The organism is Azoarcus sp. CIB (assembly GCF_001190925.1).
Classification (GTDB): Bacteria; Pseudomonadota; Gammaproteobacteria; order Burkholderiales; family Rhodocyclaceae; genus Aromatoleum.
In genome coordinates, this window is sequence record NZ_CP011072.1 from 1246224 (window position 1) to 1361566 (window position 115343).

The window sequence follows — 115343 nt, forward strand, 5'->3', positions numbered from 1 at the left end:
GAGCATGATCCTTGTCGGACTGACGGCAACCCTCGCGACCCCGGCTGCAATGGCTGCGGACGCCGACGCTGCCAAGGCCACCGCCAAGCGCAACGACTGTTTCAAATGCCATGCGGTCGACAAGACCAAGAAGGGCCCGTCCTACAAGAAGATCGCTGCGAAGTACAAGGACAAGGCGGATGCCGAGCAGAAGATGGTCGAGCAGATCACCAAGGAACATAAGGTGAAGCTTGAGGACGGCACCGAAGAAACGCACAAGGTGATCGACACCACCGACAAGGCCGAGATCAAGAATCTCATCGACTGGATCCGCGCCCAGTAACGCGGCAAGAGATCCGGCGCGCATCGCCGTGGTGCGCGCCACTCATCAGCAAATCAGGGGGTTTATATGAAATCGCTAGGAAAAGCGTTGCGCGTGTGCGCATTCGCGGTCCTCGCCGGGAGCTTGTTCCCGGCGCTGACTGCGACCGCTGCCGAGAAGGAAGCACCCAAGGATATCGTCCTCACGGGCGATGCAAAATGTACGACCTGTCACGACGAGAACGACTCGCCCGAAGCGCTGCGCATCGGCAAGACGAAACACGGCACCGTCGCCGACAAGCGCACGCCGGGCTGTACGAACTGCCACGGCGAGAGCGAGAAGCACGTCAAGGAAGCCGGTCGCGGCAGCGGCCCGACGCCGCCGGTGGATGTCGGTTTCACCAAGAAGAACTTTTCTTCTGCTGAAGCCCAGAACGCCTCCTGTCTGAACTGCCACCAGGGCAGTACCCGCATCTTCTGGCAGAACAGCACGCACGCCCGTCGTGATGTGACCTGTGCTTCCTGTCACTCGATCCACGATGGACACGACAAGGTCCGCGAAGCCAAGACGCAGCCCGAAGTGTGCTCGAACTGCCACAAGGAACAGCGTGCGCAATTTGCACGCCCGTCGCACCACCCGGTGCCGGAAGGCCAGATGAGCTGCTCGTCCTGCCACAACGTGCATGGCGACAACCCCTCGCAGCTCGCCAAGCCCAGCGTGAATGAGACCTGCTACTCCTGCCACATGGAAAAGCGCGGCCCCTTCGTGCATAACCACCAGCCCGTCGCGGAAGACTGTGCCATCTGCCACAACCCGCACGGCACCAACGTAGCCAACCTCCTGAAGGCGCGCGCACCCTACCTGTGCCAGGAATGCCACAGTCACAACAGCCACCCGAGCCAGCTCGCTGGTCTGCCGACTGACCGCACGACGAATACCAGTCTTCTGGGTACCGTCGGACGTGGCTGCCTGAATTGCCATACCAACATCCATGGCGGCAACAGCACTGTGAACAATGCGACCGCCGGGCGCTTCCGTCGCTGATCGGGCCGAGGGAGATTGACATGAAAAACTTCAATACAACGTTCAGGCTGACCGCAGTAGCGGCGGCCATGCTTGCGGCATACGGCTCGGCCTTTGCCGAGGACGACGAGATCAAGCAACTCACGGAGCCCGACAGCTCCATCTCGGTAGGTGCCGGTTACTGGTCGAACGATCGTCCGCAGCAGGGCATCTTCGATGGCATGCGGGATGATCACGGCTATGCGCTGATCGATGCCGACGTCGTCAAACGCGACGACGCCACGGGCACCTGGTTCAAGTTCAAGGGCGACAGTCTCGGACTCGAGAGCCGCAAGATCTCGATCGAAGTGCAGCAGCAGGGCAACATGGGCGGATTCGTGAACTATTCACGCATTCCGCGCGAGAGCCCGCTGGAGATCCGCTCCGGGATCCGCGGAGTGGGATCCGAGCGCATGACCATCAGCGGTGCCGGCGCCAATGCGCTGCCGTTCCATGATGTCGACCTGGCCACCTACCGTGATCTCATCCATGTAGGCTTCACCAAGAACCTGCTCAAGGACGTCGATCTCAAGCTCAGCTTCAAGAACGAGGAAAAGAACGGCAGCCGGCATTGGGGGCTGGGCAGTGCGCCTCTGTTCCTGGCCGAGCCGATCGACAGCACCACGCAGCAACTCGACGTGACGCTCGAATATACCGGCGAGAAGTTGCAACTTGCGGGCGGTTATGCGGGGAGCTGGTACAACAACAAGAATGACCTCGTGATGGCAACGGTCAGAGGCGTAACGACGAACACCACGAGTGCGCCGAACCCGGCGCCGCTGTCGCAGCCGCTCGACAACGCGGCACACCAGTTCTTCCTGAATGCGGGGTATGCGTTTACGCCCTCGACGCGCGGCACCCTCAAGGTTTCGCGCAGCGTGGCAACCCAGGACGAAACCATCCCGAGTATCGGACTGACGGGCGTCAATGCACCATTTGCCGGTGCGCCGCACAAGCTGGACGGCGAGATCGTCACCACGCTGGCGGAACTCGGGTTGAGTTCGCGGCCGACCAGCAAGCTGTCGCTGAATGCGAACCTGCGTTATTACGACGTCGATGACAATACCCCGCTGTTCGGCTTCGTCGGCAACAACACGACGCGTGCAGTGACGGTTCATAACACGCCGCACTCGTACGAAACCAAGTCGGGGAAGGTCGAGGCGTCGTACCTGCTGCCGGAACGTTTCAAGTTGATCGGTGGGGTCGACTTCAAGGACCAGGATCGCTCCGCTCCGAAGTTCGTGGACGAGCGTTACGTGCCGTTCGCGGAAAGCATCGAGGAAACGACGTATCGCCTGCAGTTGCGTCGTTCGATGTCGGAAACGGTTAACGGCTCGGTCGCGTTCCTGCACAGTGTCCGCGACGGATCCGTACGGGTGACCCCGCACGATCCGCACATCTTCGATGCGATCAATCCCCTGCACATCGCCGACCGCACGCGCAACAAGTGGCGGATGTCGCTGGATTGGGCGCCTGTCGACGCCTTCAGCATGCAATTCAACGTCGAAGATTCGCACGACGACTATTCCCGCGAAGAAGGCCGTCCCTGGGGTCTGAAGGACGGTCGTGCGACCCTGGTTTCGGTCGATGCGCGTTATGCCTTCTCGGACAAGTGGGAATTGACGGGTTGGGCATCGCACGATGTGACGCGTGCCAAGCAGCTTGCGGGTCGGTGGGACCGTGTCACCGAAATCTTCGAAATGTCGAAGGATGCGAAGCTCGAGGATCGCGGCAATTCGGTAGGCATGGGTCTGCGTGGCGCGCTGACTTCGAAGCTGAAGATCGGTGCCGACGTGCAATGGACGCGGACGGAAAGTTCATATGACGAGGATACGCAGCTCAGCGGCCTCGGTGGCCTGCAGGCGGTATATCCGACCGACGGGGCTCCGTTCCGTGCGACCGGTGCGCGTCTGCCCGACATCGAGAACACGCTGACTCGCATTTCGATGTTTGCCCGTTACGCCATCCGGAAGAACGCCGACGTCCAGCTCGACCTGATCCACGAGCGTTGGAAGACCGACGACTGGACCTGGAGCTTTGCCGACGGGTCGAACTTCACCTACGGCACGACCACGGACGGTACGACCGTCTCGGTCAAGCCGAAGCAGGTGGCCAACTTCATCGGGGCACGCTACATCTACAAGTTCCAGTAAGCGGTACTTGTAAGGTGGCGAAGGACGGGGCGGCGTGAGCTGCCCCGTTTTCATTTGCGATCAGTGTTCGAGAATGGGTGCGACGGTGATCGCGCGCAATTTCCGCAGCTGGGAGTGCAAGCCTCTGTGCTGCGCGGGGAAATGGTTGCCCTGAGGCTTGATGCTGCGGACTACTGTCCTGCGACCCAATGCCCCGACTTGCCGCCGAGCTTTTCCATCAACTGGATGCCGTCCATGCGCATGCCGCGATCCACGGCTTTGCACATGTCGTAAATGGTGAGCAGCGCCACGTTTACGGCGGTAAGCGCTTCCATCTCCACGCCGGTACGGCCGACCGTCTCCGCGGTGACGTTGCAGTCGATGCGGCTTTTCGCTTCGTCGAGTTCGAACTCGACGGCGACGCGGGTCAGCGGGATCGGGTGGCACAGGGGAATCAGGTCGCTGGTGCGCTTCGATCCCTGGATCGCCGCAATGCGCGCGATGCCGAGTACGTCGCCCTTTTTCGCGCTGCCGGACTTGACCATCGCGAAGGTCTCCGGCTTCATGCTGATCGAGCCGCGGGCGACGGCGACGCGGCGGGTTTCGCTCTTGCCGCCGACGTCTACCATGTGGGCCTGGCCCTGGGCGTCGAAGTGGGTGAGGGCGGAAGCTTTCGGCTCGGTCATGGCTGGTATGCGCAGTGTCGTACAGTACGATACATTCCGCGCTGAACGGTTGGTGGTGGGCCGGTATCATAGCACCCGATGATCAGACGAATTCTTATCCTGCTGTTGTGCGTCGCCCTCGTGCCGCCGGTGAATGCGGCCGGTCTGCCGGATCTCGGCGACGTGGGGGCCTCGGAACTCTCGCCGCTCGCGGAACGCAAGATCGGCGAGTCGATCATGCGCGAAATCCGCTGGCGAGAAGCGAGCTATCTCGACGACCCCGAGGTCGAGGATTACATCAACCGGATGGGACGGCGGCTCGTTGCGGCGAGCTCCGCGCCGCAGCTGGAGTTCGAGTTCTTCGTCGTGCGCGACGGCACGCTGAACGCCTTCGCGATGCCCGGCGGCTTCATCGGCGTGCACACGGGGCTGATCGTCACGGCGGAGTCGGAGTCGGAACTGGCCTCGGTGCTCGGGCACGAGGTCGCTCACGTGACGCAGCGGCACATCGCGCAGATGTTCGGCAAGCAGAGCCAGACCAGCATGGTCATGCTCGCCTCGATGCTCGTCGCGGTGCTTGCGGCACGCGGCGACTCGCAGATCAGCCAGGCGGCGATTGCGGCGGGGCAGGCCGGGGCGCTGCAGGCTCAGCTCGGTTATACGCGCGATTTCGAACGCGAGGCGGACCGCCTGGGCTTGCAGTCGCTCGAAGGGGCTGGCTTCGACGTGCGCGGCATGCCCAGCTTTTTCGAGCGGCTGCAGCGTTCGAGCCGCTTCTACGAGAACAATGCGCCGAGCTATCTGCGCACGCACCCGCTGACCCAGGAGCGGATTTCCGACATGGGGAACCGCGTGGCGCAGTTACGTTACAAGCAGGTTCCCGATTCGCCCGACTTCGGTTTCGTGCGCGCGAAGCTGCGCGTCGGAGCGATGCCGCCGATCGATGCCGTGCGCGAATTCGAAGCGCAGGTCGCCAAGAACGGTAGCGATATCGCGCAGCGCTACGGGTACGCGCGCGCGCTGCTCGCGGCCGGCCGTCTCGACGATGCCGGCAAACAGGTGGAGACCTTGCGGCGCGAGGCTCCGCAGTCGTCCTTCGTGGACATGCTGGCGGCGGAGTTGCGGCTGGCGCAGCGCGACGCCGCCGGTGCGGTGCAGATCCTCGAAGCGGTGCAGAAGCGTTTTCCCGAGAGCCAGGCGGCGCGGTATGCGCTGATGGATGCGATGATCCACGCAGGGCGTGCGCGCGATGCCGGCGCAATGGCGCGGACAGCGGTGCAGAACCGCAAGGAAGATCCGCGCCTGTGGGCCTTCCTGGCCCGCTCGGAGGCCGAGCAGGGGCACCGCGCGGCCCAGCACCGCGCACAGGCCGAGGTGTATGTGCTGCGCGGTGCGGTTCCGGCCGCGATCGAGCAGCTGGAGCTGGCACGCCGGGCAGGGGACGGCAATTTCTACGAGCTGTCGGCGGTCGATGCGCGCCTGCGCGAACTCAAGGAACAGGAACGCGAACGCCGCCGCGAGGAGCGCAAGAGCGGCCGTTCGGAATGATAGCCGCGGCAGATCCGCTGCCCGCCGCGGGCGCGGTTATGGCCGTGGGGTAGAATTGCGGTCACTGTCAGTGAGGGTTACGCGTAATGGAGTTTCAAAAGGAAGTCGATGCGCGCGGGCTGACCTGCCCGTTGCCGATTCTGCGGGCCAAGAAGGCGCTCGCCGAGATGAGCGCCGGCCAGGTGTTGCGGGTGCTGGCGACCGATCCCGGTTCGGTGAAGGACTTCCAGGCCTTCGCCCGGCAGACCGGGAACGATCTGCTGCAGCAGGGTGAAACGGCGGACAAGGCGTTCGAGTTCTACCTGAAGCGCAAGTAGGGATCGGACTGCGCCCCCTGCATTGCAGGGGGCAGACGCAAAAAAAAGGGGCCGCCCGGTGATCGGGCGGCCCCCTTTGCTTTCGGCGCGACGTCGGTCAGCCGCGATTGAGTTTTTCGAGCTGCGGCCGCAGTTTTTCGAGCGTTGCGACAAAGGCGTCGAGGCGGTCGCGTTCCTGCTGCACGACGGCGGCGGGGGCGCGTTCGACGAAGCTGGCGTTGCCGAGCTTGCCGTGGGCCTTGCCGATTTCGCCTTCGAGACGGGCGATCTCCTTTGCGACGCGCTCGCGCTCGGCGGCGATGTCGATCTCGACGCGCAGCATCAGCTTGAAGGCGCCGGACACCGATACCGGGGCGAGTTCGTCGGCGCCGATATCCTCGACGATCTCGACGCCGGACAGGCGCGCGAGGCCGGCGAGGTAGGGGGCGTAGACCTCGAGCGCGGCGGCGTCGCCCGCGGCGACCAGCGGCATGCGTTGGGCGGGCGAGATGCCCATCTCGCTACGCAGGTTGCGGCAGGTGCCGACGATGGCCTTCAGTTCCGTGATCTTCGCCTCGGCGGCCTCGTCGATGCGGCCGAGGTCGGCTTCCGGGTAGCGCGCCAGCATGACGCTGTCGGCGTCCTTGCGGCCGGCGAGCGGGGCGACGGTCTGCCACAGTTCCTCGGTGATGAAGGGGATCAGCGGGTGGGCGAGGCGCAGCACGGTTTCCAGCACGCGCAGCAGGGTGCGGCGGGTGGCACGTTGTTGGGCTTCGCTGCCAGTCTGGATCTGCACCTTGGCGAGTTCCAGGTACCAGTCGCAGTACTCGTCCCAGACGAACTCGTACACCGCCTTGGCGACGAGGTCGAAGCGGTAGTCCTTGAAATGCTGCGCGATGTCGGCTTCGGTGCGCTGCAGGCGCGACACGATCCAGCGGTCGGCAAAGGAGAAGTCGAGCTTCTCGGCGTTGCAGGCGGCGCTACCGGCGACAGCATCAATGCCGCAGTCGTGGCCTTCGCAGTTCATCAGCACGAAGCGGGTGGCGTTCCACAGCTTGTTGCAGAAGTTGCGGTAGCCCTCGCAGCGCGACAGGTCGAACTTGATGTCGCGGCCCGGCGTGGCGAGCGACGCGAAGGTGAAGCGCAGCGCGTCGGTGCCGAAGGCGGCGATGCCTTCGGGGAATTCCTTGCGCGTCTTCTTCTCGATGCTCTGCGCCTGCTTCGGGTTCATCAGGCCGAAGGTGCGCTTCTTGACGAGCTCCTCGACGGAGATGCCGTCGATGAGGTCGATCGGGTCGAGTACGTTGCCCTTCGACTTCGACATCTTCTGGCCTTCGGCGTCGCGGATCAGGCCGTGCACGTAGACGTCGCGGAACGGGATCTTGCCCGTGATGTGCTTGGTCATCATGACCATGCGGGCGACCCAGAAGAAGATGATGTCGAAGCCGGTGACGAGGACCGAAGACGGCAGGTAGAGGTCGAGCGCGTCGTTCGACTTGGCCGGCCATTCGGGCGTCCAGTCGAGCGTCGAGAAGGGCCATAGCGCGGACGAGTACCAGGTGTCGAGTACGTCCTCGTCGCGGCGCAGCCTGCCGGTGTAGCCGTCTTTCGCGGCGAGCGCCTTCGCTTCGTCTTCACTGAGGGCGACCCACACGCGCGTGTCGCCCTCGACGTCGGCGTACCAGGCGGGGATCTGGTGGCCCCACCACAGCTGGCGGGAGATGCACCAGTCCTGGATGTTGTTGAGCCACTGGTTGTAGGTGTTGACCCAGTTCTCGGGGTAGAAGCGGATCTCGCCCGAGGCGACGCATTCGAGCGCCTTCCCGGTGATGCTCTTGCCGTCCGCGCCGGGCTTGCTCATGGCGACGAACCACTGGTCGGTGAGCATGGGCTCGATGACAGCGCTGGTGCGGTCGCCGCGCGGCACCATGAGCTTGTGCGGCTTGACCGCGGCGAGGAGGCCGAGGGCTTCGAGGTCCTGCACGATCTGCTCGCGCGCGACGAAGCGGTCGAGGCCGCGGTACTTCTCGGGGGCGTCGTCGCTGACGTGGGCGTCGAGGCGCAGGATGCTGATCATCGGCAGTTTGTGGCGCAGGCCGACGGCGTAGTCGTTGAAGTCGTGTGCGGGCGTGACCTTCACGCAGCCGGTGCCGAATTCGCGGTCGACGTAGTCGTCGGCGATGATCGGGATCTCGCGGTCGCACAGCGGCAGCGTGACGGTTTTACCGATGAGCTGCGCGTAGCGCTCGTCCTCGGGGTGCACCATCACGGCGACGTCGCCGAGCATGGTTTCGGGGCGGGTGGTCGCGACGGTGAGGCCGGGCAGGCCTTCGATCGGGCCGTCAGAGAAGGGGTAGGTGATGTGCCACAGGAAACCGTCTTCCTCTTCGGACACCACTTCGAGGTCGGACACCGCGGTGCCGAGCTTGGGGTCCCAGTTGACGAGGCGCTTGCCGCGGTAGATCAGCCCTTCGTTGTAGAGGCGGACGAAGGTTTCGGTGACGATCTTCGACAGGCCGGCGTCCATCGTGAAGCGCTCGCGCTTCCAGTCCGGCGACGTGCCCATGCGGCGCATCTGACGCGTGATCGTGCCGCCGGAGTATTCCTTCCATTCCCAGACCTTCTCGAGGAACTTCTCGCGGCCGAGGTCGTGGCGCGAGATGCCCTTGGCGTCGAGCTGGCGTTCGACGACGATCTGCGTCGCGATGCCGGCGTGGTCGGTGCCCGGCTGCCACAGCGTGTTGAAGCCGCGCATGCGGTGGTAGCGGGTGAGCGCATCCATGATGGTCTGGTTGAAGCCGTGACCCATGTGCAGCGTGCCGGTGACGTTCGGCGGCGGCAGCAGGATGCAGAAGGCGTCGGGGTTGGACTTGTCCAGTCCGGCGTCGAAGTGACCGCGCGACTCCCATTCCGGATACCAGCGGGCTTCGATGTCCGCGGGCTCAAAACTCTTGGCCAGTTCCATGGTGTGCTCAGGGGCTTGAAGGCAAAGGGCGGATTATAGCGGATCGAGGCCGCCTGCCTTGCCGCCGCAGCATTTGCCGGCCGGTGCGGCCCCTCAGGACTGGTCCGGCGGGAGGACGTCGGTGTTCTTTTCGAGATGGCGCGAGATGTGGGCGGACAGCTCCGGCAGCAGGCTTGCGCGCAGATGGGCGAGGGCTTGTGCGCGGATGTTGGCGCCGAGCCGGTCGAGTTCGCGCGCGACGATCTGCGGCAGTTCGGCGTGGAACCAGGCTTCGACGGCGCGCGAGACTTCCGTGTCGAGGCTGATGAGCTGTTCGGCGAGTTCGCTGGCGGAGCGTTTCGCCTGCGGCGGCCGGGGCGAGGCCAGTTCGGCGGGCAGGTCTTCCGGCGCGACGACTTCGGTCAGGACGGGAAGGTCCTCATCGTCCAGCGAGACCACCTCTTCCGGGGCCGGGGGCTGCGGCTCCGGGCCCCGGTGCCGCTTGAGCAGGGCGTCGGCCTTGCCGAGGAGAAGGTCGGCGGCCTTGAGGTCGTCGTCGGGGTCGAGACGTGGCGGCAGCGGCCAGGTTGTCATAGGGCCTCCCTGCGGATCGCGTCGAAGGCCTGCAGGGGCAGGTCCTTCTGTTTGTAGTGCATCCAGCGCGCCCGTGCAGGGAGCTTCTGCGCTTCGCCCTGGCCGATGATCTCGATCACCATGCGGAAGCGCTCGAGGCCGGGCGGGACGTCGTCGGCGAGGTTGAAGAGGATCTCGGCGTGCGGCCACTCGTTCGGCGCTTCCGCGTGGCCGATGACGACCGGTGTTTCGGCTGCGAGGGGAGAGCCCGCCATCACGTGCGGCACGAAGGCCTGCTGCTCGAAGTTCCACAGCATCTGGTCGAGCTGGCGGGCGGCCGTCGCATCCTGCGTGCGCAAGGCGACCTTGCGGCCGCTGCCGTAGGCCCGCGCGGCGAGCTCGCAGGCGAGCGCGAGCGGGTTCTCGGCGTTATGGTAGAACTGCACGCGTGGAGGCATGGCGGCCGTTTCCCGGCTCAGGCCCCGGCAGCCTGGCTGCGCGCGATCAGAAATTCGGCGAGCAGCGGAACGGGGCGGCCGGTCGCGCCCTTGGCGTCGCCCGACAGCCAGGCCGTGCCGGCGATGTCGAGGTGCGCCCATTTGTACGCCTTGGCGAAGCGCGCGAGGAAGCACGCCGCGGTGATCGTGCCGCCGTAGCGCCCGCCGATGTTGGCCATGTCGGCGAAATTGCTCTTGAGCAGTTCCTGGTATTCGTCCCACAGGGGGAGCTGCCACACGCGGTCGCCGGAAACGGTGCCGCAGTCGGTGAGCTCGCGCGCAAGTTCGTCGTCGTTGGCGAGCAGGCCGCTGGGGATCTTGCCCAGCGCGACGACGCAGGCGCCGGTGAGGGTGGCGATGTCCACGACGCACGCGGGCTTGAAGCGCTCGGCGTAGGTCAGCGCGTCGCACAGGATCAGGCGGCCTTCGGCGTCGGTGTTGAGGATCTCGATGGTCTGGCCGCTCATCGAGGTGACGACGTCGCCGGGCTTGGTCGCCCCGCCGCCGGGCATGTTCTCGGTGGTCGGGACGATGCCGACGACGTTGATCGGCAGCGCCATGCGCGCCAGCGCCTTGAAGGTGCCGAGCACGCTGGCGGCGCCGCACATGTCGAACTTCATCTCGTCCATCTCGGCGCCGGGCTTGAGCGAGATGCCGCCGGTGTCGAAGGTGATGCCCTTGCCGACGAGCACGACGGGCTTGTCCTTGGCCTTGCCACCCTTGTAGTGCAGGACGATGAACTTGGGCGGCTGGTGCGAGCCGCGCGCGACCGACAAGAGGGAGCCCATGCCGAGCTTTTCCATGTCCTCGCGTTCGAGCACTTCGACCTTGAGCTTGAACTGCTTGCCGAGTTCGACGGCGGTCTCGGCGAGGTGGGTCGGCGTGCAGTAGTTGCCCGGCAGGTTGCCGAGGTCCTTTGCCAGCGCCATGCCTTCGGCGATCGCCTGGCCGCGTTTGACGGCGGCCTCCATCGCGGCGGAGATCTTGTTGCGCGTGGCCAGCACGACCTTGCGTGCGCCGCGCGGCTTGTCGTCCTTTTTCTTCGACTTGGTGGCGTCGTAGCGGTAGGTGCCGTCGGCCAGTGCGCGTGCGAGCTGCTGCAGCGCCCATTCGGCGTCGCGTCCGGGAAGCTCGATGTCTGCGAGGCAGACGGCGGCGTCGTGGGTGGGCGAGGCAGCGAGGGCCTTGGCGACGGCACCGACGGCGTCGCGCCAGGCGCGGTCGGCGAGTTCTTCCTGCTTGCCGAGGCTGACGACGAGCACGCGCTCGGCGGCGCAGCCCGGAAGCTCGTGCAGCGCGAGCAGAGAGCCCGCCTTTTCGTCGAGATCGCCGCGCGCGATCAGGGCGGCGAGTTTGCCTTTGGCCGCCTTGTCGAGGGCGGCTGCGGCGTCGGTGAGCGTGCCGCCGGCAAATGCTCCGACGACCAGGCAGCCGGCCTTGAGCTTTTCCGGGGCCCCGGTCTTTATGGTAAATTCCATGCCCTGTTCCTTTATAAGACGCGACGTTTCGATTGCCGCCGATTATGGCCCGTTCGCGGCAAACGCGTCAAAAACCCCGCACTCCAACGAGATCCAGGCTTTCGCGCGATGATATTCAGCCGCGCCCTCCGGCGTGAATTCTCCCAGTCGGCTGCCGGTGTGTTCGTCGCCCTGTTTGCGATCGTCATCACCGTCGTGCTGGTGCGTCTGCTCGGGCAGGCGGCCGGCGGCCGCGTACCCCCCGATGCAGTGCTTGCGCTGATCGGCTTCGGCGCATTGACCGAGCTGCCCATCGTGCTGTCGCTGACCGTGTTCATTTCGGTGCTGATGCCGCTGTCGCGCTCGTACCGCGATTCGGAGATGGTCGTGTGGTTCGCCTCGGGCGTGCCGCTGACGGGCTTCATCCGGCCGGTGCTGCGCTTTGCGCTGCCGGTGGTGGTTGCGATCGCGGCGGCGACCCTGTTCCTGTCGCCGTGGGCACACCAGAAGAACGCGGAGTTCCAGGCGCGGCTCGACTCGCGCGACGATGCGTCGCGCGTCGCGCCGGGGGTGTTCCGCGAGTCGGCCGCTTCGCAACGCGTCTTCTTCGTCGAGATGGGCGCGGGGGAGAGCGGCAAGGTGCGCAACGTGTTCGTGAGCTCCGAACAGAACGGCCGCCTGAGCGTCATCGTGTCGGCCGAGGGGTCGCTGCACACGGATGCGAACGGCGACCGCTTCGTCGTGCTCGAAAAGGGCCGGCGCTACGAGGGCCAGCCGGGTACGCCCGAGTATCGCGTGATGGAATTCGAGCGTTACTCGGTGTTGATCGAGGAGCGCAAGGTGGCCGGCCAGTCGTCGCGCACGCGCGTGATCCCGACCGCGGAGCTGCTGGCGTCGCCCACGGACCGCAATCTCGGCGAGCTGCTCGGCCGCATCGGCGTGCCCGTCGCCGCGCTGTTGCTGGCGCTGATGGCGATACCGCTGTCCTTCGTGAATCCGCGCGCCGGGCGGGCGAACAACCTGCTCTTCGCGATCCTGACCTATCTCGTGTATAGCAACGCGATCAGCATCTTCCAGTCGTGGGTCGGGCAGGGGCGGCTGCGCTTCGAGCTCGCCGTGTGGCTGCCGCACCTGGCGGTGCTCGCGGTGCTCGCGCTGATGTTCTACCGGCGTCTCGCGGTGTCGCCGTTCTGGAGGGCGCGCGCATGATGACGGTTCTGGGCCGCTATCTCGCCCGCGAGATCGTCGGGGCGACCTTCACGGTGCTCCTCGCCTTCCTCGGGCTGTTCGCGTTCTTCGACTTCCTCAACGAACTCGATTCGGTCGGCAAGGGGGGGTACGAGCTGCAGCACGCCTTGCTGTATGTGGCGATGATCCTGCCGGGGCGGGTGTATGAGCTTCTGCCGATCGCGGTACTGATCGGAACGCTGTATTCGCTCACGACGCTCGCGCGTCATTCCGAGATCACCGTGATGCGCGCGTCGGGGATGTCGACGGCGAAGATGCTGCGTGTGCTGGCGGGCATCGGCACGATCTTCGTCGTCGCGACCTTCATCTTCGGCGAGTATGTTGCTCCGCCGGCCGAGCGGGCCGCACAGCAGTGGCGCCTGACGGCGACCAATTCAACGGTTTCGAGCCAGCTCAGGTCGGGCCTGTGGGTGAAGGACGGGCCGCGCTTCGTTAACGTGCGGACGCTGCAGCCGGACCGCAGCATGGAGAAGGTACGGATCTTCGAGTTCGACGAGCACCATGCGTTGCGGTCGGTGACCGAGGCTGCAACGGGCCGCTACCTGGCCGACGAGAACGGCTGGCGCCTGAACGGCATCCACCAGACGCGCTTCCTCGGCGATCGCACCGAGATCGTGGATCTGGCGGAAATGGACTGGAAATCGGAGCTGACACCGGAAGTGCTGAGCGTGCTGATGGTGCTGCCGGAGCGGATGTCGGTGGCGACGCTGGTGGCCTATGTGAACCACCTGCGCGAGAACCAGCAGAACTCCGACCGCTACGAGATCGCGCTGTGGAAGAAGCTGATCTATCCGTTTGCGGCGCTGGTGATGATGGCGCTTGCGCTGCCGTTCGCGATGAGCCACGAACGCATGGGCGGGGTGAGCGTGAAAGTCTTCCTCGGCGTGATGCTGGGGGTGGGTTTCCACCTGTTGAACGGCCTGTTCTCGAACCTGGGCGTGATCAACAGTTGGCCGCCGGTCCTCGCGGCGGCGACGCCGAGCCTGATGTTCGTCGTGGCGGCCGCCGGGCTGCTGTTCTGGGTCGAGCGGCGCTGAGTCCTGTCGCGGGTGCTCGTCTTGGCACCCGTCCTGGGGGCCGTTTCCTGACGCCCTTACCAGCCGTTCTCGACGGCGATCTGCGCGGGGACCTTCCCCGCTCAGCCGGCAGACATGTTCCCGAGTGCGTGATGCGACGCGAGACGCACGACATATCCGATCTTGAAGAACGCCGCGGACACCGGTAGCACCAGGTGGCCGGTGATCTGCACGCCCATGCCGAAGCGTTCGGCGAAGGGATAGGCGATGAGAGCCGCGGCGATCATGCCGAGGCCGGAAAGAACCATGGTTGCGCGTCCGAGGGTGAGGGTCTGTCGGGCGTTGAGGCGGGCGGGGCGCATCATTTTCCTCCGTGGAACAAGAAGTTGGGTACGGCGGGCGGATTGGAGCGGGTGTCGTTTAAGGGGAATATAAAATGAATGTTTAAAAAGAGTCAACGTAGATGCATCTTTTAGCTGCGTTCCGTATAATGGAATCGATACCGTGGCCCGACGGCCGCTTCAGGAAGCGCCATGCATCTGACCCAGCACACCGATTACGCCTTGCGCGTGTTGATCTACCTCGCCGTAAATGAGGATCGTCTCGTGACGATCGCGGAGGTGTCGGAGCGTTTCGGCATCTCGCGCAGCCATCTGATGAAGATCGCGAACCACCTCGTGCGCGACGGGTTCGTCGAAGGGCTGCGGGGCAAGGGCGGCGGATTGCGGCTCGCGCGTGCGCCGGAGGCCGTCAACGTTGGAGCGGTGGTGCGCAGCATGGAGCGCGGGATGGCGCTGGTCGAATGTTTCGGCACCGGCAGCCAGTGTCTGTTGACCCCCGACTGCAGGCTGAAGGGCGTGCTCGGCCGCGCGTTGGAGGCCTTCCTGCAGACGCTGGACAAGGTGTCGCTGGCCGAGCTGGTCGATGAGCCACAGCGCGAGGTGCTGCACATCCTGCGGCGCAGCGCATGAGGGCTGTGGAGCGCCGCAAGATGTCTGCCCCGGCCTCCGCAGCGAAATTGTCGGGGGGCGTCAGCCGGCCGGAGTGAAGGCTGGTGGCTGGCCGACCGGTACAAGTCTGCGCAACTGCCAGGCGCACAGGAGGGCCAGTGCGGCGCACAGGATCAGGGCGGCCGTCACGCCGGGCCACGCGGCAAATTCCCACGCCAGGCCGGAGAGTGTGCCGATGAGACTCGCGCCGAGGTAATAGCTGCACAGGTAGAGCGCAGTCGCGAGGGCGCGCCGTTCGCCGGATCGGCGTCCGACCCACCCGCTCGCCGTGGTGTGGGCGCCGAAATACCCGAAGGTGAAGACGGCGACGCCGGCGACGATGGCCGCGAGGTGGTCGATGAGGGCGGTCGCGAGGCCCACGCCGCAGGCGAGGATCATGATCCACAGCAGGGCGCGGCGTCCGACGCGGTCGACCAGACGCCCGGTCCACGCCGACGACAGCGTACCGACCATGTATAGCAGGAATACCGCGCCGATGGCGGTCTGGCCCAGCGAGAAGGGCGCAGCGTGGAGACGGAAGCCGAGGTAGTTGTAGAGGCTGGTGAAGGCGCCCATCATCAGGAAGGCGACCGCGAAGAGGCGGCGCAGCCCGCTGTCGGCAAGCAGGGCGGCGATGTCTCCGAGCACCCGTGCGGGCAGGACGGACCGTGCCCGGAAGTGGTGCGATGGCGGCAGGCAGCGCCAGAAGACGAGGGTCGCGACGAGCCCGAGCACGCCGAGCGCCGCCGCGGCGATGCGCCACGAGCTCCAGTCCGTGAGGCCGGCGACGAGGAAGCGCCCGCTCATTCCGCCCAGGGCGTTGCCGGCGATGTAGAGGCCCATCGCGCGGCCCTGCGCGTTCGGTGCGATTTCCTCGCCGAGCCAGGCCATCGCGGACGCCGGCAGGCCGGCGAGGACCGCTCCCATCAGCATCCGCAGGACGAGCAGCTGAGTGAAGTCCGCTGCGACGGCGGTTGCAAACGCGATCACGGTCGCGAGTGCGAGCGAAGCCTTCATCAGACGTTGGCGGCCATAGCGGTCGGACAGCACGCTCGCGGGCAGGAGCATCAGCGCCAGCGCGGCGGTGCCCAGCGAGACGGACAGGCTCGCGGTGGTCGGCGCGACGCCGAAGTCGGCGGCGAGGCGGGGGAGGATGGGTTGCGTCGCATACAGCAGTGCGAAGGTCGCGAAGCCGCCAAAAAACATCGCGAGGTTGGCACGGCGGAAGGCCGGGGTGCCGGCTTCGATCGGGGGGGCGGCGGAGGCGGGGTCTTGCATGGTCGTCCGGTGTGGATTGCGGAGGCGATGGTGTTGCGCTGCGTCAGCGAATCCTAGGTTGCGACCAATGCATACGTCCAATATATTTAAATGGCTCTGGTTATCTGTGGAATATATGAATGGAACTGCGCCACCTTCGCTACTTCGTCGCGGTCGCCGAGGAGCTCAACTTCACGCGGGCAGCCGCGCGCCTGCACATTGGCCAGCCGCCCCTGTCGATGCAGATCCGCGATCTCGAGCAGGAGATCGGCACGTCGCTGTTCGAGCGCAACAAACGGCGTGTCGCGCTGACCGAGGCCGGGCGGCGCTTCCTCGAGCATGCGCGCGAGATCCTCGCACGCGCGCAGGTCGCGACCGAGGACGCCCGCCGTGCCGGCAAAGGTGAGCTGGGGGAATTGAGGGTCGGTTTTACGTCCTCGCTGCCCTACACAACGACACTTTCGGACGTGTTGCACACCTATCGGCAGGACTTTCCGCAGGTCGGCCTGTCCTTGCGCGAGATGTTCACGGGGGCGCAATTCGAGGCCCTGCAGCGCGGCGAGATCGACGTCGGCTTCGTGCGCTACCGCGGCCTGGACGTGCCCGCGGGGATCGTCACGCACGAGATCGGGCGCGACGCCCTGCGGCTGGTCGTCAATGCCGCGCACCCGTTGGCGGGCCGTGCGGAAGTCTCGCTCGCGGAATTCCGCGACGAGGGTTTCATCGCCTATCCGCCCGATATCGGCACGGGGGTGCCGGCGATCGTCGATGACCTGTGCCGCAAGGCGGGTTTCGAGGCGCGCATCGTGCAGCGCGCGCGCGAGGCAACGACGCAGATCGGGTTGGTCGCATCCGGGCTCGGCGTTGCCGTGCTGCCGGCGCCGCTGGAGTGCGTGCGCCTGCCGCGCGTGCGCTACCTGGCGATCGGCGACGAAGGGGCTTACCTGTCGCTTGCGGTCGCGCGTGCGGACCGGCCGCCTGCGCCGGTGCTCGATACCTTCCTCGGCGTGATCGGGCGCATTGCGGTGCGGCCGGTCTGAAAGGCCCGCCGCGGCGAGTAGTGGCCGCGCCTACTCCTTCAGGCCGCTCGCCCAGTCTGCGAACAGGCGGGCGAGGGCGGGCAGCCCCTCGCGGATCGCGACCGGGCCCGGCGCGAGGATGATCGCGGACTTGATCTCGTGGATCTGCCCGTTGCGTGCGGCGGGCACGTCCTGCCATCCCGCCCGCGCGGCGACCTTTTCGGGCCGGAAGCGCTTGCCGCACCACGAGCCGATGACGATGTCCGGTTGCCGGCGCGCGGCTTCGAGCGGGTCGGCGAGGCAGCGGTCCTTTGCCGACGGGCGGCTGGCGAGTTCGGCGAAGACGTCTTCGCCGCCCGCGATCCCGATTAGCTCGGACACCCAGCGGATGCCCGAAATCGCCGGTTCGTCCCATTCCTCGAAATAGACGCGCGGACGCCGCGGAAGCCGCGCGGCGGCGGCACGCGTGGCGTCGATCAGCTGTTCCAGTTCGCCGACCAGCGCCTGCGCGCGGGGCTCGGCGCCGACGAGGCGGCCGACCGTTTCGATCATCGCGAGGATGTCTTCGACGCTGCGCTGGTTGAAGACATGCACGGCGACGCCGGCCTTGACGAGATCGCGGGCGATGTCGGCCTGAAGGTCGCAGAAGCACAGCACGAGGTCCGGTTCGACGGCGAGGATGCGGTCGAGGTCGCCGGTGCTGAAGGCGAAGACCTTCGGCTTGTCCTTGCGGGCCTGCGGCGGGATGACCGTGTAGCCGGAAATGCCGACGATGCGGTCCTGTTCGCCGAGGGCGTAGAGGACTTCCACGGTTTCGGTGCTGAGGCAGACGATGCGTCGGGGCAGTCGGGACATGGCGGTTCGATGTGGTGTGAGGACGGCCATTTTGCCGTCAAAGTCGCCGGAAGCCGAAGGCGGATGCGCGCCCGGGTTTGCCGGGGGGAGGGAATCCTGCTAAAAGGCGCGGTCCGGTGGCGGACGGCGGACCTCGGTCGGACGATGTCCGGTTTGGTGCCGCCTCCGCCTTCCCGGTCATTCTTCCCGATCCCTGCCATCGCCGAGCGCTACCGTACCCGTGCCGCATCTTGCTCCTGCCATCGTCCATGCGGACGACGCCATCGTCGTCGCCGACAAACCCTCCGGTCTCCTGTCGCAGCCTGCGCGCGGCGAGGAGCGGCAGGATTGTCTCGAGCTGCGCGTGCAGGCGCAGTACCCTGACGCGCTCCTCGTGCATCGGCTCGACATGGCCACATCGGGACTGATCCTGCTCGCGCGCGGGCCCGAGATGCTGCGGCGGATGAATCATGCGTTCGCGCAGCGCACGGTCGGCAAGCGCTACGTTGCGGTCGTGCACGGCCTCGTCGCGGGCGACAGCGGGGAAATCGATCTGCCGCTGGCGGCCGATCCGGACAACAACCCGCGCCAGAGGGTGGACCGCGAGCGCGGGCGGCGGGCGCTGACGCGGTTTTGCGTCGTCGAACGCCGTGGCGAAGGCGAGGGAGCGGTGTCGCGCGTCGAACTGGAGCCGGTGACGGGGCGCACCCATCAGCTGCGCGTGCACCTGATGTCGCTGGGGCATCCGATTCTTGGCGACGTGCTGTATGCGCCGCCACAGAGCGCGCAGCATCACGCGCGCCTGCACCTGCATGCCGCGGCGATCGCCTTCATTCATCCGGAGCGGCGCATCGCGATGACCTTCGAGAGCGTCGTGCCGTTCTGACCCGCCGCGCCGTGACGGCATTGACGCACGCGGCCGCGTTTCGTTACGATATTTCAACAAATTTGGAAATGTGGAAGCAATGGACGAAAAAGCGGCCGTGGCCGTATTCGAGTGCCTCTCCTCGGGCGTGCGGCTCGGCGTCTTCCGGCTGCTCGTGAAGGCGGAGCCGGCGGGCATCGTTGCCGGGGACATCGCCACCGCGCTCGACATCGCGCCGAGCAGCCTGTCTTTCCACTTGCGCACGATGACGCAGGCGGGACTCTTGCGCGTGGAGCAGGAGGGGCGATTCCTGCGCTATCGGGCGAATCTCGCGCTGATGACCGAGGTCGTCGGCTTCCTCACCGAAAACTGCTGCAGCGGGGTGCCCGGCGGCTGCCGGGATGGGGACATCCTGTCCGGAGGGATTCCCGGCTGCGGCTCTTCCAACCCTGCGCGGGAATCGAAAGCATGAATGTGTTGTTCCTGTGTACCGGCAACTCGTGCCGGTCCATCCTTGCCGAGGCGACCTTCAACGCCCTGGCGCCTGCGGGTATGCGGGCGATGAGCGCCGGCAGCCAGCCTGCGGGCTATGTGCACCCGCGCTCGCTGGCGCTGCTGGCGCGCGAGGGCTTCCCGACCGAGGGGCTGTGCAGCAAGTCGTGGAGCGATCTGCCGCGGGTGCCCGACCTGATCGTCACGGTGTGCGGCAGCGCCGCCGGCGAGACCTGTCCGGTGGTGCTCGGCAAGGTGCCGCGCACCCATTGGGGCGTCGACGATCCGGCGAAGGCGACCGGTACCGATGCGGAGATCGACGCGGCGTTCGCGCTTGCCTACCGCGTGTTGCGGGCGCGTATCGAGGCATTCCTCGCCTTGCCCGGCGATCTCGCCCGGCGCGACCCCGCTGCGTTCCAGGCGGCGGTCGACCGCATCGGCAAGCTGTCGGCCTGAATTCTCCTTCTTCCTCTTCCAATTCCTCTACCGAGACCACCATCATGAAATCGATCCAGATCTTCGATCCTGCCCTGTGCTGCAGTTCCGGCGTGTGCGGTGTCGATGTCGACCAGCAGCTTGTCACCTTCGCCGCCGACGTCGAGTGGGCGAAGCAGCAGGGCGTCGCGCTCGAACGCTTCAACCTCGCGCAGCAGCCGCTGGCGTTTGCGCAGAACGCGGTGGTGAAGGGCTTCCTCGAGCGTTCGGGCGCCGAGTCGCTGCCGCTGATCCTGATCGACGGGGAGTTCGCGCTGGCGGGGCGTTATCCGACGCGCGACGAGCTCGCCCGCTGGGCCGGCGTGAAGGCCGAGCCGGCCGGGAAGTCTGCCGGCGGGTGCTGCAGCGGCGGCCGCTGCTGCTGAGCGGGACGGCGATGCGCTTCCTCGACCAGCCGCCGCGCTACCTGTTCTTCACCGGCAAGGGCGGGGTCGGCAAGACCTCGCTCGCCTGCGCCACTGCAATCCATCTTGCCGGACTTGGCCGCAAGGTGCTGTTGGTGAGCACCGATCCGGCCTCGAACGTCGGCCAGGTCTTCGGGCAGGAGATCGGCAACGTGCTGACGCCGATCGCCGCCGTGCCCCATCTCACCGCGCTGGAAATCGATCCGCAGGCCGCCGCGCAGGCCTACCGCGACCGCATCGTCGGCCCGGTGCGCGGCGTGCTGCCGGACGACGTCGTGCGCGGCATCGAGGAGCAGCTTTCGGGCGCGTGCACGACCGAGATTGCCGCCTTCGACGAATTCACCGGGCTACTGACCGATTCGCAGCTCACGACCGGTTTCGAGCATGTGGTGTTCGACACCGCGCCGACCGGCCACACGATCCGCCTGCTGCAGCTGCCTGCCGCGTGGTCGGGATTTCTCGCGAACAACACCGAAGGGGCGTCCTGCCTCGGTCCGCTGGCCGGGTTGCAGAAGCAGCGCGAGCAATATTCGTCCGCCGTCGCGGCGCTTGCGGACGCCGCGCGCACGCGGCTGGTGCTGGTCGCACGCGCCCAGGCCTCGACGCTGCGCGAAGTGGCGCGCACGCATGCCGAGCTGGCCGCCATCGGACTCAGCCGCCAGTTCCTGGTCATCAATGGCGTCCTGTCCGACGACGAGGCCGCGCGCGCGGACGGACTGGCCGCGGCGGTGCTGCGTCGCGAGCGGGATGCGCTCGCCGCGCTGCCCGAGCCGCTGCGCGGGCTGCCGACCGACTACGTGCCGTTGATGCCCTTCAACCTCGTCGGGCTGGCGGCATTGCGTAGCCTGCTGGGCGTGACCGGTGCGCAGGCCTGCGACTCGCCGGGTGACGAGCGGTCACCGGCGGCGCACGGGTTGCCGAATCTCGCGGGCCTCGTCGACGGCATCGCCGCGGAAGGCCATGGGCTGGTGATGCTGATGGGGAAGGGCGGGGTCGGAAAGACCACGCTCGCCGCCGCGATCGCGGTCGAACTCGCGCACCGCGGCTTTCCGGTACATCTGACAACCTCCGACCCCGCCGCGCACCTCGCGGAGACGCTCGAGGGTTCGTTGGGGAACCTCATCGTCAGCCGTATCGACCCGCAGGTCGAGACGGAGCGCTATCGCCGGCATGTGCTGGAGACGAGCGGCAAGGATCTGGATGCGCACGGACGCGCGATGCTCGAGGAGGACCTGCGTTCGCCCTGCACCGAGGAGATCGCCGTCTTCCAGGCCTTCTCGCGCGTGATCCGCGAAGCGGGGAACAGGTTCGTCGTGATGGATACGGCCCCCACCGGGCACACGCTGCTGCTGCTCGATGCCACCGGCGCGTATCACAAGGAGATCGCGCGCCACATGGACAAGAGCGGCATCACGCACTTCACGACGCCCATGATGCAGCTGCAGGATCCGCAGCAGACCAAGGTGCTGATCGTGACGCTCGCCGAGACCACGCCGGTGCTGGAGGCCGCGAACCTGCAGGCCGACCTGCGTCGCGCGGGCATCGAGCCGTGGGCGTGGATCATCAACAACAGCCTTGCCGCTGCGCGAACCGACGCACCCGTGCTGCGCCGGCGCGCCGCGCAGGAGTGGCCGCAGATCGAGGCCGTGCGGGAGCACCACGCCAGGCGCGTCGCGCTGGTGCCGGTGCAGGCGGACGAGCCGGTGGGCGTACCGCGCCTGCTGGTGCTGGCCGAAGGGGGCGCCGGCAAACAAACAAAAATGGAAGGAAACGATGTCCGTACAGTGTGAAGTCACGGGAAAGCGCGCCGCGCCGGCGCCGATGAGCGTCTTCGAGCGCTATCTCACCGTCTGGGTGTTCCTGTGCATCGTCGCCGGCATCGCGTTCGGCCAGATGGCGCCGGCGCTGTTCCAGGCCATCGGGCGGATGGAGGTCGCGCAGGTGAACCTGCCGGTCGGGGTGCTGATCTGGGTGATGATCATCCCGATGCTGATGAAGGTCGATTTCGGCGCCCTGCACGAGATCCGCGGCCACATGCGCGGCATCGGCGTGACGCTGGTGGTGAACTGGCTGGTGAAGCCGTTCTCGATGGCGCTGCTGGGGTGGTTTTTCATCCGTCACCTGTTCGCGCCCTGGCTGCCCGCCGAGCAGATCGACAGCTACGTCGCGGGCCTGATCCTGCTCGCCGCTGCGCCATGCACGGCGATGGTGTTCGTGTGGAGCCGGCTCACCAACGGCGACCCGATCTTCACGCTGTCCCAGGTCGCGCTCAACGACGCGATCATGGTGGTCGCATTCGCCCCCATCGTTGCCGTGCTGCTGGGTATGTCGGCGATCATCGTGCCGTGGGACACGCTGTTCACGTCGGTCGTGCTGTACATCGTGATTCCCGTCGCGCTCGCGCAGGTCGCGCGTAAGGCGCTGCTGGCGCGCGGGCAGGCGGCCTTCGACGCGGCGATGGAGCGCATCGGCCCGTGGTCGATCAGTGCGCTGCTGGTGACGCTGGTGCTGCTCTTCGCCTTCCAGGGCGAGGCGATCCTCGCGCAGCCGCTGGTGATCGCGTTGCTGGCGGTGCCGATCCTGATCCAGGTGTTCTTCAATTCCTCGCTCGCCTACCTGCTCAACCGCGCGGTGGGGGAGAAACACAGCGTTGCCTGCCCCTCCGCGCTGATCGGCGCGTCGAACTTCTTCGAACTCGCGGTGGCCGCAGCGATCAGCCTGTTCGGCTTCGAGTCCGGTGCGGCGCTGGCGACGGTCGTGGGCGTGCTGATCGAGGTGCCGGTGATGCTGCTGGTCGTGCGCGTCGTCAATGCCAGCAAGGGGTGGTACGAGGCGGGCGCAGCGGCCCCGGCGGCGGCAGGCCGTCGCGGCGGCGCCTGACCCGGACGAGGGCGCATGCGCTGTTCGCCTGCAAATTGGCCGAGGCGGACTCCGGGTTGATCGCAGGATAGGTATGGCGGCAGGTCGGTTGGAACGGCCAATGAGACGACGAACCGTGACTGGCAGGGTCCGGCTATCAAGCGACGTAGCGACTGAGAAATTTCGCCCACCGCGATCGGCGGGTAACCGATCTTGGACCGGTCGGCTGTCTGTCGTCGAACTCGGACAAGTCCTCGGCCTCAACGGTCATTGGGCTGCTGCTCGGCCAACGGCCGCAATGAATCCGCGATCGGTCATCTGCCGCAGAGCAGGAAACCGTCGCTAATGACAGCTTTCAAGTTCACCATATAGCCGAACCCGCCCTAAAGCGGACATGACGCGCAGCGAACGCTCCGCAAGCGGTCCCGGTGTCGGTTTTACCATTGGAACTCGGTGAGCAATGAATCCCGAGAGATAAAGGACGCAGATGCTGCTAGTCCCGCGTACATGCGTGCGCCAATCCGACGTCAAAGGTGAGACGATTGTAGAGCCAATGCCGCTGAGCGACACGCGAGACTTGACGGCATACGTGTTGCTCGGCGATCCCGGCTTGGGCAAGAGCGAGGCGTTCCGGCAGGAAGCCGATGCTGGCGGGGGCCATCGCATCAGCTCGGGCGATTTTTTGGCGCTGGATCATCCTGAACTGAAGGACTCGCCGCTACCCGTGTTCATCGACGGCCTTGACGAAACGCGGGCGGGCACAGTGGACGGCAGGGTTCCGCTGGACAACATCCGCAAGAAGCTGCAGCTGCTGGGATGCCGCAGCTTCCGCCTCTCGTGCCGCGCTGCCGACTGGCTGGGGAACCCGGACGCGACCAAGCTGCAGTCCCTACTACCCGCGAGCAAACAGGTCCAAGTTTTCACCTTGCAGCCACTGACGTCGGCCGACGTCGCCGCCATCCTTCCGACTAACCACGGAATCACCGATCCGCAGGCCTTCATCAACTCGGCCGAACAACATGGACTGACCGATCTTCTGTTCAACCCGCAGACCCTGGGCATGCTCGCTAAGGCGGTCGGTCCGGACAACCGCTGGCCGGAGACTCGACCGGCTGTTTACGAAATGGCCTGCGAGCGGCTGGTGCAGGAGCACAACGAGGAGCACGTCGCCGCCACTCGCAAAACCGCGCCGGATCAAGGCGCGCTTCAACGGGCTGCCGCCTACCTCTGTGCCATCCAACTGATCGCAGACCTCGCCGGCTTCACGCACCTGCCGAACCATCCGGACCGGGTGCTCAGACTGAACGCCGTGCCCAATCCCGAAGGACTGCCGCTGGACGAAGCATTGGCCAGCCGCCTGTTCAAGTCGATAGGGCGCGATGTGTTCACCGCTGTGCACCGGACCGTGGCCGAATTCCTTGCCGCCCGCTGCCTGGCCGATCGCCTCGACGGGAAGCTCACGCTACGGCGTGTGCTCGCGCTGATCTGCGGCTCAGACGGCGGGGTTGTCAGCAGCATGCGCGGCCTGGCCGGTTGGCTGGCATCAATGTCCCCCGCGGCGCGGATCCCTCTCGCCCGGCTCGATTCGCTTGGCGTCCTCCTGTACGGGGACGCGGAGGGTTTCTCGATCGCGGAAAAGTCGGCGTTGATGGAGCGGCTCGGCGGCGACATCGCGGTTTCAGCGTCGTTCCGCTGGTACGAATGGGGCGGCCGGCCGTTTGCGGCGTTGGTGACGCCGGAGATGGGTTCGGTGGTCAGCCAGAGGATGGCCGCCGCCGACCGCTCGGAGAACGGTCAACTCCTCGTGCTTGCCCTGCTCGAAGGACTGCTCGACGCGCCACCGGACACCGGACTGACGCCTCTCCTGCTGTCCATGGTCCGGGATGCGTCCCGGTGGCCAGCCGTGCGCGGGCGGGCCTTGAAAATCTATCGACGTTGGGTTGGCGTGAACGATCCTTCCCTGCGCACCTTGCTGGACGATATCGGCACCGGCGCGGTGACGGACAGCGACGACGAATTGCTTGGAGCACTGCTCAAGGCGATGTACCCGCGAGCGCTTCCGTCCGCTGATCTCCCAGCATTCCTTCATCCGCCGAAACGGGAAAACCTCATCGGCAATTACACGATGTTCTGGCGGCGCGACCTGGATCGGATCGACGCCGCGGAGGCTCCAGGCTTGCTGGACGCGTTCGCCGCGCGTACAGACCTACGCAAAGGAGCCCGCCTGCGTGAGTACGCCAAGGCCGTCGGCAGCGTGCTGGCCCGCGTGCTGAAGGAAAGCGGTGACAAAACTCCCGACGATCGATTGCTGAACTGGCTTGACGCCACTTGCGGCAAGCACGCGGAGAGCTTGCTGGAAAACGATGACAAGCTGATGGTCCAGCAATGGTTGGAAGCACGCCCGAAGCGCTACTTCTCGCTTCTAGACCTCGCATTGACGCGGTACGCAAACAAGCAGAACCGAATTTGGCCAGCCGAGGCCCGGCTGCACGGGACCAAGGCGCCGGCGAACGAGGCCGCGTGGTGGCTTGCCAAGACCCAAGCGACCGACGATGAGGCGTGGGCAAAGGAGTACTTCGTCCAGGCTCTCCATGCCATCACCAACGAGTCCGGAACCGAACTCGAGGAATTGCTGGTCGCCTGCGAAAACCTCGCGGCGTCGCGCGGGTGGCAAGACTCGCTCGCCGGCAGGCTTACTTGCAGCTTCGACGATTGGCAGTGGAAATTGGACGAAGCCGCACGCCGGCAGGAACATGAGCGCGAGGCCGCCGAACGGCGCGATTCTTATCGCGCACGGCTGGCCGATTTCTCACTGCCGCTGGCGCCGCTTGCCGTCCTGAGTCCCGTGGCCGAGGTGTACGCACACAGACACTACGACGTCGATGGCGAAACGCCGCAGGAAAGGCTGGCCAGCCTCTTCGCGGGCGACGAGGAATTGGTCCAGGCCGCGCTCGCGGCGCTGCGTAACACGATCGGTCGGGCGGACTTGCCGTCCGTGGAAGAAACTCTGGCCGCCATCGCCGAGGACAAGGTGATGGTGCTGAACGCGCCGGCGTTGATCAGCCTGGAGATGGCCTATCGTCAAGATCACGCGTTCCTCGACTCGCTCTCCGACGAGCGCCTCGTGGCCGCATTGGTTGCCCATTTGGTTCACTCGGTCGAAGGCCACGACACATGGGTGGCTGCGGCGGTCGCATCCCGACCGCAATGCATGGCCGACGCCTTGAGCGCCTACCTCACAGCCGCGATGCAATGGAAGACCCGCACCCCGCATGCCACGCACCTGTTCCGCGACCAAGCCTATGCTGAAGTCACGAGGAGGTGCTTGCTGCCGCTCCTCGCGCAGATCCCCTTGCGAGCGCGCCCCAACCTCCGCAGCGCACTCACGGATATGCTTCACGCCGCGCTGACGCTACCCGCGCGCGACGAGCTGCTTCCCCTCATTAAGGCCCGGGTCGACGCGCCGAAAGTTGACGGGCCGCAGCGCGCGTACTGGCTGGGCGCAGGCTTGCTCTTGGACCCGGATCACTACCTTCTGCAGGCCAGCTGCTACTTGCAGCGCCGAGCGCCGGCCGTTCAGCACCTCGCCCGTTTCCTGCACTATCGCCGTGAGGTCGGCGGCGACGGGATTCCGCGCCCGTCGAACGTGCTGGGTTTTCTGATCGAGCATTTCGCCGTCGGCTGCTCGCCTGCGCAGTTCGACGGCTCGGGCTGGGTGAGCCCCGAAATGAATCGGGCCGATCTCGTCAAGCGCTTCCTCAACGAATTGGCGGGCAGGCCGGATGCAGAGAGCGCCGAGCTGCTCAAGCGCCTCGCGAGACTTCCGGCGCTCGCCGAATGGGCATCAAAGCTGCGGGAGGCCCGAGCTGCCCAGCAGGTCGTGCGGCGCGATGCAACTTACGAGCGGCCCATGTGGCCGCAGGTTTGCACGGCCTTGCAGCAGGGGGCGCCCTCCAGCCCAGCAGAGATCGCCGCCGTCGTGAACGACACGATCGAAGACCTGAAGGAACAGGTTCGCCGTAGCGACCTTAACCTGAACCATCAATACTGGAACGCCGATTCGCACAAGAAGGCAACAACGCCTCGCCATGAAGAGCTTTGCCGCGACACGTTCGCTGACCAGTTGCGCGTCCGGCTGGAGCGATTCGAGATTGCCTGCTTGCCCGAGGCCTACCATGCCGACGGCAAGCGCTCCGACGTGTGGTGCACCACCGGCACCCTGGGTGGCGTGCCGATCGAGGTCAAACTCGATCGGCATCGCGAACTGTGGTCCGCCACACGTGGACAGCTGATAGCGCGCTATTCGACCGATCCCCGGGCTAAAGGGCGCGGAATTTACGTCGTTCTCTGGTTTGGCGACCCGAAGCAGGTTCCCCTGTCGCCCTCGGGCGTGCGAACCCAGACGCCCGACGAACTCCAGGCAATGTTGGAGGCGGGCTTGTCGGAGGAAGAGAAGCGCTCCATCACGATCCACGTGCTCGATTGTTCGGTGCGAGGGAAGTAAGCCGCGGGCCTGTTGCTGGCGGTGGCGGCGAGAGCCTTCGTCGCAGCCAGACTAGGGGCCCGGGTCGAGGGCAAGAAAGCGTTCGGGCTAGGGCTGCTTCTCGCCGGGAGCACCGGGGCGACCTGCATCTCCCAAGCGGTCGTAGCCGAAAGGCCAACGCGCCTTGACTGACTGCTTATCGGCCGACTGTCGAACTCCCGCTTGGGCACATTGCTATCTCGCATCTCGATTCCCCATACAGCTGAAGTTTCCAACTTCTTGCTGTACGTGAAATCGAGGCAGGGTCAGTTTGTTCACGCTCAGCGATACAGATGCCTGTCCATCGGCTTTTTTCCCAGTTAGGACGGGATTCGCGTGGAGGCACGAAACGGCAACTGCGATGTCTCGCTTGCCGCAACGTCGCGATCGAAGTCCGCGCGCGTGTAATCGCGCGGGTAATAGGAGAAGCTCTTCAGGTCGAAATATGCATCTGCATCCATGTAGCGCCGAGACAATTCTAAACTTGCGGCCTCAGCCGACTTTGCGTCGAAATCATGGCTGAGGTGAATCATCGATATCCCGCTGTCGTTCGCGCTACTTGGGTCGACCGGCACGGCACCGCTCCTCGACCATTCACGCAAAAGAATGTCCGCAATTTTCGGCGGGCCATAGGCCACGACCGGGCCAACTGAAACTCCGGCGATCGAACCCTTGTGCTCATCGAGAAACGAACGCGTTTCGTCGAAAGTCCTGGTCGTTTCCCCGGCATAAAGCAAGACATTTACCTTGGCGGCGATGTCGTGATCGCCGCATGCCCTAAGCAAAGTGGACGCTCGCTCTAGGTAGCGATCCGGATCGCGCGATTTGCGCATGTTTAGGATTTGCGTCGGCGACGCCGTTTCGAGCCCGAGATCGAGCACCTTCATGCCTGCCTTGGCGAGACAGGCGATCGTTTCAGGCGTGAGCGCATCGACGCGGCTTTCCGTCCGCCACGGGACATCGAGGCCGACGGCCCGCACCGCATTCGCTAGGCCGGTGCCCCAATTCTCATTGGGGGCGAACATCGATGATTGGAAATAGGGCCGGATCTCGCTGCCGCCATACTGGCTAGCAACCGTCGCAAGCGCGCTGGCAATCTGCTCCGGCGCCCGCAGCTTCCCAAGCCGGATATCCCGCTCCTCGCAGAAGGCGCAGCCCATGCCGCACCCGCGCGATGCCTCAATGCTTGGTTGATAGCGCTCAAAACCCGATACCAGAGGGTGGTTCAGGACGGAGTCTGGTGTCGGCGCAGGCAGGCGGCGCAAGTCCGGCGCGCTCGTGAGCAGGCTTTCTATAACCGGTTCTGCCAACCCTGGGACGAGCAGGTTCGCCTCGGGCAGTTTCGCGTGCAACCAGCCAGGATCCGGCCCAACCACCCAACGACCACCAACAATGATCCTGGCGTCCGGATCAACGCCGCGCACTAGCCGGCAAAAGGTCTGCGCCCACGGGAGGGCGTAGAAGCTTGGGATCGATAGCATCACCGGCAATCGAGACGGAAACACGCCTTTGTCGAGCAGCATGCTCAGCACGTCGGCGGGTTCGTCGTGCTCGCCATGCACCAGCAGGGTCTCGATTCCCATGGCATCTAGGATCGTTGCCAGCGACAATGCGCCGTAGTTGAGATAGAGCTGCCGACGCGCAAGCATATGATCGCGCCTCTTGGGCGACAACATACCGGCGGATACGAATGCAACTGTATTCGAGCGCTTCATTGAAATATCATTGTTTGTTTGAGTTGGACCGGAAAGGGTACACGTGCCATTTGTAAGTATCGAGGGCATCGATGGTAGCGGGAAGACCGTGCAGGTTAGGCTGCTTGTTGAACGCCTTAGAAGTACCGGCCTGACGGTGCTACAGACAAAGGAACCGGATGGGGGGCAATTGGGTGCGGAGGTGCGGGCGATCCTGACGCGCCCCGACCGCCGACTCGCCCCGGCAGAGCAGCTCCTGCTGGTAAGCGCTGCTCGATTTGATCATGTGCGCAGCGTTATTCGGCCGGCATTGACGAACGGCCATTGGGTCGTCTCCGATCGCTTCATCGATTCGACTTACGCGTTTCAGGTCGCGGTGTCCGACGTCGATCTCCACCAGATGTTCCGGGCGACCCGCGACATCGTCGTGGGGCCCACACTCCCGGACCTGACGATCATCCTCGACCTTCCGCTTGAGGTGGCTCGTGGCCGGAGGGGACTGCGCCGCGACGGCGTTCTCGACCCGGCGGAAGCGACTCGGGACTTTGCCGCCATCCGCGAAGGTCTGCTCGCGGTGGCATGCGAGGACCCCCGACGCTGCCATGTCGTCGACGCGAACCAGACGCCGGGCGCGGTGGCACACGATATCTGGTGCATCATCGAACGCTTGCTATGACGCGCCGCTGCGAGTCGGCGAACGGACATCGCCAATCACCACCGATATGAAACCCGGAGCCTCTTCATGAACCCGCAGACCCGCAGTCTGCTCATCCAGCGCGTGATCGACGCGCTCGCGATTATGGCGCCGGGTTCGATCTTCGAACGGTTCGGGGTCGTGCTTGTCGAGCGGCTGTGCGATGTGAGACTTGTGCAGCGAGGGTCGTCGGTCGGCGGCAGTCCGGTCGGCGGCGCGCTAGATGCGGTGTCGGAAGATGGTCGTGTCGTCGTCGAGGCTTCAATCGTGAAGGGATATTTCTCCGGTGCGATGGCCAAGCCGTGGGGCGATCTCGATCACACCCTGACCTTGGCGCCACGCGCCCAAGACATCTATCTACTGAGTTCCCAACGCGCGGAAACCGGCGTAATCGAAGCGATGGTCAACACGGCCTTGGAGCAGGATCGGATGGCCGGGCGACGCCTCCACCTGATGGACAGTCGCGCTATCGCCGAGGCCATCGTTGACGCGCTGATACTTCGTGACGACGCAATCGACGACCTGGCCCGGCATCTGCCCGTCCTGGCCGAGATCCGCGATGACCACCCCGTGTCATTGAACGCGCCGCCGCTGAGCGCGCTCTATGTTAAGAATGAGGCGGTTGACGCCGAACTGCACCGGCGGCTCGAGACCAATGCTTGTGTCGAGATCGGCGGAATTGGCGGCATCGGCAAGTCTCAGGCGGCAGCCGCGTGTCTGCTGAGCAGCGAGGACCGCTTTCATTACAGGTTCTGGGTAAGCGGTCGAGACATCGACAGCGTCGAGCGGCTCTCGTCAGTACCGGTCCGGCGCGGCGGTGCCGAGCGCAATGTCAGCGCTCTGCTGCGCAGAAACCGCACGTTTCTGGTCGTGGACGACGCCAGTCCCAGCCTGGCGGTCGACCGGCTTGCCAATTTGTGCGGGCCGGATTCGCGGATCCTGATCACTCGGCAGAACCCCTCATCCGGGGCCTTCGCCATGCCTACGATGGACGCCCAGCAGGCCCGCACATTGCTCGGCAGAGGTCTCGATACGCAGCCGCCCAGAATGGCGTTCCAAACGATCTGGCGCGCCGTTGGAGGGCATCCGCTGAGCTTGGCAATGCTGAATGCCGCCGCGCGCGAGGGCGTATCGTGGAACGACCTCGCTGAGGACTGCGCCAATGTTGCGAAACTGCCGGTTGATGGCGTCCGGCTCGCTGACCGTATTCTTGGACGGCTGAAACCGGCGCTCGAGGATGAACTGTGTCTGTTTCAGTGGGCGGGCCAGAGCCACTGTGATCGCGCCTTCTTCAAGCATGTCGTCGGCTTGCTGCGTTTGAGGGCTTTCGAACAACATGGCCTGACTGCGCCTGAAGGCGCTGCGTCGATTCGTATCCACGATATCGTCTTCACCGCACTGAGATCGCTGAACTGGCTGACAACTAAGAAGGCGGACGAGATTGACGGTCATCTTGAAGCATTCATTCTTCAGCAAATCCGCGAGGACGGGCATGGCCTGCATCTGATCGCCTCTCAGCTGAGGGGAAAGATCGCCAGCAACGTCGCGAATGGCGATCGTCGTCCGGCCTTCCTTTACGCCCTGGCGATGACCTGGATGGGCAGCGCCATTCCGGTGCATCTGCTGCCAAACCCGCTAGAAGAGGCACAGCGGCTCAAATCGCTGAGCGCGACTGAAAACGAGGTGGCCATCCTAGTCGTCCTCGAGTCAATCGAAGCAAAGGGGCGCTATCTCCGGCAAGCGTCAAGGGACAAGGCTGCAGTCACATGGCTAGAAACGGTCGTGCCTGCCTATGACGACCTCGCGGCCATGGCTGACCTCAGTGCCCGGCAGGCTGCCGAGATCAAGCATCACCGTGCAAAGACACTCCGCATCTTGGGAAAACATGCCGAAGCCGAGCGCTTGTTCGAGGAGGTGGTCGCCAGCTATCCGCTGAATGATGCCAAGCTTCAGCTGGTGCGATCTGTCGGTGGCAAGCCGCAAGGTTACGACACGGCAAAGCGATATGCGTCAGAGATCATCACCGCAAAGCTGGACAACGGCAGCGTGTCTCCCTCACTGCTGATGGCATTGGGCGATGCGCTCAATGGCGCACGTCAGACCTGGGCGGGCGACCTTATCGAACAGCATGAGGAGCTGTTTCTGTCGGAAGCGCTGTACAGCGCCGCCATCGGGATACCGCAAGGCTATCATTCGGTCGCGAGCTTCGTCCGCGCGCTGGTCTGGCATGCACCGGAGCGGGTCGAGAGCGTGCTGGCGCGCCTGCCCGACCCAACGCCGTGGATGCTGGACGATGACCAGAGCCGCGGCGGTTACGCGGAGATCATGCTGCTCGCAGCGGGCGTCGGGGACGAATCCGTTTACCTGAACCGCGCTCTCGAAGCTTACGAGACACTGAAAACGCCGGACCACTACCAGAAGCGCAAATGGGGCGAGGCGCTCTACAAGCTCGGCCGCTATGCAGAGGCAGAGGCCATCCTCCAGACGATCGAAGACAAAGGCGGCCGGATCTGGTTGGCTCATAATCTGTCGCAGGTGAAACTCCAGCTGGGCAAGTTCGAGGAAGCTCTTGATCTCGTTAACGAGTCCGTCGCGGGGGCGACCGGCGTTAACGAGAAATATCGCAGCAGCTTCCTTCTGCAGCGCGTCAAGGTGAAGGTCGCGCTACACCAGGATCCAGCCGACGATATCGCCGAGGGCCTCCGGTACACAATCAACCCCGGCCTTCTCGATCAGTTTTCCGCGTTCTGGCCTGGTGTCGTCGCGATATCAACGCGCTGAATTCTGCCGTTCCACGGTCAATGAGGGGTAAGCCATCAGGCGTGAAGGCCTCGATGCCCAACCAAAAGCTGCTGCCTGCCATCGCGATTTTTTTGAGGGAGGCGCGTCGTATGTCGTCTTTCGCTACTTGGACTAAACCGCTCGCGCGGTAGGGCGTGCTGAACCGCTTCGAACAGTCAGGACGTCGTGGGTGTGCATCGGCAGTGCTCTGCCATGTTGGAGATGAGGCGATCCGCCTCGTTTTCGACAGGAGCACGTCATGGAAACGACTATCCGCCCCATCAGCCCACTGCGCCAGCGCATGATCGAGGACATGCGGATGCGCAAGCTGGGCGACAGAACCCAGGAAGGGTACGTGCGCGCCGTGCGCTACTTCACGAAGTATCTTGGGCGCGCTCCGGATACCGCGACCGTCGAGGATCTGCGGAACTACCAGCTGTACCTCGTTGATCACGGGACGTCGCCCACGTCGCTCAACGCGGCAATTTCTGGCTTGAAGTTCTTCTTCACCGTCACGCTCGACCGTCCCGAGCTGATGGCCAAGATGCAGCCGGTGCATCTGCCGCGCACGTTGCCGGTGATCCTGAGCCCGGACGAGGTGAAGCGCCTGATCGCTGCGGCGGGCAACCTGAAACACCAAACCGCCCTGGCTCTGGCCTATGCCACGGGCCTACGCATCAGCGAAGTGGTGTCCCTGAAGGTGAGCGACATCGACAGCCAGCGCATGACCCTGCGGGTTGAACAAGGCAAGGGCCAGAAGGATCGTTATGCGATGCTGTCGCCGTTGCTGCTGGAACGGCTGCGCGTGTGGTGGCGGGTGGCCCGCGCGCAGGGCAAGATGCTCGATGGCGGCTGGCTGTTCCCGGGTCAGGATCCGGTCCGGCACCTCAGCGCCCGGCAACTCGACCGTGCCATCCACGCCGCTGCCGACGAAGCCGGCATCGGGAAGCGGGTATCGATGCACTCGCTGCGCCATGCCTTTGCCACGCACCTGCTGGAGCAGAAGGTCGACATCCGCCTGATCCAGGTCCTGCTCGGGCACAAGAAGCTCGAAACAACCGCCCTGTACGCCCAGGTCGCCACCGACATCCTGCGCGAGGTCGTCAGCCCGTTGGAGAAGCTGAACTCCCCGTAGCGCCGCCATGGGGCGGCCTGCCCTGGAGGTCGCCGACATCTTCCGCACCCATGGCCCCGCGTGGCGAGCACAGCAGTCGGGCCACCTGAGCCTCGGTCAGCTCAAGGTCATGTCGGCCATCGAACAGTGCCGTACCGCGGCGCTGGGCGGACACGCATTGCGTTGCAATGGCTGCGGGCATGAGGAGATCAGCTACAACTCCTGCCGCAACCGGCACTGCCCGAAGTGCCAGGCGCGTGCCGCCCAGCGCTGGCTCGAGGCCCGACAAGCCGATCTGCTGCCGGTCGAGTATTACCACGTCGTCTTCACGCTGCCCGAACCGATCAGCGCCATCGCCTACACCAACAAGGCGGTGCTCTACCGGCTGCTGTTCGACATGGCGGCGGAAACGCTGACGACCATCGCCGCCGATCCGAAACACCTCGGCGCCCAGATCGGCGCCACTCTGGTCCTGCACACCTGGGGTTCGGCATTGACGCATCATCCCCACGTGCATGGCATCGTCCCCGGCGGTGGAATTTCTGCAGACGGGAAGCGCTGGGTCGCTTGCCGGCGCGGGTTCTTCCTGCCGGTGCGCGTGCTGTCGCGCTTGTTCCGTCGGCGCTTCATCGAGGAACTCGAGAAGCGGTATCGCGCCGGCCAGCTGCAATTCTTCGGCGAGCACGCGCCCCTGGCCGATGCCGGCGCGTTCGGCCGGTGGTTGGTGCCGCTGCGCAGGTGCGAGTGGGTGGTGTATGCCAAGCGTCCGTTCGCCGGTCCCGAGGCCGTATTGGCCTACCTCTCCCGCTACACCCACCGGGTGGCCATCTCGAACCGGCGATTGGTGGCGATGAATGACAGTGACGTGTCCTTCCGCTGGAAGGACTACCGGGCCAAGGGGCGTACCCGCCACAAGACGATGACGCTCGCCGCCGACGAGTTCATGCGGCGCTTCCTGCTGCATGTGTTGCCAACGGGCTTCCACCGCATCCGTCACTACGGACTGCTGGCCAATGCCGGGCGACAGCAGAATCTCGCCACGGCGCGTGCCTTGCTCGATGTGCCTCGACCCGAACCGGTCGACAACGAAAGCGCCGTCACGCCACCGCCGACCTTCGTCTGTCGCTGCTGCGGCGGCGCCATGCTTGTCGTCGAGATCATGATGCGTCGACAGCCGATTCGCGCACCGCCATGATGCACCGCCTGCAGTTCTCTCGTCACACGACAGCATCGGCACCCGAGTTCCCGGCGCCGAGAGCGGCCGGCTGTTGCTCGATGCCGTATCGCCAGCATTCGCCGCCTCAGGCACGTGTCATCGTGGCGCCAATGACCGCCGTCGGTGTCGATCTGTGCGTTGCCGATGGTTCGATGCGCCAATCATCGGTCATCTTGGGAACACCGCCTGGCGTCAAATCCCCATAGGCCGCGTCCTACCCGAACCGCGCACCAGCATTCCGCGGTTTCGTCCCTGGAGGTTTATTCAACGTCTGCCCGCAGGCGCTCTCGCGTCATCCAGCCTCGTCACGTGAAGGGCAGACGTCAAACAAACCTAAACCTTTGCTGCCGCTCGGACAAGTCCCGAGTTACGTCAGCAATGCGGCCGATTACTGACGGCGAGAGTATCGGGCGCCATCGCTACTGCCATCCGCATAGCGAATTTCAGCCCAGTTAGCCACTGGCGTACCGAGCATGGCGAACGTACTTTACGCGTCGCGGGGTCTATCAAACATCAGTAAACTAGGCGATGACAAAACAATGATGACTTAGGAGGGGAAATGGCTTCAAGGAAGTCCGCTGCGACTGCGACCAATCCACAACTGGACTTGCTCAAGTCCGAACTCGAGACCCACGACGACTCTGTCTTCGAGCACTTGTCGGCGCATCTGATAAGTCGACTCCTCGGTGATGTAGCGATCACGGTCTCTAAGAGCGGACACCAAGTAGGCGCCGATGCCGGCACGGCCGGCTTGCGCGGGCGTCGACTGCGCATCGAATGCAAGCGCTACCAAGAATCGACCGGACTGCGCTCCCGCGACTTGGCGGGCGAGGTTGCGGAGGCGGCAGATGACGACGAACTCTTGGAAGCCTGGATTCTCATGGCCACGAAAAAGGTCAAGGAGAACGAGCGCAGACTAGCCTGGAGGCAGGGGCAAAAAAACGGAATCGCGGTCATCGTCATTGATTGGACTCCACCGGCAAGTGGCGCTGGCATCTGCTCTTTAGCAGCTTTGTGTGCAACTTGGCCAGAAGTGGTCGAGCAGCACCTCAGTAAGACGGCGGCGGACGCGGCTCGAGCGCTTGCGCCGCTCGTTGGGCCGGCCGTCGACAACCTGCGCAAGGACATCGAGGTCTGGAACATTGGCTACAAGAGCCTGCGTGAGTCCTCGCACAAACATTTGAAGTCGATCTGGGAAAGTCGCAGGCAATCCCGCGCTTATCTGGGGCAGGACGCCGCAGGAGGAGAGGCGGGAGTTCACCTCATTTCGCGCAAGGGACCGCTCAAGGAACTTACATCCTGGTGGAACGCCCCGAGCAAGCTTGAGGCGCCCGTGGCTGTCACGGGCCTAGAAGGTGTCGGAAAGACATGGGCGGCACTGGACTGGGCTCGCCAAAGCTGTGACGATCTGCCTATCGTCCTGGTGGTTCCCTCTGGTGCTTTCGCAAAGAACTACGATGTCTCGGTTGGTGGCATCCAGGAACTCCTCGCCAATACCCTCAAAGAGCACACCAACTCGACCCTGACGGACAGGTACTGGCGCACGCGCGTGACGCGTTTGCTTACAAGCCCCGTCACAGAGGGGCCGACCTTCTTCCTTTTCCTGGACGGGTTGAATCAGCACCCGCACACGAACTGGACGGGCTTGGCGCAGACGTTGCAGGCGGACGTCCTGCTGGGACGCGTGCGACTCCTGATGACCTGCAGGCAAAGCTACTTCGAGCAGGACCTGAGGCGGCTCTCTCAAATCGACCCCCGGCCGGTCGAGATCCCAGCGCATGTGTACGACGACGCCGAATTTGAAGAGGTTCTACGCCTGCATGCGATGAGCAAGGAGCAACTGCACGAGTCACTTCGCCAACTGGCGCGCACACCGCGGCTGTTTCCACTTGTGTACCGGCTTAAGGACAACGACGCGCTGAAGTCGGACGCCACAGTGCACCGCCTCCTCTTTGAGTATGGGCGAGACGTTCTGGAGCAGCGCGAGCGCAGCGCCTTCACACCAGACGATTGGGCCCAGTGGCTCGCAGACAGGGCAAGACACCACCGGGAACGCATCAAAGACACCGGTGTGCTGGCAAAGCCCGAGCCGGTGAAGGAACTCGAGAGCAGCCTGGCCTCGCCGGCATTGACGCCCGAAGGTGTTCAACGCCGTCTGAGCGAGCTCGTCGACGGACATCTGTTCGAGAAGAGGAAGGTCGGAGCCACGACTCAAGTGCTCCTGCGCAATGAGGCAGCGGTGCTTGGCTTGGCCTTGGCCCTACTCGAGACGCTGGACAACAGGGGCGACGACTTCGATGCTCAGCACGCAGCACTCGAGGAGTGGGTCGAGCCGGTTAGCGCCATCGACCAGACCACCGAGGTGCTGCGAGCGGCGCTGTCCGTGATTTCGGCTGGCGCTGGGTCCGACGGAGAGGTCAAGACCGATTGCCTTCTGGTGACTTGGATGAACGCCCAGAACCCGGGCCGAACCTACGAGCAAGACGCTGCCGTATTCGGCGACGCGCTGCCTCGCTCCATGCTCGCGGTTGTCGAGCGCTCATCAAGCCAGGCTCGTGGGGCGGCTCGCCAGTTGGCGATTCGGAGTCTTCGAATGCTGCCAAGGACACGCGCTGAGGATTGGCAGTTCATCGAGCGGCGGCTTGTCCATTGGGCTGGATGGTTCTACGTCCCGCGCCCAGACAAGATTGCTGACACAACACACTTCGCCCAGAGGGATCACGATCAAATCGTTGAGCGTATCGGGACGGCCCAACCAGGAGAAAAGCTTGTCCTTGGAGTGCGGCTGCAGCTCGACTACCAGCATCTGGGCGACCCTGCATCAGCCATTCCGGGAATTCTGGAAGGGCACGACCTGACTCAGTTCCCAGAGATTTTCCGCACGGCGGCGGTGCGGGAGGCAGCCCAAGTCGGTGGGTTCGGCAAGATCTGGGCGGGCTTTCACTGGTTGGCGTCGATTGCAAGCGCCGACGAGCAAAAGACAAGAGAGTTTCTCTGGCGACTTGCCGATGCGATGCTTGCCACCCGGGCCGAACCTGGTGTGCATTCACGGCTTTGCAACCGCGCGGCCGCTTTGCTGCTGCGAGTTGGCGGAGAAGAGAGCATGGAGAAGCGAGCGTCGGAGGTCGACGAGACTTTCGGCGCGGCCTGGAAATACGAAGACGACTACGAGAAGGACCCCGCCCACTCCTTCATCGAGCCGGAACGGCGGCATCTCGAAGCCATCTTGGCGACCGAGGACCTTCCCGTATGGAGGCGGCTGGAGAAGGTCAACGATTTCCTATCTGACCCTACGGTCAGCATGCCCGAAGACATTCTCAGAGCGCTCGCCTTGTCGCTCGATGCACAGACGTTCGAGGGAGTTCGTCAGGGCATGCACCACACCAGCGAGGACCATCAGTGGGAGAAGCTGCAGCCTGTCGCAGCCAGGTTTCTGCCAGAAAAGTTCTCCGAGGCGTCACGCCGTCACTTGCAGGCGCTTGCTGCCCGGCGGGGAGAGCAGAAATACTGGTCCGCGTTGCACCTGGCGGAGCTGCTGCTTCTGGTTGCGCCTGAGGACATGCCAACGCTTGCGGGCCTGCGCACCGGCACCAAGCTTGAGAGCTACGAGGAGATTGCCAATACCTTCTGCCTGCAGCTTGAAATCCTACATATGCCCGTGGAGCAACAGCTCGAACACCTGCTCAACGCGGGCGAGTATCGTGCGACGCTTGACCTCCAGGAGGTCTTGCGACCAGCAAGCGCTGAGCATTTGGGCAAGTTCCTCGAGAAGCACCAGCCGTCGCCTAGGGCGGAGCGCATCGTCCTTGAAGTGATGGCGCAGCAGCAAACGAAGGATGCCGCGGCGCTGGCCGAGAAGTTGCTGCACACGCTCGACAGCGAGGATGAGGAGCTCAGGAACATCAGCTTTATGGCGCTCTCACTGTGCGCCCCGGAGGTGTGTGGACAGCGCCTGCTCTCCAAGAACTGGAAGGCCGATGCAGCGGATGCCTTTGCTTCGCACTATGGCAGCGATGCAGTCGCGCGTGCTTCCAAGACCTTCAGCTTTGAAGACGTGCAGGCGCTCATCGCGCCGTGGCGCTGGCTGGATACAGCTGTGTCGCGTGGTAGTCAGCCCCTGGAGCTGCAATCCGTATCCGTCTCTCTCGTCCGGCTGGTGTTGAGCGCTGCTGGTGAAATCGCTGAGCCGCCAGGTGAACTCTCCATGCGTAGTCCGGAAATGGGGGGGCTGCCCAGCATCGGCATCAGAGAGTCAAAGCACCAGGAGACTTCGGAGCGCGAATTCTTTCGCGCGATGGGCGAGAGTGCAGAGGCAGCCAACCGCCGGATGGAGGAACTCTCCAAGGCAGCGGCTGCTAGCATCCGAAAGATTCGCGCGAGCGGCTACAGCTTCTACTTGCAGTCGTTCGAAGTCTCTGCAGTAAGAGCGGCGTACAACTGCGCGCCGGCAGAGTGGAATAAGCTGTTGGATGGGGGGCAAGACAAAACATCGGATTTTGTGAAGCGCGTACGTTCAGCCGAGGGGCTATACATGGCCCTTTGCGAGGTGATGCTGGAGGTTGCTCCTGCTCAAGGTGCAGTACTGTGGGAGGCCTTGGCTAGCGTCGTGCGAACCAAGATGAAGGGAACCGCCGGAATCTCGGAGTTCATTCACATGGTGTTCAGGGCGCCAGATTCGCCTGAGGTCGAGAAGCTGCGGGAGTCCCTCACCGCGTTCGCTCTGACCAGCACGGACTTGGCAATCCTGGACACTGTCATCGCTGCCCAGGTCAATAGCTGCGATGGTTGGCTCGACAAGCTCATCCAGCAGGATCAGGCGTCTGCGTACCAGTGGCGGCGAAAGCGCGGGCTGATGCTTGATGCTTTGCGTTCTTACCCGGACCCTCAGACGTTGGACTGGCCGTTCGGACTAAAGGTGACCTCCATCGAGTCGCTCGCGAGTCGCATGGCCAAGTGGCACAACAGAGGAGCTTTGGCCCGCATGTGGTGGTCCAGGTTCATACAGGCGGTCGACGCTCCCAGCGCTTTTGCTGCGTGGAAGGTGTTCCTGACTTGCGCCGATCGGCGCGCCTACGTGTGGATGAAGAAGGAAGCGGAGAGCGCGTTCAAGGATTCGGAGCTGGACCGTCTTCGCAAACTGCACGTTCGGATGAACTGCAGTCAGCTTGAGAGAAACCTCTCCGCGCGTGAGGAGAAGACTAACGGCCTAAACAACCATCTCTTCGGACGAGAGGCACCGGCGCATTGGCTTGAGATGGACGCCATTGCCAGTTGAGGACCGCCCCGCGTTTTAGGCGGTCTGTGAACTGGACAGGACATATCGACAGGGAGGTTGTCAATGACTGATCAAGTGACTAGGAACAACCACTACGCCCGAGAACTGCGCAAAGCCAATGAAATCCTGAAGCTTGCCTGAATCGCCCCGGGTTTCCTAGACACCCTTTTGCCTCACAATGAGGCGTCATGGAGGTGTTGATGGAAACGAAGAAGGCGCAGCAGCGCTTCACCGAAGAGTTCAAGATCGAAGCGGTCAAGCAGGTAACCGAGCGGGGGCATGCGGTTGCCGAAGTGGCGGTACGGCTCGGCGTGAGCGCCCATAGCCTTTACACCTGGATCAAGCGCTATTCCGTTCCCGCGGAGCAGCGCGCCCAGCACGACGGCCAAGCCGACGAGATCCGGCGCCTGAAGGCCGAGCTGCGGCGCGTGACCGAGGAGCGCGACATCCTAAAAAAGGCCGCCGCGTACTTTGCCAAGCAGTCCGGGTGAAGTACGCCTTCATCGACGCTCACGCGGCGCAGTACCCGGTGCGTCGCCTGTGTTCGACGATGGCGGTGCATCCAAGCGGCTACTACGCGTGGAAGCAGGAGCCCACCTCTGAGCGTTCAAACAACGACCAGCGGGTCGGTGCGCTCATCACGCAATGCTGGGAAGCCAGCGGTCGCGTCTATGGCTATCGCAAGATCCGCAACGATCTGCACGACATGGGCGAGCCGTGTGGCAAGCATCGCGTGGCGCGGTTGATGCGCTTGGCGGGCCTGCGCTCGCACACCGGCTACGGGCGCCGTCCCGGTCGCTACGGTGGACGGCCTGCGGTGGTCGCCCCGAATCTGCTCGAGCGGCAGTTCGCTCCGAGCGGACCGAACAAGAGCTGGGTGACCGACATCACCTACATCCGAACACATGAGGGGTGGCTGTACCTTTGTGCGGTGCTCGATCTGTTCTCCCGCCAGGTCATTGGTTGGTCGATGGGCGAGCGAATGACCAAGGAGCTGGCGTTGAACGCCTTGCTGATGGCGGTGTGGCGGCGCAAACCCACCGAGGAGGTGGTGGTGCATTCGGATCAGGGCAGCCAGTTCAGCAGCCACGACTGGCAAGACTTTCTGAAGGCGCACCGCTTGGTGCCGAGCATGAGCCGGCGCGGCAACTGCCACGACAACGCGGTCGCCGAAAGTTTCTTTCAGCTCCTGAAGCGCGAGCGGATCAAGCGAAAGATCTACACGGATCGGGCACAGGCGCGCTCCGATGTGTTCGATTACATCGAGCTTTTCTACAACCCGCGACGACGCCACGGTTTCACCAACCAGCTCTCGCCGGTAGAGTTCGAGCGGCAGTATTTTTTGAAGAACGGGACCGTCTAGAAAACCCGGGTCGATTCAGCCAGTGCGTTTTTCGCCCAGGCGGAGCTCGACCGCCGATTCAAGTCCTGAGGTCTTTCGTCGACGCGCATCGTGATGCTTTCGGGGTCGAGCCGATCTGCAGGCAATTGCAGATCGCCCCGTCCGGCTACCGGCGTCATGTCGCCCTGCAGCGCAACCCTGAACGACGCAGCCCGAGGGTGCAGCGTGATGAAGCGTTGATTCCCGAGATCGAACGCGTCTGGCAAGCTAACCTGCAGGTTTATGGTGCCGACAAAGTCTGGCGGCAACTGAACCGGGAAGGTGTCGCGGTGGCCCGCTGCACGGTCGAGCGGCTCATGCGCCGTCAGGGTTTGCGGGGTGTCGTGCGCGGCAAGGTCGTGCGCACCACGATCAGCGACAGCAAGGCGGTGTGTCCGCTGGATCGGGTCAATCGGCAGTTCAAGGCCGATCGTCCCAACCAGTTGTGGGTCTCGGACTTCACCTATGTCTCGACCTGGCAAGGCTGGCTTTATGTGGCCTTCGTCATCGACGTCTTTGCCCGACGCATCGTGGGCTGGCGCGTGAGCAGTTCCATGCACACGGACTTCGTGCTCGATGCGCTGGAACAGGCGCTGTACGCCCGCCAACCAAGTCCCGAAGAAGCCCTGATCCACCACTCCGACAGAGGCTCGCAGTACGTCTCGATCCGCTACAGCGAGCGGCTGGCCGAGGCGGGGATTGAGCCATCAGTGGGTAGCAAGGGCGACAGCTATGACAATGCTCTGGCAGAGACGATCAATGGTTTGTACAAGGCAGAGATGATCCACCGGCGAGCGCCTTGGAAAACCAAGGAATCCGTGGAGTTGGCAACGCTGGAATGGGTGTCCTGGTTTAACCACCACAGGCTGCTCGAACCCATCGGGTATATCCCGCCCGCAGAAGCTGAGGCAAACTACTACAGGCAACTCGCCCGTCAGGCCGCCATCGCGGCCTGACTTAAACCAACCGGCCTCCACGGAACCCGGGGCGATTCAGTATCGGTTGGGAGACCGCTTTCTGAGTGCTGCAGACCTTGGCAGAGACGGTTCGCTGCACGAGTAACTGGTGGGCCGCTTCAGGCCGGACAGAGACCTCGGCACGTCGCTGGCCAACGTCTGGTGCGGATTCCGACCCAACGTGACCGCTGATTCCGAGAAGGGTGTGACCGGTGTTTCCGGGATGGTGACCGCGGATTCCGATTTGATCGTGACCGATTTGGGCGGTCGTCGGAATGACCGGTCACGTTGTCGGAATCGCCGGTCACGATCAGATCGGAACGGGTGTATGCAGCAGGCGTGGCAACGTCGTTTATCAGGCCGGCTACCCTCGCGCGCTTTGCGCGGAGACGGGGATGCCGGCGGAGCGGATTGCCATGCACAAGATCAGGGAGCTGTTACGGCTCAAGTACGACTGCGCGCTCTCGCATGAGCGCATCGCCCGCGCGCTGTCGATTTCGAAGGGGGTGGTCGCCAAGTATGTGAAGGCGGCCGAGGCGAGCGGACGGGCGTGGGCCGAGTTGTCGGCGGCCGACGAGGCGCAGCTGCGCGGGTGGCTCGGCGGGACGATGCGCCCACGCGGGGCGACGGCGGGCTACGTGCCGCCGGACCTGGCGGCGGTGCATCAGGGACTGAAGAAGAAGAGCGTCACGCTCGCGCTGCTGTGGGAAGAGTACGTGCAGGCGGCCGACGGGCCGAGCTACCATTATTCGCGCTTTTGCGACCTGTACCGCGCTTTTGCTCGCAGCCTGAAGCGCTCGATGCGCCAAGTGCACCGCGCCGGCGAGAAACTCTTCATCGACTACGCCGGCGACACGGTGCCGATTGTTGATGCCGGCACCGGCGAGATTTCCCGCGCGCAGGTCTTCGTCGCGGTACTCGGGGCCTCGAGCTACACCTTCGCCTGTGCCACGGCGACGCAGTCGCAGGCGGACTGGCTGGGGTCGTTGGCGAAGGCGCTGACCTTCATCGGTGGCGTGCCTGAACTCGTCGTGCCCGACAATACCCGCTCGCTGGTCGGGCAGGCCGACCGCTACGAGCCGCAACTGCAACGCACGACCGCCGAATTCGCGGCGCACTACGGCGTGGCGATCCTGCCCGCGCGCCCTTACAAGCCACAGGACAAGGCCAAGGTCGAGGTTGGCGTGCAGATCGTGCAGCGCTGGATTCTGGCGCGGCTGCGGCATCGGCGTTTCTTCTCACTGGTCGAGTTGAACGAGGCGATCGCCGCGCTGATCGAGCCGTTGAACACGCGCCCCTTTCGCCGCCTGCCGGGCTGCCGCCGCGAAGCGTTCGAGACGCTCGACCGCCCGGCGCTGCGCGCGTTGCCGGCCACGCCCTTCCAGTTCGCCCAGTGGAAGCGGGCCAAGCCCAACATCGATTACCACGTCGAGTTCGACGGGCATTACTACAGCGTGCCCTATGCGCTCGCCGGCCAAGCGGTGGAGCTGCGCATCACCGCGAGCAGCATCGAATGCCTCGCCGCCGGCAGGCGCGTGGCCGTGCATGCGAGAAGCCACCGGCACGGTGCCTTCACCACGCTCACCGAACACATGCCCGCCTCGCACCAGGCACACCGTCAGTGGTCGCCCGGCAAACTCGTCGGCTGGGGCGCGACGGTCGGACCGCACACCGAGCAGGTGGTCCTCCACCAACTCGAACGCATGCCGCACCCCGAGCAGGGCTACCGCGCCTGTCTCGGGCTGATGCGCCTCGGTCGTCAATACGGCAACGAACGCCTCGAGGCCGCGGCCACCCGCGCAGTGACGCTGGGCGCGATGCGTTACCGCAGTGTCGCCTCCATCCTCAAGAGCGGGCTTGACCGGGCACCGCTACCCACCCCCGCCGCCGCTAGCCAAACCGAACTGGCGCTCCCCGCCGCGCACGAGAACCTGCGCGGCGCGCACTACTACCACTGATTCCACCCACCGGAGAACATCGATGCTGATGCAACACAGCCTGCAACAACTGCGCGCCCTGCGCCTGGAAGGCATGGCGCACGCCTTCGAAGAACAGCTCACCCAGCCCGCCATCGCCGCGCTCAGTTTCGAGGAGCGCTTCGCCCAGCTCATCGATCGCGAGATCCTGTTGCGCGATGGCAAACGCATCGACCGGCTGCTCAAAGCGGCCCGCATCAAGGCCGCTGCCGCCTGCCTGGAGGATGTCGACTACCGCGCCGGGCGCGGGCTCGAGCGCAGCCAGATCGCCGCGCTCGGAACTGGCCAGTGGATTCGCCACCACCAGAACTGCCTCATCACCGGACCGACCGGCAGTGGCAAGACCTGGCTCGCCTGCGCGCTCGCCAATGCTGCCTGCCGGCAGGGACTGTCGGCCTACTACGTGCGTCTGCCGCGGCTCTTCGAGGAACTGCGCATCGCGCACGCCGACGGCAGCTTCAGTCGGCGGCTGATGCAGCTCGCGCGCCTCGATCTGATCGTCATCGATGACTGGGGCCTGGCGGCGCCGTCGGCGCAAGAGCGCTCCGACCTGCTGGAGCTTCTGGACGATCGGGTCGGCACGCGTTCGACCGTGATCACCAGCCAGTTACCGATCGAGCACTGGCACACCTATCTGGGCGATCCGACCTTCGCCGACGCCATCCTCGATCGCGTCGTGCACGCCGCGCACAAGTTCGCCCTCAAGGGCGAATCGATGCGCAGAAAGGAAAAAGCATGAGGCCGTGCGCGCGATACGCCTTACCCACAGGCGCCCGCCCGCCAGCGTATGAGGCGCGCTGGCGGTCGCCTGTGGATAAGCCTGCGCACTGCCCCCAATCGACCGTGATCGTGACCGACGCGGTTAGAATCTGAACCCCACGCTTGCGCGCAGACCCCACCGGTCACGTTCGTCGGTGCAGGCGGTCACGTTCGTCGGAATGCGCAGTCTGGAACACTTTCGAACCTGCCGCTCAAGGGCTCAATTGCCCCGAGCGCACCCAACGGCCGCTTCCGCGACGTTGGCTCTACCGACGAATGTCCGGTCTGGAAATGATCGTGCGTCCGCTGTGGCCGAGAACGAGGCGCTCAGCCTGAGGAGCTGACTGGCGGTTTGAAGATCAGGAAGCCGACTTCGACCGTGCAAACATCATCGGGCAGGTCACGGTCGGCTCCGGGCGTTGATCGATCAAGCACTGACGGACAACTCCGGCCGACGAACTGCCCGCCACGAGTTTCCGACGATGTTGAGTGCTTGTGCGCAACGAGTGTGCGTTCCGCGCATCGCATTCCTAAATGTCGACGTCGGCAGCGACATTGCCGGCCGCGAACAGCGAACGCGACCATTTGCCATAGTCTTGCGGCCCGCCTCATTCGTAACGTGATCCCTTGCGCGGCCCGGGCGGTGTGCCGCGCGAGTAGCCTCGGGCCTCGTCGCGCCGTTCCGGCGGGATTGCCAGGTGATCCGTGGACAGCCCCTTTTCGCGCAGTTTCCGGGCGATGAAGGCCATGTCCTCGGCCGTCACGCCGCGCATTGCGCGTTCGTGACGGGCCTTGCCGATGGCTCGGCGGGCGCGCAGTTCGGCGGGGGGCAGGCTTTCGGCGCAGGCATCGTGGGCGACGGCGGCGACGAGGACGCGCGTCAGCGGCAGCCACGGATTCGGGCCTGTGTCGGCGGATTCGAGGTCGCGGATGAAGGCCGGCAACCAGCGCGCGACGGGGTCGTGGAGGAAATATTCGGGGTGCACCGGCGGCAGCGGTGTGCCGGCCTCCAGTGCTTGGGCGCTGCGCAGGTAGAGCAGGGCGACGAACTCGAGTTGCACCGATACATGGTCGGAGAGATCGTGGAAATCCGCGCCGCGTTCGACACCGCAGCTTCGATAGGCCTCATCCATTGCCGCGACGGTACCGCCGTTGAGCGCGCCGTCGAGGTAGCAGGCGGTGTTGATCTGTACCGTGCGCGGCGGTGTAACGAACAGCGCGCTGTAGCGCCCGAGCAGCGTCAGGTGGTCGGGGATCGCGGCGATTGCGGCGCGGTAGTCCGCGAGCGCATCGGCGCAGGCGTAGCCGAGCGAGGCGGCGAGTTCCGCCAAGTCGTCTGCCAATGCGTCGCGCAGGCCGTCGAAGGCCTGCACTGTGTGCGGCGTGAGGAAGGCGCGCGCGAGGCACAGGTAGAACTCGCCGCGCTCGGTCAGGGATTCGATGTTGCGTGCGTCCATCATGCGGGCTTCCGGAAGGTGGCCGGGGGCGGGGAGAACGCGCCCGGCCGGGGAGCGGACCGGGGGCAAACCGGTCCGCCGGGAGAAGCGCTCAGTCCTGCGGCGCGGCGTCGAGCTTCAGCATCTTCTCGCCCAGCGCCCAGCCGACGAACGCAATCGAGAACGCCAGCAGCGTGAGCATCCACTCGGTCGTCGACGGCGTGTAGGCGATCAGATCGGGCACCCAGCTGCCCTTGAACAGCGGCAGGAGCTGCCCGCCGATGACGAAGTCGTAGCGGTCGATGAAGAAGCCGCCGATCACCATCACCGAGGCCACTGCCAGGGCCTTGCGTTGCAGCAGGAGGTAGAAGGCGCCGATCAGCAGCGCGGCTTCGATCCAGTACCACGGCGAGGCGACGATGGCGTCCCACACTTGCAGGCCGTCGGCGTTGCTCCACAGGCCGATCACGGTGCGGTAGCCGATCACGAGGATGGTGATGCCGAGCAGCCCTGCGAAGGCGGTCGGCAGCGGCCCCCGCATCAGCGTGCGCACCTGGGCCGGCATCGTGTCCTCGCTGCTGTAGCTGAGGCGGGTGACCAGCATCGCGAAGGCCGCGCCGGTGCAGGCCGCGGTGAGGATGAAGTACAGCGGCACGAGGTTGCCGTACCACATCGGGCGCATCGCCATCGCGCCGAAGGCCATGCCGAGCATGCCGCCTGCGAGCAGTTCGGTGACCAGCGCCGCGAGACCGATCTGCTTGCTCGTGGCGCTGTTCCAGTCGCCGTTGTGGATGCGCAGGAACTTGAGGATGCCGAGCACGAGGAACACGGCGTAGAAGATGCCCATCCAGTTGAGCGGCGAGACGAGCTGCGCGTTCAGCGGGATCGCCCACAGCATGCGGAACGGGTGGCCCAGCTCCAGCGCCAGCGATGCGAACCCTGCCACCAGCGTGACCAGCGACAGCCACACGCAGCGCTTGGCGATGGGGTACCAAGCCCTGTTGCCGAAGGTCATCGCCACCGAGGCGACCAGCGTGAGGCCGGTCGAGGTCAGTGCGAAGAACACGTAGTTGACCACCGGCAGCCCCCACGAGACGCCGTCGCTGCCGGTGTTGAAGGCGCTGTGGCCGCCCGACAGCAGGTTGAAGAAGGCGATGCCGAGGCTGACGACCAGGCCCGCGAGGCCGGCCATCAGTACCGCGCTCACCGCGCCGCTGCCTTGAGTATTTGTTGCCATGGTGTGCTCCTCCTCAAGCCTTCGTGTTCGAGCGGGTGCCCGGAACCGCGCCGCTGGCCGCGCCGCCGCCGCTGACGTAATACACCTGCGGCTTGTTGCCGGTGTGGTCGAGCAGACGCGTGCCCTGCTTGTCGGAAATCAGCCGGCTGACCTGCGAGTTCGGGTTGTCCAGGTCGCCGAAGTAGCGGGCCTTGGGCGCGCAGGTGCGCACGCAGGCGGGCACGTATTCGACGAGCTCGGGATTGCTCTCGTCGAGATCCGCCGTGCCCTTGGGCGCCTTGCTGATCTTGTGGTAGCAGAAGTTGCACTTCGACACGACGCCGTTGGGCTGGATGCCGACGCCGTGCTTCGGGTCCTGCTGCGGGCCCTTGTACGGCGGGTTCCACGACAGGTCGCCGTCGCCCTTGAACACCTGCTTGATGTTCGGTTCGATCAGCGGCTTTTCGTCGGTGTAGAAGCGCACGCCGTATGGGCACGCGATCATGCAGTACTTGCAGCCGATGCACTTGTCCCAGTCGATCAGCACGACGCCGTCCTCGGTCTTGTAGGTGGCCTTGGTCGGGCACACATGCATGCACGACGGTTCCTCGCAGTGCATGCAGGGGCGCGGGAACCACTTCAGTTGCGGCGTCGGGTGCTTGCCTTCCGTGTAGTACAGGACGTCCTGGTAGTTCTCGCCGGGCAGACGGTTGTTTTCCATCTGGCAGGCGGTGCTGCAGGCCTGGCAGCCGGTGCACTTCTCCAGGTCGATGACCATTCCCCATTTAGCCATTTTGCGAGTCTCCTCAAGCCTTCTCGACCGACACCTTGCCGGTGTAGTAATTGGCCATGCCCGAGATGCGGTCGGACTGGTTGTCGATGATCGAATCCACGTGCGATCCGCGTCCCTTGGCCCAGCGGCCGTGCGCCCAGTGGCCGTGCTCGAAGGGCAGCACGATGGTGTCGGGGCGGGTGAGCTCGGTGACGCGGGCGACGGCGACGATCTCGCCGAGTGTCGATTTGATGCGGATGCGGTCGCCGTCCCTGAATCCCTTGGCTTTCGCGACGGAGGGATGCACTTCTGCATACACCTGTCTGCGTCCGCCGGCGGTCGGCTGCATCAGCGAGATCGCGTTGGGGATGTTCGCGCTGCGTCCTTCCGCGTGGAGCGCGTTCTTTGGCGTGACGAAGTGCAGGTCGCCGCTGCCGGTGTATTTCGGCTCCTCCCAGTGCGGGAAGTTGAATTTCGCCGGGTCGCGGCCGGTCTTCGCGATCACCCAGTCGCGCTTGTGGTCGAGGTAGGAGGACTTGAATTCGAACTTGCCCGAATCGGTCTTGAGCAAGTTCTTCTTCACGTCGTCGGCGCTCATCGGCTTGTTCCAGCCCTGGCCGTCCCACTCGAAGAAGTCGCCGCGCACCTGGCGCCAGTGATAGGGCTTCTTGTACCAGACGCCTTTCTCGACCCACGACTCGAAGCTGTTCACGCCGTTGTCGCCGGGCGTGGCCTCGAAGCCCTTGGCCAGGTGGCGCAAGATGTTCTCGACGTTTTCAAGCTTGGCGTAGTACTCGCTGGCGGGGCCCTTGAGGCGCTTGCCGATTTCGATCAGGGTGTTGCCGAAGGTCTGGGTGTCGTACAGCGGCTTGATCGCGGGGGTGCGGATCTGCGCGAGCGGCCAGCCCTGGAAGGGGTAGGTGGGTGCATCCTGCCAGCGTTCGAGGTAGGTCGAGTCGGGCAGGATCAGGTCGGCCATCATCGCCGTCTCACCCGGGAAGGGCGAGGTGTCGATGACGAAGACCTCGGCGAGCATCTTCTCCCACGCCGTCGCATCGGGCGACGAGAACACCGGGTTGGTCATGTAGAACATGACCGTGTCCATCTTGTACGGCTTGCCCGCGAGATGGTTCTTCGGCACTTCCTGCAGCATGTTCTTCGCGAACATGTAGCCGTCCTCGTGCCCTTTCAGGTCGATGCGTGGCATGTCCTTGTGCGGGCCGTTCTTCGCGTAGTCGTCGAGATGGTCGTCCGGGTTTGCGGGCGCCGGACCGTAGGCGGGCCCCATCTGGTAGGCGAGGCCGCCCTCGGCGAAGAGCGAGCCGACCAGCGCGTTGAGCGAATGGATCGCCATGCCGTTGAGCACGCCGTTGCTGTGGTTGTGCGCGCCGCGCTCGAACAGCGCGATGGCCGGGCGCGTCGTCGCGAATTCTCGCGCCGTCTTGACGATGAGGTCGGCGGGAATCGTCGTGACGCCTTCGGCCCATTTCGGCGTGCGGTCTTTCAGTTCGACGTTCCACCATTCGGTGAGCCCTAGTGTCCACTTCTCGTTGAACGCCGCGTCGACCGGTTCGCCCGCCTTGAAGTGGTTCTGGCCGTCCGCGAAATTGCCGACGAAATTCCGGTCCCACAGGCCTTCGGTCAGGATCACATGGGCGATCGCCAGCGCCAGCGCGCCGTCGGTGCCGGGCTTGATGATGAGCGCGCGGTCCGATGCGGACAGCGTCTGGTTCATGTGCACGTCGACGGCGGTCACGCGTGTCTTCGGCGCCTTCTCGCCGCGGATGTAGCCCCACACCTGCAGGTTGTTGTTGTACGGGCGGAAGGACTCGAGGAAGTTGGCGCCGAAGATCAGCAGGTAGTTGGCGTTGCGGTAGTCGTACGAGCTGTAGGACGCGTTGCCGTCGGTGCATTGCTTCGCAAGCACCGAACCGTCCGAGCACATCGAGGAGTGGCCGATACCGATGTTGGGTGAGCCGTAAAGCTTTGCCATCGGCACGAGCGTCACGCCGACGTCGGTCGCGCCCCAGCCGCGCCCGAAGAACAGGCCGAAGCGGTGCGACTCGCTCTTGTCGCGCAATGCGTTCATGCGGTCGGCGACCGTCTGCCAGGCCTCGTCCCACGTGATCGGCACGAACTGCGGGTCCTCGTTGCGCCCCTTCTTCGGGTTCGTGCGCTTCATCGGCCCCTTGAAGCGATCCGGGTCGTACAGGATGTAGGTGCCCAGGTGCATCTTCGGGCAGCCCTTGCCGTTGGCGATCGGATGGCCGGCGTTGCCGTAGATCGCGTGCACCTTGCCATTGGTCGTGTAGACGTCGATGCCGCAGCGCGCCGGGCATTGTGCGCAGATGCTCTTGGTGACCACGGTGTTGCTGTCGACGGTGGCTGCCTGTGCTTCCTTCAGCGTCGACAACTGCGCGATGCCGAATCCGCCGCTGCCCGCCACCGCCGCGCCGGCCGCCGTTCCCGCACCGCTGACCTGCAGGAAGCGGCGCCGCGAAATGAGTTTCTTGAGCATTTCCATTTTCCTGACTCCTCCATTGACCCTCTTGGTATGGCGTTCATGACGAGCGCGGCGGGGGCTAAGGGCCCTCGGGGGCTGCCGGCGCGTCTCTGTGCGGGCGGCTGAAGAGGGCAAATCCGGCGCGTGCGAGGTTTTCGCTCTTGCGGCAGCGCTCGCACAGCGCTTCGTCGTCGTGCGCGGCGAACAGGGCGCCGCAGCGCACGCACTCGCTTTGTTCGATCGTCGCGAGCACGGGCGGGGCACCCAAGGGACGCCAGGCGCGCGCTTCGTGTTCGAGCGCATGGGATGGACAGATCTGCGCACAAGCGCCGCAATCGACGCACAGCCATGCGTCGAACTGCAAGCGGGCGTGCCCATCGCCACGATCTGTTTCGAGGTGCAGGGCGCCCGTCGGACATGCGCGCGAACACGCGCCGTGTGCCCGGCAGGCGGTGCTAACCGTAAGTGCAGGCAGCAGCGCGGACCGGGGATGGGGTTGGCCGAAGCGACGTGCGATGTGCTCGAGCAATACGCGCGTCTCGTCGCCACGATGGGTTGCGATGCCGACGCGGCGTCCCCGGGCGACGGGAATGTCGGCTTGCAAGGTCTCGCCCGTCGCTGTCCGGGTGACGGCTGCGGCGAGCGAACGCGAGAGGCCCGCAAAGAAGCGGCGTCGGCTTTCGATGGGCAACTCGTCGGTCGCGGCATCCGGGCGGTTACCGTTCGGTAACGCGTCCGGGCCGACCGCCGCAGGCAGGTGGTTTGCCCGCATGCCGGCTTCGGACAGCGCGCGGCGCGCGATCTCCAGGGGCGCGCGCCAGGGCGCTTGGTGCGCGCGTGCATTGCCGCACGCTGCGCAGGCGCCGTCATCGACCAGCCGAATCGGTGCATCGCCGGCGGCGATCGCGAGTCGCAGCCAGTCGTTGACGGCGAGCCCTCCGAGGCAGGCCACGCGGTGCAGGGGGGCGTCGATCGCCGCGCGGCTGCGCTCGCAACTCAGCACCAGTCCCCGGGCAGGCACCGTCGCCGGCAGCCTTACCCCATCGACCGCCAGGGCACCCGTCGGGCAAGCGGCAGCGCAGAGGCCACAGCCACTGCACGCGGCCGGGTCGAGCAGCGGCGCGTCCTCGCCGAGTGCGATGCAGCCGTGAGGGCAGGCCACTTCGCAGCGCTTGCATGCGGTCGCCGGCAGGGTCCCCGCGATGCACGCCGCACGGCGCAGGCCGACGAGTCCGAGTGCGTGCAGGCGCCGAAAACCGTCCTCCGGTCCTGCGGGGGCAGCGTCGCGGGCGAGATGGCGGAGATCTTGATTCATGGTCGCCTTCCGGATTGGTCGAGCTAGTACCGCAAGAGCCGGGCCATTCGATTCAAGTAACGGAAAAATAAGGAAATATGCGTTTCCAGAAGGAGCCGGGGGGAGTCGCGGGTTACGGTTCGGTAACCTAAACTGCAGTTGGGAACAGGGTTTTGTTACGATTTGGTAACGGGGATCCCGGCACGATGGGCGCAGGCTGTCGGCGTGCACCCTCGGTGCGGTTCTTGCGTAGGCAGGAGACCCGTTCTTCCACGAGCGAACGGGAAGGGGGAGGGATGCTGGCCTCGGGAATGGGGGAGCGATGAACCGGCGGCAGGCCTTGTTCGGCCTGTGCGGCCTCGCGTTTGCCGGTCGCGGCGCCCGGGCGTTCGCGGAGACCGGCGGCGATGTCGTGCGGATCGGCATGACTCCGGTGTTCCTCGACGACCAGGTGGGCTTTCTCGGCGCGTGGCGCGACTACCTCGCGCAGGCGCTGGGGCGACCGGTCGAATTCATCCAGCGCGGCAGCTACCGCGAGATCGTCGAGCTGATGCGCCAGGAGAAGCTGCACTTCGCGTGGCTGTGCGGTTATCCCTACGTGCGCGAGCAGCGCTGGATGCGGCTGCTGGTGGTGCCCGTGCATCAGGGGCAGCCGCTGTACCGCTCCTACCTCATCGTGCCTGCGCGGGATACGGCCACCACCAAGATCACCGAGCTGCGCGACCGCGTGTTCGCGTTCTCCGATCCGGATTCGAACTCCGGCTATCTCTATCCGCACTATCAGCTCAACCGCGCGAATACCTCGCCGGCGAACTTCTTCCGCCGCACTTTCTTCACCTATTCGCACAAGAAGGTGGTCGAGGCGGTGGCGCTGGACGTCGCGCACGGCGGGGCGGTCGACGGCTACGTCTGGGACACGCTCGCACGCACGCACGCGGAACTGACCGGGCGCACGCGCGTTGCCGACCGCTCGCCGCCGTTCGGTTTTCCTCCTTTCGTCGCCGGGCCCGCGGCATCGCCTGCGCTGTTCAAGCGCATGCAGGAGATCCTCCTCGCGATGCACGATGACGGCGCCGGCGCGGGGTTCCTGCGCCAGCTCAACCTCGACCGCTTCGCCCTCGGCACGCCGGCTCTCTATGCGGACATCGAGCGCATGCTGCGCACCATCGGCCAGCCCAACGCCTAGGAGGACGCTTGCTGCATTTCCGCGACATCAGCTTCCGCTACAAGATTCCGCTGCGCGCGACGGTGCTGGTGCTGGTTACCGCGACGGTGCTCACGGCTTCGCTGCTGCTGCGCGAATACCGGGACCTGCGCCGCGACATGCTCGACGGCTCGGCGCGCTGGTCGGCGGTGCTGAGCCAGACGCTGGTTGCGCCGATGTTGCACGACGACCTGTGGCGCGCCTTCGAGATCGTGCGTGCGGCGACGTCGCCCGGTGGCGGCGAGCAGGCCAGCGCGATCACGCTCGTCGATCCGCGCCTGCGCATCTACGTGTCGACCGATCCGGCGCGCTACCCCATCCTCGCGCCGCTGCACGAGCGCGGCGAGGCGGCACGCGAGATCGCGAGCCGGATCGACGGCGCTGCCGGCACGGCGTCGTACAGCGTGGAGATCGGCGACAAGCTGTACGTAATCACGCCGATCGACGCGGACGGCGTGCGCCTCGGCCACATGATCCTCGAGCACACCAGCACCTTCATGCAGTCGCGCTTTGCCGGCATGTGGCTCAGTGCGACGCTGGTGACGCTGTTCGTGCTGCTGTTGATCCTGCCCGTGTCGTGGTTCTGGGGGCGACGCATGGCCGAGCCGCTGGTGCATCTGGCCGATTGCATCGGCAAGGTCGGCGCGACGATTCCGCCGCCCGGCGCGCTGCAATTCGAGGATTCGAAGGACGAGCTCGGCCAGGTCGGGCGGGCGGTGGAGCGGATGTTCGACGAGTTGCGCGAGAAGGCGGGACTCGAGCGCGAGATGCTGTTCTCAGAGCGGCTCGCGGCGATCGGCCGGCTCACCGGCGGCATCGCGCACGAGATCAACAATCCGCTCGGCGGGATGCTCAACGCCATCGGCACCTACCGCAAGCATGGCGCGAGCGACCCCGAACTCGCCGCGCGCACGATGTCGCTGCTCGAACGCGGGCTGCTGCAGATCCGCGACACGGTGTCGGCACTGCTGGTCGAGGCCAAGGCGCCGAGCCATCCGCTGGCGCCGCAGGACATCGAGGACGTGCATATCCTGCTCAAGCCCGAGGCGGCGAAGAAGTTTGCGCGACTGCAATGGAACTGCGAACTGCCGGACGAGATCCCGCTGCCGGCGACGTTGGTGCGGCAGGTGCTGATCAACCTCGTGCTCAACGCGCTGCAGGCGGTCGAGGCGGGAGGCTCCGTCGCCTGCGACATCGGCCTGTCGGCGGACGGCATGACGATGGCGGTGCGCAATGACGGCCGCTACATCGAGGAGGCGCGCCTGCCCTACCTGTTCGAGCCCTTCGTCGGGGACGGCAATGGCAAGCACGGTCTCGGCTTGTGGATCACCTATCAGATCGTCACCGGGCTCGGGGGGCACATCTCGGTGCACAGCGAGCCGGGCCTCACCGTGTTTGCGGTCGATCTGCCGCTGGGCCTGGCCGTCGAAATGGAGTCCGCATCATGAATGCCGCCGTGCGCGTGTGCCTCGTCGAGGACGATCCGATCATGGGCGAGTCCCTGTGCGAGCGCTTCCGCCTCGAAGGCTTCGACGCGCGCTGGTGCACCAGCGGCGCCGAAGCGATGCGCAGCCTGCGCGAACAGGCCTTCGACGTCGTCATCAGCGACATGCGCCTGGGCGATACCACCGGCGAAGCGATCTTCGACTGGGCAGCCGGCGCATTGCCGCAGCCCCCGCCCTTCGTGTTCATCACCGGCTACGGCACCGTCGACCAGGCCGTCGCGCTGATCAAGCGCGGCGCGTGCGACTACGTCACCAAGCCCTTCGACCTCGACGCGCTCGTCGCCCGGGTGCTGGAGATCGCGGCGGCCGCGCAGGCGCAGGAGGAGGGCGTCCCCGGGCTCGAGCCGCTGGGCGTGTCGCCCGCGATGCAGCGCATCGAGGCGATGCTGCCGCGGCTCGCGCGGGCCGCCAGCACGGTCCTGATCGTCGGCGAGTCGGGCGTCGGCAAGGAGCGCGTCGCCCAGCGTCTGCATGCCTGCCTGCCCGACGCCGCGCGTCGTCCCTTCGTCGCGTTGAACTGCGGCGCGGTGCCCGAAACGTTGCTCGAGCCGGAACTCTTCGGCCACGAGAAGGGCGCTTTCACCGGCGCCGCGCGCACCCGGGCCGGTGTGTTCGAGCAGGCCCACGGCGGTACGCTGTTCCTCGACGAGATCGGCGAGATGACGCTGGCGATGCAGGTGAGGCTGCTGCGCGCGGTGCAGGAGCGGCAGGTCGTGCGCGTCGGCGGTGAGCGCCCGATTCCGGTGGACCTGCTGCTCGTGTGCGCGACGCATCGCGACCTGAAGGCGATGGTCGCGGAGGGCACGTTCCGCGAGGACCTCTTCTATCGCGTCAATGTCGTGCAGATCCGCGTGCCGCCGCTGCGCGAGCGGCGCGAGGACATCCCGTGGCTGATCCGGCGCTTCCTTTCCGATATCGCGCGCCAGAGCGGCGAGGCGCGCCGCCACCTCGTTCCCGCCGCCGAGGAGGCTGCGCTGGCCTACCCCTGGCCCGGCAACGTGCGCGAGCTCAAGCATGCGGTCGAGCGCGCCTGCATCATGAGCCCGGCCGAATGGATCACGCCTGCTGCGCTGTTTCCCGACGCTGAAGTCGCGCCGACGGCGGGCGACGTGCAGGCGCCGCTGGGCGATTACCTGCGCGAATGCGAATGCCGCTACATCCGCGGTGCGCTCGAATCCTGCGACGGGCACATCGGGCGCACGGCTGAGTTGCTCGGCATCAGCCGCAAGAACCTGTGGGAAAAGATGAAGAAACTCGATATCGGGCACGCCTGAAATCTTCGCGGGGCCACCAGTTCGGCATCGCGGGGTGCGGCATCTGTTAGGTCCTTGGCATCGGCGCGGCGGTTTTCGGAGGATAATCAGCAGTGACTGATATAGGAGCCGTTGGCGATTCGTCGATGGCTGACCCGTGCGAACGCGGGCGGGCGCAGGAATCCACCCGCGGGAACGGTGCCGGTGCGCGAGCCTCGCGTGGGGCGCTGTCGTCGGGCCGAGGAGCAATGCGATGGAAAGCGTTTCATCCTGGATCCTGCCCGTCTTCTACGGCGGGCTCGGAAACCTGGCTGCGTATCTCGCAGCACATGTGCTGTTGTGCCTGCTGCCGGCCTTCTTCATCGCCGGTGCGATGGCGGCGCTGATTCCCAAGGAAACGGTCACGCGCTTCCTCGGGCGCAATTCCAGCAAGGCGGTGTCCTATCCGGCCGCGGCAGCGGCGGGATCCCTGCTGGCGGTATGTTCCTGCACCATCGTCCCGCTCTTCGCCGGCATCTACAAGAAAGGCGCCGGGCTGGGGCCGGCGATCACCTTCCTGTTCTTCGCGCCCGCGGCGAACATCCTCGCGCTGGTCTACACCGGCGGCATCATCGGGCCGGATCTCGCCATCGCGCGTTTCGTGCTGTCGCTGATCTTCGGCATCGGCATCGGCCTGATCATGGCGCTGATCTTCCGCGCCGACGATGTCGCGCACGACCTCGCGACCGACAGCCCCTTCACTGCGCGGGGTGAGGGCATGGGGCGGGCGTCCCTGTTCTTCCTCTTCGTGTGGGTCGCGCTGTTGCTGGCCGGCACGCTGAAGCTCGGGGTGCTGACCGGCACCTACGTGAATTTCGAGCTGCCGCTCGCCGATGCGCAGATCTGGCAGGGCGTGCTCGACCGGCTCGTGCCCTTCGATGCGGCGAAAGGCGAGGAGGGGGTGTCGCTGCAGGGTGTGGTGCTGATCGCCCTGCTCGCGGTGATCGGCTTCAGCGCGTGGCGCGGGCTCGAGAACATCCAGGACGGGGCGAACGCATGGACGTGGACGAGCCTCGCGACGATCGCCCTGACGCTGCTCGTCGCCGCGCTGTCGGTGCAGACGGCGCCGGAGGGACTGCAGGTCGGGCTCACCGGAAAATTCTTCGGTGTAGCCGTCGCGCTGGCGGGAGTCGGGCTGATCGCACGCTCGCACCTGTCGCCGGACGAACTGCGCGACTGGCTGTGGGAGTCGTGGCGCTTCGTGAAGCAGATCTTCCCGTTGCTGGTGATCGGCGTCTTCATCGTCGGCATGATCCGCGTGCTGATCCGCCCCGAGTGGATCGAGATGCTCGCGGGCACGAACTCTGTCGTCGGCAACCTCGCCGGCGTGGCCTTCGGCGTGTTCATGTACTTCCCGACACTGGTCGAAGTGCCCATCGCGAAGATGTTCCTCGATCTCGGCATGCACCGCGGGCCGCTGCTCGCCTACCTGATGTCCGACCCCGAACTCTCGCTGCAGAGCATTCTGATCATCTCGGCCATCATCGGCCGGCGCAAGACGGCGACCTACGTCGGGCTGGTGGCCTTGTTCAGTGCCATCGCCGGCTTCACCTACGGCGCGTGGGTCGACGGCGTGTCGCTGCTGCGGCTCGCGCTGTGGCTGGGCGCCTTCATCGGCGTGCTGGCCGTGCTGCTGTCCTTCGCCAGCCGACGCGCCGCATCCACCCTCGTGAAAGGAGTCTGATCATGGTGAGCATCAAGGTTCTCGGTCCCGGTTGCGCCAACTGCCGCAAGCTCGAGGAAGTCGCCCGCGAGGCGGTCGCGTCGCTCGGCGTGCAGGCGGAGATCACGAAGGTCACGGACATGAACGAGATCATCGCCCACGACGTGCTGAAGACGCCCGGGCTGGTGATCAACGGGAAGCTCGTCTCGTCGGGGCGCATTCCCACGCCGGCGACGGTTGCGGAGTGGGTGCGCGCGGCGATGCCCTGAACGGGATGCGTGCCTCCACTCGCGTGGCCGGGCGCGGACGCGTTCAGTTGGTCGCGGGTGCCGCGCGGCGCAGCCGCAGCGCGTTCGTGACCACCGACACCGAGCTCGCGCTCATCGCCAGCGCGGCCACCATCGGCGAGAGCAGCAGGCCGGTGAAGGGGTACAGCAGGCCGGCCGCGAGCGGTACGCCGAGGGCGTTGTAGACGAAGGCGAAGGCGAGGTTCTGGTGCATGTTGCGCACCGTCTCGACCGAGATGCGGCGTGCGGCGGCGATCCCGCGCAGGTCGCCCTTCACGAGCGTGAGCTGCGCGCTGGACATCGCGACGTCGGTGCCGGTGCCCATCGCCACGCCCACGTCCGCGCGGGCGAGCGCGGGCGCATCGTTGATGCCGTCGCCCGCCATCGCCACGACGCGTCCTTCGCGTTGCAACCGCGCGACCAGTTCGTCCTTGTCCTTCGGCTTGACCTCGCCGAGCACCTCCTCGATGCCCAGGCGCTTGCCGACGGCGCGCGCCGTCGTCAGTCCGTCGCCTGTCGCCATGATGATGCGGTCGATGCCGTGCGCGCGCAGTTCCGCGAGCGCCTCGGGGGTTGTGGCCTTGACCGGGTCGGCAACGGCGACCAGTCCCACGACGGCACCGTCGATGGCGAGCATCATCACGCTCGCGCCTTCGAGGCGCAGCGCTTCGGCCTGACCCGCAAGCGCGTGCCAGTCGATGCCTTCCTCGTCCATCAGCGCGGTGTTGCCGAGCACCACCTTGCGTCCGTCGACCGAGCCGCGCACGCCGATGCCGGAGGACGATTCGAAACTCTCCGGTTTGGACAGCGCCAGCCCGCGGTTCCGCGCTTCGCCGACGATCGCGTGCGCGAGCGGATGCTCGCTGCCCTGGTCGAGGCTCGCGGCGACGCGCAGCACCTCGTCCGCCTCGCGGCCGGGGGCGGCGACGGTGCTGTGGAATGCGGGGTGCCCTTCGGTGAGCGTACCGGTTTTGTCGACGATCAGGGTGTCGACGCGGCGCAGGTTCTCGATTGCCGCGGCGTCGCGGAACAGCACGCCCTGTGTGGCGGCGTTGCCGGTCGCGACCATCACCGACATCGGCGTCGCGAGCCCGAGCGCGCACGGACAGGCGATGATCAGCACCGCGACGGCGTTGATCAGGCCGTAGGCCCATGAGGGGGAGGGGCCGAAGAGGCCCCAGCCGAGGAAGGTCAGCGCCGCGATCGTGACGACCACGATGACGAACCACCCCGCGACGCGGTCGGCCAGCCGTTGCATCGGCGCGCGCGAGCGCTGCGCCTGCGCGACCATCTGCACGATCTGCGCGAGCACGGTCTGCGAGCCGATCTTCTCCGCCTGCATCACCAGCGCGCCGCTGGTATTGAGCGTCGCGCCGATCACCTTGTCGCCGGCGGACTTCGATACCGGCATCGGCTCGCCCGTGAGCATCGATTCGTCCACGGCGCTCGTGCCTTCGAGCACGGCGCCGTCCACCGGCACCTTCTCGCCGGGCCGCACGCGCAGGCGGTCGCCCGGATGCACGTGGGTCAGGGGGATGTCCTCCTCGCTGCCGTCCGCGTTGATGCGTCGTGCGGTCTTGGGCGCGAGGCCGAGCAGCGCCTTGATTGCAGCGCCCGTCTCCGATCGCGCACGCAGTTCCAGCACCTGTCCGAGCAGCGTCAGCGACACGATCACCGCGGCGGCTTCGAAGTACACGGCGACATGCCCGCCCATGTGGAAGGATTCGGGAAACACGCCCGGCGCGACGGTCGCGACGACGCTGTAGCCGTAGGCGGCGCCTACGCCGGTGCCGATCAGCGTCCACATGTTGGGGCTGCGATTGGCGATGGATTGCGCCCAGCGCACGAAGAACGGCCATCCGCCCCACAGCACGACGGGCGTCGCGAGCAGCAACTCGACCCATGCGCGCGCGCTGCCGAGCAGCGGATCGAACAATCCGCCCGACATCGCGATCAGGGTGACGAGCAGCGTGGCCGGCAGCGGCCACCAGAAGCGCCGACGGAAATCGGCCAGCTCGGGGTTCTCGCCTTCCTCAAGTTCCGGCAGAACCGGTTCCAGCGCCATGCCGCATTTCGGACAGGAGCCGGGGCCGGGCTGGCGGATCTCGGGGTGCATCGGGCAGGTGTATTCGGCTGCGGCCGGCGGCTCCCCGGCGGGCGCGACCTGCGCTGCGGGTTCCAGGTAGCGCTGCGGATCGGTGCTGAATTTGGCGAGGCACTTGGCGCTGCAGAAGTGGTATTCGTGACCGGCGAACGTAGTGTGGTGGGGCGAGTCGGGCTTCACGCTCATGCCGCACACCGGGTCTTTCAGCGATTCGAGCATCGCGCGGTCCTCCGCATACGTTCACGCAAGCGCTCACTTCGCGGGGCGCTTGCCCGCCGGGCCGGCCATGCGCTCCATCATCATCTGCATCATGTCCATGCGCCGTTCCATCTGGTGCATGCGCTGTGTCATGGCATCAGGCGAGGCGCCGGAAGGATCCGCCTCCATCATTCCACCCATCATGCCCATGCCGCCCATCATCCCCTTGCCGCCCATCATGCCTCCCTTTCCGCCCATCATGTGGCAGCCCATCGGAGCGGCATCGCCCGCGGCCATCTGCTGACCCATCATCATGTTCTCGCGCATGGTCTGCATATGCTGCATGAGCAGCTTCTGGCGTTCTTCAGGTGTTTTCGCCGCGGCCAGCGCGTCGAGCTGGGACTGCATCGTGGCCGTGTTGTCGCGCATGCGCTGGATCGTCTTTTCGGGTGCGGGGGCAGGAGCCGTCGCGGCGGCCGCCTGTTCCGGGTGGTGGGCATCCTCGGCCCAGGCCGGCGACAGGGTAGCGAGCGACAGTGCGAGTGCGGTGGTCAACAGCAGTTTCATGATCCTTCTCCTGATGAATGCTCGCCGTGGCCGTCGGCGATCGGGTGGGGGCGGGGTTTCGTCCGATGCGGGAAGAAGGCCGGAGTCAGGCCCGCGTAACGCAGCCAGTCGGCACCGAAGGTCGCCGCGGCCTCGCGCTCTTCGCGACGGGCGAGACGCACGTAGGCGACGACGAGGACGGGGAACATCGCAAGCGTGATCAGCGTCGGCCATTGCAGCAGGAAGCCCGCGAGGATCACGACGAAGGCCGCGTACTGCGGGTGGCGCAGGCGTGCGTACGGGCCGGTGGTGGCCAGCGTGCCGGCCGCCTGCGCGGCGTAGAGCACCTTCCATGCTGCGGCGAGCAGCCAGAAACCGCCACCGATCAGGATGCCGGACAGGATGTGGAAGGGGCCGAAATGCGGATTGGCGCGCCAGCCGAACATCACTTCGAGCAGATGGCCGGCGTCGTGGGAAAGGAAGTCGACGCCGGGGAAGCGTGCCGCGAGCCAGCCCGACAGCAGGTAGATCGTCAGCGGGAAGCCGTACATCTCGGCGAACAGCGCGACGATGAATGCGGAGAACATGCCCAGCGTGCGCCAGTCGCGCGACGAACGCGGCTTGAAGAAACTGGCGGCGAAGAGGATGAACACAGCCGAGTTGATCGCGACGAGCGACCACAGGCCATAGGCGGGGCTCGATTCGGTCATCGGGTGCCTCCGTCGCCTGGCGTGCCGTGGTGATCGCCGTGGCCGCCACGGCCGTGGTGCATGAACAGGTGCATCAGCGGACAGGCGAGCAGGAACAGCCAGGGCAGAATGCCCAGCAGGTGGATCCGGTGTTCGAAGGCGAGCAGGGTGGCGGCGATTGCCAGGAACATGCCGAATACCCAGCGGACGCGCTTCGTCCGAGGTGCGTCCCTCACGGGGGCGGGCACGGGAGAGTGCTGCGAGTGCATGGCATCCATCCGCTGTTCCGATGAATCCATCATAGACCGCGGAGATCGACTTCACCCTGACGCGATGATTACATTCCTGTCAGCATCGAAACAGAGGCCATATTCCGGGTAGTTCACAGCACTTTCAGGCATCCGGATCGCGGTCGACGTGCGCGGATGCGGAAACCGGGCGCTCGTGAATCGCGTTCGCCGATGATTTCCTGAAAATGACGTTGAGCTGAACAAAGCGTAATGTCGCGGTCATCGTCCTGTCGGGGGGGCTTTCCTAGCATTCGATCATGGTTGCTCGCATGTGAGCGCCTGACCCAGTCACAGCCAGGAGAGTCATCATGAAAGGCACATCGATCCGCATCGTCATCGCATCAACGCTGCTTGCCGGCACCTTTGCAGCATCGGCACATACGGACTATTCCGAGGCCGGCTCGGCCCATTGGCTCGATGACGTCAGTGCGGCGCCCGCCACGCCGGCGAGGCCCGCATTGCGCGAAACCGTCCGTGACGGCTACGGCGCAAACACGGTGGAGAAATCCTACGATCTCAAGGACGGTTCGACGCTGCACGTCTTCCGGGACGGCAAGATGGCCATGGAGGACCGGTTCGGTCGGGCGTTCTCGATGGATCAGGGACACCCGATGGAGGCCTTGGACGGCACCAAGATCTCGATGCAGGGGAACGAGGTCTGGCGCCTCGACAGCCTGCTGCATTCCAACCACCGCGGGCGCTGAACGGCGCGCGGGGAGAGCGGCCGCGGTTGCGGCCGCTTGTTTGCACACAAGGGAACGGCGGGCAGATCGTTTGCGATTTGCCCGCCGTGGCTGGTTGGACGAAAAATGCGCTGTCGCAGCCGTCGTCTACTTGAAGTCGCGCTGGTGATTGTGGCGCGTGGCGGCGGGCTTTACAGGCGTCGATTTCGCAGCTGCCGATCCGGCCGCAACGGTCTGTTCTGCGCGCACGCCGATCTTTTCGCCCATGTGACTGTGCCGCGGCGCGGTTGCCGCGTCTGTCGCGGTGGGCGCTTGTGCTGTGCTGCGGGCCTGCTCGACGGCCGGCGCCTGGGACGCTGCGCTGGCGCTGAAGGACAGCCCGAGCACTGCGGCGATTGCGGCGACGGAAGGAATGGTGGTTCTCATGATGAACTCCGGCACTTTCCGGCGAATGCCCTTCCGGCGCGGATGCTCCGGAATCCTTCGCTCGTGTTCGAAAGTTTGCGCCGCGACGACTGTCCGATCGATGACGGCGGTATTACGTGTTTGTAAGCGACGCTGCACTTCACCACGGCCGCAGCGGCCGGCTCTGCGCGCATAAGCTCAGCAGAATTTCATCGTTCGCGTCCGTGACATGCCCTCGTAAAGTCGGGGTGCGACGATGTGCCGGCTTTCCGTGCGCGATGCGTCGCGATTCGCCCAAGACCACCGATGGAGCCCGTCATGACCAGTCCGACTTCGCGGATCGCCGATCGCGTTCGCGACTTCCTCTTTCGCCTGCCGCTCGAACGTCAGGCCGGCCGGCAGCTGCGCCGCCTTGCGGACGGCGGCGTCGTGGGGGACTGGTTCGGCTGCGAGCTGTCGAGCGTGTTCCAGCCCATCGTGGATCCGTCGTCCGGTCAGGTCGTCGGGCACGAGGCCTTCCTGCGTTGCCTGGGGGGCGGTCGGCGCGACCTGTCGCCGTGGGTGCTGTTCTCGGCCAATGCCGACGACGACCGCCTGATCGCGCTCGACCGGCTCGCGCGCACCGTCCATGCGCTGAACTTCATCGCGTCGGTGGGTGATGACGGCCTGCTGTTCCTGAACGTGCATGGCCGTCTGCTGGCGGCCGTCGCGGGCGACCATGGAGCGGCGTTCCGCAAGGTGGTCGACGCGCTTGGATTTCCGCCGGAACGCATCGTCATCGAGGCCCCGGTCGTCGCGAGCCGGCAGGCGGACCTGCTCAGCTTCGTGCTGCGGAATTATCGCCACAACGGCTTCCGCGTTGCCGTGAACGTCGAGTCCGCGGCGCAATGGCATGCTTTGTCGGGGATCGTGCCGGCGGACTTCATCAAGATCGGTACGGCGGCTTTGCAGGCCGAGGGTGATGCCCGCAAGGCGCTCGATGCGCTGCAGGCGCGCGCGGGATCGGCGCGGGTGATCGTGACGCGGGTCGAGGGCAGGGCATCGTCCGATCTGCCGCAGGGCGTGCTTGCCCAGGGCTTTGCCTATGGCGCACCCTTCGGCCGGCCGGCGGTGCGTTCGCCGCTGCGCTTTGCGGTGCGACGCGAGGCGGGACAGGCTCCGGTGTCCGGTTGAGCGGCGGCTTCGACCTTGCGTCGGGGCTCATCGCACTGTTCCGCTTCAAGGCGAACGTCATCCACGTGATCGCCGTGTGCGCGGCGGTCGGATTTGCGCTGCGGATGTCCATGGCCTGACCATCTGAAACACTCCCGTTGCCGTTCTTGCTGTATGGTGCAGTGCAGCAAGAGTGTTTCTGTGCATGGAAGGGAGTGGAACATGCTGCGCAAACGATGGTGGTCAGGCAAGCGTGGTGAGCTGCCCGCAATCAGCCTCGCGCTGCAGGGGGGCGGGGCGCACGGCGCCTACACATGGGGCGTGCTGGACCGGCTGCTGGAGGAGGGCTGGAGGCTCGACGGCATCAGCGGGACCAGTGCGGGTGCGATGAACGCGGTGGCGCTGGCGCAGGGATGGACGCGCGGCGGGGGCGAGGGCGCGCGCGCGAGCCTGTCCGATTTCTGGGAGGCGGTGGCGGCGAGCGCGCCGCTGGAACTCGACCTGTTGCACAGCATGAACCCCAACGGCAACGGCGCACTGCCCAATCCGCTTGGCATGATGCTGGGGATGACGCGGCTGCTGTCGCCCTACCAGTTCAATCCGCTCGAGCTGAACCCGCTGCGCGAGGTGGTGCGTGCGCAGTTCGATTTCGGGTTCCTGCGTCGCGAGTGCCGCCTGCGTCTGTTCATCGCCGCGACACGGGTGCAGACAGGCAAGGTGCGCCTGTTCCGCACCGCCGAACTGACCGAGGACATGCTGCTGGCGTCGGCCTGCCTGCCGACGATGCACCATGCCGTCGAGATCGACGGCGAGGCCTACTGGGACGGCGGTTTCAGCGCCAACCCGGCGGTCTACCCGCTGATGTACGAATGCGAGACGCCGGACATCCTGCTCGTGCTCCTGAACCCGCTGCGCATTGCCGCGGCACCGCGCAGCGCCGGCGAGATTGCCGACCGCACGGTGGAGCTCGGCTTCTCGGCGACCTTCTTGCGCGAGATGCGCATGATCGCGCACGCCCGTGCCTATCTGGAGGCGGGCAGCGGCTGGGTGCCGCACGGGCGCCTCGAGCGCAAGCTGCTGGGCCTGCGCTTTCACATGATCGAGGCGCAGGAGCTTGCCGAGAGCGGCAGCGGTAGCAAGCTCAACGCGGCGCGCGCCTTCCTGCACGAGCTGCGCGACCTCGGGCGTGCCCGCGCCGCGCGCTGGATCCGCACCAAGCGCCAGCACGTCGGCAGCCAGGCGACGGTGAATCTGGGCGAGGTGTTCACCTGAATGAAAAAGGCCGCCCCGGACGAGGGGGCGGCCGGTTCGCGCCGGCTTCAGGCGCGATTGAACGCGGTGCGCGGGAGGATCGCGGCGTCCCTGCCGGTCTGCCCGCCCTGCGAGTCGGCCGTTTCCTCGTCGACCGCCGCGAGGTGAGCGACGTGGGTGCGGTCGGTGAGGAAGAGGGCGGCGACCAAGCCCAGCGCAGCGGCGAACATCACGTAGAACACCGGGGCGATGGTGATGCCGGTGGTGTGGATCAGCCAGGTCACGATGAACTGCGCGAAGCCACCGAACATCATCACCGCGACGTTGTAGGCGAGCGCGAGGCCGGTCGAGCGCACGCCGGCCGGGAACTGCTCGGCCATCACCGCCGAGATCGGGCCGAAGAAGACCGCGAGCAGGATGCACAGCACGATCTGCATCGTGACGAGCCGTTCGAACGAGGGGGCAGCATGGACCCACGAGAGCAGCGGGTAGGACGCGATGAGCAGGCCGGCGGCGGCGAGGATGACGAGGATCTTGCGGCCGACGCGGTCGGACAGCGCACCGAACACCGGCATCAGGGCGGTCATCAGCGCGACCGCGATGACCTGGGCGGTGAAGGCATCCGACAGCACCATGCCGAGCTGCTTGGTCGCGAAGGTCGGCATGTAGACCAGGATCACGTAGAAGCCGACCGTGCCGCACACCGTGACGCCCATGACCGCGAAGACTTCGCGCAGGTGGTTCTTGAGCATGCGGGCGATCGACTGTTTTTCCGCCGGCGCCTTGTGGGCTTCCAGAAAGGCCTCGGTTTCTTCCAGGTGGCGGCGGATCCACAGGCCGACCGGGCCGATCAGCAGGCCGATCATGAACGGGATGCGCCAGCCCCAGGCGTCGAGCGCCTCGGGCGAGAGGTTGCGTGTGACCAGCGCCGTGACGCCGGCGCCGGCAAACACCGCCAAGCCCTGGCCGAACATCTGCCATGAGCCGTAAAGGCCCCGCTTGTTGGGCGGGGCGCTCTCGATCAGGAAAGAGGTCGCACTGGCAAACTCGCCGCCGGTGGCGAAGCCCTGCAGCAGGCGCGCGAGCACGATCAGCAGCGGCGCGGCGACGCCGATCGCGGCGTAGGGCGGGGCGAAGGCGATCAGCGCGATCGATACCGTCATCATGGCGATGATGAGCTGCAGCGCGGCCTTGCGGCCCTTGCGGTCGGCGTAGATGCCGAGCAGGACGCCGCCGACCGGGCGCATGAAGAAGCCCACGCCGAAGGTCGCAGTGGCCATCAGCAGCGAGCTGTACTCGCTGTCGGCGGGGAAGAACAGGCGTGAGATCACGACGGCGAGGAAGCCGAAGACGATGAAGTCGTACCATTCCAGCGCGTTGCCGATGACGGCTGCGACGATCTGGCGCGCGCGCGGCGCTGCGGTGTTGCTGCTCATGATGCGTGTCTCCTCTTGGTGAGTCTGTTTTGTCGTTTTGGGTTGCGGTGCCGCCTGGCGCTCAGCCGCTGAAGAATCGGTTCGCCAGGGCCACCCAGAAGGCGGCGCCCGGCGCGAGGCAGGCGTCGTTGAAGTCGTAATGCGGGTTATGCACGCTGCACGGCCCGAGGTGTTCGCCGCCGGCGAAGCCGTTGTCGCCGTTGCCGATCAGCAGGTAGCAGCCGGGCACCTGCTGCAGCATGAAGGCGAAGTCTTCGCTGCCGGACAGGGGCGGGGCGTTGCCGTCGACCTTGTCGTCGCCGATCAGCTCGCGCGCGACCTCCGTCGCGAAGCGCACCTGCTCGGCGCTGTTGATCAGCACCGGGTAGCCGCGCTCGTAGCGGATGTCGCAGCCGACGCCGTGGGCGGCAGCCTGTCCGCGGACCAGTTCGCAGATGCGCTGTTCCAGGCGGTCGCGCACTTCGGGACGCAGCGCGCGCACGCTCAGTTCCAGTTCGGCGGTTTCGGGGATCACGTTGTAGGCCTTGCCGGCCGACATGCGGCCGACGCTGACCACCGCCATGTCGACCGGATCGACGTTGCGCCCGACGATCGTCTGCAGACCCAGCACGGTTGCCGCAGCCGGCAGCGTCGGGTCGATGGCGAGATGCGGCAGCGCGCCGTGACCGCCCTTGCCGTCGAAGCGGATCAGCACCTTGTCCGACGAGGCCATGAAGGGGCCGGGGCGGAAGCGGAAGTGACCGGTCGGCACGCCGGGGAAGTTGTGCAGCGCGAAGATCGCATCGCAGGGGAAGCGCTCGAACAGGCCTTCTTCGAGCATGCGCTTGGCGCCGCCGCCGCCGCCCAGTTCCTCGGCGGGCTGGAAAATCAGGTTCAGCGTGCCGCTGCCGGGCAGGCGGCCTTCGCGCTGCAGGTGCCCGAACACCTGCGCGGCGCCGAGCAGGATCGCGGTGTGGCCGTCGTGGCCGCAGGCGTGCATCCGGCCGGGATTGCGGCTTGCCCACGGCAGGCCGGTCTCCTCGTGGATCGGCAACGCGTCCATGTCGGCGCGCAGCCCCAGGCGCGGGCCGCCCGTGTTTCCACCTTGTTCCCCGCTGTTGCCCCCGCTTTTGCCCCAGCTGAGGGTCCCGACGACGCCGGTCGTGGCGATGCCGGTATGTACCTCGAAGCCCGATTGGTGGAGCTGGTCGGCGACCAGGCGGCTGGTTTCGAACTCGTCGAAGCCGAGTTCGGGGTGCTGGTGGATGGCACGCCGCCAAGTCTTCATCGCGGCTTCGTCGGGGAGGATGCGATCAATTGTGTTCATGGATTGATAATAGGATTTGCTACCGATCGCGGAAGGCGGTACTTTTTCCGGGGTGACAACCATAGGTAATCACTTGCCGCGATGAAGGACCATCAGCTGAAGGCGCTCGTGCAGGTTGCCGATGCCGGTTCGATCCGGGCGGCGGCGCGGGCGATGCATCTCAGCCAGAGCGCGCTGACGAAGGCGCTGCGCGAACTGGAGGAGGACGTGGGTGCGGAGCTGCTGACGCGCAGCTACAAGGGCGTGGTGTTCACGCCCGCCGGCCACGCCCTGCTGGTGCGTGCGCGGCTGGCGCTGGCGACGCTGGAGAAGGCGCGCGAGGAGGTCCGGCTGTTGCGCGGCGGGGCGGGCGCGCGAATCGCCGTCGCGCTGACGCCGCTGGTCGCCGCGACGGTGCTGCCGCGCGTGCTGGCCGAATTCCGCCGCATCCAGCCCGATGCCGCACTGAGTCTGGAAGAGGGGCTGCTGACGAACGTGGTGCCCGGCATCACCGAAGGGCGCCTGGATTTCGCGGTGGCGCTGGCCAATGCGCAGGATCTTCCCTATGAGGTGGATTTCGAGCCGCTCGCGCAGATCCCGGCCTCGCCCGCGGGCCGCATCGGCCATCCGCTCGCCGCGGTGCGCACCTGGGCGGAACTGCGCGGCGCGAGCTGGGTGCTGAACCTGACCGGGGCGAGCCAGGGCAGCCACCTCGTGAACTGGCTGGTGGCCAACGGCATCGACGTGCCGGCCAACACCGTGCGTTGCGCGTCGCCCACGCTGATGCTGGAGCTCATGCGGCGAACCGACCACATCGGTTTCGGCCCGACGGTGCTGATACGTGATCCCATCTTCGGCGCCGGGCTGCAGGAGTTCGCCGTCGAGCCGCTGCCACCGCCGATGTCGCTCGGCATCCTGAGCCTGCGCGGCGTGCCCCTGAGCGTCGCGGCGCGGCCGCTGGCGGCGCTATTCGCCCGCCATCTGCGCGCCTGACGATGCCGATCCGCTACCGCGCGCGCCGTCGGACGTGGCGAAGCTGCTCGTGATGTAGTCCGCGAGGCAGCGCACCGCCTCGGTCGCGCTTTCCGGCCGCTCGTACAGCCGCACGTCGAGTTCGCCCATCACGGGGAAGCCGTCGCGCTCGCCCAGCGCCCGCACCCCTTCGGGCACGGTGCTGCCGGCGAGCAGGGTCACCCCCAGGCCGGCACGCACGGCGGCGATGATGCCGCTGTAGCTGGAGCTCATGTAGGCGATGCGCCAGGGGCGCTGCTGGCGGCCGAGCGTCTGCAGCACGCGGTTGCGGTAGATGCACGGCGGCGGCGCGACCACCAGCGACAGCGGTCGCTGCGTGTGGCGCTCATGGTCGAGGCTGGTGATCCACACCAGCTGCTCGGTGAGCACCTTGGCGCCGCCGCGCTCTTCGGGGTCGTCGTGCAGGGCGATCACGAGGTCGAATTCGCCTTTCTCCTGCCGCGCGAGCAGGTTCTTGCTCAGGTCGCAGGTCACTTCGAGCATCACGCCCGGATGCGACTGCGCGAACTTGCCGAGGATCACCGGCAGCAGCGACGCCGTGTATTCATGCGGCGCACCCAGGCGCACGCTGCCGGCGACCTTGGGCCGGCGCAGGCTGCTCACCGCCTCGTCGTTCAGCGCCAGCATCCGCCGCGCGTAACCGGCCAGCGTCGCCCCTTCCTCGGTGAGCTTCACGCGGTGCGTGCCGCGCACGAACAACGGTGCGTCCAGCATCTCTTCCAGGCGCCTGATCTGCAGGCTCACGGCGGACTGCGTGCGTCCGACGATCTCGCCCGCGCGGGTGAAGCTGCCCGTCTCCACGGCCTTCAGGAAGGTGCGCAGCAGTTCGGTGGGGATGTTTTGCATTGTGCACCGTTCATTTGTGCGATTAATGATTTCATTTCAACTATCAAATTCACTCATGTCAACCGGTTGATAACATTCGTGCCGTCACTGAAGCAGACCCTTGCATCAACCCACACGAACCTGGAGACCTCATGAGCACGATCAAATTCACCGAAGACCACGAGTGGCTGCGCGTCGAGGGCGACGTCGTCACGGTCGGCATCACCGACTACGCGCAGAACGCGCTGGGCGACATCGTCTTCGTGCAGCTGCCGGACGTCGGCGCGAGCTTTGCGGCCGGCGACGAAGCCGCGGTCATCGAATCGGTGAAAGCCGCCGGCGAACTGAAGATGCCGCTGGCCGGCACCGTCGTCGAAGTCAACGGCGCACTGGCCGACGCGCCCGCGACGGTCAATGAAGACCCGATGGGCGAGGGCTGGTTCATCCGCGTCCGCCTCGACGATCCGTCCGCGCTGTCCGGGCTGCTCGACCAGGCTGCCTACGACAAGCTGACTGCCTGATCGATCATCTTCCGGAAACTGCCCAAGCCATGAACATGAACGACACCCGCTTCCCCGCGACGCTCGCGCAACTCGAGCAGCGCGATGATTTCGTCGGCCGCCATGTCGGCCCGGATGTGACCGAAACGCAGGCGATGCTTGCCGCGCTAGGTCTCGATTCGCTCGACCAGCTCATCGACAAGGTGATCCCGGCTTCGATCCTGTCGCCCTCGCCCCTCTCCCTCCCGGAGGGCCGGACCGAAGCCGACGCGCTCGCGCTGCTGCGCGGGATCGCGGGGAAGAACCGGGTGTTCCGTTCCTTCATCGGTGCGGGCTATTACGACACCTACACCCCGGGTGTCGTGCTGCGCAACGTCCTCGAGAACCCGGCCTGGTACACCGCCTACACGCCGTATCAGCCGGAGATCTCGCAGGGTCGCCTGGAAGCGCTGCTCAACTTCCAGACCATGATCACCGACCTGACCGGCATGGAGATCGCCAACGCCTCGCTGCTCGACGAAGCGACCGCGGCGGCCGAAGCGATGACCTTCTGCCAGCGCCTGTCGAAGAATCCGGCCAAGGCCTTCTTCGTGTCCAGCGACTGCCACCCGCAGACCATCGAGGTCGTGCGCACCCGCGCCGAGCCGCTGGGTTTCGAGGTGATCGTCGGCAACCCCGCGACCGACCTCGATCAGCATGAATTCTTCGGCGTGCTGCTGCAGTATCCCGCCAGCACCGGCGAGGTCGTCGACTACGCCGGCATCGTCGCCGCCGCCCACGCCAAGAAGGCGCTGGTCGTCGTCGCGGCCGACCTGCTCGCGCTGACGCTGCTGAAGTCGCCGGGCGAGCTCGGCGCCGACGTCGCGATCGGCACGACGCAGCGCTTCGGCGTTCCGCTGGGCTACGGCGGCCCGCACGCCGCGTACTTCGCAACGCTCGACGCGCACAAGCGCGTGATGCCGGGCCGCGTCGTCGGCGTGTCGATCGACAGCCACGGCAAGAAGGCCTACCGCCTCGCGATGCAGACGCGCGAACAGCACATCCGCCGCGAGAAGGCCACGTCCAACATCTGCACGGCGCAGGTCCTGCTGGCGGTGATGGCGGGCCTGTACGCCTGCTACCACGGCCCGAAGGGGCTGACGACCATCGCCCGCCGCGTGCATCGCCTGACCGCGACGCTGGCCGCCGGCCTGCGCCGCGTCGGCGCCGAAGTGGTGACGAACGCGTTCTTCGACACCATCGCCGTGCGCGTCGCCGACGCCGCGGCCGTGCATGCCGCCGCGCGCGGCCGTGAAATGAACCTGCGCGAGATCGACGCGACCACAGTCGGCATCTCGCTCGACGAGACCACGACCCGCGCCGACGTCGAGGCGCTGTGGGCGGTGTTCGCCAACGGTTCCGAAGTGCGAGTTGAGCCACCTGAGTTCGCCGACGTCGAGAACCTCGCGCCCGAGGCCCTGCCGGCCGGCCAGCTGCGTACCTCGGCCTTCCTGATGCATCCGGTGTTCAGCAAGTACCAGTCCGAAACCAAGATGCTGCGCTATCTGCGCGCGCTGGCGGACAAGGACCTGGCGCTCGACCGCACGATGATCCCGCTGGGCTCGTGCACGATGAAGCTGAACGCCACCACCGAGATGATCCCCATCACCTGGCGCGAGTTCGGCGGCCTGCATCCCTTCGCCCCGGCCGACCAGGCCCAGGGCTACGCCCAGCTCACCGCCGAGCTGGAGCAGATGCTGTGCGCCTGCACCGGCTACGACGCCGTGTCGCTGCAGCCCAACGCCGGCTCGCAGGGCGAATACGCCGGCCTGCTGGCGATCCGTGCCTACCATGCGAGCCGCGGCGAAGCCCACCGCGACGTGTGCCTGATCCCGAGCTCCGCACACGGCACCAACCCCGCGACGGCCAACATGGCCGGCATGCGCGTGGTGGTGGTCGCCTGCGACGAGAATGGCAACGTCGACGTCGCCGACCTGAAGGCCAAGGCCGAGCAGCACGCCGACAAGCTCGCCGCGATCATGATCACCTACCCCTCGACGCACGGCGTGTTCGAGACCGCGGTGCGCGAGATCACCGAGATCGTGCATGCCAACGGCGGCCAGGTGTACATCGACGGCGCCAACATGAACGCGATGGTCGGCCTGTGCGCGCCGGGCAAGTTCGGCGGCGACGTGTCGCACCTGAACCTGCACAAGACCTTCTGCATCCCGCACGGCGGCGGCGGACCGGGCGTGGGACCGATTGGCGTCAAGTCGCACCTCGCGCCCTTCCTCCCCGGCAACGCCACGGGCGGCCTCAAGGGCATCGGCGCCGTTGCCGCTGCGCCGTACGGCAGCGCCAGCATCCTGCCGATCACCTGGACCTACATTACGCTGATGGGCGCCGAAGGGCTGCGCAACGCGACAGTGATGGCGATCCTCAACGCCAACTACATCGCCAAGCGCCTCGATGCGCACTATCCGGTGCTGTATCGCGGCGAGAACGGCATGGTCGCGCACGAGTGCATCCTCGACCTGCGTCCCCTCAAGGACGCGACCGGCATCAGCGTCGATGACGTCGCCAAGCGCCTGATCGACTTCGGTTTCCACGCGCCGACGATGTCCTTCCCGGTGCCCGGCACGCTGATGATCGAGCCGACCGAGAGCGAGTCCAAGGAAGAGCTGGACCGCTTCTGCGACGCGATGATCGCGATCCGCCAGGAGATCGCCAAGGTCGGCAGCGGCGAGTTCGACGCCAAGGACAACCCGCTGGTCAACGCCCCGCACACCGCGGAAGCGATCGCCGGGGAATGGACGCACCCGTACAGCCGCGAACAGGCCGTGTATCCGCTCGCCAGCCTGCGCGCGAACAAGTACTGGTCGCCGGTCGGCCGGGTCGACAACGTGTATGGCGACCGCAATCTCGTGTGCGCCTGCCCGCCGATGTCGGACTATGAATAAAGCACACACACCAAAGGAGCCGAGGCCATGAACGCATCTCTCGTCATCACCCTGATCGGCACGGATCGTCCGGGCCTCGTCAATGCGCTGGCGGCGCGTGCCGCCGCGTGCGGCGCGAACTGGCTGGAAAGCAGCATGGCGCAGCTCGCCGGAAAGTTCGCGGGCATCGTGCGGCTGGAAATCGCCGAGGCCGATGCCGGCAAGCTCGAGGCGGCGCTGCGCGAGCTCGAATCCGAAGGCCTGCGCCTGACGATCGAGCGGGGCGCTGCGGCGCCGGCCGCGGGTCCGTCGCGCACGACGAAGCTCGCACTGGTCGGCCACGACCGTCCGGGCATCGTGCGCGAGATCTCGGCCGCGCTGGCACGCCACGGCGCCAGCATCAGCAAGCTCGAAACCGCGTGCGAGAACGCCTCGTTCAGCGGCGAGCCGCTGTTCCGCGCCAGCATCGAAGTGCAGGTGCCGGCGTCCGTCGAGCCGGCAGTCCTGAAGGCAGAGTTGGAAGCGCTGGCGAACGAACTGATGGTGGATCTCAACCTGGAGGGCGAGTCCGCCAACTGATGCAGTGCCGCCTGCCCGGAAGGGCAGGCGCATCCACCGGGGCCGGGCATCAAAAGGAGCGGGAAAACCGCCGCGTCAGGCCGCCGACCAAAACGAGAAACAGGACGGAGACACGCCCATGCAGTTGCTGAATGAGTTTTTCACGACCCTGAACGATATCGTCTGGGGTGTGCCCATGATCGTGCTGATCCTGGGTACAGGTCTGTATCTGCAGCTTCGCCTCGGCTTCATGCCGATCTTCAAGATTCCTCACGGCTTCCGCATGATCTGGCGGAGCCGCACGCCCGGCGCCAAGGCCGAAGGCGAAATCTCCCCGTTCGCCGCGCTGATGACCGCGCTGTCGGCAACCGTCGGCACCGGCAACATCGCCGGCGTCGCCTCGGCGATCGCGATCGGCGGCCCCGGCGCGCTGTTCTGGATGTGGATGACGGCGCTGGTCGGCATGGCCACCAAGTTTGGCGAAGTCGTGCTGGCGGTGAAATACCGCGAGGTCGACGACAAGGGCGAACACGCCGGCGGTCCGATGTACGCGATCAAGAACGGCCTCGGCAAGCACTGGCACTGGCTCGGAACCGCCTTCGCCATCTTTGGCGGCCTGGCGGGCTTCGGTATCGGCAACATGGTGCAGGCCAACGGCATCGCCAGCGCCGTGCATACGGCATTCGGCGTGGAAACCTGGGTCACCGGCGTGGTGCTGGTGGTGCTCACCGGCGCGGTCGTGCTGGGCGGCATCAAGCGCATCGGCGCGGTCGCCGAATGGCTGGTGCCCTTCATGTGCATCGGCTACATCGGCTGCGTTGCCGTGATCCTGTTCGTCTTCGCCGACCGCATCCCCGATGCCCTCGCGACCATCTTCACGCAGGCCTTCAACCCCACCGCAGCGACCGGCGGCTTCGTCGGCTCCACGGTGATGATGGCGATCCAGAAAGGCGTGGCGCGCGGCATCTTCTCAAACGAAGCGGGCCTCGGCACCGCGGGCATCGCGCAGGCCGCCGGCGCCACCAGCAACCCGGTGTTCTCGGGCCTGATCGGCATGATGGGCACCTTCATCGACACCATCATCGTGTGCACGATGACCGGTCTGGCGATCATGGTCAGCGGCGTGTGGGATTCGGGTGCGACCGGCGCGGTGCTGAGCTCGGCGGCCTTCGAGGCGGCGATGCCCGGCGTCGGCAAGTACCTGCTCGCGGTATCGCTCGCGATCTTCGCCTTCACCACCATCCTCGGCTGGGCCTACTACGGCGAGAAGTGCTGGGAGTTCCTGCTCGGCACGGTCAGCGAGAAGCCCTTCCGAATCCTGTGGACGGTGGCGGTGTATTTCGGCGCGGTGCTGAGCCTCGATTTCGCTTGGCTCGTGGCCGACACGCTCAACGCGCTGATGGCGATCCCCAACCTGATTTCCCTCCTGCTGCTTTCGCCGGTGATCGTGAAGCTGACCCGCGATTACTTCGCCGAACAGCGCGGCGAAATGCGGCAGGAAATCGAAAACCCGTCAGTGTCCGCGGCGCGGGCGACGCACTGACGTCCCAGTCCGACAACCCAATCCGGAGTACATAGATGTTCGACAAGCAAATGCAGATCGCCGGCTTCGACCCTGACCTGTGGGGCGCCATCGAATCCGAGCGCCACCGCCAGGAAGACCACATCGAGCTGATCGCGTCCGAGAACTATGCAAGCCCGCGCGTGATGCAGGCGCAAGGTACGGTGCTCACCAACAAGTACGCGGAAGGCTATCCGGGCAAGCGCTACTACGGCGGTTGCGAGCATGTCGACGTCGTCGAGCAGCTCGCCATCGACCGCGCCAAGGCGCTGTTCGGCGCGGATTGGGTGAACGTGCAGCCGCACTCCGGCTCGCAGGCTAACGCCGCGGTGTATTTCGCGCTGCTGCAGCCGGGCGACACCATCCTCGGCATGAGCCTCGCCCACGGCGGCCACCTGACGCACGGTGCGAAGGTGAATTTCTCCGGCAAGATCTTCAACGCGGTGCAGTACGGCGTCACCGACGACGGCGTGATCGACTATGACGCGCTCGAAGCGCTCGCCCTCGAGTGCAAGCCGAAGATGATCGTCGCCGGCTTCTCGGCCTACGCCCGCCACCTCGACTTCCCGCGCTTCCGCGCGATTGCCGACAAGGTTGGCGCGCTGCTCTTCGTCGACATGGCGCACGTCGCCGGCCTCGTTGCCGCGGGCCTGTACCCCAGCCCGGTGCCCTTCGCCGACATCGTCACCAGCACCACGCACAAGACCCTGCGCGGCCCGCGCGGCGGCATCATCCTCGGCCGCGCCAATGCCGACATCGAGAAGAAGATCGCCTCGATGGTCTTCCCCGGCACCCAGGGTGGCCCGCTGATGCACGTCATCGCGGCCAAGGCGGTGGCCTTCAAGGAGGCGCTCGATCCGTCCTTCAAGGAATACCAGAAGCAGGTGATCGCCAACGCCCGCGCGATGGCCGGCGTGTTCGTCGAGCGTGGATACCGGATCGTGTCGGGCGGCACCGACGACCACCTCTTCCTCGTCGACCTGATCGCCAAAGGCATCACCGGCAAGGCCGCCGACGCGGCGCTCGGCGCGGCCCACATCACGGTGAACAAGAACACCGTGCCGAACGATCCGCAGTCGCCTTTCGTCACGAGCGGCATCCGCATCGGCACGCCCGCTGCGACCACACGCGGCTTCGGCATCGCCGAGGTCACGGAGCTGGCCGGCTGGATCTGCGACATCCTCGACGACCTCGAGAACCCCGCGGTGATCGACGCCGTGCGCGCGAAGGTGTCCGCGCTGTGCGCCCGGTTCCCGGTCTACGGCAAATAAAAAAATAACGATACGTGCGGCGCCTGCGGGCGCCGCCTTCCAACGCCAGAGAGAGACCGTTGAACTAACCGAGGAAGGGAAGGATGACTCGCATCAGCGACATGCTCGACGAAGAGCAAAAACACGAAGGGAGGGACCTCGAACGAGGCCTCAAGGACCGGCACATCCAGCTCATCGCCATCGGCGGGGCGATCGGCGTGGGCTTGTTTCTGGGTTCCGCCAAGGCCATCAGCAAGGCCGGTCCGGCGCTGCTGCTGACCTATGCGCTGGCCGGCGTCGCAGTCTTCTTCATCATGCGGGCGCTCGGTGAACTGCTCATCCACCGCCCCGTCGCGGGTTCCTTCGCAACCTATGCCGAAGAATACGTCAGCCCCTGGGCGGGCTTCGTCACCGGCTGGACCTACTGGTTCACCTGGGTCGTCACCGGCATGGCGGAACTGACCGCCGTCGGCGTGTATTTCCATTACTGGTTCCCGGAAATTCCGCAGTGGATACCGGCTCTCGCGACCCTGGTCATCCTCTATGGCGCGAACCTGATCGCGGTGAAGGTGTTCGGCGAGATGGAATTCTGGTTCGCGATTATCAAGGTCGTGACGATCGTCGCGATGCTCGTGATCGGCCTCGTCATCATCATCTTCGGCGTGGGCGACCTCGGCAAGACCGCGAGCTTCTCCAATCTGTGGTCGCACGGCGGCTTCGCGCCGATGGGCATGGTGGGGGTCGTGCTGACCTTGCAGATAGCCTGCTTCGCGTACACCGGCGTGGAACTGATCGGCGTCACCGCGGGCGAGGCGCAGAACCCCGAGAAGGTGCTGCCGCACGCGACCAACAGCGTGACCTACCGCATCCTGATCTTCTACATCGGCTCGCTGATCGTGCTGATGTCGCTGGTGCCGTGGCATGAACTCAACCCGAACATGAGCCCGTTTGTGACCGTGTTCGAGAAGATCGGCATCCCGGCGGCGGCAGGCATCATCAACTTCGTGGTCATCACCGCGGCGGCCTCGTCGTGCAACAGCGGCATCTTCAGTACCGGCCGCATGCTCTACACCCTCGCGCAGTTCAAGCAGGCTCCGGCCGCGCTCGGCAAGGTCAGCAAGAGCCACGTTCCGGCCACCGCGATCACGCTGTCCGCCGTCTTCATGCTGGTCGGCGTCGCGCTGAACTACGTCGTGCCTGAGGAAGCCTTCGTCTATGTCACCAGCATCGCGACCGTGGGCGCCGTGTGGACCTGGGGCATCATCGTCTGGTCGCACCTGAAGTATCGCCAGGCCGTGAAGCAGGGTCTCGCCACGGCGGTGTTCTTCCGCATGCCGGGTGCGCCGTATGCCAACTGGTTCGTGCTCGCCTTCCTGGCGCTGGTGGTCGTGTTCCTTGCGATGGACGCCGGCACCCGCGTGGCGCTGTACGTCACTCCGGTCTGGTTCGCGCTGCTGACGGTGGGCTACCTGATCTCCAAATCGCGTGCCGCTCGTGCGAACGGCGTGCTCGCAACCGAAACTTCGAGGTAATCCCGCATGGCCATCAGCGTTTTCGACCTGTTCAAGATCGGCATCGGGCCGTCGTCGTCCCACACCGTGGGGCCGATGCGCGCGGCGCAGGTCTTTGCGAACGGGCTCAAGGAGTCCGGCCTGCTCGCCCGGGTCGGAAGCGTGAAGGCCGAACTGTTCGGTTCCCTCGGCGCGACCGGCAAGGGGCACGGTAGCGACAAGGCCGTGCTCCTCGGGCTGGAAGGCGAGGCGCCGGATCTCGTCGATACGGAGCAGGTCGACGGCAAGCTCGCCCGCATCCGCAGCGAGCAGCGCCTGCTCCTCGCCGGCGAACACCCGATCGTGTTCGTCGAGCGCGAACATCTCGTGATGCACCGGCGCCAGTCGCTGCCCTACCATCCGAACGGCATGCGCATCGCCGCCTTCGACGCGGCGGGCGAAACCCTCTGCAGCAAGGTGTATTACTCGGTCGGCGGCGGCTTCGTCGTCGATGAGAGCGCCGCCGGTGCCGACCGCATCGTCGCCGACACGACGCCGCTGGCGCATCGGTTCCGCAGCGGCGACGAACTGCTCGCGCAATGCCGCGAGAAGAATCTCTCGATCAGTCAGCTGATGCTGGAGAACGAGCGCGCATGGCGCACCGACGCGGAAACCCGTGCAGGCCTGCTGCGGATCTGGGACGTGATGCAGCGGTGCGTGCGCCGCGGCTGCGAGAAGGAAGGCATCATGCCCGGTGGCCTGAAGGTGAAGCGCCGCGCCGCAGAGATGTACCGCACGCTCTCCAGCGCCCACGAGGCCAGCCTGCGCGACCCGCTGACGACGCTGGATTGGGTGAATCTGTATGCGCTCGCCGTCAATGAAGAAAACGCCACCGGCGGCCGCGTCGTCACGGCCCCGACCAACGGCGCCGCCGGCATCGTGCCCGCCGTGATGCACTACTACAGCCGCTTCATCCCGGGCGCGAACGAGGAGGGGGTGATCCGCTTCCTGCTCACCGCCGCGGCGATCGGCATCCTCTATAAAGAAAACGCTTCGATCTCCGGCGCCGAGGTCGGCTGTCAGGGCGAGGTCGGCGTTGCATGCTCGATGGCGGCCGGGGCACTCGCCGAAGTGCTGGGCGGAACGCCCGAGCAGGTGGAGAATGCCGCCGAGATCGGAATGGAGCACAACCTGGGCCTGACCTGCGACCCCGTCGGCGGGCTGGTCCAGGTGCCCTGCATCGAGCGCAACGCGATGGGCTCGATCAAGGCGATCAACGCCGCACGCATGGCGCTGCGTGGCGACGGCAAGCATTTCGTCTCGCTCGACAAGGTCATCAAGACCATGCGCGAGACCGGCGCCGACATGAAGTTGAAGTACAAGGAAACCGCCCGCGGCGGCCTCGCCGTGAACGTCATCGAATGTTGATGACCCCTGACACCCAGTAAAGGAAGCATGATGAGCGACAATCACTCCGACGCACCGCTGCTGCGCACCCCGCTGTACGACCTGCACGTGTCCCTCGGCGCCAAGATGGTGCCCTTCGCCGGCTACGAGATGCCGGTGCAGTATCCGACGGGGATCATCAAGGAACACACCCACACCCGCACGCAGGCCGGCCTGTTCGACGTGTCGCACATGGGCCAGGTCTTCCTCGTCGGCCCCGAGGCGGCTGCGGCGCTGGAAACCCTGGTGCCGGTCGACATCATCGACCTGCCGCAGGGCATGCAGCGTTACGCGCTGTTCACCAACGAGACCGGCGGCGTCATGGACGACCTGATGGTGGCGAACTTCGGCGACCGCCTGTTCGTGGTGGTGAACGCCGCGTGCAAGGCGCAGGACATCGCCCACATGCAGAAGCACCTGTCCGGCCGCTGCAAGGTTGAAGTACTGGAAGACCGCGCGCTGCTCGCGCTGCAGGGTCCGGCTGCTGCCACCGTGCTCGCCCGCCTCGCGCCCGAGACCGCCAAAATGGTGTTCATGAACAGCATCACCGTGAACCTCGTCGGCGTGCCGTGCTACGTCAGCCGCTCGGGCTACACCGGCGAAGATGGTTACGAGATCTCGGTGCCCGCCGACAAGGCCGACGCCCTGGCGCGCGAACTACTGAGCCACCCCGAAGTCGCCCCGATCGGCCTCGGCGCGCGCGACTCGCTGCGCCTCGAAGCCGGCCTGTGCCTGTACGGCCACGACCTCGACGTGGATACCTCGCCGGTCGAAAGCAGCCTGCTGTGGGCGCTGTCCAAGCCCCGCCGTGCCGACGGCGCGCGCGCGGGCGGCTACCCCGGCGCCGACGTGATCCTCGGCCACATCGCCAACGGCGTGTCGCGCAAGCGCGTCGGCCTGCGTCCGAACGCCCGCGTGCCGGTGCGTGAAGGCGCCGAGATCGTCGACGCGGACGGCCGCAAGGTCGGCGTGGTGACCAGCGGCGGCTTCGGCCCGACGCTGGAGGCGCCCGTCGCGATGGGCTACGTCGAAACCGCGCTCGCCAAGGTCGGCACCCAGCTCTCCGCAATGGTTCGCGGCAAGCCGGTCCCGGTCGAAGTCGCCAGCACCCCCTTCGTGCCGCAGCGCTACTACCGCGGCTGATGCAGCACCGGGTGGTCCGGCATGTGCCGGGCCACCCGCCGGAGTCCTCCCATGCAGAACGCAAGCACCCCCACCCCCCAGACCGGCGTCAAGCTGCGCGGCGCAGAGAAGACCGCGCGCATCCCGGTCAAGATCATCCCGATCACGCCGGCGCAACAGCTGCGCAAGCCGGAATGGATCCGCGCCGCCTTCCGCGGCACGAAGAGCGTGCGCCAGCTCACCGGCACGCTGCGCGAAAACCGCCTGCACACCGTGTGCGAGGAAGCCAACTGCCCGAACCTGGGAGAGTGCTTCAACCACGGCACGGCGACCTTCATGATCATGGGAGCGATCTGCACACGGCGCTGCCCGTTCTGCGACGTGGGCCATGGCCGCCCGCTGCCGCTGGATCCGGAGGAACCGAAGAACCTTGCGCAGACCGTCAGCGGGATGCGCCTGAAATACGTCGTGATCACCTCGGTGGACCGCGACGACCTGCGCGATGGCGGCGCCCAGCACTTTGCCGACTGCATCCGCGAGACGCGCGCCGCCAACCCCGGCATCACCGTCGAAGTCCTGACCCCGGACTTCCGCGGCCGGGTCGACCTCGCGCTGGACGTGCTGACGGCCGTGCCGCCCGACGTCTTCAACCACAACATCGAGACGGTGCCGCGCCTGTACCGCGAAGTGCGCCCTGGCGCGGACTACGAACACTCGCTTGATCTGCTCGCGCGTTTCAAGGAGCGCCATCCGAACGTCGCGACCAAATCCGGCCTGATGCTGGGCGTGGGCGAGACGCGCGAGGAAATCGAGGCGACTCTGGCCGACCTGCGCGCCCACAACGTCGACATGGTCACGATCGGCCAGTACCTGCAGCCCAGCCTGCACCACCTGCCGGTGCGCCGCTACGTCACGCCGGCCGAATTCGACGAGCTGCGGGTCGTCGGCGAGAAGATGGGCTTCCGCCACGTCGCCTCCGGCCCGATGGTGCGGTCGTCCTACCACGCCGACCTGCAGGCGCACGGCGTGATCGGAGGCTGATGGCGATGAATGCGATCTGGAGCGTGAAAATCGAACGCCTAGAAACCCGTCTCGCGGTGGGTATCTACGAGGACGAGTACGAACCGCAGCCGGTGTGGGTGTCGGTCACCCTGACCGGCCTCGCGCCGGCCGTGCCGGACGGGCTCGACGACTGCCTCGACTATGAACCGCTGTGCCGCTGGCTCGCGACCGAATGGCCGCGCACGCCGCACACCCCGCTGCTGGAAACGCGCGTCAACGAGATCTTCGATTACGCCTTCGGCCTCGACTCGCGCGTGCAGGAAGTGTCGGTCGGCCTGTACAAGCAGCGCGTCAGCCGCTACGCGACCGCGATCGGCATCGAACGCAGCGCGAACCGCGGCGAACACGCGCGCGCAAGCGAGCAACGGCGGCGGAAGCAACCGATGGATGTTCCTGCGGCGGCATCGAACCATGCCGACGCCCGACCGCTGGTCGCCGTGGGCGGGCTGCGCTGAACGTCATGGTGAAGCTGCGCTTCGACTTCCCGGCGGATGCCATCGGCGCCACGCCTGTGCACTTCTCCGCCCCGCGCGAGCAGCTCGTTGCGCGCGAGCCGCAGGACGTGCGCGCGGTGCTCGCGCGGGCCGATGCACTGGCACGCGCCGGGGCGTGGGTGGCCGGCTTCGTCTGCTATGAGGCGGGTGCCGCCTTCGACCCGGCCTTCCGCTTCCGCCAGCGCCCGGCGTTGCCGTTGGCGTGGTTCGGCGTGTTCGACGAGCCCGTCGGCACGGACGAGCCCACGCCTGCCGCGGTGCGCTGCGACGGCTGGCAACCCGGCGTCGAGCGCGACCGCTACGACGCGGACATCGGCCGCATCCTCGACCACATCCGCGCCGGCGACGTGTACCAGATCAACCACACGATCCGCCTGCACGGCCGCTTCGACGGCGACCATCGCGCGCTCTACGAACACCTGCGCGCGGGCCAGCCGACCGGCTACTGTGCGCTGCTTGACCTGGGTCGCCACCGCATCCTGTCGCTGTCGCCCGAGCTCTTCTTCCGCCGCGACGGCGAGCGGTTGATCGCGAAGCCGATGAAGGGCACGCTCGCGCGCGGCAGCAACCCCGAGCAGGATGCGCAGCACGCCGAGGCGCTGGCGGCGTCGGAGAAGAACCGCGCCGAGAATCTCATGATCGTGGATCTCATCCGCAACGACATGTCGCGGGTCGCGCGCCCGCACAGCGTCAGCGTGCCGCATCTGTTTTCCGTCGAGACTTATCCGACCGTGTTCCAGATGACCTCGACCGTGTCGGCCGAGCTGCGGCCGGATGCGGGCCTCGCGGACATCTTCGCCGCGCTCTTTCCCTGCGGCTCGATCACCGGCGCGCCCAAGATCAAGGCGATGGAGATCATCGCCGGCCTCGAAGCCGAGCCGCGCGGCATCTACTGCGGCGCGATCGGCGTGCTCAAACCCGGCGGCGACGCGATCTTCAACGTCGCGATCCGCACGCTGGCGCTCGACGGTCTCACCGGCCGGGCGGAATATGGCGTCGGCGGCGGCATCACGGCCGATTCGGTCGCGCACGACGAATACGAGGAGATGCGCGCCAAGGCCCGCATCCTGCAATGTGCCGCATGAGCAGGGCGTCGACAGGCGCGGTCGGACCGGCATTTCGCTGCGGGCAAAATACTGCAAGAACATGTCGCATACCGGACATCGCAGTGCAGGCACACAGCATTAAATTCCCGAGCGGCTGTTGCGACGGCAATGTCCGCATCAGGCAGACGTACCCGTCAATGACGGCATCCAGCAAGGCAGGCCAGCAGAGCAGGACATGGACATGAAACCGATCAAGAGCATCCTCGTCGCCAACCGCGGCGAAATCGCCATCCGCGTGTTCCGCGCCGCGAGCGAACTGGGCATCCGCACGGTGGCGATCTACGCCAACGAGGACCGCTTCGCGCTGCACCGCTTCAAGGCGGACGAATCCTACCTCGTCGGCACCGGCCAGAAGCCGATCGCGGCCTACCTCGACATCCCCGACATCATCCGCGTAGCGAAGGATGCCGAGGTCGATGCGATCCACCCCGGCTACGGCTTCCTGTCCGAGAACCCCGAGTTCGCCGAAGCCTGCGCCGCCGCCGGAATCGCCTTCATTGGCCCGCAGCCGCAGGTGATGCGCGATCTGGGCAACAAGGTCGCCGCGCGCAACCTCGCCGTCGCCGCCGGCGTGCCGGTCGTCCCCGCCACCGGCGCGTTGCCGCAGGACCTCGACGAGATCAAACGCCTCGCCCGCGGAGTCGGCTACCCCCTGATGCTCAAGGCGAGCTGGGGCGGCGGCGGTCGCGGCATGCGCGCGATCGAGAACGAGGAAGAACTGCCCGGCCTGCTCGACGTCGCCCGCCGCGAAGCGCTCGCCGCCTTCGGCAACGACGAGGTCTATCTGGAAAAACTGGTGCGCCGCGCCCGCCACGTCGAAGTGCAGGTGCTGGGCGACACGCACGGCAACCTCGTGCATCTGTTCGAGCGCGACTGCTCGGTGCAGCGCCGCAACCAGAAGGTCGTCGAACGCGCCCCCGCGCACTACCTCGATGACACGCGTCGCGCGGAGCTGTGCGAGGCCGCGCTGAAACTCTGTCGTGCCGCGAACTACACGCACGCCGGTACGGTGGAATTCCTCATGGACGCCGACACCGGCGCCTTCTACTTCATCGAAGTGAACCCCCGGATCCAGGTCGAGCACACCGTCACCGAACAGGTCACCGGCGTCGACATCGTCAAGGCGCAGATCCGCGTCACCGAAGGCGCGCGCATCGGCGCGGCCGACGCCTACCTGCCCGCGCAGTCCGACATCCGCCTCAATGGCCACGCGCTGCAGTGCCGCGTCACCACCGAGGACCCGGAGAACAACTTCACCCCCGACTACGGCCGCATCACCGCCTATCGCAGCGCCGCGGGCTTCGGCCTGCGCCTCGACGGCGGCACCGCCTATTCTGGCGCGGTGATCACCCCCTTCTACGACTCGCTGCTCGTCAAGGTCACCGCCTGGGGCCACAGCCCGGACGAGGCCATCTCCCGCATGGACCGCGGCCTGCGCGAATTCCGCATTCGTGGCGTGTCGTCCAACCTGCAGTTCCTCGAGAACGTCATCGCGCACCCGCTGTTCAAGTCCGGCGAATGCACGACGCGCTTCATCGACACCGCGCCCGAGCTCTTCCGCTTCCAGAAGCGCCAGGACCGCGCCACCAAGCTGCTGAAGTTCCTCGGTGAAGTCAGCGTCAACGGCAACCCCGAGATGGCCGGCCGTCAGGCGCCCAAGGGACCGCTCGCGAAACCGATCAAGCCGCAGGTGGACCTCGCCGTGCCGCCCCCGGCCGGCACGCGCGATCTCCTCAAGGCGCTCGGTCCCGTCGGCTTCGCGCAGTGGATGAAGAGCGAGCAGCGTGTGCTCCTCACCGACACCACGATGCGCGACGCGCACCAGTCGCTCTTCGCCACCCGCATGCGCACGCGCGACATGCTCGAGATCGCGCCCCACTACGCGCGCCTCGTGCCGCAGCTCTTCTCGCTCGAATGCTGGGGCGGCGCGACCTTCGACGTCGCGCTGCGCTTCCTCAAGGAAGACCCGTGGGAGCGCCTCGCGCGCCTGCGCACGGCCGTGCCCAACGTGCTGTTCCAGATGCTGCTGCGCGCCTCCAACGCCGTCGGCTACACCAACTATTCCGACAACGTCGTCCGCTACTTTGTCCAGCAGGCGGCGAAGGAGGGTGTCGACGTGTTCCGCGTGTTCGATTCGCTCAACTGGATCGACAACATGCGCGTCGCGATGGACGCCGTCAATGAAGCCGGCGCGCTGTGCGAAGGCACGATCTGCTACACCGGTGACCTCTTCGACGCGAGCCGCCCCAAGTACAACCTGAAGTATTACGTCGATCTCGCCAAGCAACTGGAAAAGGCCGGTGCCCACATCCTCGGCATCAAGGACATGGCCGGCGTATGCAAACCGCGCGCCGCTGCCGCGTTGGTGAAGGCGCTCAAGGAAGAAGTCGGCCTGCCGATCCACTTCCACACCCACGACACCTCCGGCATCGCCGCCGCGAGCGTGCTCGCCGCGATCGAAGCCGGCGTCGATGCCGTCGACGGCGCGCTCGACGCGATGAGCGGACTCACCTCGCAGCCCAACCTCGGCTCCATCGCCGCGGCGCTCGCCGGCTCCGAGCGCGATACCGGGCTCGATCTCGACGCGATGCAGTCGCTGTCGCACTACTGGGAAGGCGTGCGCCGCGCCTACGCGCCGTTCGAGGCCGACATCCGCTGCGGTACGTCCGACGTGTACAAGCACGAGATGCCCGGCGGGCAATACACCAACCTGCGCGAGCAGGCCCGCGCGATGGGGCTCGAGCACCGCTGGCCGGAAGTCTCGCAGGCCTACGCCGACGTGAACCAGCTCTTCGGCGACATCGTCAAGGTCACGCCCACGTCCAAAGTCGTCGGCGACATGGCGCTGTTCATGGTCGCCAACGATCTCACGCCCGACGAAGTCCTCGATCCTGAAAAGGAAATCGCCTTCCCCGAGTCGGTCGTCTCGCTCTTCCGCGGCGAGCTCGGCTTCCCGCCGGACGGTTTCCCCAAGGCGCTCGAACGCAAGGTACTGAAAGGCGCCGAACCGCTCAAGGGCCGCGCCGGCGACTTCCTGCCGGTCGTCGATCTCGACGCCGCGCGCGCCGAAGCCGAGGCGGCCATCGGCCGCCAGGTCTCGGACACCGACCTCGCCTCGTGGCTGATGTACCCCAAGGTCTTCAAGGACTACGCCGCCCACCACGCACGCTTCGGCGACGTCTCGCTGCTGCCCACGCCGGTGTTCTTCTACGGCCTGAAGGACCGCGAGGAGATCAGCGTCGACATCGAGAAGGGCAAGAGCCTCATCGTGCGCCAGACCGGCAGCAGCGACACCCCGGACGAGGAGGGCCGCGTGAAAGTCTTCTTCGAACTCAACGGCCAGCCGCGCCTGCAGCGCATCCCCAAGGCCGGCGCCGCGCCGACCGGGCGCCGCCACCCGAAGATGGACGATGCCAACCCGAACCACATCGGCGCCCCGATGCCCGGTGCGGTCGTGACGGTTGCCGTGCATGCCGGACAGAAGATCGCCAAGGGCACGCCGCTGGTGTCCATCGAGGCGATGAAGATGGAAACGGCACTGACCGCCGACCGCGACGCCGTCGTCAAACAGGTCTTCGTGAAGCCCGGCGACAAGGTCGCGGCCAAGGATCTGCTGGTCGAGCTGCAATAGCAGCGCGGCCGGCATCAACGAGTTCTCCCCCTCCTCTCCAGAGGGAAGCCCTGTCCGGGGCCTCGTGCCCCGGACTTTTTTTGTCCGGCCGCGGCGTGTGGTGCCGCGGTCCGGCGAGATCCGGCTACTCTGCGTCGGGCTGCTGCCCGGGCGCAGCGCGTTGAAAAGCATCGAGCGTCGCGCAGCGCTCGACGATGCGCATCACGGTCGGCATGGCCGACAGGTCGCAGTCGAAGCGCTGCGCGTTGAACACCTGCGGCACGAGGCAGCAGTCGGCCAGCGTGGGCGTATCGCCGTGGCAGAAGAGGCCGGTGCGCGCGTCCGCGGCGAGCATGGACTCCACCGCCGACAGCCCGATCGCGATCCAGTGGCGGTACCACGCGTTCTTCTGCGCGTCATTCACGCCCAGTTCGTGCACCAGGTAACGCAGCACGCGCAGGTTGTTCACCGGGTGGATGTCGCACGCAATTGACTGAGCGATCGCGCGGATGCGCGCGCGCTCTGCGGGGCTGCCAGGCAGCAGCGCGGGCTGCGGATGCACCTCGTCGAGGTACTCGATGATCGCCAGCGACTGCTGCAGTACGTTCCCGTCGTCGACCAGCGTCGGCACCAGTCCGGCCGGATTCAGCGCAAGGTAATCCGCCTGCCGCTGCTCGCCGCCGTTGCGCACGAGATGGACGGGGATCGCCTCATAGTCGAGCTGCTTGAGGTTCAGCGCAATGCGCACGCGGTAGGCCGCCGAGCTGCGGAAATAGGTGTAGAGCTTCATCATTGCGGCACTTCCGTGGGGTCGAGGTGCGGCGAGGTGGGGGGCGCGATGAAACGGACGCCGGCCCTGCCGCGCAGTCCGTTTACCGTGACCGACGGCGCGCTTCAGGTCAACGTGCCGTTTCCCGCGCCGACCTCGAATGCGTCCATCCCGGTCACGACCGGGCGTATCGTTACAGCAGCACCTGCGTCCCCAGTTCGACGACCTGATTCGCCGGCAGGCGGAAATAGGTCGCTGCACCCTCGGCCTGCCGGTTCATCCACGAAAACAGCGCACAGCGCCAGTGCGGCAGCGCGCCCGGTCCGTCGACGATCACGGAGCGCGCGACGAAGTAAGTCGTCAGCATCGGTTCCAGGACCAGACCCACCCTGTCCGCCCCCCTGAGCGCGTTCGGCAGGTCCGGCTCCTCGCGGAACCCGAAATGAACGTCGACCTGGTAGATGTCGGGTCCGAGCCGGTGCAGCCGCAGGCGTTCGGGTTCGGCAACGTAGGGCACCTCCTCGTTGATGACATGCAGGAATACCGTCTGTTCGTGCATGACCTTGTAATGCTTCAGGTTGTGGAACAACGCGCTCGGAACGACGCTGGTGTCCGATGTGAGGTAAACGGCGGTGCCGGCGACCTTGGGCACGTCCGGATGAGGGCCGTGCACGAAGCCGTCCATCGGTACGTCGATCTTCCGCCGCTGTTCGGCGACCAGCGCACTGCCATCCTTCCAGCTGGTGAGAGCGATGAAGATGAGCGCGCCGAGCACCATCGGAAACCACCCTCCAGCCGCAATCTTCGTGAGATTCGAGGCCAGGAATGCGCTTTCCAGCAAGGCGAAGAGCGCCAGTCCGGCGATCAGCAGCACCCGGAAGCGGCCGGGAACGGCGATGGTGACGAACACGGTGAGCACCGTCGTGATGATCATCGTGCCCGACACCGCGATGCCATATGCCGCGGCGAGCGCGTTGGATGAGCGGAATTCCAGCACCAGCAGCACCACGGCTACCAGCATCAGCCAGTTGACGCTGGGAATGTAGATCTGGCCGCGTTCGCTGTCCGACGTGTGCAGGATGCGCACGCGCGGCAGGTAGCCGAGCCGCGAGGCCTGCAGCGTCATCGAGAATGCGCCCGAGATCGTCGCCTGCGAGGCGATCACCGTCGCCGCAGTTGCCAAGCCGACCAGCGGGAAGACGAACCAGTCCGGCGCCAGCAGGTAGAACGGATTCGCGGCCGCCGCCGGATCGCGCAGCACCAACGCGCCCTGGCCGAAATAGTTGATCAGCAGGGCGGGGCAGACCAGGCCGTACCAGGCGACGCGCACCGCCTTCGCGCCGAAGTGGCCCATGTCCGCGTACAGGGCTTCCCCGCCCGTCAGCGCGAGGAATACCGCCGACAGCAGCAGGAACGCCTCGTGCGGGTGCTCCAGCGCGAAGCGGAGGGCGTGGGCCGGGTTGATCGCGGCCAGCACCTGTGGTGTCTCGATGATCGAGTGCAGCCCCAGCACCGCGAGCGTTGCGAACCAGAGCAGGGTCACGGGGCCGAACAGGGTGCCGACGCGGCTCGTGCCGTGTTTCTGGATCAGGAACAGGCTGACCAGGATGCCGATCGTGATCGGCACGACCAGCCGCTCGAAGTCCGGCGCCGCCACCGCGAGGCCTTCCACGGCCGAGAGGACGGAGATCGCCGGCGTGATGATCGCGTCGCCGTAAAAGAGCGCCGCGGCGAAGATCCCGGCGCCGATGACCAGCGCCGCGAGCCGCCGCGTGCCGGACGCGCGGCGATGGGCGAGGGCGGTCAGTGCGAGCACGCCGCCTTCGCCGTCGTTGTCGTGATTCAGGACGATCCACACGTACTTGAGCGAGATGATCAGCATCATCGCCCAGAAGAACGCCGACAGCGCCGCGAGCACGGTCGTCTCGCTCACCGCCAGTGCATGCGAGCCGTGGAACGCCTCCTTGAACGCATACAGCGGGCTGGTGCCGATGTCGCCGTACACAATGCCGAGCGCCGCCAGTGCGAGGGTGCCCAGGCTGCTGCGCGGATGATCCTGGTTTGCGGACATGATGAATTCCCGTGGAAGGCGAAGGAACGGCCGGTCAGACCTGGAAGCGGTAACCGACGCCGATTTCGGTGCGCAGATGCACCGGCTGAGTGGGGTCCGCCTCCAGCTTCTGCCGCAGGTGGCCTACGTAGATGCGCAGGTAATGGGTGCTGTCGACATAGGCCGGCCCCCACACCTCGCGCAGCAGCTGGCGATGTGTCATGACCTTGCCGGCATTGACGAGCAGCACCACCAGCAGCCGATACTCCCGTGCCGTCAGATGCACCGGCGCCCCCGCGCGCAACACGGTGCGGTGCGCCAGATCGACCTCTACATCGCCGAAGCGCACCACCGCAGCGCCCGCGTCTGTCCCGCCCTCGGCGCGGCGCAGCAGGGCGCGGACGCGCGCGAGCAGTTCGCCCACCGAGAAGGGCTTCGTCAGATAGTCGTCCGCGCCCGCATCGAGCGCCGTGATCTTTTCGTTCTCGTCGGAACGTGCCGAAAGGATCAGCACCGGCATCCGCGACCAGTCCCGTACCGCACGCACGAAGTCGACGCCGTCGCCGTCGGGAAGACCCAAGTCGAGGATGGCGAGGTCGGGCTTCCCCGATGCCGCCGCGCCCACGGCCTGCTGCACGGTCGACGCCTCGATCACCTGGTACGCCGCTTTTTCCAGCGTCTGGCGGATGAAGTGACGGATCTGCAGTTCATCCTCGACCACGAGGACGCGGGCCTGGTGCGCGTTCATGATCCGGCTCCCGCCGGGTCCGCAGGTTCGGGTTCGATGCCCGGCGGTTCGCCGCCGCAAGGCAGCACGATACGGACGCAGGCACCGCCCCCGGCCCGGTTCGAGGCGCTGACCTGCCCGCCATGGGCATCGATGACGGCCCGGCAGATCGCCAGCCCCAGGCCGACTCCGGGAGTCGACAACTGCGGTGCCCCGCGCTCGAAAAGGTCGAAGATGCGCGCCATGCTGCCCGCCGGAAAACCTTCGCCGCGGTCGCACACCTCGATCACGAGGCCCCCCGCGTCGTCTGTCGCCACGTCGATCGTCACCGGTGTGCCGGCCGGCGAATACTTCGCGGCATTCTCCAGCAGGTTGCAGAACACGCGCTCCATCAGCACAGCGTCCATCGCAACGAGGGGCAGGTCAGGCTGCAGCGATACCTTCACCGGGTGCTCGCGCAAGGCCTCGCCCAACAGCTGGATGCTCGCGCCGATCACCTCTTCGATCGCCTGCCACTCCTTCCGCAGGCGTACCTGGCCCGCCTGCAGGCGGGCCATATCGAGCAGCTTCTCGACCATTTCATGCAGCCGTCCGGCCTGATCCCGGATCGCGCGCGCGGTGTCGCGCTCCTCTCCGCCCAAAGGGGCGTCAGCCAGCGTCAGCGTATCGGCCAGGCCGAACAGCACCGTCAGGGGCGTGCGGATGTCGTGCGAGATCGACGAAAGGATTGAACTGCGAAGCCGCTCGGCCTCGGTTTCCATGCGGCTCGCCTGCGCGAGCTCCACGAGATGCAGCCGTTCCAGGGCGATCGCCGTCACGGAGGCCACCGCTTCGAACATCGGCCGCAGCGGGTCGAGCCGGTCGCGACCGCAATCCCGCACCAGCAGAACGCCGTGGCGGCGGGTCGCGCCGATCAGCGGAAAGAGCAGGGTCAGCCCGTTCGGGCCACTGGTACTGCAGGACGGGTCGCTCGCCCGACTGTGATACACCGCGTCGAGCACCAGCGACTCGTCGAGCCCGAGCGTGGCCGTGCCGGGTGGGAACTCGTGCAACTGCCCCTCCGCATCGGGCAGGAAGAATACCGGTTCCCCGTCAGCCTGCTCGCGCACGAATGTGGCCACGTGCTGCACGACCTGTTCGGGCGATACCGTGCCAGCCAGACTGCGTGCAAGCGCGTAAAGCGCCAGGGAGTGGGCCTCGCGCTCGCTCGCCTCGTGTGCGCTCGCCTGCAGGCTGGTCGTCAGATGGCTGATGAACAGCGACACTGCCAGCATCACCGCAAAGGTGACGAGGTACTGCACGTCGCTGACCAGAAACGAGAGATGCGGCGGAACGAAGAAGAAGTCGAACAGCGCGACGCTGACGAAGCTCGCCATGACCGCTTCGGATCGCCCGAGGCGAGCGGCGATGAAGACCACCGTCAGCAGCAGGAGCATCGCGATGTTGGTGAGATCCAACACATCGCGCAGCGGCAGGCAGACCGCAACCGCGAGGCCGCAGGCGGCCAGTGCGACTGCATGGCTGGAGATCGGGGGGGGATGCCTGGAGGTGTCGTTTCGCATGTTCGGTTCGTCGATCCCGCCCGCGGCACAGGGCGCCTGAGGTAGCGGGCCGGGGGCCGGAGTTCGTCGTTGCGTCGATTCTGACGGGGCGCAGATAAAAACGGGGTAAACGACGGGCAGGGCGGTCGCGAGCATCGCCCCCACGCCCGGTGTCCGCCCGCTCTGCCAGGGGTACTTCGATCGACTAATATTGCCTGATTGCCACAACAGCGTGCTGCGAGGGGATTCCGATGAGAGTGTTTCAGGTCGACACGGCATGGACGGACGACAATCTGCGCATCGGCGAGCGCCCGGAACCGACCGCCGGTCCGGGCGAAGTCCGGCTGAAGATGCTCGCCTCCGCGCTCAACTACCGCGATCTGCTGGTGCCCCGCCGCGGCTACGGATCGCGCATGCAGGCGCTGCCCCTGATCATGCTCAGCGATGGCGTCGGGCACATCGACCAGGTCGGCAGCGGCGTGGACGCATACCGCATCGGCGATCGCGTCTGCCCCCTGTTCTTCTCCACCTGGCCCGGCGGCGAGCCGAGCGCCGAGCATCTCGCCTACAGCCTCGGCTGCGAAAGCGACGGCACCATGGCGGAATACATGGTCGTCCCGGCCTCGACGGTCGCACCCGTGCCCGCCCACCTCGACGACGCCGAGGCCGCCACCCTGCCCACCGCCGCGGTCACCGCCTGGCGCGCGCTCGTCACGGAAGGGCGGGTCACGTCCGGCGACACCGTCCTCGTCCAGGGCACCGGGGGCGTCTCGCTGTTCGCCCTGCAGTTCGCCAAGCTGCTCGGCGCCCGGGTCATCTGCACCTCGTCCAGCGACGAGAAGCTCGAACGCGCCCGCGAACTCGGCGCGGACGTCACCATCAACTACCGCTCGACCCCCGAATGGGGCCGCGTCGCGCGCGACGCCGCGGGCAGCGGCGGCGTCGACCACGTGATCGAAGTCGGCGGGCAGGGCACGCTGACGCAGTCGCTGCGCGCCGTGCGGCCGGGCGGCGCGATCAGCATGATCGGCGTGCTGGGCGGTTCCCTCATGGACGCTCCGCTGGGGCTGGTCGTCACCCGCCACGTCCGCCTGCAGGGCATCACCGTCGGCAGCCGCGAGGATTTCCTCGCGATGTCGCGCGCCGTCGCGCACAGCGGCATGCGGCCCGTCGTCGACCGCAGCTTCGCCTTCGAGCAACTGCGCGAGGCCATGCAGTATCTCGCCAGCGGCCGGCATTTCGGCAAGATCTGCATCCGGCACTGAGCAGCGGGACACATTCCATGCACATCTGGGTCGACGCCGACGCCTGCCCCGGCGTCATCAAGGAAATCCTGTTCCGCGCCGCGGAGCGCACCCGGCGCCCGCTCACCCTGGTCGCCAACCAGACTCTGCGCATTCCCGCCTCCCCCCTGATCCGGATGATCCAGGTCCCGGGCGGCTTCGACGAGGCCGACAAATACATCGCCACGCACGTGCAGGCCGGCGACCTCGTCATCACCGCCGACATCCCCCTCGCCGCCGCAATCGTCGAAAAGGACGCCCACGCGCTGTCGCCGCGCGGCGAGCTCTACGGCAAGGAAAACATCCGCGAACTGCTCGACCTGCGCAACTTCATGGACACCCTGCGCAGCACCGGCGTCGAAACCGGCGGGCCGGCGGCGTTCAATGCCGGGGACAGGCAGGCGTTCGCGAACCGGCTGGATCGCTTGCTGAAGTAGGGGCAGAGCGCAAGGGGGGAACCCTCCGCCCATGATCCACCTGCGGCGACTTTCCCGAATCCGACGTTGAGCGGGACCGCCCATCCGTCAGCGGCCATTCACCTCGCCATGTCAGTGCGGCGGTGAGCCATCGGATCAAGCGATCAGCGCCGAGCGCACGCGCTCCAGTCGCTCGCGGACCTCATGTGCGACGCGGCCGATCTCGGGGTCGCGGGTCAGCTGCAGCACGGCCACCGGATCCATGAAAGCCACGACGATCTGGCCATCGGTGTCCTCGCGAACGACGACGTTGCACGGCAGCAGCAGTCCGATGTCGGGTTCAGCAGTCAGCGCCTGATGGGCCAGCGGAGGATTGCAGGCGCCGAGGATGCGATACGGGCGCCCGTCGATCCCCAGTTTGGCCTTCATCGTGGCCTGCACGTCGATGTCGGTCAGCACCCCGAAGCCCTCGACCTTGAGCGCCTCGGTGACGAGCGCCACGGCCTGCGCAAAGTCCGTGGTCTTCAGGCCGCAGTGGAAGCCGTAGCCCGCAGTGGACGGCGGCGTGGTGGTTGCTGTGTTCATTTCAATCTCCCGACCTGATTTGTGGGCTTATGCCTTGGGCGTGCGGTCACTCACACTCACGCCGTTCACTTGCGCTTTTGCATGACGAGCCAGACGAGAAACGCGACCACCGCAACCACCAGAACCGGCACCCAGTACCCGCCGTATCCCCCCATCCAGCCGCCGCTCCACATGCCACCGTAGCCGCCATTCATCATGCCGCCGGTCTGCGCCGAAGCGGGGCCGACAGCCGTCAAGGGTAGGGCGGCAAACACCATTTTCATCAAGTTCTTCATGTCTTCCTCCGTGGGCTCGGATCGTGTGGACTGCCGCTTGGGGTCCAAGTCGGGTCCGCAATCGATGAGCTCGGTTCAGGAGGATGAAGCTACTCCGAAACGGTGTGGGCCTCTGTGCGCCAGCCAACGCTGTCCCTGACGATCAACGCACCTGGAAGCACCACGGTCATCCCCGTGCCGAACCCTGCTGCGACGTCCTGCGCATGGCAGCACCAGCGGTATCGCGCGTCGATACTGCCGAAGAAGTTCATACCCGGAATGGTTTATCGGGCATCATCGGGTTTGCATTGTCATATCAATCCGATCCGTGCAGCCCGACACGCGGGCATGCGCCGGGCAGGATCAGCGGAACCCCGAGCGATGAAAACTTTCCGAATCGTAGCCTCGATGGCAGGCTTGCTCGCCTGCATTTCCCTCGCACACTCCGGAACCGGTCGGATGAGCCCGGAGGAGGTGCCCGCGCCGCTCCGCCCGTGGGTCGACTGGGCGCGCCACAATCCGCCGGCACCGGAATGCCCGCGCACGGCGAGCGACGCTGCACCCGCCCAATGCATCTGGCCGGCGGGCATCGAGATGCAGCTTTCAGCCCGACAGGGCGTCTTCACGCTGACGGTCGACGCCTTCGCCGATGGGACGGTGGAACTGCCCGGCGATGTCGAGGCCTGGCCGCGCGACGTGCGCGTGGACGGCGAGCCCGCTGCGGTCGTACTCGCGAACGGACGGCCGTCGTTGCGCGTGGGCCCGGGGCACCACGTGGTCGTCGGGCGCTTCGACTGGCAGCAACTGCCGCTGAACCTGCAACTGCCGCGGCAGGTCGCGAAGGTTTCCGTCGCCATCGACGGCGAGCGGTTCGCGGGGCAGCCGGATGCGTCCGGCCAGCTGTGGCTGCGCACCTCGCCGGAGCAGGACGGGGCGGTGGATTCGCTGTCCATGCGCATCTTCCGGCAGTTCTCGGACGACGTGCCGATGGTATCTACCGTCCGCTACGAATTCTCGATCGCGGGCCGGCAGCGGGAGGTTCGCGTCCCGCATGCGGTGCTGGAAGGATTCGTTCCCTTGGCCGTCGAAGGCGGGTTGCCGGCGCGCATCGACGCCGACGGCAGCCTGAAGGTGCAGGCGCGTGCGGGTTCGTGGGTGCTGAGCGTGAGCTCGCGCAGGATGAGCGCCGCGAACGAGCTGCAATTGCCGGATGCCGCGAGCGAGCAGGAGGTGTGGTCCTTCGCGCCGCGCAACGAGGTCCGCGTCGTGAACCTGGAGGGGCCGCCCGCGGTCGATCCGAAGTCCGTGGGCGTGCCGGCGGAATGGGCCGGACTGCCGACCTTCGTGCTCCAGCCGGGAACGGCCCTGAAGATCGCCGAGGTGCAGCGGGGGGATTCCGGCGGCGCGGCGGATCGTCTGGAGATCCGGCGCACGCTGTGGCTCGACTTCGATGGCGGCGGATTTTCCGTTCAGGACAGGATAAACGGGACGATCGGCCGCAGCTGGCGGCTCGACCTGCCCGAGCAGTTCGCGCTCGGGCGGGTGTCGGTCAATGGTGTCGACCTGCCGGTAACCCGCAGCGAGGCCGGCCGCGGCGTGGAACTGCGCGACGCGTCGATCGCGCTCGAAGCCGACAGCCGCATCGACTCGTCCGCACGCGAGATTCCCGCAAGCGGCTGGACCGTGCCGCTGAGCGGCTGGGCGGCCGAACTCAACCTGCCGCCGGGGTGGCGCCTGATTCACGCCTCGGGCGCGGATTCGGTGCGGGGCGAGTGGCTGATGTCGTGGACGCTGTGGGACATCTTCGGCGTCCTGCTGATCGCGGCCGTCACCTTCCGCGTCGTCGGCCCCGCCGCGTCCCTGATCCTGCTCGCGGGGCTCGTCCTGACGTGGCACACCTCGGATGCGCCCAGGTTCCTGTGGCTGGCACTGGTCCTGTTCCGGGCGATCGCTGCGGCCGTCCCGACCAGCGCGAAGCTGCGCGGCTGGGCCACGCGCGGGGCGCTCGTCAGCGGGATATTGATCGCCATCATGCTCGTTCCCTTCGCCGTCGATCAGATCCGGCAGGCCATGTATCCGGCCCTAGGGATGAGTTATTCGCAGGCGACCGCCGGCATGGGCAGGGCGGCGCGTGCGCCGAGTTCCATGCCGGCGGCTCCGCCCGTCGCGCAGGAAGCGGAAAGCTACGTGGAGCGCAAGTTGCGCGACGAAGCCGCCTCGGTGGTCGCGCCGTACACACGGGAAGGTTCGTCACGGCCGGTGGCCGCCAAACCCGACCCGAACCTGAAGGTGCAGACGGGCCCCGGAATTCCGAGTTGGCGCTGGACTGCGATCCAGCTCGCGTCGCAGGGGCCGATCGCCAGCGGACAGACGCTGTCCCTGACGCTGCTGCCACCCGCCGGCTCGGCGTTGTGGTCCTTGCTCTCCGTGCTGCTGCTCGGCCTGGCGCTGTGGCGCTGCTGGGAGTTCGACCGGGCGGCGCTGGCGCGCAAGCTGCGCGGGGCGCTGAGTTCCGCGGCGGTGGTGGGCTTCGTCGCGGCTGTCGGGCTGGGCAGCGCACCGACGGACGCCCGCGCGCAATCCACGTTCCCGTCGGAAGAGTTGCTCGGGGAACTGCGCACGCGGCTCCTCGCCCCCGAACCCGCGCCGGCATGCGCGCCGGTGTGCGCGGACCTCGCCGACATGCGCATCGAAGCCGCCGGCAACACGATCACGCTGAAGCTCGAAGTTCATGCGCAGGCCCGGACGGTCGTGCCGCTGCCGAGCCCCGGGGCGAACATCCGTCCGTCGTCCGTGCTGGCGGGCGGGCAGCCGCCGGCCCTGCTGCGCGACGACAAGGGGTTGATCTGGGCAAGCGTACGCGCCGGCATCACCGCCATCGAGATCGTCATCCCGGCCCATCAGGACGACGTGCCCATCCATCTGCCGCTGACGCCGCGACGGGTGAGCGCGCAGCTCGCGCGCTGGAGCCTGTCCGGCATCGATGCCCGCGGCCTCGCGACGGAAACCCTGACGCTCTCGCGGCTGCGCGAAGTGCAGGCGAAGGCGGACAAAGAGTTCTCGGGCGGCGCCGATCTGCCGCCGTTTGCCGAAGTCGAGCGGCATGTCATGTTCGACCGGACATGGAGCGTCCATACCATCGTGCGGCGGCAAGGCCCGAGCGCGCTGCAGACGAGCGTGCGGATTCCGCTGCTGGCAGGGGAGGCCGTCACCGATCCCGGCATCAAGGTCGAGGACGGCGAAGCGGTCGTCGATCTCGCGCCCGGCGCATCGCGCACCTTCACCAGCGTTCTCGAGCACTCGGACAAACTGCGGCTGCTCACTTCGACGCACCCCGGCCAGATCGAGCGCTGGACCGTGTCGGCAACGCCGTCGTGGCACGTCGAGTCGGCGGGCCTCGCCCCCGCCGTGTGGACCAATGGCGGCACGTGGCAGCCGCGCTGGTTGCTTTGGCCGGGCGAGACGGTCGAACTGGCCCTCTCGCGCCCGTCGGGCATGGACGGCAGCACCCTAACGTTCGACGAGGTCCAGATCGACACCACCGTCGGACAGCGCTCTTCGGACGCCTCCGCCACGCTGCGGCTGCGCAGCAGCGCCGGCGGCAATCACGTCATCGGCCTGCCCGAAGGGGCGGAGCTCCTGTCGGTACGGATCGACGGCCAGGTGCAGCCCTTGCGGGTAGAGAAGAACAGGCTGGCGCTGCCGATCACACCGGGGGCACACGCGGTGCAGCTCGACTGGCGCGACGTCTGCGCGGCATCGAACCACTATCGCTCCCCGCAACTGGATCTCGGCGCGCAGGCGGTCAATGCAACCGTCACCCTTGCCGTGCCGCAGGACCGCGTCGTGCTGTTCACCAAGGGGCCGCTGGTCGGCCCGGCGGTGCTCCTGTGGGGCGTGCTCATCGTCGTGGTCGCGATTGCAGCGGTCCTGTCCCGTGTCGTGCCGGGGCCGCTGGGAATGGTGACCTGGATTCTCCTCGGCGTCGGGCTCGTCCAGTCGTCCGTTGCCTCGGTGTTCTTCGTCATCGGCTGGTTCGTGTTGCTTGCGATCCGGCGCAACTATGCCGATCCGTCGCCGTGGCGTTTCAACCTGTTCCAGATGGTGCTGCTGATGTTCACGCTGCTGGCCGCGAGCGCGCTGCTATCGGCGCTGCGGCAGGGCCTGCTCGGCTATCCCGACATGCTCGTGACCGGCAACGACTCGACGGCGTTCAGCCTGAGGTGGTATCTGGACCGCCTCGACGGGACGACGCCGAGCGTGGAGTTCTTCAGCATCCCGGTGTTCGCCTATCGCCTGATGATGCTGGGCTGGGCGCTGTGGCTCGCGATCTCGCTGACCGGCTGGGTGCGGTGGGCGTGGACGTGCGTTTCGGCTGGCGGAAGCTACTGGCGGCCGGTCAATGTGGCGAACCTCGTGCCGCGCAAGGCGAGGGCGGCCGATGCCGGCAGCGACGCCGACGAATCCTCGGGCCGGGGAACGCCGGGATAAGCGGCAGGGCGCGCCCCGGACGGCACGAGTCCCCCCGGAGGGCAGGGGGCTCGCGGCGTGACGGAGAAGCCTACCGGCCGCAGCTTCGTCGGCGCTGCATGACTATGTTGATCTGGTCGCAATAGCCATGTCATAGTCATGGTTAAGTTGCGAGAAACACCGGTCCGGCGACGACGGGAACCGTCGCGCTCGCGATGCGATTGTTCATGTGTGGAAACAAAGTGCTGGTTTTTTGCGCATTTATTCGTCGCGCGCCCCCCGGTACAGTGCGCCGGAATTCCAGCATTTCGCTATGCATCAACGTCAAAGGAGGATGGCCATGGAGTTGTCGATACAAGCATCCGCGCGGACAACGGCGGGTCTCGGCACGGCCGACCCGCGGGCGGATATCGAGGCCAACGCGCGGAACGTCATCATGAAGACGCGCGCCAGCTTCGCGCACCCGGTCCAGATGGGCCGATGCGACGAGCCGGACTGCGGGCAGTCCCTTGTCGGGCGTGCGCGTCGCCCCGTGCGAGGTCGCTGACGCGCGGTTTGCCTGCAACCTGATGTAGTGCTGTTCCTGCGGGGCGGCGCTGGCGGAGGTCAGCGCCGCCCCGCGGCATTGAAGGGCGCGAAAAGCTCCGCTACCCAGTCGACGAAGACGCGGATCTTCGCGCTCAGGTGGCGGTTCGGGGGATAGACGATGTAGACCGGGAAGCCCGGGGTGGTCCAGTCTTCCAGAACCGGGACAAGTTCCCCCTTCGCCAGTTGCCGATCGATCATGAAGCTGGGCAACTGCACGATCCCCAGGCCTGCGAGTGCGGCGGCCAGGTAGGCGTTGCTGTCGTTGACGGCGACGATGTGCCTACCCGGCAGCTCGACGCGTTCGCCGTTGCGCTCGAATTCGAAGGGCGAGATCCTGCCCGTGCCCGCCGAGAAATAGCCGACGACACGGTGCGGCCCGCCGAGTTCAGACGGGTGCCTCGGAATTCCATGCTCGGCAAGATAGGCCGGGGACGCGCACGTGAGGTGATCCATGTAGGCGATGCGTCGGGCAACCAGCGATTCGTCGATGAGGGTGCCGGCGCGGACCACGCAATCGACGTTGTCGGCGATCAGGTTCACGAGGCGGTCGCCGGCGCCGAGATCGATCTGGATGTCCGGATAGCGTGCGTGGAAGGTATGCAGCGCGGGAATGATGATCCGGGTCGCGACCACCGCGGGGACGTCGACGCGCACGCGCCCCTTAGGCGAGGCCTGGGCGTTCGACAGGCTGGCGTCGATTTCTTCCAGTTCCGTCAGCAGTCGCGCGGTGCGCTCGTAGTAGGCCGCGCCGTCCGCGGTGACCGTGACGCGCCGCGTGGTGCGGTTGAGCAGCTTCACCCGCAGGTGCGTCTCGAGGTTCTGGATCAGCTTCGTCACGGTCGGCTTCGGCATACCGAGCGAGTCGGCGGCCTTGGTGAAGGTGCCTGCCTCGACGACGCGCGCGAATACGCGCAGTGCCAGAAATTGGTCCATTCGTTTCTCCTCGGATCGATCCGCTTCGATTGCCGCAGTGCGATTATTTATCAATGGAAATAAAGAAGCCATGAATTGATTATTTATTCATCGGCTGGCGACATCTATCGTTCAGGCCATCGGCGCTGTCGGCGTCCATTGCATGCCCCAACGAATATGTCCCGCTTTCCGCAATCCCGCCTCGCACGTCCGACCCGACTCCCGGTCAAGGAGGACCGCAGCATCGACATCGGCCTTCCGCGAGCGCTGAACGTACGCCTCTACGGGAGGCGTCACGCCGGGGCCGCGCTGGTCGTGCATTTCCATGGCGGGGCCTTCGTGTCCGGATCGCTCGACAGCGGCGCGCTGGTGGCTGGTCTGCTGCACGAAGCGGGCGCCGTCGTGATGTCCGTCGACTACCCGCTGGCGCCGGACGATCCGTTTCCGGCGGCGGTCGACGCGGCCTACGCGGCGCTGCAGTGGGCCTGCCGCAAACGCGCCCAGCTCGCGGCGCAGGGGGCCCCCGTCTTCGTCGCCGGCGAGGAGGCGGGCGGTAATCTCGCAGCCGCCGCGGCGCTGATGGCGCGCGACCGTAAAGCGCCCCGCCTTGCCGGCCAGATTCTGCTCTCGCCGATGCTCGATCCCTGCCTCGGCACCGCGTCGGTTCGCCGCAGCGAACAGGGGCCGGCCAGTTGCCCTCTGGCGAAAGGCTGGTGCAGTTACCTGCGCGAGCCGTCCGCCGCCGAGCACCCGTATGCGACGCCCGGCCGCTCGATGCGCCTGGCGGGCCTGCCGCCGGCACTGCTGATCACGGCCGACGACGATCCGCTGCGCGACGAGACGCTCGCCTATGCCCGTCGCCTGGAGGAGGCCGGCGTGCCGGTATCGGAGGCCGTGCTGGCGGCGCCCACGGGTTGGCCGGGCGCCCTGCAGGACGCAGCGCGCGCGGGGAGTTCATGGGCGCAGGAGGTGGGTTCTCGCTTCGCGGCCTTCCTCGCGACGGCGGGCGGCAGGGAGGCCGTCGATCCGCTTGGCCAATTTTCACCCCAAGAAAGGTGTTGACTCCGTACTTGACTACGGACTTTAGGATGCCCCCGTTCGCCGACGCCACGAGCGCAGGTCAGAACAAATCAACAAGGTCATAAAGGAGTTTTCCATGTCCCCAGAGAGCCATTCCAATCGCCGCCGGCTGTGGGCCGCCGGCCTTGCCGTCACTGCCCTCACCGCGGTTTCCGGTGCCGTCCTCGGCCTGCGGTCGGCGCAGGTCGAAGCGAATCCACCCGCCGGTGCTCCGCCGGCCATGCCGGTTTCGGTCGCGACCGTCGAGCAACGCGAGGTCGCGACCTGGGATGAGTTCTCCGGCCGACTCGAAGCGGTCGAGCGTGTCGATATCCGCTCGCGCGTCGTCGGCACCGTGCAATCCGTGCATTTCCGCGAAGGCGGACTCGTGAGGGCGGGGGATCTGCTGATTACGATCGACCCCGCGCCCTATGCGGCGGAGGTGGATCGCGCCACGGCCCAGGTCGTCGCCGCCCAGGCGCGCGCCGCCTTCACGACGAGCGAGCACGAGCGCGCCCAGCGCCTGTGGGAGCAGCGTGCGATCGCCGAGCGCGAGTTCGAGGAACGGGCGAACGCGCGTCGCGCGGCGGACGCCGATCTGCGCGCCGCCCAGGCCGCGCTGCAGTCGGCGCGTCTGAATCTCGGCTACACGCAGGTGCGGGCACCGGTGTCGGGGCGCGTCGGCAAGCTTGAAGTCACCGTGGGCAACCTCGTCGCCGCCGGTCCAGGCGCTCCGGTGCTGACGACGCTCGTTTCCGTCAGCCCCATCTATGCGAGCTTCGACGCGGACGAGCAGGTCGTCGCGCGCGCACTGCAAACCCTGCGCGAAGCGAGCGGCAAGGCGGCGCGGCTCGAAAGCATCCCGGTCCGGATGGCCACGGCGACGAGCGCGGACACGATCTTCGAGGGGCACCTGCAACTCGTCGACAATCAGGTCGACGCCGCCAGCGGCACGGTGCGCGTGCGGGCGGTGTTCGACAACGCGGACGGCGGCCTGATGCCGGGCCAGTTCGCGAAGCTGCGGATGGGGCGCCCGCAAGCGGCCTCGGCCGTGCTCATCGACGAGCGCGCGGTCGGCACCGACCAGAGCCGCAAGTTCGTGCTGGTCGTCGATGCCGAAAACAAGACCGCGTACCGCGAAGTCACCCTCGGTGGAACGGCGGACGGCCTGCGTATCGTGACCGCCGGCCTGCAGGCGGGCGAGCGCATCGTCGTCAATGGCCTGCAGCGCGTGCGGCCGGGATCGCTCGTCGCGCCGCAGGCGGTCGTGATGGACGGCCGCTTGCAGGTCCGCACTCAGCTCGGCAATGAGAGCGCTGCGCGCGCGGCCGAGTCCGCCGCCTCGCCGCAGTCCTGATTCGTCCGCAATCGAGAGCACGATCATGAACCTGTCCCGTTTCTTCATCGACCGCCCGATCTTCGCCGGCGTGCTGTCCTTGCTGATGTTCGTCGCCGGCCTGCTCGCGCTGCGCGTGCTTCCGATCTCGGAGTATCCCGAGGTCGTGCCGCCGTCGGTGGTGGTCCGCGCGCAATACCCCGGCGCCAACCCGAAGGTGATCGCCGAGACGGTCGCGACACCGCTGGAAGAGGCGATCAACGGCGTCGAAGGCATGCTCTACATGGGCAGCCAGGCGACGACCGACGGTTTGATGACGCTGACCGTCACCTTCCGCCTCGGTACCGACCCCGACAAGGCGCAGCAGCTCGTGCAGAACCGCGTCTCGCAGGCCGAGCCGCGCCTGCCGGAGGAGGTGCGCCGGCTCGGCGTGACGACCGTCAAGAGTTCGCCCGACCTGACGATGGTCGTGCATCTGCTGTCGCCGAACGGCCGCTACGACATGACCTACCTGCGCAACTACGCGCTGCTCAACGTCAAGGATCGGCTCGCACGTGTCGACGGCGTCGGCCAGGTGCAGCTTTTCGGCTCGGGTGACTACTCGATGCGGATCTGGCTGGATCCGCAGAAAGTCGCGGCGCGCGGCTTGTCGGCAGGCGACGTCGTGCGCGCGATCCGCGAGCAGAACGTGCAGGCCGCAGCCGGCGTCATCGGAGCATCCCCGGGCCTGCCGGGCGTGGACTTGCAGCTGTCGGTGAACGCTCGCGGCCGCCTGCAGAGCGAGGAGGAGTTCGGTGACATCATCGTGCGCACCGGCGAAGACGGTGCGGTGACTCGCCTGCGCGATCTCGGCCGCATCGAGCTGGGCGCCGCCGACTACGCGCTGCGCTCGCTGCTCGACAACAAGGACGCGGTCGCGATTCCGGTGTTCCAGGCACCGGGGTCGAATGCGATCGAGATCTCGGACCGCGTTCGCGAGACGATGCAGGATCTGAAGCAGCACATGCCTGAAGGCGTCGAGTACGAGATCGTCTACGACACGACCCAGTTCGTGCGCGCGTCGATCGAAGCGGTCGTGAAGACGCTGCTCGAAGCGGTCGCGCTGGTCGTGCTCGTGGTGATCCTGTTCCTGCAGACCTGGCGCGCGTCGATCATTCCTTTGCTCGCCGTGCCGGTGTCGATCGTCGGCACTTTCGCGGTGATGCATCTCTTCGGCTTCTCGATCAACGCCCTCTCCCTCTTCGGGCTGGTGCTGGCGATCGGCATCGTCGTCGATGACGCGATCGTCGTCGTCGAGAACGTCGAGCGCAACATCGAGGCGGGGTTGTCGCCACGCGAAGCGACCTACCGGGCGATGCGGGAAGTCTCCGGTCCGATCATCGCGATCGCGCTGGTGCTGATCGCGGTGTTCGTGCCGCTCGCCTTCATCAGCGGCCTCTCGGGCCAGTTCTACAAGCAGTTCGCGCTGACGATCGCGATGTCGACGGTGATCTCGGCGATCAACTCGCTGACGCTGTCGCCGGCGCTGTCCGCGCTGCTGCTGAAGGGCCACGACGCGCCGAAGGATGCGCTGACGCGGGGCATGGACAAGGTCTTCGGGCGCTTCTTCACCGCCTTCAACCGGACTTTTCGCCGCGGCGCGGAAGCCTACGGCGGCGGTGTGCGTGGCGCGATCGGCCGCAAGGCGGTGATGATGGCCGTCTATCTCGCGCTCGTCGGCCTGACGTTCGGGCTCTTCAAGGCGGTGCCCGACGGCTTCGTGCCGGCGCAGGACAAGCAGTACCTGATCGGCTTTGCGCAGCTTCCGGACGGCGCGACGCTCGACCGCACGGAGGAGGTCATCCGTCGCATGGGCGACATCGCGCTGCAGCAGCCCGGCGTCGAGCACGCGGTGGCCTTCCCCGGCCTGTCGATCAACGGCTTCACCAACAGCTCGAACTCGGGGATCGTGTTCGTGCCGCTGAAGCCCTTCGACGAGCGCAAGGGCGAGGCGCTGAGCGCGGGCGCGATCGCGATGGCGCTGAACAAGAAGTTCGGCAGCATCGAGGACGCCTTCGTCGTGATGTTCCCGCCGCCGCCCGTGCAGGGCCTCGGGACGACGGGCGGCTTCAAGCTGCAGCTCGAAGACCGCGCGTCGCTCGGCTACGAGGCGCTGGACGCCGCGACCAAGGCCTTCCTCGCGAAGGCGTCGAAGGCGCCCGAGCTCGCGGGGCTGTTCTCCAGCTACCAGGTGAACGTGCCGCAGCTCTATGCCGACATCGACCGCACCCGCGCGCGTCAGCTCGGTATCCCGGTGACCGACGTGTTCGACACGATGCAGATCTACCTCGGAAGCCTGTACGTGAACGACTTCAACCGCTTCGGCCGGACCTACTCGGTTCGCGTGCAGGCGGATGCGCCGTTCCGTGCCCGCGCCGAGGACATCGGCCTGCTGAAAGTGCGCGCGCCGGGCGGGGAGATGGTGCCGCTGTCGTCGCTGATGAACATCCAGTCGACCTTCGGTCCGGAACGCGCGATGCGCTACAACGGTTTCCTGTCGGCCGATATCAGCGGCGGGCCGGCCCCGGGCTACTCGTCGGGACAGGCCAAGGCGGCGGTCGAGCGTATCGCGGCGGAGACCCTGCCATCAGGCATCGGCTTTGAATGGACCGAACTGACTTATCAGGAAATCCTCGCCGGCAATTCCGCGGTGTGGGTGTTTCCGCTCGCGATCCTGCTGGTGTTCCTCGTGCTCGCCGCGCAGTACGAAAGCCTGACTTTGCCGCTCGCGATCATCCTGATCGTGCCGATGGGGATCCTCGCGGCGATGACGGGCGTGTGGCTCTCCGACGGCGACAATAACGTGTTCACGCAGATCGGGCTGATCGTGCTGGTCGGGCTGTCGGCGAAGAACGCGATCCTGATCGTCGAGTTCGCCCGCGAGCTGGAATTCGCCGGCCGCACGCCGGTGCAGGCGGCGATCGAGGCGAGCCGGCTGCGGCTGCGCCCGATCCTGATGACCTCGCTGGCCTTCGTGATGGGCGTGCTGCCGTTGGTGCTCTCGACCGGCGCCGGCGCCGAGATGCGCAGCGCGATGGGCGTCGCGGTGTTCGCCGGGATGATCGGCGTGACGGCCTTCGGCCTCTTCCTGACGCCCGTGTTCTACGTGCTGCTGCGGCGGCTCGCCGGCAATCGCGCCCTGAAGCTGCACGGCGAGATTCCGCACCTCGAAGCCTTCGCGGGCTCGCCGGCAGCCGGCGGCGCCGCGACTGCCCCAGGCTTGGCCGCACCGCGCTCGCACCACGAATAAGGAGTTGACCATGACATTGCTGACTCATCCCCTGCGCTCCGCGCTCGCTCCGCTCCTCGCCGCCCTCGTGCTGGGCGGTTGCGCGACGGCGCCCGCGATCGATCCCGCCGCGTTGCCGAGCGCGCCGGCGGCCTTCAAGGAAGGCGACGGGCGCTGGACGCAAGCCTTGCCGGTGCAGGCACAGACCGATGGCGCGTGGTGGAAGGCCTTCTCCGACCCCGTCCTCGACGGGTTGGTGGAGCGTGCACTGGAGCGCAACAACAGTATCCAGATCGCCGCGGCCCGCCTCGCGCAGTCCCGCGCGCTGCTGCAGGCCACCGACTCGCAACGCTTGCCCCAGGTCGGCGTCGGCGCGGACGTCACACGGCAGGGCGGGGCGATCACGCCGGCCGGCGGTGGCGCGGGCAACCTGCTGCGAGCCGGCGCGAACTTCTCGTGGGAGCTCGACCTCTTCGGGCGGCTCTCGCAGGCGAGCAAGGCTGCGTCGCTCGATGCCGACGGCCGTGAGGCTCTGCTGCGCAACGCACGTCTTGTCGTGCAGGCGGACGTCGCGCGCAGCTATCTCGCGCTGCGGGCGCTTGACGCCGAACGCGCGCTGGTGCGCGAGACCGTCGGCGCGTATCGCGACACGCTGGCACTCACCGAACGCCGTTTCGAGGCCGGCGATATCGCCGAACTGGACGTCGCGCGCGTGCGCACCGAACTTGCCGCGACGGAATCGGACGCGCTTGCGCTCGACCGCCGCCGCGCCGAAGTCGAGCACGCGCTCGCGGTGCTGGTCGGCGACGCCGCCTCCGACTTCGGGCTCGACACCGGAGAATGGAACTCCGCGCTACCCGTGATCCCGGCCGGCGTCCCGTCCACGGTGCTCACGCGTCGGCCCGACATCGACGCCGCGCGGCAATCGATGCTCGCCGCCCAGGCGCGCGTCGGGGTCGCGCAGGCGGCGTGGTTTCCGGACATTGCGCTGACCGGTTCCGGAGGCTTCGCCTCCACGGAGCTGGGTGACCTCTTCAAATGGTCGGCGCGCTCCTGGGGTATCGGCGCATTGCTTTCGCTGCCAATCTTCGACGGCGGGCGGCGCGATGCGGGCGTGCGCAACGCCAACGCGGAACTGGATGCCGCGCTGGCCGGTTACCGCGAACAGGTGCTCGTCGCCTTCAAGGACGTCGAAGACCAGTTGTCCGCGCTGCGGCTCCTCGCGGAACAGGGCGAGGCGCAGGCACGCGCGGTCACCTCGGCGAGCCGTGCGACCGTCCTGTCGGACGTGCGCTATCGCAACGGGCTCGTCAGCCAGCTCGAACTGCTCGACGCCCGCCGCAGCGAGCTGCGCAATCGGCGGGAGGCATTGCAGGTGCGCTCCGCACAGTACCAGGCGACCGTCGGGCTGGTGCGCGCCCTCGGTGGAGGGTGGGCGCGAGATGAGGGGCTGGCGCTCGGCGGTCGTGCCGCGGCCGCGACCACAGGCGGTTGAGATTCGGCCGGGATGCGCGGGGGCGATGGGCCGGTCGTTCGGTTCGAACTGCGCACCATCGCCCGGTGCGGCCATTGCCGGGCCGCACCGGGTTGCGGACGCCTCAAGCGTGGAAATGTCGGTGAGGCTTTGCCGATATCGGCTAACGTCCTGCCGACAACCGCCACGAGAATCGGACCGTCACGCGCAGGAGCCTCGATGTCCTTCTCTTGAGGTCCGGCGTGCTTGGCGTTCATCGACCACAACCGCCCGAGAAACCTGAGGATGAGCACTAAGCGGATCGTCGTGCTAGGCGCCGGCCCGGCCGGAGTCGCGGTTGCCATCGGCTTGAGGCGTGCGGGGGAGGAGGTGCTGCTGGTTGGCGAGCCGCGCCGCTTTGCCGCGGTGGAGGGGGTCTCCGCACGGGTGCTTGGGGCCCTGCACAAGGCCGGCTTCGCCCGGGCCGTGCGGTGCTTCGCTCCGCCATCGCAGCGCTGCGTGACGTGGGACGGTACGCACTCTCGTGCCAATTGGGAGAGTCTCGTCGACCGCCAGGCCTTCGACCGGGCCGCGCTCGAGGACGCCCGCAGCGCGGGTGTGCGCGTGGTGACCGGCCGGATCGTGTCGTGCGTGTCCGCCGTGAACGGGCATCACGTGGAGGTCGATCACGACGGCAGGCGGACGACCTTCGCGGCGGATTTCATCGTCGAGGCGCGGGGCCGTGCCGCACCGGGGCAAGGGAGCGCGCGCGTGCGCGGTGCGGAGACGGTGTCCCTGCTGCAGTACTGGGTCGGTCCGCCCGCGACCGCCGGTTCGGCGGTGGAGAGCTGCGCCGACGGCTGGGTGTGGATGGCCGCGCTGGCGGACGGTCGGCGTTATCTCCAACTGACGCTGGACGTTGCGACTGCGGCGCTGCCGCCGAAGCGGGAACTTGGTGCGTTCTGCCGTGCCCGGTTCGATACGCTGGAAACCGCGCGTCCATTTCTGGATGGTGCCGTGCCGGTCGGCGAGCCGCATGCGCGGACCAGCACGCCCGTACTGCAGGAAGAGGTGGTCGGAGACGACTGGATCCGGGTCGGCGATGCGGCGATGGCGGTCGATCCCTTGTCCGGGAACGGGATCTTCCAGGCGCTTTCCTCGGCCTTGCAGGCCCCGGCCGTGATCAGCACCCTGCTGCACGATCCCCATCGTGCTGCTCTGGCGCGGCGTTTCCACCAGGAGCGGATCGAAAACCTGTTCTTCCATTTCGCGCGCATCGGCCGTGATTTCCATGCGCAGGAATCGCGTTGGCCGGAAGAGCCGTTCTGGCGCACGCGCCGCGCGTGGCCCGATGCGCAGCCGATCCATCGCGACACTTCCGCCGCCGACTTGCAGGTGATGCGCCGGCCCGTCGTATCCGACGGCCGGATTGTCGAGGACGAAGTGGTCGTCACGCCCGACCAGCCTCTCGGCATCTGGCATGTCGATGGCGTGAGGCTGGCGCCGCTGGTGCGGGCCTTGCACGCGTGCGGGTCGCAGACGAGCGCCGAGGAGGTGCTGCGCGCCGAACTCGGCGGTGATGCCACGCGTGCAGCGCGGGTGGCGGCGTGGATGCGGGAGCAGGGCTGGCTGGCGGGGGAGCCACAAGAGATTCCGTAGGGCGGGAGCAGCGCAGCGTATCCCGCCATGCGACGGCCCGGTCGATTCCGGTGGCCGGATTGGCGGGACGCACTGCGTTCCTCGCTCTCTGCCCGAATTCGTGCAGTTGTCCTCGGTCTAGCGAAAATGAGTTTGGATACGCCGGCATGCCGTGGCATGCTCTTGTATTTTTAACGTTCCCGCGTGTCCGACATTCGCGCAGGCGGAGAGTCGTTCGCTGCGGCCGTGTGCCGACCGGCAAGAGATCGCGTTCCCCCATTTCCGAGTATTCAATATGCTTGATAGCCTGATCTTTATCGACAGCTTCAATAACCGAATTGTTACCGCGCCGTCGATCGATCCGAACCAGCTGGTGCTGTATCGCGATCCCTATTCCAATCAGTACACCGTGCGGCTGCTGGGTATCGACGAGGAGCTGCACTTCGCTCCGGGCACGATCCGGGAGATCCAGTTCGGCGACGGCACGGTGTGGGACCAGTTCGCCATCGACCAGGCGGTGTGGCAGACGCAGCTGCAGCAAGGCACGTCGGGCAACGACTGGCTGTGGGGCACGGAAGGGCAGGACGTGCTGCTGGGCGGCGCGGGCGACGACCAGCTGATGGGTAACGGCGGCAATGACGTCCTCGACGGCGGCGCCGGCAACGACAAACTGGACGGCGGCGTCGGCTCCGACACCTACGTGCTCGCCGCCGGCGGCGGCACCGACACCATCATGGACGGCGGCGCCTACTGGATGGAACAGAACCGCATCGTCACCGCCCCGACCATCGATCCGGGCCAAGTGATGCTGGTGCGCGAACCCGGTGGCTACGACCAGTACGGCAATTGGACCGGCGAGCAGTACGTGCTGCGCCTGCTCGGCACGCACGACGAACTGCGCTTCAATCCGGGCACGATCCAGGAGATCCAGTTCGGTGACGGCACGGTGTGGAACCAGTTCGCCATCGATCAGGCGGTGTGGCAGACGCAGCTGCAGCAGGGCAAGGCGGGCAATGACTGGCTGTCGGGCACGGAAGGCCAGGATGTCCTGCTGGGCGGCGCAGGCGACGACCAGCTGCAGGGCAACGGCGGCAATGACGTCCTCGACGGCGGCGCCGGCAACGACAAACTGGAGGGCGGTGCCGGTTCCGATACCTACGTGCTCGCCGGAGGCGGCGGCTCCGACACCATCATGGACGGCGGCGCCTACTGGATGGAACAGAACCGCATCGTCACCGCCCCGTCCATCGACCCGAGCCAGGTGATGCTGGTACGCGAACCGGGCGGCTACGACCAGTACGGCCAGTGGACCGGTGACCAGTTCGTGCTGCGCCTGCTGGGTTCGCACGACGAGCTGCGCTTCAATCCAGGTACAATCCAAGAGATCCAGTTCGGCGACGGCACGGTGTGGGACCAGTTCGCCATCGACCAGGCGGTGTGGCAGACGCAACTGCAGCAGGGCAGCGCCGGCAACGACTGGCTGTCGGGCACCGACGGCCAGGACGTGTTGCTGGGCAGCGCGGGCGACGACCAGCTGATGGGCAACGGCGGCAACGACGTGCTCGACGGCGGGACGGGTGACGATCGCCTCGACGGCGGTGTCGGTTCGGACACCTACGTACTCGCCGCCGGCGGCGGTTCGGACACCGTCATGGACGGCGGCCCCTACTGGATGGAACAGAACCGCATCGTCACCGCCCCGACCATCGATCCGGGCCAGGTGATGCTGGTGCGCGAACCCGGTGGCTATGACCAGTACGGCAATTGGACCGGCGAGCAGTACGTGCTGCGCCTGCTCGGCTCGCACGACGAGCTGCGCTTCAATCCCGGCTCGATCCAGGAAATCCAGTTCGGCGACGGCACGGTGTGGGACCAGTTCGCCATCGATCAGGCGGTGATGCAGACGCAGCTGCAGCAAGGCACGTCGGGCAACGACTGGCTGTGGGGCATGGAAGGGCAGGACGTGCTGCTGGGCGGCGCGGGCGACGACCAACTGATGGGCAACGGCGGCAACGACGTCCTCGACGGCGGCGCCGGCAACGACAAGCTGGACGGCGGCGCCGGTGCGGACACCTACGTGCTCGCCGCCGGCGGCGGTTCGGACACCATCATGGACGGCGGCCCCTACTGGATGGAGCAGAACCGCATCGTCACCGCCCCGACGATCGACCCGGGCCAGGTGATGCTGGTGCGCGAACTGGGCGGCTACGACCAGTACGGCCAGTGGACCGGCGACCAGTACGTGCTGCGTCTGCTCGGCTCGCACGACGAGCTGCGCTTCAACCCCGGCACGATCCAGGAAATCCAGTTCGGCGACGGCACGGTGTGGAACCAGTTCGCCATCGATCAGGCGGTGCTGCAGACGCAGCTGCAGCAAGGCACGTCGGGCAACGACTGGCTGTGGGGCACGGAAAGCCAGGATGTGCTGCTGGGTGGCGCGGGCGACGACCAGCTGCAGGGCAACGGCGGCAATGACGTGCTCGACGGTGGAGCGGGCAATGACCGCCTCGACGGTGGCGCCGGCGCCGACACCTATGTGCTTGCCGCCGGCGGCGGCTCCGACACCATCACGGACGGCGGCGCCTACTGGATGGAACTGAACCGCATCGTCACCGCCCCGACCATCGACCCGGGCCAGGTGATGCTCGTGCGCGAACTGGGCGGTTACGACCAGTACGGCCAGTGGACGGGCGACCAGTACGTGCTGCGGCTACTGGGTTCGAACGACGAGCTGCGCTTCAACCCCGGCACGATCCAGGAGATCCAGTTCGGCGACGGCACGGTGTGGAACCAGTTCGCCATCGATCAGGCGGTGATGCAGACGCAGCTGCAGCAAGGCACGTCGGGCAACGACTGGCTGTGGGGCACGGAAAGCCAGGACGTGCTGCTGGGCGGCGCGGGCGACGACCAGCTGCAGGGCAACGGCGGCAATGACGTGCTCGACGGCGGAACGGGCAACGACAAACTGGACGGCGGTGCCGGCTCGGATACCTATGTGCTTGCCGCCGGCGGCGGCTCCGACACCATCATGGACGGCGGCCCCTACTGGATGGAACAGAACCGCATCGTCACCGCCCCGACCATCGACCCGGGTCAGGTGATGCTCGTGCGCGAACTAGGCGGTTACGACCAGTACGGCCAGTGGACGGGCGACCAGTACGTGCTGCGGCTACTGGGTTCGAACGACGAGCTACGCTTCAACCCCGGCACGATCCAGGAGATCCAGTTCGGCGACGGCACGGTGTGGAACCAGTTCGCCATCGATCAGGCGGTGCTGCAGACGCAGCTGCAGCAAGGCAGCGCCGGCAATGACTGGCTGTGGGGCATGGAAGGGCAGGACGTGCTGCTGGGCGGCGCGGGCGACGACCAGCTGCAGGGCAACGGCGGCAATGACGTGCTCGACGGCGGAACGGGCAACGACAAGCTGGACGGCGGTGCTGGTGCCGACATCTACGTGCTCGCCGCCGGCGGCGGCACCGACACCGTCGTCGACACCTACTGGATGGAGCAGAACCGCATCGTCACCGCCCCGACCATCGACCCGGGTCAAGTGATGCTCGTGCGCGAACTAGGCGGTTACGACCAGTACGGCCAGTGGACGGGCGACCAGTACGTGCTGCGGTTACTGGGTTCGAACGACGAGCTGCGCTTCAACCCCGGCACGATCCAGGAGATCCAGTTCGGCGACGGCACGGTGTGGAACCAGTTCGCCATCGATCAGGCGGTGCTGCAGACGCAGCTGCAGCAAGGCACGTCCGGCAATGACTGGCTGTGGGGCACGGAAAGCCAGGACGTGCTGCTGGGTGGCGCGGGCGACGACCAGCTGCAGGGCAACGGCGGCAATGACGTGCTCGACGGTGGAGCGGGCAATGACCGCCTCGACGGTGGCGCCGGCGCCGACACCTACGTGCTCGCCGCCGGCGGTGGCGCTGACACCATTGTCGATGCGTATGCCTCCTGGATGGAGCAGAACCGAATCGTCACCGCACCTGACGTCGATCCAGAACAGGTCACGCTGCTGTATCGTCCCGGATCCTATGATCCGTACATGGGCGGGGCGCAGCCCGAGCAGTATGTCCTGCGCATCGTCGGCTCGACCGACGAGCTGCGCTTTGCGCCCGGCGCGATCCAGGAGATTCAGTTCGGCGACGGCACGGTGTGGAACGCACAAATGATCTCGATGATGGCCGTGACGGACGTCAATGATCCGCCCACCGGAGAGGTCACCATCAGCGGGGCGCCGGTGCAGGGCGAAACGCTCGTTGCATCCAATACCCTGGCGGATGCAGACGGTATGAGCGAAGTCCACTACCTGTGGCATGCCGACGGTGTCGCGATCGACGGTGCGGTCGAAAATACCTACACCCTGTCGCAGGTTGATGTGGGCAAGACCATCACCGTCACCGCCTCCTACATGGATGGCTTCGGAACGCAGGTGAGCGCGGTCGGTTTCGCGATGCCGCCCGTCGCGAACCTCAACGATCTGCCGAGCGGTGAGGTGCTTGTCATGGGCGAGGCCGTGCAGGGGCAGACCCTGACCGCATTCCACAACCTCGCGGACGCCGACGGACTGGGCGCACTCGGCTACCAGTGGAGTGTGGACGGCGCGGCGATCGCAGGTGCCAATGAGAGCAGCTACACGCTCAAGCAGGGTGACGTGGGCAAGAGCGTTGCGGTCACCGTGAGTTATGTGGATGGCTTTGGCGCTGCGGAAAGCGTCGCGAGTGCGCCGACGGTTCCGGTCGCGAACATCAACGACCTGCCGACCGGAGAGCTCACGATCGACGGAATCGCCATGCAGGGCCAGACTCTGACGGCGACCAGCAGCTTGGCCGATGAAGACGGAGTCGGGCTGCTCCGCTACCAGTGGAGCGTCGATGGTGCCGCAATCGCCGGGGCGACCGAGAGCAGCTACACGCTTGCTGTAAGTGACGTGGGCAGGAGCATCTCCGTCACGGCCAGCTATGTCGACGGCTTCGGTACGGCGGAAAGCGTCAACAGTCTCGCCACGGCGCCGGTGCTGCCCATCCCGAATCTCACCCTGACCGGTGCCGGCGGCAACGACGCGATCTACGGCGATGGCGGCCACGACAGCCTTACCGGCCTTGGCGGAAGCGATACGCTGTATGGGCTCGACGGCGACGACATGCTGGATGGTGGAGCGGGAACGGACAGCCTGCTGGGCGGAGAGGGATCCGACCTGTATGTGATCAACCTTGCGTCGGATCACCTCGCAGCGGAAATCTCCGACACGGGCACGACGGGTGCGGACGAAGTCCGCTTCACGTCGGCTTCCGCGAGCACATTGAAGCTCTACGCGTCGGACACCGGCATCGAGAAGGTCGTCGTAGGCACCGGCAGCGGGGCCACGGCGAACACCTCAGGCACGACGGCCCTGAATGTCGACGCATCGGCGGTGCTGAACGGCCTGACGCTGATCGGCAATGCGGGCGCGAACACCCTGACCGGTACCGCCTACAACGACACG

At 66.4% G+C, this 115343-nt stretch carries 84 protein-coding genes, 1 pseudogene and 1 other annotated feature (2 of these 86 cut by a window edge); of the genes and pseudogenes, 56 read left to right on the forward strand and 29 right to left on the reverse strand.

Going from position 1 to position 115343, the window contains the following annotated elements; genetic code table 11:
• From AzCIB_RS05520 to AzCIB_RS05530, 3 genes are all read left to right on the forward strand, one after another.
• Nucleotides 1-322, forward strand: partial view of a c-type cytochrome gene (locus AzCIB_RS05520; RefSeq protein ID WP_232299363.1) — the 3' portion only. It extends 20 nt beyond the left edge of the window; the window shows 322 of its 342 coding nt (coding positions 21-342); the start codon falls outside the window, past its left edge; it ends in the stop codon at nucleotides 320-322.
• A 66-nt stretch (nucleotides 323-388) separates the two neighbouring features.
• Nucleotides 389-1345: a DmsE family decaheme c-type cytochrome gene (locus tag AzCIB_RS05525; protein ID WP_050414975.1), complete on the forward strand. Its 957-nt coding sequence runs from the start codon at nucleotides 389-391 to the stop codon at nucleotides 1343-1345.
• Nucleotides 1346-1365: 20 nt separating this feature from the next.
• The gene (locus AzCIB_RS05530) at nucleotides 1366-3516 is read left to right on the forward strand and encodes an MtrB/PioB family decaheme-associated outer membrane protein (RefSeq protein WP_050414976.1); all 2151 of its coding nucleotides are present in this window, start codon (nucleotides 1366-1368) and stop codon (nucleotides 3514-3516) included.
• A 170-nt stretch (nucleotides 3517-3686) separates the two neighbouring features.
• On the opposite strand, the gene moaC is transcribed toward AzCIB_RS05530, so the two are convergent.
• Complete coding sequence (gene moaC, locus AzCIB_RS05535) at nucleotides 3687-4181, reverse strand: cyclic pyranopterin monophosphate synthase MoaC (RefSeq protein WP_050414977.1); 495 nt, start codon at nucleotides 4179-4181, stop codon at nucleotides 3687-3689.
• Between the two features lie 78 nt (nucleotides 4182-4259).
• Here moaC and AzCIB_RS05540 point away from each other — a divergent pair, with 78 nt between their 5' ends.
• Nucleotides 4260-5708 (forward strand): beta-barrel assembly-enhancing protease, encoded by a 1449-nt coding sequence (locus AzCIB_RS05540; protein ID WP_050414978.1) that lies wholly within the window; start codon nucleotides 4260-4262, stop codon nucleotides 5706-5708.
• A gap of 86 nt (nucleotides 5709-5794) precedes the next feature.
• Nucleotides 5795-6025 carry a sulfurtransferase TusA family protein gene (locus AzCIB_RS05545; protein ID WP_018990453.1) on the forward strand — a complete coding sequence of 77 codons (231 nt, stop codon included), beginning with the start codon at nucleotides 5795-5797 and terminating at the stop codon, nucleotides 6023-6025.
• A gap of 97 nt (nucleotides 6026-6122) precedes the next feature.
• Here AzCIB_RS05545 and AzCIB_RS05550 read toward each other — a convergent pair whose 3' ends face one another.
• From AzCIB_RS05550 to AzCIB_RS05565, 4 genes are all read right to left on the reverse strand, one after another.
• Nucleotides 6123-8969: a valine--tRNA ligase gene (locus tag AzCIB_RS05550; RefSeq protein WP_050414979.1), complete on the reverse strand. Its 2847-nt coding sequence runs from the start codon at nucleotides 8967-8969 to the stop codon at nucleotides 6123-6125.
• Between the two features lie 93 nt (nucleotides 8970-9062).
• On the reverse strand, nucleotides 9063-9542 hold the full coding sequence (locus AzCIB_RS05555; RefSeq protein ID WP_050414980.1) for a hypothetical protein: 480 nt from the start codon (nucleotides 9540-9542) through the stop codon (nucleotides 9063-9065).
• Complete coding sequence (locus AzCIB_RS05560) at nucleotides 9539-9979, reverse strand: DNA polymerase III subunit chi (protein ID WP_050414981.1); 441 nt, start codon at nucleotides 9977-9979, stop codon at nucleotides 9539-9541. The genes AzCIB_RS05555 and AzCIB_RS05560 overlap by 4 nt, the downstream gene beginning before the upstream one ends.
• 17 nt (nucleotides 9980-9996) lie before the next feature.
• Nucleotides 9997-11496 carry a leucyl aminopeptidase gene (locus AzCIB_RS05565; RefSeq protein WP_050414982.1) on the reverse strand — a complete coding sequence of 500 codons (1500 nt, stop codon included), beginning with the start codon at nucleotides 11494-11496 and terminating at the stop codon, nucleotides 9997-9999.
• A 108-nt stretch (nucleotides 11497-11604) separates the two neighbouring features.
• Here AzCIB_RS05565 and lptF point away from each other — a divergent pair, with 108 nt between their 5' ends.
• Nucleotides 11605-12684 (forward strand): LPS export ABC transporter permease LptF, encoded by a 1080-nt coding sequence (gene lptF, locus AzCIB_RS05570; RefSeq protein ID WP_050414983.1) that lies wholly within the window; start codon nucleotides 11605-11607, stop codon nucleotides 12682-12684.
• On the forward strand, nucleotides 12681-13760 hold the full coding sequence (gene lptG, locus AzCIB_RS05575; RefSeq protein WP_050414984.1) for an LPS export ABC transporter permease LptG: 1080 nt from the start codon (nucleotides 12681-12683) through the stop codon (nucleotides 13758-13760). Before lptF ends, lptG begins: the two co-directional genes overlap by 4 nt.
• Nucleotides 13761-13861: 101 nt before the next feature.
• Here lptG and AzCIB_RS05580 read toward each other — a convergent pair whose 3' ends face one another.
• Nucleotides 13862-14104: a hypothetical protein gene (locus AzCIB_RS05580; protein ID WP_232299364.1), complete on the reverse strand. Its 243-nt coding sequence runs from the start codon at nucleotides 14102-14104 to the stop codon at nucleotides 13862-13864.
• A 168-nt stretch (nucleotides 14105-14272) separates the two neighbouring features.
• Between AzCIB_RS05580 and AzCIB_RS05585 the strand changes: the two genes are divergently transcribed.
• Entirely contained in the window at nucleotides 14273-14710 is a 438-nt protein-coding gene (locus tag AzCIB_RS05585) for an Rrf2 family transcriptional regulator (RefSeq protein WP_050414985.1), read from the forward strand.
• 60 nt (nucleotides 14711-14770) lie between these two features.
• On the opposite strand, the gene AzCIB_RS05590 is transcribed toward AzCIB_RS05585, so the two are convergent.
• Complete coding sequence (locus tag AzCIB_RS05590; RefSeq protein WP_157058572.1) at nucleotides 14771-15934, reverse strand: MFS transporter; 1164 nt, start codon at nucleotides 15932-15934, stop codon at nucleotides 14771-14773.
• Between the two features lie 191 nt (nucleotides 15935-16125).
• Between AzCIB_RS05590 and AzCIB_RS05595 the strand changes: the two genes are divergently transcribed.
• A complete protein-coding gene (locus tag AzCIB_RS05595; RefSeq protein WP_050414986.1) occupies nucleotides 16126-17025 on the forward strand; it encodes a LysR substrate-binding domain-containing protein in 900 nt (299 codons plus the stop codon).
• 30 nt (nucleotides 17026-17055) lie between these two features.
• Here the strand turns inward: AzCIB_RS05595 and AzCIB_RS05600 are convergent, their stop codons facing one another.
• Nucleotides 17056-17859 carry an ABC transporter substrate-binding protein gene (locus AzCIB_RS05600; protein WP_050414987.1) on the reverse strand — a complete coding sequence of 268 codons (804 nt, stop codon included), beginning with the start codon at nucleotides 17857-17859 and terminating at the stop codon, nucleotides 17056-17058.
• A 220-nt stretch (nucleotides 17860-18079) separates the two neighbouring features.
• On the opposite strand from AzCIB_RS05600, the gene AzCIB_RS05605 reads away from it, so the two are divergent.
• The 7 genes from AzCIB_RS05605 to AzCIB_RS05635 all read left to right on the forward strand — a co-directional run bounded on the left by AzCIB_RS05605 (nucleotide 18080) and on the right by AzCIB_RS05635 (nucleotide 27457).
• Entirely contained in the window at nucleotides 18080-18724 is a 645-nt protein-coding gene (locus AzCIB_RS05605; RefSeq protein WP_050414988.1) for an RluA family pseudouridine synthase, read from the forward strand.
• A 79-nt stretch (nucleotides 18725-18803) separates the two neighbouring features.
• The gene (locus AzCIB_RS05610; protein ID WP_050414989.1) at nucleotides 18804-19175 is read left to right on the forward strand and encodes an ArsR/SmtB family transcription factor; all 372 of its coding nucleotides are present in this window, start codon (nucleotides 18804-18806) and stop codon (nucleotides 19173-19175) included.
• The gene (locus AzCIB_RS05615) at nucleotides 19172-19651 is read left to right on the forward strand and encodes an arsenate reductase ArsC (RefSeq protein ID WP_050414990.1); all 480 of its coding nucleotides are present in this window, start codon (nucleotides 19172-19174) and stop codon (nucleotides 19649-19651) included. The genes AzCIB_RS05610 and AzCIB_RS05615 overlap by 4 nt, the downstream gene beginning before the upstream one ends.
• Before the next feature lie 44 nt (nucleotides 19652-19695).
• A complete protein-coding gene (gene arsD / locus AzCIB_RS05620) occupies nucleotides 19696-20055 on the forward strand; it encodes an arsenite efflux transporter metallochaperone ArsD (protein ID WP_050414991.1) in 360 nt (119 codons plus the stop codon).
• Between the two features lie 11 nt (nucleotides 20056-20066).
• Nucleotides 20067-21884: an arsenical pump-driving ATPase gene (gene arsA, locus AzCIB_RS05625; protein ID WP_050418239.1), complete on the forward strand. Its 1818-nt coding sequence runs from the start codon at nucleotides 20067-20069 to the stop codon at nucleotides 21882-21884.
• Entirely contained in the window at nucleotides 21868-22974 is a 1107-nt protein-coding gene (gene arsB / locus AzCIB_RS05630) for an ACR3 family arsenite efflux transporter (RefSeq protein WP_050414992.1), read from the forward strand. The genes arsA and arsB overlap by 17 nt, the downstream gene beginning before the upstream one ends.
• A gap of 532 nt (nucleotides 22975-23506) precedes the next feature.
• Nucleotides 23507-27457 (forward strand): DUF8371 domain-containing protein, encoded by a 3951-nt coding sequence (locus tag AzCIB_RS05635; RefSeq protein WP_050414993.1) that lies wholly within the window; start codon nucleotides 23507-23509, stop codon nucleotides 27455-27457.
• Between the two features lie 338 nt (nucleotides 27458-27795).
• Here AzCIB_RS05635 and AzCIB_RS05640 read toward each other — a convergent pair whose 3' ends face one another.
• Nucleotides 27796-29190 (reverse strand): B12-binding domain-containing radical SAM protein, encoded by a 1395-nt coding sequence (locus tag AzCIB_RS05640; protein ID WP_050414994.1) that lies wholly within the window; start codon nucleotides 29188-29190, stop codon nucleotides 27796-27798.
• Between the two features lie 43 nt (nucleotides 29191-29233).
• Here AzCIB_RS05640 and tmk point away from each other — a divergent pair, with 43 nt between their 5' ends.
• The 9 genes and pseudogenes from tmk (at nucleotide 29234) to istB (ending at nucleotide 45301) form a co-directional block, all read left to right on the forward strand.
• On the forward strand, nucleotides 29234-29845 hold the full coding sequence (gene tmk, locus AzCIB_RS05645; RefSeq protein ID WP_050414995.1) for a dTMP kinase: 612 nt from the start codon (nucleotides 29234-29236) through the stop codon (nucleotides 29843-29845).
• Nucleotides 29846-29911: 66 nt separating this feature from the next.
• A complete protein-coding gene (locus AzCIB_RS05650; RefSeq protein ID WP_050414996.1) occupies nucleotides 29912-32644 on the forward strand; it encodes a tetratricopeptide repeat protein in 2733 nt (910 codons plus the stop codon).
• 259 nt (nucleotides 32645-32903) lie between these two features.
• A complete protein-coding gene (locus AzCIB_RS05655) occupies nucleotides 32904-33779 on the forward strand; it encodes a tyrosine-type recombinase/integrase (RefSeq protein ID WP_050414005.1) in 876 nt (291 codons plus the stop codon).
• A gap of 7 nt (nucleotides 33780-33786) precedes the next feature.
• Complete coding sequence (locus tag AzCIB_RS05660; protein ID WP_050414997.1) at nucleotides 33787-34953, forward strand: IS91 family transposase; 1167 nt, start codon at nucleotides 33787-33789, stop codon at nucleotides 34951-34953.
• A gap of 580 nt (nucleotides 34954-35533) precedes the next feature.
• Nucleotides 35534-40249, forward strand: a complete 4716-nt coding sequence (locus AzCIB_RS05665) for a hypothetical protein (protein WP_050414998.1) — start codon at nucleotides 35534-35536, stop codon at nucleotides 40247-40249.
• A 200-nt stretch (nucleotides 40250-40449) separates the two neighbouring features.
• Nucleotides 40450-41612, forward strand: a protein-coding gene (locus tag AzCIB_RS05675) for an IS3 family transposase (RefSeq protein ID WP_502685645.1) whose coding sequence is annotated in 2 segments (ribosomal slippage) — nucleotides 40450-40708 and nucleotides 40708-41612 — 1164 coding nt in all. Because the reading frame shifts where the segments join, the coding sequence is not laid out codon by codon here.
• A gap of 23 nt (nucleotides 41613-41635) precedes the next feature.
• Nucleotides 41636-41752: a sequence feature (AL1L pseudoknot), on the forward strand.
• Nucleotides 41639-42586: pseudogene (locus tag AzCIB_RS05680) on the forward strand (IS3 family transposase); the annotation flags it as partial. Its footprint overlaps the feature before it by 114 nt.
• 395 nt (nucleotides 42587-42981) lie before the next feature.
• A complete protein-coding gene (gene istA / locus AzCIB_RS05685) occupies nucleotides 42982-44544 on the forward strand; it encodes an IS21 family transposase (RefSeq protein ID WP_050415000.1) in 1563 nt (520 codons plus the stop codon).
• Between the two features lie 22 nt (nucleotides 44545-44566).
• Nucleotides 44567-45301, forward strand: a complete 735-nt coding sequence (gene istB, locus AzCIB_RS05690; protein WP_050415001.1) for an IS21-like element ISAzo4 family helper ATPase IstB — start codon at nucleotides 44567-44569, stop codon at nucleotides 45299-45301.
• A 628-nt stretch (nucleotides 45302-45929) separates the two neighbouring features.
• On the opposite strand, the gene AzCIB_RS05695 is transcribed toward istB, so the two are convergent.
• The 5 genes from AzCIB_RS05695 to AzCIB_RS05715 form a co-directional block, all read right to left on the reverse strand.
• Complete coding sequence (locus AzCIB_RS05695) at nucleotides 45930-46781, reverse strand: TorD/DmsD family molecular chaperone (RefSeq protein WP_050415002.1); 852 nt, start codon at nucleotides 46779-46781, stop codon at nucleotides 45930-45932.
• A gap of 88 nt (nucleotides 46782-46869) precedes the next feature.
• Complete coding sequence (nrfD, locus tag AzCIB_RS05700) at nucleotides 46870-47994, reverse strand: NrfD/PsrC family molybdoenzyme membrane anchor subunit (protein WP_050415003.1); 1125 nt, start codon at nucleotides 47992-47994, stop codon at nucleotides 46870-46872.
• A 13-nt stretch (nucleotides 47995-48007) separates the two neighbouring features.
• A complete protein-coding gene (locus AzCIB_RS05705) occupies nucleotides 48008-48766 on the reverse strand; it encodes a 4Fe-4S dicluster domain-containing protein (RefSeq protein ID WP_232299365.1) in 759 nt (252 codons plus the stop codon).
• Between the two features lie 13 nt (nucleotides 48767-48779).
• A complete protein-coding gene (locus tag AzCIB_RS05710; protein WP_198149616.1) occupies nucleotides 48780-51263 on the reverse strand; it encodes a molybdopterin-dependent oxidoreductase in 2484 nt (827 codons plus the stop codon).
• 64 nt (nucleotides 51264-51327) lie between these two features.
• Nucleotides 51328-52563, reverse strand: a complete 1236-nt coding sequence (locus AzCIB_RS05715) for a 4Fe-4S binding protein (protein WP_050415006.1) — start codon at nucleotides 52561-52563, stop codon at nucleotides 51328-51330.
• Between the two features lie 301 nt (nucleotides 52564-52864).
• On the opposite strand from AzCIB_RS05715, the gene AzCIB_RS05720 reads away from it, so the two are divergent.
• The 5 genes from AzCIB_RS05720 to AzCIB_RS05740 all read left to right on the forward strand — a co-directional run bounded on the left by AzCIB_RS05720 (nucleotide 52865) and on the right by AzCIB_RS05740 (nucleotide 58475).
• Nucleotides 52865-53728, forward strand: a complete 864-nt coding sequence (locus AzCIB_RS05720) for a substrate-binding domain-containing protein (RefSeq protein ID WP_083446883.1) — start codon at nucleotides 52865-52867, stop codon at nucleotides 53726-53728.
• 8 nt (nucleotides 53729-53736) lie between these two features.
• A complete protein-coding gene (locus AzCIB_RS05725) occupies nucleotides 53737-55194 on the forward strand; it encodes a sensor histidine kinase (protein ID WP_050415007.1) in 1458 nt (485 codons plus the stop codon).
• A complete protein-coding gene (locus tag AzCIB_RS05730; protein WP_050415008.1) occupies nucleotides 55191-56525 on the forward strand; it encodes a sigma-54-dependent transcriptional regulator in 1335 nt (444 codons plus the stop codon). Before AzCIB_RS05725 ends, AzCIB_RS05730 begins: the two co-directional genes overlap by 4 nt.
• A gap of 232 nt (nucleotides 56526-56757) precedes the next feature.
• Nucleotides 56758-58227: a permease gene (locus tag AzCIB_RS05735; protein ID WP_050415009.1), complete on the forward strand. Its 1470-nt coding sequence runs from the start codon at nucleotides 56758-56760 to the stop codon at nucleotides 58225-58227.
• Nucleotides 58228-58229: 2 nt separating this feature from the next.
• Nucleotides 58230-58475: a thioredoxin family protein gene (locus AzCIB_RS05740; RefSeq protein WP_050415010.1), complete on the forward strand. Its 246-nt coding sequence runs from the start codon at nucleotides 58230-58232 to the stop codon at nucleotides 58473-58475.
• A 43-nt stretch (nucleotides 58476-58518) separates the two neighbouring features.
• On the opposite strand, the gene AzCIB_RS05745 is transcribed toward AzCIB_RS05740, so the two are convergent.
• Genes AzCIB_RS05745 through AzCIB_RS05760 form a run of 4 tightly spaced genes read right to left on the reverse strand, consistent with a single transcriptional unit; the run spans nucleotide 58519 to nucleotide 62221 of the window.
• Complete coding sequence (locus tag AzCIB_RS05745; RefSeq protein WP_083446884.1) at nucleotides 58519-60816, reverse strand: heavy metal translocating P-type ATPase; 2298 nt, start codon at nucleotides 60814-60816, stop codon at nucleotides 58519-58521.
• Between the two features lie 33 nt (nucleotides 60817-60849).
• A complete protein-coding gene (locus tag AzCIB_RS05750; protein ID WP_050415011.1) occupies nucleotides 60850-61362 on the reverse strand; it encodes a hypothetical protein in 513 nt (170 codons plus the stop codon).
• Entirely contained in the window at nucleotides 61359-62051 is a 693-nt protein-coding gene (locus AzCIB_RS05755; RefSeq protein WP_050415012.1) for a methyltransferase family protein, read from the reverse strand. Before AzCIB_RS05755 ends, AzCIB_RS05750 begins: the two co-directional genes overlap by 4 nt.
• Nucleotides 62048-62221 (reverse strand): DUF2933 domain-containing protein, encoded by a 174-nt coding sequence (locus tag AzCIB_RS05760; RefSeq protein WP_502685646.1) that lies wholly within the window; start codon nucleotides 62219-62221, stop codon nucleotides 62048-62050. The genes AzCIB_RS05755 and AzCIB_RS05760 overlap by 4 nt, the downstream gene beginning before the upstream one ends.
• 407 nt (nucleotides 62222-62628) lie before the next feature.
• On the opposite strand from AzCIB_RS05760, the gene AzCIB_RS24620 reads away from it, so the two are divergent.
• Nucleotides 62629-63024: a CopK family periplasmic copper-binding protein gene (locus tag AzCIB_RS24620; protein ID WP_050415013.1), complete on the forward strand. Its 396-nt coding sequence runs from the start codon at nucleotides 62629-62631 to the stop codon at nucleotides 63022-63024.
• A 126-nt stretch (nucleotides 63025-63150) separates the two neighbouring features.
• Here the strand turns inward: AzCIB_RS24620 and AzCIB_RS05770 are convergent, their stop codons facing one another.
• Nucleotides 63151-63429, reverse strand: coding sequence for a hypothetical protein (locus AzCIB_RS05770; RefSeq protein WP_050415014.1), 279 nt, complete (start codon nucleotides 63427-63429; stop codon nucleotides 63151-63153).
• Nucleotides 63430-63726: 297 nt separating this feature from the next.
• On the opposite strand from AzCIB_RS05770, the gene AzCIB_RS05775 reads away from it, so the two are divergent.
• From AzCIB_RS05775 to AzCIB_RS05780, 3 genes are all read left to right on the forward strand, one after another.
• A complete protein-coding gene (locus AzCIB_RS05775; RefSeq protein ID WP_050415015.1) occupies nucleotides 63727-64581 on the forward strand; it encodes an EAL domain-containing protein in 855 nt (284 codons plus the stop codon).
• Nucleotides 64578-64700, forward strand: a complete 123-nt coding sequence (locus AzCIB_RS24840) for a hypothetical protein (protein WP_286130911.1) — start codon at nucleotides 64578-64580, stop codon at nucleotides 64698-64700. Before AzCIB_RS05775 ends, AzCIB_RS24840 begins: the two co-directional genes overlap by 4 nt.
• A gap of 82 nt (nucleotides 64701-64782) precedes the next feature.
• On the forward strand, nucleotides 64783-65832 hold the full coding sequence (locus AzCIB_RS05780; protein WP_050415016.1) for a patatin-like phospholipase family protein: 1050 nt from the start codon (nucleotides 64783-64785) through the stop codon (nucleotides 65830-65832).
• A 47-nt stretch (nucleotides 65833-65879) separates the two neighbouring features.
• On the opposite strand, the gene AzCIB_RS05785 is transcribed toward AzCIB_RS05780, so the two are convergent.
• Nucleotides 65880-67247: an MFS transporter gene (locus AzCIB_RS05785; RefSeq protein WP_050415017.1), complete on the reverse strand. Its 1368-nt coding sequence runs from the start codon at nucleotides 67245-67247 to the stop codon at nucleotides 65880-65882.
• Nucleotides 67248-67308: 61 nt separating this feature from the next.
• Nucleotides 67309-68553, reverse strand: a complete 1245-nt coding sequence (locus tag AzCIB_RS05790) for a M20 aminoacylase family protein (protein WP_050415018.1) — start codon at nucleotides 68551-68553, stop codon at nucleotides 67309-67311.
• 81 nt (nucleotides 68554-68634) lie between these two features.
• On the opposite strand from AzCIB_RS05790, the gene AzCIB_RS05795 reads away from it, so the two are divergent.
• Nucleotides 68635-69525 carry a LysR substrate-binding domain-containing protein gene (locus AzCIB_RS05795; protein ID WP_050415019.1) on the forward strand — a complete coding sequence of 297 codons (891 nt, stop codon included), beginning with the start codon at nucleotides 68635-68637 and terminating at the stop codon, nucleotides 69523-69525.
• On the opposite strand, the gene AzCIB_RS05800 is transcribed toward AzCIB_RS05795, so the two are convergent.
• Nucleotides 69499-70410 carry a LysR substrate-binding domain-containing protein gene (locus AzCIB_RS05800; protein WP_050415020.1) on the reverse strand — a complete coding sequence of 304 codons (912 nt, stop codon included), beginning with the start codon at nucleotides 70408-70410 and terminating at the stop codon, nucleotides 69499-69501. The genes AzCIB_RS05795 and AzCIB_RS05800 overlap by 27 nt on opposite strands.
• 131 nt (nucleotides 70411-70541) lie before the next feature.
• Here AzCIB_RS05800 and gcvH point away from each other — a divergent pair, with 131 nt between their 5' ends.
• The 12 genes from gcvH (at nucleotide 70542) to AzCIB_RS05860 (ending at nucleotide 87527) form a co-directional block, all read left to right on the forward strand.
• Complete coding sequence (gcvH, locus tag AzCIB_RS05805; RefSeq protein WP_050415021.1) at nucleotides 70542-70910, forward strand: glycine cleavage system protein GcvH; 369 nt, start codon at nucleotides 70542-70544, stop codon at nucleotides 70908-70910.
• Nucleotides 70911-70939: 29 nt separating this feature from the next.
• Nucleotides 70940-73828: an aminomethyl-transferring glycine dehydrogenase gene (gcvP, locus tag AzCIB_RS05810; protein ID WP_050415022.1), complete on the forward strand. Its 2889-nt coding sequence runs from the start codon at nucleotides 70940-70942 to the stop codon at nucleotides 73826-73828.
• 27 nt (nucleotides 73829-73855) lie between these two features.
• Nucleotides 73856-74386, forward strand: a complete 531-nt coding sequence (locus AzCIB_RS05815; protein WP_050415023.1) for a glycine cleavage system transcriptional repressor — start codon at nucleotides 73856-73858, stop codon at nucleotides 74384-74386.
• A gap of 118 nt (nucleotides 74387-74504) precedes the next feature.
• The gene (locus tag AzCIB_RS05820; protein WP_050415024.1) at nucleotides 74505-75908 is read left to right on the forward strand and encodes an alanine/glycine:cation symporter family protein; all 1404 of its coding nucleotides are present in this window, start codon (nucleotides 74505-74507) and stop codon (nucleotides 75906-75908) included.
• 35 nt (nucleotides 75909-75943) lie between these two features.
• A complete protein-coding gene (glyA, locus tag AzCIB_RS05825; protein WP_050415025.1) occupies nucleotides 75944-77197 on the forward strand; it encodes a serine hydroxymethyltransferase in 1254 nt (417 codons plus the stop codon).
• Nucleotides 77198-77280: 83 nt separating this feature from the next.
• Nucleotides 77281-78708 (forward strand): amino acid permease, encoded by a 1428-nt coding sequence (locus AzCIB_RS05830; RefSeq protein ID WP_050415026.1) that lies wholly within the window; start codon nucleotides 77281-77283, stop codon nucleotides 78706-78708.
• A gap of 6 nt (nucleotides 78709-78714) precedes the next feature.
• The gene (locus tag AzCIB_RS05835) at nucleotides 78715-80094 is read left to right on the forward strand and encodes an L-serine ammonia-lyase (RefSeq protein ID WP_050415027.1); all 1380 of its coding nucleotides are present in this window, start codon (nucleotides 78715-78717) and stop codon (nucleotides 80092-80094) included.
• 30 nt (nucleotides 80095-80124) lie between these two features.
• Entirely contained in the window at nucleotides 80125-81255 is a 1131-nt protein-coding gene (gcvT, locus tag AzCIB_RS05840; RefSeq protein ID WP_050415028.1) for a glycine cleavage system aminomethyltransferase GcvT, read from the forward strand.
• Nucleotides 81256-81306: 51 nt separating this feature from the next.
• Nucleotides 81307-82275, forward strand: coding sequence for a lipoyl synthase (gene lipA, locus AzCIB_RS05845; RefSeq protein ID WP_050415029.1), 969 nt, complete (start codon nucleotides 81307-81309; stop codon nucleotides 82273-82275).
• Nucleotides 82276-82280: 5 nt separating this feature from the next.
• Nucleotides 82281-82751 (forward strand): dihydroneopterin aldolase, encoded by a 471-nt coding sequence (locus tag AzCIB_RS05850; RefSeq protein ID WP_198149617.1) that lies wholly within the window; start codon nucleotides 82281-82283, stop codon nucleotides 82749-82751.
• Nucleotides 82752-82756: 5 nt separating this feature from the next.
• Complete coding sequence (pabB, locus tag AzCIB_RS05855; protein WP_050415031.1) at nucleotides 82757-83875, forward strand: aminodeoxychorismate synthase component I; 1119 nt, start codon at nucleotides 82757-82759, stop codon at nucleotides 83873-83875.
• A 202-nt stretch (nucleotides 83876-84077) separates the two neighbouring features.
• Nucleotides 84078-87527, forward strand: a complete 3450-nt coding sequence (locus AzCIB_RS05860; RefSeq protein ID WP_050415032.1) for a pyruvate carboxylase — start codon at nucleotides 84078-84080, stop codon at nucleotides 87525-87527.
• Nucleotides 87528-87651: 124 nt separating this feature from the next.
• On the opposite strand, the gene maiA is transcribed toward AzCIB_RS05860, so the two are convergent.
• The 4 genes from maiA to AzCIB_RS05880 form a co-directional block, all read right to left on the reverse strand.
• Complete coding sequence (maiA, locus tag AzCIB_RS05865; RefSeq protein WP_050418245.1) at nucleotides 87652-88296, reverse strand: maleylacetoacetate isomerase; 645 nt, start codon at nucleotides 88294-88296, stop codon at nucleotides 87652-87654.
• Between the two features lie 172 nt (nucleotides 88297-88468).
• Nucleotides 88469-90346, reverse strand: a complete 1878-nt coding sequence (locus AzCIB_RS05870; protein WP_050415033.1) for a potassium transporter Kup — start codon at nucleotides 90344-90346, stop codon at nucleotides 88469-88471.
• 34 nt (nucleotides 90347-90380) lie between these two features.
• Nucleotides 90381-91073, reverse strand: coding sequence for a response regulator (locus AzCIB_RS05875; protein WP_050415034.1), 693 nt, complete (start codon nucleotides 91071-91073; stop codon nucleotides 90381-90383).
• Complete coding sequence (locus tag AzCIB_RS05880; protein ID WP_050415035.1) at nucleotides 91070-92614, reverse strand: DUF4118 domain-containing protein; 1545 nt, start codon at nucleotides 92612-92614, stop codon at nucleotides 91070-91072. The genes AzCIB_RS05875 and AzCIB_RS05880 overlap by 4 nt, the downstream gene beginning before the upstream one ends.
• Nucleotides 92615-92844: 230 nt before the next feature.
• Here AzCIB_RS05880 and AzCIB_RS05885 point away from each other — a divergent pair, with 230 nt between their 5' ends.
• Nucleotides 92845-93858 (forward strand): zinc-dependent alcohol dehydrogenase family protein, encoded by a 1014-nt coding sequence (locus tag AzCIB_RS05885; protein ID WP_050415036.1) that lies wholly within the window; start codon nucleotides 92845-92847, stop codon nucleotides 93856-93858.
• Between the two features lie 17 nt (nucleotides 93859-93875).
• Entirely contained in the window at nucleotides 93876-94313 is a 438-nt protein-coding gene (locus AzCIB_RS05890) for a YaiI/YqxD family protein (RefSeq protein ID WP_050415037.1), read from the forward strand.
• A gap of 135 nt (nucleotides 94314-94448) precedes the next feature.
• On the opposite strand, the gene AzCIB_RS05895 is transcribed toward AzCIB_RS05890, so the two are convergent.
• Both AzCIB_RS05895 and AzCIB_RS05900 read right to left on the reverse strand, forming a co-directional pair.
• Nucleotides 94449-94877, reverse strand: a complete 429-nt coding sequence (locus AzCIB_RS05895; protein ID WP_050415038.1) for a DUF302 domain-containing protein — start codon at nucleotides 94875-94877, stop codon at nucleotides 94449-94451.
• A 65-nt stretch (nucleotides 94878-94942) separates the two neighbouring features.
• Nucleotides 94943-95152: a hypothetical protein gene (locus AzCIB_RS05900; protein WP_050415039.1), complete on the reverse strand. Its 210-nt coding sequence runs from the start codon at nucleotides 95150-95152 to the stop codon at nucleotides 94943-94945.
• Between the two features lie 438 nt (nucleotides 95153-95590).
• On the opposite strand from AzCIB_RS05900, the gene AzCIB_RS05905 reads away from it, so the two are divergent.
• Nucleotides 95591-99622 carry a hypothetical protein gene (locus tag AzCIB_RS05905; protein ID WP_232299366.1) on the forward strand — a complete coding sequence of 1344 codons (4032 nt, stop codon included), beginning with the start codon at nucleotides 95591-95593 and terminating at the stop codon, nucleotides 99620-99622.
• Between the two features lie 585 nt (nucleotides 99623-100207).
• Here AzCIB_RS05905 and AzCIB_RS05915 read toward each other — a convergent pair.
• Nucleotides 100208-101122 (reverse strand): LysR family transcriptional regulator, encoded by a 915-nt coding sequence (locus tag AzCIB_RS05915; RefSeq protein WP_050415042.1) that lies wholly within the window; start codon nucleotides 101120-101122, stop codon nucleotides 100208-100210.
• Nucleotides 101123-101278: 156 nt separating this feature from the next.
• Between AzCIB_RS05915 and AzCIB_RS05920 the strand changes: the two genes are divergently transcribed.
• The 6 genes from AzCIB_RS05920 to AzCIB_RS05945 form a co-directional block, all read left to right on the forward strand.
• Nucleotides 101279-102163: an alpha/beta hydrolase fold domain-containing protein gene (locus AzCIB_RS05920; protein WP_050415043.1), complete on the forward strand. Its 885-nt coding sequence runs from the start codon at nucleotides 101279-101281 to the stop codon at nucleotides 102161-102163.
• A 94-nt stretch (nucleotides 102164-102257) separates the two neighbouring features.
• Nucleotides 102258-103517, forward strand: coding sequence for an efflux RND transporter periplasmic adaptor subunit (locus AzCIB_RS05925; RefSeq protein WP_050415044.1), 1260 nt, complete (start codon nucleotides 102258-102260; stop codon nucleotides 103515-103517).
• 25 nt (nucleotides 103518-103542) lie between these two features.
• Entirely contained in the window at nucleotides 103543-106785 is a 3243-nt protein-coding gene (locus tag AzCIB_RS05930) for an efflux RND transporter permease subunit (RefSeq protein WP_050415045.1), read from the forward strand.
• Nucleotides 106786-106795: 10 nt separating this feature from the next.
• Nucleotides 106796-108259 (forward strand): efflux transporter outer membrane subunit, encoded by a 1464-nt coding sequence (locus AzCIB_RS05935; RefSeq protein ID WP_050415046.1) that lies wholly within the window; start codon nucleotides 106796-106798, stop codon nucleotides 108257-108259.
• A 225-nt stretch (nucleotides 108260-108484) separates the two neighbouring features.
• The gene (qhpG, locus tag AzCIB_RS05940; RefSeq protein ID WP_232299367.1) at nucleotides 108485-109876 is read left to right on the forward strand and encodes a flavin-dependent monooxygenase QhpG; all 1392 of its coding nucleotides are present in this window, start codon (nucleotides 108485-108487) and stop codon (nucleotides 109874-109876) included.
• Between the two features lie 274 nt (nucleotides 109877-110150).
• Nucleotides 110151-115343, forward strand: partial view of a calcium-binding protein gene (locus AzCIB_RS05945; RefSeq protein ID WP_050415048.1) — the 5' portion only. Its footprint extends 663 nt past the window's final position; only the first 5193 of its 5856 coding nucleotides appear in the window; it begins with the start codon at nucleotides 110151-110153; its stop codon lies beyond the right edge, outside the window.

Bases quoted from the DNA above. Each gene is read 5' to 3' on its own strand.
- AzCIB_RS05525 (WP_050414975.1), top strand. From the start codon at position 389: ATGAAATCGCTAGGAAAAGCGTTGCGCGTGTGCGCATTCGCGGTCCTC.
- AzCIB_RS05530 (WP_050414976.1), top strand. From the start codon at position 1,366: ATGAAAAACTTCAATACAACGTTCAGGCTGACCGCAGTAGCGGCGGCC.
- moaC (WP_050414977.1), bottom strand. From the start codon at position 4,181: ATGACCGAGCCGAAAGCTTCCGCCCTCACCCACTTCGACGCCCAGGGC.
- AzCIB_RS05540 (WP_050414978.1), top strand. From the start codon at position 4,260: ATGATCAGACGAATTCTTATCCTGCTGTTGTGCGTCGCCCTCGTGCCG.
- AzCIB_RS05545 (WP_018990453.1), top strand. From the start codon at position 5,795: ATGGAGTTTCAAAAGGAAGTCGATGCGCGCGGGCTGACCTGCCCGTTG.
- AzCIB_RS05550 (WP_050414979.1), bottom strand. From the start codon at position 8,969: ATGGAACTGGCCAAGAGTTTTGAGCCCGCGGACATCGAAGCCCGCTGG.
- AzCIB_RS05555 (WP_050414980.1), bottom strand. From the start codon at position 9,542: ATGACAACCTGGCCGCTGCCGCCACGTCTCGACCCCGACGACGACCTC.
- AzCIB_RS05560 (WP_050414981.1), bottom strand. From the start codon at position 9,979: ATGCCTCCACGCGTGCAGTTCTACCATAACGCCGAGAACCCGCTCGCG.
- AzCIB_RS05565 (WP_050414982.1), bottom strand. From the start codon at position 11,496: ATGGAATTTACCATAAAGACCGGGGCCCCGGAAAAGCTCAAGGCCGGC.
- lptF (WP_050414983.1), top strand. From the start codon at position 11,605: ATGATATTCAGCCGCGCCCTCCGGCGTGAATTCTCCCAGTCGGCTGCC.
- lptG (WP_050414984.1), top strand. From the start codon at position 12,681: ATGATGACGGTTCTGGGCCGCTATCTCGCCCGCGAGATCGTCGGGGCG.
- AzCIB_RS05580 (WP_232299364.1), bottom strand. From the start codon at position 14,104: ATGATGCGCCCCGCCCGCCTCAACGCCCGACAGACCCTCACCCTCGGA.
- AzCIB_RS05585 (WP_050414985.1), top strand. From the start codon at position 14,273: ATGCATCTGACCCAGCACACCGATTACGCCTTGCGCGTGTTGATCTAC.
- AzCIB_RS05590 (WP_157058572.1), bottom strand. From the start codon at position 15,934: ATGTTTTTTGGCGGCTTCGCGACCTTCGCACTGCTGTATGCGACGCAA.
- AzCIB_RS05595 (WP_050414986.1), top strand. From the start codon at position 16,126: ATGGAACTGCGCCACCTTCGCTACTTCGTCGCGGTCGCCGAGGAGCTC.
- AzCIB_RS05600 (WP_050414987.1), bottom strand. From the start codon at position 17,859: ATGTCCCGACTGCCCCGACGCATCGTCTGCCTCAGCACCGAAACCGTG.
- AzCIB_RS05610 (WP_050414989.1), top strand. From the start codon at position 18,804: ATGGACGAAAAAGCGGCCGTGGCCGTATTCGAGTGCCTCTCCTCGGGC.
- AzCIB_RS05615 (WP_050414990.1), top strand. From the start codon at position 19,172: ATGAATGTGTTGTTCCTGTGTACCGGCAACTCGTGCCGGTCCATCCTT.
- arsD (WP_050414991.1), top strand. From the start codon at position 19,696: ATGAAATCGATCCAGATCTTCGATCCTGCCCTGTGCTGCAGTTCCGGC.
- arsA (WP_050418239.1), top strand. From the start codon at position 20,067: ATGCGCTTCCTCGACCAGCCGCCGCGCTACCTGTTCTTCACCGGCAAG.
- arsB (WP_050414992.1), top strand. From the start codon at position 21,868: ATGTCCGTACAGTGTGAAGTCACGGGAAAGCGCGCCGCGCCGGCGCCG.
- AzCIB_RS05635 (WP_050414993.1), top strand. From the start codon at position 23,507: ATGCCGCTGAGCGACACGCGAGACTTGACGGCATACGTGTTGCTCGGC.
- AzCIB_RS05640 (WP_050414994.1), bottom strand. From the start codon at position 29,190: ATGAAGCGCTCGAATACAGTTGCATTCGTATCCGCCGGTATGTTGTCG.
- AzCIB_RS05650 (WP_050414996.1), top strand. From the start codon at position 29,912: ATGAACCCGCAGACCCGCAGTCTGCTCATCCAGCGCGTGATCGACGCG.
- AzCIB_RS05655 (WP_050414005.1), top strand. From the start codon at position 32,904: ATGGAAACGACTATCCGCCCCATCAGCCCACTGCGCCAGCGCATGATC.
- AzCIB_RS05660 (WP_050414997.1), top strand. From the start codon at position 33,787: ATGGGGCGGCCTGCCCTGGAGGTCGCCGACATCTTCCGCACCCATGGC.
- AzCIB_RS05665 (WP_050414998.1), top strand. From the start codon at position 35,534: ATGGCTTCAAGGAAGTCCGCTGCGACTGCGACCAATCCACAACTGGAC.
- istA (WP_050415000.1), top strand. From the start codon at position 42,982: ATGCCGGCGGAGCGGATTGCCATGCACAAGATCAGGGAGCTGTTACGG.
- istB (WP_050415001.1), top strand. From the start codon at position 44,567: ATGCTGATGCAACACAGCCTGCAACAACTGCGCGCCCTGCGCCTGGAA.
- AzCIB_RS05695 (WP_050415002.1), bottom strand. From the start codon at position 46,781: ATGATGGACGCACGCAACATCGAATCCCTGACCGAGCGCGGCGAGTTC.
- nrfD (WP_050415003.1), bottom strand. From the start codon at position 47,994: ATGGCAACAAATACTCAAGGCAGCGGCGCGGTGAGCGCGGTACTGATG.
- AzCIB_RS05705 (WP_232299365.1), bottom strand. From the start codon at position 48,766: ATGGCTAAATGGGGAATGGTCATCGACCTGGAGAAGTGCACCGGCTGC.
- AzCIB_RS05710 (WP_198149616.1), bottom strand. From the start codon at position 51,263: ATGCTCAAGAAACTCATTTCGCGGCGCCGCTTCCTGCAGGTCAGCGGT.
- AzCIB_RS05715 (WP_050415006.1), bottom strand. From the start codon at position 52,563: ATGAATCAAGATCTCCGCCATCTCGCCCGCGACGCTGCCCCCGCAGGA.
- AzCIB_RS05720 (WP_083446883.1), top strand. From the start codon at position 52,865: ATGAACCGGCGGCAGGCCTTGTTCGGCCTGTGCGGCCTCGCGTTTGCC.
- AzCIB_RS05730 (WP_050415008.1), top strand. From the start codon at position 55,191: ATGAATGCCGCCGTGCGCGTGTGCCTCGTCGAGGACGATCCGATCATG.
- AzCIB_RS05735 (WP_050415009.1), top strand. From the start codon at position 56,758: ATGGAAAGCGTTTCATCCTGGATCCTGCCCGTCTTCTACGGCGGGCTC.
- AzCIB_RS05740 (WP_050415010.1), top strand. From the start codon at position 58,230: ATGGTGAGCATCAAGGTTCTCGGTCCCGGTTGCGCCAACTGCCGCAAG.
- AzCIB_RS05745 (WP_083446884.1), bottom strand. From the start codon at position 60,816: ATGCTCGAATCGCTGAAAGACCCGGTGTGCGGCATGAGCGTGAAGCCC.
- AzCIB_RS05750 (WP_050415011.1), bottom strand. From the start codon at position 61,362: ATGAAACTGCTGTTGACCACCGCACTCGCACTGTCGCTCGCTACCCTG.
- AzCIB_RS05755 (WP_050415012.1), bottom strand. From the start codon at position 62,051: ATGACCGAATCGAGCCCCGCCTATGGCCTGTGGTCGCTCGTCGCGATC.
- AzCIB_RS05760 (WP_502685646.1), bottom strand. From the start codon at position 62,221: ATGTTCCTGGCAATCGCCGCCACCCTGCTCGCCTTCGAACACCGGATC.
- AzCIB_RS24620 (WP_050415013.1), top strand. From the start codon at position 62,629: ATGAAAGGCACATCGATCCGCATCGTCATCGCATCAACGCTGCTTGCC.
- AzCIB_RS05770 (WP_050415014.1), bottom strand. From the start codon at position 63,429: ATGAGAACCACCATTCCTTCCGTCGCCGCAATCGCCGCAGTGCTCGGG.
- AzCIB_RS05775 (WP_050415015.1), top strand. From the start codon at position 63,727: ATGACCAGTCCGACTTCGCGGATCGCCGATCGCGTTCGCGACTTCCTC.
- AzCIB_RS05780 (WP_050415016.1), top strand. From the start codon at position 64,783: ATGCTGCGCAAACGATGGTGGTCAGGCAAGCGTGGTGAGCTGCCCGCA.
- AzCIB_RS05785 (WP_050415017.1), bottom strand. From the start codon at position 67,247: ATGAGCAGCAACACCGCAGCGCCGCGCGCGCGCCAGATCGTCGCAGCC.
- AzCIB_RS05790 (WP_050415018.1), bottom strand. From the start codon at position 68,553: ATGAACACAATTGATCGCATCCTCCCCGACGAAGCCGCGATGAAGACT.
- AzCIB_RS05795 (WP_050415019.1), top strand. From the start codon at position 68,635: ATGAAGGACCATCAGCTGAAGGCGCTCGTGCAGGTTGCCGATGCCGGT.
- AzCIB_RS05800 (WP_050415020.1), bottom strand. From the start codon at position 70,410: ATGCAAAACATCCCCACCGAACTGCTGCGCACCTTCCTGAAGGCCGTG.
- gcvH (WP_050415021.1), top strand. From the start codon at position 70,542: ATGAGCACGATCAAATTCACCGAAGACCACGAGTGGCTGCGCGTCGAG.
- gcvP (WP_050415022.1), top strand. From the start codon at position 70,940: ATGAACATGAACGACACCCGCTTCCCCGCGACGCTCGCGCAACTCGAG.
- AzCIB_RS05815 (WP_050415023.1), top strand. From the start codon at position 73,856: ATGAACGCATCTCTCGTCATCACCCTGATCGGCACGGATCGTCCGGGC.
- AzCIB_RS05820 (WP_050415024.1), top strand. From the start codon at position 74,505: ATGCAGTTGCTGAATGAGTTTTTCACGACCCTGAACGATATCGTCTGG.
- glyA (WP_050415025.1), top strand. From the start codon at position 75,944: ATGTTCGACAAGCAAATGCAGATCGCCGGCTTCGACCCTGACCTGTGG.
- AzCIB_RS05830 (WP_050415026.1), top strand. From the start codon at position 77,281: ATGACTCGCATCAGCGACATGCTCGACGAAGAGCAAAAACACGAAGGG.
- AzCIB_RS05835 (WP_050415027.1), top strand. From the start codon at position 78,715: ATGGCCATCAGCGTTTTCGACCTGTTCAAGATCGGCATCGGGCCGTCG.
- gcvT (WP_050415028.1), top strand. From the start codon at position 80,125: ATGAGCGACAATCACTCCGACGCACCGCTGCTGCGCACCCCGCTGTAC.
- lipA (WP_050415029.1), top strand. From the start codon at position 81,307: ATGCAGAACGCAAGCACCCCCACCCCCCAGACCGGCGTCAAGCTGCGC.
- AzCIB_RS05850 (WP_198149617.1), top strand. From the start codon at position 82,281: ATGAATGCGATCTGGAGCGTGAAAATCGAACGCCTAGAAACCCGTCTC.
- pabB (WP_050415031.1), top strand. From the start codon at position 82,757: ATGGTGAAGCTGCGCTTCGACTTCCCGGCGGATGCCATCGGCGCCACG.
- AzCIB_RS05860 (WP_050415032.1), top strand. From the start codon at position 84,078: ATGAAACCGATCAAGAGCATCCTCGTCGCCAACCGCGGCGAAATCGCC.
- maiA (WP_050418245.1), bottom strand. From the start codon at position 88,296: ATGAAGCTCTACACCTATTTCCGCAGCTCGGCGGCCTACCGCGTGCGC.
- AzCIB_RS05870 (WP_050415033.1), bottom strand. From the start codon at position 90,346: ATGTCCGCAAACCAGGATCATCCGCGCAGCAGCCTGGGCACCCTCGCA.
- AzCIB_RS05875 (WP_050415034.1), bottom strand. From the start codon at position 91,073: ATGAACGCGCACCAGGCCCGCGTCCTCGTGGTCGAGGATGAACTGCAG.
- AzCIB_RS05880 (WP_050415035.1), bottom strand. From the start codon at position 92,614: ATGCGAAACGACACCTCCAGGCATCCCCCCCCGATCTCCAGCCATGCA.
- AzCIB_RS05885 (WP_050415036.1), top strand. From the start codon at position 92,845: ATGAGAGTGTTTCAGGTCGACACGGCATGGACGGACGACAATCTGCGC.
- AzCIB_RS05890 (WP_050415037.1), top strand. From the start codon at position 93,876: ATGCACATCTGGGTCGACGCCGACGCCTGCCCCGGCGTCATCAAGGAA.
- AzCIB_RS05895 (WP_050415038.1), bottom strand. From the start codon at position 94,877: ATGAACACAGCAACCACCACGCCGCCGTCCACTGCGGGCTACGGCTTC.
- AzCIB_RS05900 (WP_050415039.1), bottom strand. From the start codon at position 95,152: ATGAAGAACTTGATGAAAATGGTGTTTGCCGCCCTACCCTTGACGGCT.
- AzCIB_RS05905 (WP_232299366.1), top strand. From the start codon at position 95,591: ATGAGCCCGGAGGAGGTGCCCGCGCCGCTCCGCCCGTGGGTCGACTGG.
- AzCIB_RS05915 (WP_050415042.1), bottom strand. From the start codon at position 101,122: ATGGACCAATTTCTGGCACTGCGCGTATTCGCGCGCGTCGTCGAGGCA.
- AzCIB_RS05920 (WP_050415043.1), top strand. From the start codon at position 101,279: ATGTCCCGCTTTCCGCAATCCCGCCTCGCACGTCCGACCCGACTCCCG.
- AzCIB_RS05925 (WP_050415044.1), top strand. From the start codon at position 102,258: ATGTCCCCAGAGAGCCATTCCAATCGCCGCCGGCTGTGGGCCGCCGGC.
- AzCIB_RS05930 (WP_050415045.1), top strand. From the start codon at position 103,543: ATGAACCTGTCCCGTTTCTTCATCGACCGCCCGATCTTCGCCGGCGTG.
- AzCIB_RS05935 (WP_050415046.1), top strand. From the start codon at position 106,796: ATGACATTGCTGACTCATCCCCTGCGCTCCGCGCTCGCTCCGCTCCTC.